We start from the raw sequence: 114,236 nt of genomic DNA on the forward strand, positions 1-114,236 counted from the left end.
GAACCCTGACGGGAACCCTGACGGGAACCCTGACGGGAACCCTGACGGGAACCCTGACGGGAACCCTGACGGGAACCCTGACGGGAACCCTGACGGGAACCCTGACGCGAACCCCAACGCAAACACCGACGCGAACCTCAACGCGACCCCCGACACACACACCGCGCGAACGATGCGTCCTTAAAACGATTCGGAGTGCGGCCTTTATCGCTCCGTCTGCAATGGCCAGGATGCAGACACCAGTCGTATCGATCAGGCGTGCCAGGCGCATCACCAATCCTCCTTTACGGCGCGGACCGCATCGACCGAAACCGCACGGCGTCCGGCGACCACGGCGGTCGCGCACGAGGCCACCAGCATGACCATCGCCACCACGCTCAACGTGAGCCACGGCATATGCAGCGACATGCTCCAGTGAAACGACTGCGGGTTCACCACGAACACCAGAATCAGACTAATGGCAAAGCCCAGCACGAAACCCATCGCAATGCCGAGCGCCGTCAGCATGCCGCCTTCCTTCGCGAGGATGGCGAGTATCTGACGACGCGTGACACCCACGTGGCGCAGCATGCCGAACTCACGTGAACGGGCCAGCGTCTGTGCCGAAAAGGTTGCGGCCACACCGAATAAACCAATCACGATGGCCACCGCTTCGAGCAGGTAAGTGACCGCAAAGCTGCGGTCGAAGATACCCAAAGAGCGGGCGCGAATCTCGCCGGGCTGGGAGAACTCCAATGCGCTGCCGAAGGGCAATGCGCGCAGCCCGCTCATCACTAGGTCGACGCTTGCACCGGGCGCGACGGTGACCGCAACGTCGGTCGCGTTGGCGTCGTGAGTCAGGCGCCGATAGTCCGCGAGGCGCAACGCGATGGCCCCCGTCTGACGCACGTAGTCGCGCCAGACGCCGGCCACGAGAAACGACCGGTTGCGTCCGCCGAGCGGCAGATCGACCTGCTGTCCGAGCCGGTAGCCGTACAGGTCGACCATGGCCTCGGAGACCCACACCGGCGTCGCGCCATGCAACGCCGTTTCCGGCAGCACGGGCCCCGACATTTGCAGACTCGCGCCGGGATCGGCGGCGTCGATTGCGCGGGCCAGCAGCGTGACCGGCGGTCGCGCGGGATCCAGCGTCACTTGCGAGGCGCGGGTGAACGCGGCGGTTTTGACGCCTTTCACCGCCGCGATGTTGGCCTGATCGGCGAGGCTCAGCACGGCGGTGTCGCCGTTTGGCGCTACGCGTACGTAAAGATTGGCGGACAGCAGATGCTCGAGCCATTCGTCGACGGAGACGCGGAAGCTGGCCACCATGATCGCCATTGCAACGATCAGTGCAAAGCTCGACAGCACGCCGCTCATCGCCACCGATGCCTGGCCCGGCGCATTGGCGAGGCGCGCGAGCGCCAGCGCGCCGCTCGTCGACGCGTTGCGTCCCGCGCGCGAACGGCCCAGCGCCGAGAACAGCATGGCGGTGCAGCGCGGCATCAACGCAATGCCGCCCACCAGCAGAAGCGCGACGGCGAGATAACCGAGAATCGGCGCCTCGAAAACCGGTGGCATTTGCGTCAGCACCGCGGCGAGCGCAAGACACCCCAGCGCGGGCCACGGCGTCGCGAGCCTCGCCAGCGCGCCTTCTTCACTGCCGGCCTTCAACGCCGCTGCGGGGCGGGCGCGGGCCGCCTCAATGGCGGGGGCGAGACTGCCGAGGATCGACACGGCGACGCCCAAGGCAAGGAAGATCGCGCTCGCGATGGGTTCGAACCCGATACGCGGACGCACACCTGGAAAATAGCCGCCGCCCAGGTCACTGCCGAAGAAGCGCAGCGCGGCGCTGGCCAGCGCATAACCGAGCGCGAGGCCGGCAAGCGAACCGAGCACGCCGAGCAGCGCGCCCTCCATCAGGATCTGGCGCAGCAACTGGCCGCGCGTAAAGCCGAGCACGCGCAGCATGGCCATCTGGGAACGGCGTCGCACGACGCTCAGCGCCTGGGTCGAAAACACCAGGAACGCGCCCGTAAACAACGCAACCAGCGCGAGCACATTCATGTTGATGCGATACGCGCGGGAGAGGCGGTCGGTCCGGCTTTCGACATCGTGCGGTTCGAACACCACCAGTTGACGGCCAAGGCGTGCCTGCAGATCGCGCCGGAAGCTTTCGCGATCGACGCCGCGCTGCAATTCGAGGTCGACGCGCGAGAGCTTGCCGAGCCGCGCGAAGCGCCACTGGGCGGCGGCGATATCCATCACCGCGATGCGTTGACCCGGTCGCGCCCTGACGATGCCGCCGGCCACCCGAAACGGCACCGTTGCCGTCCCGCTCAATAACGCAATATGCTGGCCGATGCCCGTGTTCAACCATTGCTCAGCCGCGGGCGAGAGAAACACGGTGTCGTCGGCGAGCGTGTCCATCGGGCTTTGCGATGCCGGCACGCCCACGAGATCCGGCGCGATCTGGCTGGCTTTGAAAACGTCGATGCCGAGCACCTTCAGCGGCGTGCTCTTTCCCGGCACGGTGGCATCCAGTTCGAGGACCGGGCTTGCCAGCGCCACGCCGGGCTGGTCGGCAAGCCGCGGGTACCACGCTTCGTCGAAAGTCGGCTGCGCGCCGCGCACCTGCAAATCGGCCTGGCCCGAAAGACTGCGCGCGGCCGCGGAGAATTCGTTGAACGCGGCGCTGTTGATCAACTGCACCGCGTAACCGAGCGCCACGCCGAGCGCGATGGTCGCCACGGCCACGATGGCGCGTCCCCGCTGGCTGCGCCATTCCGCGACCAGCAGCCAGCGCGTGAGCCGCGCACTCCTTGTCGTGTCCGCAGACCGTGCCGGCGCAACGTCACTCATGAGGTGAGCGAATCCGCTGCGCACGGCCATGGCGCGCGGCGTGCAGGCCGCCTTCGCTCAGAATCAGCACGCGGTCCGCAACCGCCGCGGCCGCCTCCGAGTGCGTCACCATCATGGTCGCGGCGCCGTTCGCTTTCGCTTCCGAGCGGAACAGCGCCAGCACTTCATGGGCGGTATCCGGGTCGAGATTGCCGGTGGGTTCGTCCGCCAGAATCAGTCGGGGACGATGAACCAGCGCGCGAGCAATCGCCACGCGTTGTAATTCGCCGCCGGACAACTGGCGGGGAAAATCGTCACCGCGCCCGCCAAGGCCAACTGCCGCCAGCATGTCGTGCGCGTGCGCCGGCGGCAGATGATTGAGCAGCAGCGGCAGCGCGACGTTTTGCGCCAGCGTCAGATGCGGCAACACGTGAAACGCCTGAAAGACGAAGCCGAGCTTCTGCCGGCGCAAGCGCGTGGCGGCATCGTCGTCGAGACCGGACACCTGCGTACCGTCGATCAGGACCTCGCCGCTATCGGGCATGTCGAGCCCCGCGATCAGATTGAGCAGCGTCGATTTGCCGACGCCCGAATCGCCCATGATCGCAACGAACTCGCCCGGATCGAGCGTGAAATCGAGTTGCGCGAGGACGACGCGCGCGCTCCCGTAGGCTTTGCTCAGTTTTCGGCATTCGAGCGCCGGAGCAGGGCATTCATCGCCAACGCGCATGAGTGGTGATCGATCGAGGGTGAGAGTGGCGAGCCGAACGAAAGCGTGACGACGGCGTGGGGCGAGCCAGATGGCGCGCGTCCACGAGGCATCTTAACCGGCGTACAGGATTTGCGTTGGCGGGTCCGCGCGCCGCCGGCTGGGCATGGCAAGTGCTACCGGGTGACTACCTGCAATTCGACATTCACCCAAGGTAAGGATCACCATGATGACAATGAAAGCGAAGACACTCGTGTGCGTCGGCGCGCTCCTGTTCACCTGTGCGCTGCCGGCGGCTCGCGCGCAGATTGCCGGGGTTCAACCGCTAGGCGGCACGGTGGAAGAAACCAACGGCCTGCTGCACGGCTGGAGCGTGCGCAAGGCGCTGGTCGACGAACCGGTTTACAACGACAACAACGACAAGATCGGCAGCATCTACGACCTGATCATCGCGCCCGATCGCAAGGCCACCTATGCGGTGCTGTCGATCGGCGGCTTCCTCGGGATGGGGATTCACTACGTCGCGATTCCGATCGATCACTTCACGATTCACGACGGCAATCTGTATCTGGCGGGCGCCACGAAGGACGCGCTGAAACAGGTTCCGGAGTTCCAGTACAACAAGCTCGAGAAGGCCACCAAGCCGCACAAGATCAGCGCGCAATAGGCCCTTCGCGCCGGCGCCCCCTATTGACGCGACACGAGCGCCTGGCGCTTCGTCTCCAGTTGCGTGATCGCCCGTTGCAGCATCCGCTCGGCGGGCCCCGGCAGCGCGACAAACCGGCAGCCCATGACGAAGCGTGGTTCGCCTGCCGCGCTGAGGGTCTTGCGAGGCGAGACGATTTCGAGGTCGAGCTTGAGCGTGCCGAAGTCACCCAGCCGCACGGTGACGTCCTGCAGGATGTCACCCGCCTGCAAGGCGCCGAAGCGGGCGTCAGCGGTTCTCAGCGCAACCCCGCCCAGCGACAGATCCTGCAACTCGACCCTGAACGAATCGCCTTCGGCATAGCGTCCGGCGGCGGTGTAGGGATCGAGCATCGGTGTCTGGACGCGGAAGTACTCGCGCCGCTGAACCCAATACAGGACTTCCGGGAACGAGGCTTCGTAGGCGAGGCGTCCGTCGAAGACGATCGGTTCGGCCCGCCCGATGGTGAATTCGGTGCGCACGCCGCCAGGCAGGCTGCGAAACACCAGCCGGTTCGCGACGGGCAGAGCGTGGTTGTCGGCGGCGACGCTGCCGGCATCGAAGACGAAGCGGGCATTGCGCGAATCGACGTCCAGCACTTGCGTGACGATATGCCGTCCGCAGAACTCCACCGTCATGAACTCGCCGCCCGACATCAGCTTGCGAAGGCAGACCGCAATCTGCAGCGGGTGTTGCTGGGCGAAATCAGGGTGAATCTCGCTGGCTGCGCCGGTGACGTCGGAATCGCGTAGGAGGTCGGCAATCATCGTATTGTCCGTAGAGGGGTGGCCTTGGCCTGGCCAGTTAATCGATGAGTGCGGGCGGTGAAGCACGCCGGCGCTCGGTCTATGCAGGCTTTATTGCAGGGACCGTGCCAGCTTTGCAACGGGGCAGACGGACAACGCGGCGTAGGCCGCCGCGCCAAATGGGGCGGGCGTTTGCGGGCTAGGGAATAAAACGGCGCCGCTAGCGTGAGCGGGCGTCGCTACGTAACGGCGAGTGCCTTGTTACGGCCACGTGAGGTGGCACGGGCGGGATCCGGAAACGGAGCGGCGTCGTAGGCCGCTCCTTCCTGCTTCAGGGCTTCAGGATTTGCGCGCCCATTGCGCGAGTCCCGCGCAGGCCAGCAGCAACGACCCGGTCACGAAAAACACCGAGTGCAAGCCGAGCGCCACGCCGATCTGCCCGCCAATCAGCGGACCGACGACCTGGCCGCTGAACTGGGCCGATTGCAGATAGCCGAGCATCTGGCCTGTCCGGCTTTCGTCGACCGAGCTTCTGGCCAGCTTGGCGATGGACGGCAGCAATCCGGCGAGGGTCATGCCCATCACCATGCGCAAGCCGGCCAGTTGCCACCAGTGGGTGACGAAGGCCTGCGGAATCATCACGAGACCGGTCGCCACGAGACAGCCGGCGATCACATTCCAGCCGCCGATACGATCCGCCAGCGCGCCGAGCCGCGCCGCCGTCAACATGCTGCCCAACGCCGAGCAGGCCATGACCACGCCCGCGATCCGCGCGAGATGTCCCGCCGGCACGCCCAGCGAGCCGATATACACGGTGATGATCGGTTCGATCGACATGTTCGCGAGCAGCACCATCATCGCGGTAATCAGCAACGCCGCCACCACCACGTAGTTGGTCCGCCTGACGGCGGTACTCGCTTCACTGGAGGCGCGGGCGCGGTGCCTGGCGTGATCGGCGGCATTGAAGTCTTCCTTCACGAGGACGATGGTGAGCAAAGCCGCTACCGCGATCATGGCCCCGCCGGCGAAGAAGGTGCCGCGAATGCCGATCCATCCCGGCAGCAGACCGCCGACCAACGGTCCGACCAGATTGCCTGCGAGCGCGCCGGTGGACAGTATCCCCAACGCCCAGCCGGCACGGGCGCGGGGCGCCTGCGAACCGACCATGACCGTCGAGGCCGACGAGTAGCCGCCCACCAGTCCGGCGATCAGACGCAGCGCCACCAGTTCATGCACCGAATGCACGACGCCAATCAGCGACATCACCACCGCCATGCCGAGCGCGGCGCGCACCAGCATGGGCTTGCGGCCGTAGCGGTCGGCGAGACGCCCCCACAGCGGCGCGGTCACCGCCGTGCCGAGAAAGGTCGCGCCAAAGGCGATGCCCGACCACTGGATCACGGCCGAGGTCGATTCGACGCCGAGCTGACGCACATACAGCGGCAGGAACGGCAACAGCATGCTCAGGCTGACGAGGGTGGTAAACGACCCGAAGACGCAGACCGCGAGATTGCGCTTCCAGTGATGTTCGTTGCGTTCGGCGTAACTCGGCATAGACGGCGAAGCGGGCGACGCCGGCCGAGGGACTGGGCTCAACAGGGAGTGAGCAGGTTGATTCATTGCAACCTCAGCGCAGCGAAGATGGACGAAGTCTAAATTGAACCACTTCGGGAGAGAATCCGCTCGTGACGGAAGACATTCTTCCAGTGAGCGGTTCAATCCATGTCGCTTCATGGGGTGGGCGGTCCGAGCCCATGCCGAGCCCGACCGTCCGCCCGATTGTGCGGGAATTGATAACAGTGAATTAGCGGCTACTGCGTTGATGTCTTGTGCGCAATCCATAGAATGCAAAGCGTGGACTCACCCTTCACGCGCATCGACGTTCTGACCCATGGCGTGATTCCGTAACGTGGAGCATCAGATGGACATCCTCGAACTGGCCCGTCAGTCGGGCATGACGGTCACCCTCGACGCCCGGATTGGCCGCCAGGAATACCGCACGGTGCATGGCTCGGTTGCCGCATTGGAGCGGTTTTCCGAACTGGTTGCCGCGTCGTTACGTGAAGAACTCGTCGAGCAGGATTGATGCGCGATCAGCACTAATCGAACAGGAAACATCATGAAATACGAAGCATCGAACTCACGCAACACCGGCCGCGATGGCAGCCTGCAAGATACCGTCGCTGAAATTCAACCTGTCGCGCAGGTTGCGCCAGCGGTGCAGAAAGCCCAGCAGCCCACCCGCAACTGGGCCTGGGCCCACCACACGGAATCGTATGACTGGATGGACACGCACAGTCTGTCTGGCTCGCGTGACTCGTTTCATTGAAGTTCGCTGGATTCGCGCAGCCGTGTTGGCGCGGCTCGCGCGGTTGACCTTCAGGTTGGTGTCTTCGGGTATTTAGTGTTGAATAGCGGGAGAGCGGTGCATACCGCCCTCGCAGGACACACAGCGCGTGTGCCTGCGTCTTTGCGTATCCTGCACATGCCGGGCGCAATACCTCGATACTTTGCTACCTTGTCCAACCCCGAAGGAGCTGCACATGTCACTTGAACAGGTTCTCTACACCGCCCATGCAACGGCCACCGGAGGCCGCGACGGCCGTGCGGTGGTGCAAGAGTCAGGACTGGATTTTAAGCTGACGACCCCGAAGGAACTCGGCGGTGGCGGAGGGGATGGCGCCAATCCCGAGCAACTCTTCGCGGCGGGATATAGCGCGTGCTTTATCGGCGCCATGAAATTCGTCGGCGCGCGCGACAAGATCGCGGTCCCGGCGGATGCCTCGGTGACGGGGAGCGTGGGGATCGGTACGATTCCCAATGGTTTCGGCATCAAGGTGGATCTGAAGATCTCGCTGCCCGGCATGGATCGCGAAGCGGCGCAGGCCTTGATCGACAAGGCGCACGTCGTGTGCCCGTATTCGAATGCCACGAGAAACAACGTCGACGTCACCCTGACACTCGCTTGACGCCCATTTGACACCCGCTTGCGTGCGGCTCCGCTGGCCGCGGCTGTGACGTGCGGCCAGCGGCGGCTTCGCATTACGTGTACGATTTGCCGCCGGTTTTTATGAATCGTGCGGTGGGTTGGATAGTCGGGCGGTAGCGTCGGGTCGTCGCACCAATGCGCGATTCATCAGGCGTTGGATAGCAGCCGGCCCGTCCGGGTTCGAGTCGTTTCGCAAAGGTACACAGCATGGACGTTGCCGACCTCAAGGTCTTCGAAGCCGTTGCCCGTCATGGCAGCATGAACAAGGCAGCTAGCGAACTGCATACCGTGCAGTCGAACGTGACGGCGCGCATCCGCGCGCTGGAACGCGAAGTGGGCGTGGCGCTTTTCAACCGCAACGTGCGCGGCGTGAGCCTGACACCGGCTGGGCAGCGCATGCTGCCGTACGCCGCGCGCATCGCCAAGCTGGTCACCGACGCGAAGCTCGCCGCCGTCGACGAAGGTTCGCCTAACGGCACGCTCACGTTGGGAACGCTCGACACCACCGTGGCATTGCGGCTGTCGCCGATCCTTAGCCACTTTGCGCGACTCTATCCGCAGGTGCGCCTGTCGCTCACCACCGGCACCAGTTGCGGTCTGACGGAAGATGTGGCGGCGTGCCGTCTCGACGGCGCGTTCGTCGCTGGACCGGTGGACCATCCCGACCTGCACAGCGAAACGATTTTTCACGAGGAACTGGTGCTGGTCACGCCGCGCGCAATCCACTCACTCGAATCGCTGAGTTCGGTCCCGGATCTGCGCACCATCGTGGTCCGGCTGGGATGCTCCTACCGTCAGCGGCTGGAGGCACTGCTTGCTGAAATGGGGATCGTCACCGCCACGCCGCTCGAGTTCGGCTCGCTGGACGCGATCGTCGCCTGCGTGGGGGCGGGGATGGGCGTTACGCTGCTGCCGCGCGGCGTAGTGGCCAACGCGGCCCAGCAGGATCTGGTGACGATCCACACCATTGCGCCCGAGAAGGCGCATGTCGACACCGTGTTCGTGCGACGCCACGATGCCTACGTGTCGAGCGCGATGCAGGCTTTCGTCGACGTCGCCCGCACGGGATCTGGCGCCTTGATGGCCGCCGCGTAATCGTCGAACGGCGCTAGCGCCGTTCTAGCGCTTATTTCGCTGCGAGTTGCTTGCGATATTCGTCGACCGGCAATCCGCCCCAACCCCAGTTCTCCTTCTCCACCTCTTCGATGACCACGAAAGTGGCTGCGAGCGGCTTGTTCAGCACGTCGAGCAGCAGGTGGCTGACGCCCTTGATGAGTTGAGCTTTCTCTTCGGCGGTGACCGAGTCGGTACCGGGCTGCGTCCCTTCGCGGGTGACCTGAATCGTCACGATAGGCATGGTGCTCTCCTTGAGCCTGTGGATGAACGGGGCGGCTGCTATCAGCGCCCCGTAACGGCTAGCGCTTGCTGATGGCTTAGTGACCGGCGCTCTGGCCGCCGTCGACGTGCAGGATTTCGCCCGTCACGAACGGTGCCGAATCCAGATACAGGATCGCGTTGACGATGTCGTGCATTTCGCCCATATGGCCCATCGGGTGAAGCGCACCGAGTGCCGCATGCGTTTCCACGGCGTGCATCGGCGACTTGACGATGCCCGGCGCCACGGCGTTGGCGCGAATGCCGCGCTTGGCGTATTCGATGGCCAGCGAGCGGGTCGCTGCGTTCAGGCCGCCCTTGGTGAGCGATGCCAGCACCGACGGCACGCCTTCGATCGCCGAGTCGGCGAGCGTCGTGGTGATCGTGACGATGTGGCCGCTCGAGTTCTTTTCCATCTCGTTGATCGCGAGCTGCGTGATGTAGAAGAAACCGCTCAGGTTCACGCCGGTGATCGCGGCGTAATCTTCGGGCGAGTACGACGTGAACGGCTTGGCGATGAAGATGCCTGCATTGTTGATCAGCGTGTCGATGCGGCCGAAACGCGCCACACCTTCGCTGATGACGCGGCGAGCGGTTGCCGGATCGGCGATGTCACCGGCCACGGCCAGGATGTTGGGATCTTCCGATGCCTTGATGCTGCGCGCGGTCGCTACCACGCTGTAACCGCGCTGGCGGAACGCCTTGACGGCTTCAGCGCCAATACCTTGTGATGCACCCGTAACGACGACGACTTTGTTTGACGTGCTCATGCTTGACCTCAGAATAGATTAGTTCGGCTTTTTCACCGCTCGGGCCGCTGTGGCTCCGATAGATGCGTAATCTAGGCCCATTGACGTCAAGTTCGAATACCCGGCGCGGACAAACACTTGTAACGCCGAGGAATAAGTCGCACCTGGCGCACCGCATTACAGCGGGAATCCCCCCGCGAAGCTGTCCCGCAGATAGCTGACGAACAGGCTCACGGCGCGCGGCACATGCGACGCGTAGGGCCGCAGCACGTACAGTTGCTCCGCGAATGCGCCGGTCACGCGCCATTCCGGCAACACTTCGATCAGTTTGCCGGCCCGCACGGCGGCCTGCGCCGTGAAATCCGGCAGAAGCGCAATGCCCAGGTCATCGAGCGCCGCATCGCGCAGCGTTTCGCTGTTGTTGGCGCAAAACGGTCCATTGACCGGCAAGGTGACCGGGGCGCTTACGGTCTTGCGTGCCGTTCTGCGTTCAAACGACCACATCCCGCCGCCCGTCGCACGCGGATAGAACAGGCAGTCGTGCGCAGCGAGATCTTCGGGCGTAGCAGGCGTGCCGCGCTTGCGCAGATAGGCGCGCGTCGCCACGATCACCGAGTGGGTCGCGCAGAGTTTCCACGCAACATGGGTGTCGGGCGCTTCCGCGCTATGGCGGATCGCCAGATCGAAACCCTCGGTGGCCAGCGAGGCCAGCCGGTCGGATACCTCGAGTTGCACTCTGACCTCGGGATTGGCGCGTAAAAACGCCGGCAGTTCGGGCACGAGGCGTTGCCGCGCAAAGGCGACCGGTGCGGTGACCCGAATCAGGCCGCGTGCGACACCGGCCATTTCGCTGACGCTGGAAAAACTGCTGGCGATCTGTTCGTAATGGCCTCGGGTGTCCTCGACCAGCCGCTGGCCGGCCTCCGTCAAACGCACGCTGCGCGTGGTGCGCTGCACCAGCGAGATGCCCGCGGCGCGCTCCAGTTCGGAAATACGCTGGCTCATCGCCGCCTTGCTGACGCCCAGTCGCGAAGCCGCCGCGGTATAGCTGCCTTGCTCCGCGAGGATGGCCAGCCAGTGCAGATGGACCCACAGACCTTCGATTTTTTCGTTATCCATACATTAATTGTTCACAACAGGAAACAATGAGTTCAATGATAGCGTCTTTGCATATGTGGCAGCCGGTTCTAGACTGAGGGCACAGCCGGATCAACCACCAGGAGACACCATGCAAGCCTTCAACGACAACGCGGACGTCGGCCATTTCATTCACGGTCAGCGGGTCGCCGGCAACGGTACCCGTAGCCAGCCCATCTTCAACCCCGCTACCGGCGCGCGCCCGCGCACGCTGTTGCTGGGCGAGGCCGCGGACGTGGATGCCGCCGTCGCGAGCGCGAAGGCTGCCTTTCCGAAGTGGAGCGACACGCCGCCGATCCGCCGCGCGCGGGTCATGCTGCGTTTCCTCGAATTGATGAACAAGCACCGCGACGAACTGGCGGCCATCATCACGGCAGAACACGGCAAGGTGTTTTCCGATGCGCAAGGGGAAGTCTCGCGCGGTATCGACGTGATCGAATTTGCCTGCGGCATTCCGCAACTGCTGAAGGGCGACTATACCGAGCAGGTTTCGACCGGCATCGACAACTGGACCACCCGTCAGGCGCTGGGTGTGGTGGCCGGCATCACGCCGTTCAACTTCCCGTGCATGGTGCCGTGCTGGATGTTCCCGGTGGCCATTGCAGCCGGCAACGCGTTCATTCTCAAGCCGAGCGAGCGCGATCCGTCGGCTTCGCTGTTCATGGCTGACCTGCTGAAGCAGGCCGGTTTGCCCGATGGCGTTTTCAACGTGGTGCAGGGCGACAAGGTGGTGGTGGACGCCTTGCTGGCGCATCCGGACGTCAAGGCGGTGAGCTTCGTCGGCTCGACGCCGATCGCGAACTACATCTACGAGACCGGCGCGAAGAATGGCAAGCGCGTGCAGGCGCTGGGCGGTGCGAAGAATCACATGGTCGTGATGCCCGACGCCGACCTCGATCAGGCAATCGACGCGCTGGTCGGCGCGGGCTACGGGTCGGCCGGCGAACGCTGCATGGCGATCTCGGTGGCGGTGCTGGTGGGCGACGTCGCGGACAGGATCATGCCCAGGCTGGCCGAGCGCGCCCGCCAGCTGGTGGTGAAGAACGGCATGGAACCCGATGCCGAGATGGGCCCGATTGTCACGCGCCAGGCGCTCGAACGCATTGAAGGGTACATTGCACATGGCGTCGAGGAAGGCGCCACGCTGGTCGTCGACGGTCGCGGTTTGAAGGTGCCGGGCCACGAAGACGGCTTCTTCACCGGCGGCACGCTGTTCGACCATGTCACGCCGGAAATGCGCATCTACAAGGACGAGATTTTCGGCCCGGTGCTCGCCTGCGTGCGTGTGAAGGATTTCACCGAAGCTGTCGATCTCATCAACGCCAACGAGTTCGGCAACGGCGTGGCGTGCTACACGCGCGACGGTCACGTGGCCCGCGAATTTGGCCGCCGTATTGAAGTGGGCATGGTTGGGATCAATGTGCCGATTCCGGTGCCGATGGCATGGCACGGTTTCGGCGGCTGGAAGCGCAGCCTGTTTGGCGATACGCACGCGTACGGCGAAGAAGGGGTACGCTTTTACACCAAGCAGAAGTCGATCATGCAACGTTGGCCCGAAAGCACCGAAAAGGGCGCGGAGTTTGCGATGCCGACGGCGAAATAATCCGGCGCCGCAGGAATGCGGTGCCTCGGTCGCCATGCCGCGTGGATGGCGACTGGTTACCCGTATGTGAAAAGGATTCAACATGACCCATCAGACTGACAACCGCGCGCTGCTGCGCGTGTTGGGCATCGAAAAACCCATCATTCAGGCGCCTATGGCGGGTGTGAGCACACCGGCCCTGGCCGCCGCCGTATCGAATGCCGGCGGCCTCGGCTCGCTGGGCGTCGGCGCCATGAACGCAGCCGCCGCGCGCAACGTTATCGAGCAGACCCGCGCGCTGACGTCGAAGCCATTCAACATCAACGTGTTCTGTCACCGCCCTGCGACCGCCGACGCGGCGCTCGAGCGTCAATGGCTGAACTGGCTCGCGCCGCAATTCGAACAATACGGTGCGACGCCGCCGGCGGCGCTGTCCGAGATCTATACGAGCTTCGTGGTGGACGATGCGATGCTCGAGGTGTTCCTCGAAGAGAAGCCGGCCGTCGTCAGTTTTCACTTTGGCCTGCCGTCTGCCGAAGCGCTGGCGAAACTCAGAAACGCGGGCATCAAACTGGTCGGCGCGGCAACCAATCTGCAGGATGCCGCGCAGGTGGTCGCTGCGGGGGTCGACGCGATCGTCGCGCAAGGTATCGAGGCGGGCGGCCATCGTGGCGTGTTCGATCCCGAGGCGACGGACGACCGGCTCGGCACGTTTGCGTTGACGCGTCTGCTGGTCAAGGAGTTCGATGTACCGGTGATCGCCTCGGGCGGCATCATGGATGGTGCGGGCATTGCCGCAGCCCTTGCACTGGGCGCGCAGGCGGCTCAACTGGGCACGGCGTTTGTTGCCTGCCCGGAAACATCGATCGACGATGGTTACCGCCGGGCAATACTCAGTGATGCGGCGCGTCGCACCACGTTCACCGCGGCGATTTCCGGCCGCGTGGCGCGCAGCATGGTGAACCGCTTCACGGAACTCGGCACCCGCGCGGACGCACCGAAGTCACCGGCGTATCCGATCGCCTACGACGCAGGAAAGGCGCTTCACGCAGCCGCGAAAACGCAGGGCGAGTTTGGCTACGGCGCACAGTGGGCAGGGCAGGCCGCGGCGCTTGCGAGGTCGTTGCCTGCGGCCGAACTGTTCGCGCAGCTCGAGCGGGAGTTGCAGGAAAGCCTCGCGCAGTTGTCGCAGTGGGCGAAGTAAAGGGCAATAAGCGGGTGCTGTATGAATGACGTGTGAACGGCCGCTGAAAAGCCCGTTCACGCGTTGCGCGTGTCACCCACGTGCGCTACACGGTGCGCATCAATTCAATGCCTTGATCAGGGCGCCTGCTCCAGGTGTGTCGGTTTGCCATGGGCGAATATCGACATGCGACGCAGCAGCCATTCAAGCAGTTCATGCGCGGCCGCGACCAGCGGCCGTCCCGCCTTCACCAGCAGCCTCGCCTTGGTGCCCTGAAACAACGGGTGATCGATCGGCACGATGGTCAGCTCTCCCGACGCAAGCTCCCGATACGCCGCGAATTCGCCAATCAGCGTGACGAAATTCTCGCTCGCCACGAAGCGTTTGAGCGCGGTCAACGAGTTGGTGGTGAGGGTGGCCCGAATCTCGATGTTCTCGGCAAACGCCAGCATCTGCGCCGCCTGGCCGATGCCGAAGGTGGGCGGCATGACGGCGAGCGGATAGGCGAGCAGGTCGGCCACGCTCGCCGGTCCGCCTCGCATGACCAATGGATGCTCGGGGCGAACCAGCAACACGATGGGCTGTGACGCACTCGCGCGATATTCGATGCGCGGGTCCGGCGGCGGGTTGTAGGCAAGACCGATGTGCGCACGACTTTCGGCCACCTCGTTGAGTACGTCGTCGACGGGAAGAATCTCGACCCCGACATCGAGCTTGGGGTACTGCGCACAAAACGGCGTCAGCACCTCGGTCACCAGCATGTCGACATAGCCCTCGCTCACCGCCAGTTGCACGTGTCCCTGTTGCAACCCTTTCAGCGCGTGCAACTGGTCTTCGAGTTTTTCCTGTTGCGAGCGATAGCCGCGCCAGAACTCGAGCAGATGGGCGGCGGCCTCCGTCGGTTTGACGCCGCGGGCCTGGCGCTCGAACAGCAGCGTATCCAGTTCTTCCTCCAAGAGCCTGATCTGCCGGGTAATCACCGACGGCGACGTATTCAGGCTGTCCGCGGCCCCGCGGATCGTGCCGTGGGCCAGCACTTCATGAAAATACCGCAGGCGCTGCTGGTTGATTTCCCGCATGGTGACCACCCTCGACCGGTTCCGTTGCTCACAGAACAACGATATGTGAACTTAGTTGCTCTTGCTAGGTGGGTTTTGCCCGGACAACATGGTGAAACACACACGGCGGACAGCCACCTGACACCAGGAGACGAGCATGGCAGCCATACCGACCCTCACCGCGACGGACCCCGTCGCAGCGCTCTACCGCCGGCTCAACTGGCGACTCCTGCCATTCCTGCTCGCCTGCTACATGTTTGCTTATATGGACCGGGTCAACGTCGGCTTTGCCAAGCTGCAGATGCAAAGCGACCTCGGCTTCTCCGACGCCGCGTACGGCGTGGGCGCGGGGATTTTCTTCCTGGGCTATGTACTGTTTGAGTTGCCGAGCAACCTGCTGTTGCCGCGGGTCGGCGCGCGCAAGACCTTCAGCCGCATCCTGATCCTGTGGGGCATCACTTCGGCGTGCATGCTGTTCGTGCGCAATGTGCCGATGTTCTACGGCATGCGCTTCCTGTTAGGCATCTTCGAGGCCGGCTTCGCGCCCGGCATGATCTATTACCTATCGTGCTGGTACGGTCCGACGCGCATGGCGCGGGCGATTGCCATCGTTTTCATCGCCGGTCCGCTGGGTGGCATCGTGGGTGGGCCGCTTTCCGCATGGCTGATGTCGAGCTTTGCGGGCGTCGGTGGGCTAGCCGGCTGGCAATGGATGTTTCTGGTGGAAGGCTTGCCCTGCATCGCTCTGGGGATTCTCACGCTGTTCGTGCTGTCGAACCGGCCCGCCGACGCGGCCTGGCTGAATGCCGAAGAAAAGCGCCTGCTCGAACGGGAAACCGGTACGACGGCGGCGCGCGACCATTCGTTCGGAAAGGTGCTGCGTAACCTCCGCGTCTATGTCCTGGCGCTGGCGTATTTCTGCATCATTTTTCCCATCTACGCGATCAGTTTCTGGCTTCCGACGCTGCTGAAAACACAAGGCGTGACCGATACCGTGAAACTCGGCTGGTACGCGGCCATTCCTTATATGGCAGCCGCTTTGGGCATGTACTACGCGGGGCGCCGCTCGGACCGGCTCGGCGAACGACGCTATCACTGCGCCGTGCCGGCCTTCGCCGGCGCGCTCCTGCTGATTGCATCGCTCTTCACCGACGGCCATCTCGGCGCCTCGCTGGTGCTGCTGACGCTCGCCACGGCCATGCTGTGGATGGCGTACACGGTGTTCTGGGCGATTCCGTCCGAGTACATCAAGGGTCCGGCGGCGGCGGGCGGCATTGCGCTGATCAACACCATCGGGCTATCTGGCGGATTCTGGGGGCCGGCGGTGATTGGCTGGGCCAAAACGGCAACCGGCAACCTGCATCTCGGCATCTTCTTGATGGCCTGCATGCCGGTGCTTGCAGCCTTCCTGATACTCGTCAACCGGCGACCCGAACAAGGCGTGACCGCTACGCCGGGCGTCGGCGCGGGTCCGACGAAAACCACGCTCGACGACTCCATTTAGTACGGAATCCGAACTACCTCGCTTCAATTTTGCGCTATTGACCAGAAGGACATCACTGAAATGAAAATCCTGATTGCCGGTTTCCAGCATGAAACCAATACGTTTGCACCGACCAAGGCTTCCTATGCGAGCTTCGTGCAGGGAGAGGGCTTTCCACCGCTGACGCGCGGCCTCGACGTCATGAATCTGCGCGATGTGAACGTGCCGATTGGCGGCTTCATCAAGGACGCCGAACCTGCAGGCCACGAACTGATTCCGGTGATCTGGGCCGGGGCGAGTGCCTCGGCGCATGTCACGCAGGATGCGTATGAACGCATCGCCGGCGAGATCCTCGCTGCCGTCGAAGCGGGCGGCTTCGACGCTATCTATCTGGATCTGCACGGCGCCATGGTGGCGGAGCACGTCGACGACGGCGAAGGTGAACTGCTGGAACGGGTCCGCGCGATCGTCGGAACGTCCATGCGGGTGGTCGTCTCGCTGGACCTGCACGCCAACGTGACGCAACGCATGCTCGAGCATGCCGACGCGCTGGTCGCCTATCGCACTTACCCGCACGTCGATATGGCCGAGACCGGTTCGCGGGCGTACGCGGTGCTCGAAACGCTGCTCGCGGATGCGCGTCCGCTGCACCGCATGGCGCGTCGCATTCCGTTCCTGATTCCGGTAAACGGCATGTGCACGCTGGTCGAACCGGCGCGTGGCGTGTACGACCAGCTTGCTGCGTACGAGCAGGGCCCGAACCTGTCGCTTTCTTTTGCGCCGGGCTTCCCGGCCGCCGACTTCCCCGAATGCGGGCCGGTGATCTGGGGCTACGGTTTCGACGAGGCAGCCTTGACGAGCGCAGTCGATGCGCTGTTCACGAAGATGGTGGCGGACGAACCCCACTGGGAAGTCCCGTTCCTGACGCCTGATGAGGCCGTCACGCAGGCGGTCGAACTGGGTCGCGGGGCGCAGAAGCCGGTCATCATCGCCGATACGCAGGACAACCCCGGCGTGGGCGGCGATTCGAACACCATGGGCATGGTCCGGGCGCTGTTGCGCCATGGCGCCAGCGACGCGGCGGTCGGCCTGATCTGGGACGCTGACGCTGCGGCCCAGGCGCATCGGGCCGGCGTGGGCGCGACCATCGAACTGGCGCTCGCGGGCGGCTCGGGCGTGCCGGGCGACGAACCGCTGGTTGGCCGCTTCGAAGTGGAACATCTCTCGGACGGACGGTTTCGCCTCGACGGTCCGATGATGAACGGCATGTGCGGCGAACTCGGGCCGGTGGCCTGCCTGCGCATCGATGGGGTGAGAATTGCCGTCAGCAGCATCAAGTTGCAGATGTTCGACCGCAACCTCTACCGGGTGGCCGGGATTGAACCGGAGCAGATGAAGATCCTCGTCAACAAGAGTTCGGTTCACTTCCGGGCGGACTTTCAGGCGATGTCGGAAGCCATTCTCGTGGCGAAGTCACCTGGACCGATGGCCGCCGACCCCGCGGACCTGCCCTGGCAGCATCTCGATCCGCAGATCCGTCTGCGTCCAACCGGCGGCACGCTGGGTGAGCGCCACGCAAAGCAGGAGGGGCACCTCGAACCGTGCTAAATCGCTAGCAGGCCGTGCGATTTGAACAGCGAGGGTGGACGGGGCGCGGCACTATGACCGCATCGACGGCACACCGGCTTGAGCGCCGGTAGCCGGGTCCCCGCGTTCACCCCTCTGGAGGTGCGGCATGAACACCGCAGCTGATTATCTGGTCGCCACGCTTGAGCATGCTGGCGTCGAGCGTATCTTTGGCGTCGTCGGCGATTCGCTGAACGGCATCTCCGATTCGCTGCGCCGCTCCGGCAAGATCGTCGAGCTGGCCGTGCACGACAACCAGGCAGTGAAGCAGGGCGATCTGCACAATAATGGTTCGTCGCGACGTCCGGTCGCCCCCATCGAGGACGAAACGAAATGTCTAAAGCCTTTTCAGTTTCCGTTACTCCGCTGGGCAAGTCCGCACTGGCGACGTTGCCGCCGTGGCACTATTCCAGCGACTGTCTCGCCATCGAATACTGGGCCGATCCGAAAGCGATTGCGGCACTTTTGCCGCCAGGCGTCACGGTCGACGAGCAATCGGGCGGGCGCGCCTTCTTCTGGTTTCTGGATTGGCAATTCACCGGCTCCAACGACGAACTGACCGACCCCGCGCGCTATCAATACCGCGAGGCGTTCGTGCTGGTGGAGGCCGTCTACGACGGCGTGCCGGTCAACTACTGCCCGTATATCTTCGTGGATAACGACGCCGCCATCGCGCGCGGCTGGGCACAAGGCTTTCCCAAGAAGCTCGCCAGCGTCTATCAGACCCGCAGTTTCTCCGCGCCCAGCCTGGCCGCCGCACCGCTTGCCAAGGGCAGCCGCTTTGGCGCCAGTGCGTCCGCGCACGGCGAAAGACTGGCGACCGCGCGCATCCAGCTCGAAGAACCTGTCGCCGACCCGACGACGGTTTTCAACCGGCCGACCACGGTGCGCCGTTACTTTCCGCAACTGGCAGCGGGTCTTCAGGAAAAGCCGCCCGTCGATGAACTCACCATGTCGCTCACGGATAATCTCGCGATCGTGGATGTTTGGAGCGGCTCGGCGGAACTGAAGATGCCCGAAGTCGCCGGCGAAGAGATGCATCTGATTGCGCCGGTGCGGGTTGGCAAGGGCTATCAGCTGGGTATGGCGTATTCCGTGACCGATCTGCGCATCCTGAAGAACTACGCGGCGTAAAGACGATCGGGGTCTCCGGGTAAGCGGAGGCCTGCTATCCCCGCTGCCAACGTGAATGCCCGTACGACGTCCATAGAGGAGGCGCTTTCATACCGCTCTACACCTTGATTACCCAGCACGGCGTACTCAGTAGCGAGGCCCGATCCAGGCTTGCGGTCGACCTGACGGATCTGCATGCCGAGTATTCCGGTGTGCCAAAGAACTGGGTGCATGTGGTCTTCCAGGAATATCCACCGGGCAATGGATTCACAGCAGGAGAGGCCGCCGCCACCGCCGCGCTCACGCTGCTCATCCGCACCGGCCGTACGCCCGAATATAAGCGGGGTTTGCTACAACGTCTCTGGACTGTGTTTCAGGCGGCGACGGGCGCGCCTGACGATCAGATCGTGATTGGCGTCCAGGAGGTGCCACCGAGCCAGGCGATGGAAATGGGGCAAATCATGCCGGAGGTAGCGGGCGAGTAGGTGCCTGCGCACATCTGCGTGCTTGTCTGCACGTTCATTGACAGGAAGACACGCCACTCGTCGAGGCAACGATGCTCAGGATCAAGGGCCGCCTTCAGAGGCGTACTGCTTGCAATCTGCCTCGGAGAAACTCACCTTGGGCCACTCCTGAACATTGTGAAGCGAGGCTTGCACCGCGACACTCGTGAATCCCGAGCCACAGCCGTGCGCCACGGCGTCGCCGGACTGAATCGAACCCCTGCACCAACGATTTTCCCAATCGCTTGCAACGGCGGCCTGATCCGCATTGCGTGCCATTGCATCGTTGCCCATCTGTTTTTCGATGCTTGCAATCTGCTTGTAGGCGTTGCCCGCATTGCCGATATCGACGCTGACCGCATTACGCAACTGCGTGAGCGCGTCTTGCTGGCGCCCCTGAATTTGCAGCGCGTCGCCAAGGTTCATAAATGCCTCTCCGTAACGGGGATCGAGACGGGTTGCGGCTTCGAACTCTAGCTGCGCAAGCCGCGCAGGATTTTCTTCCGGCGGTATCTTCAGGCGGTTCGAAGCCACCGGTTGTGGAAGTGTTTTGGCGATGCTCAGGTACTGGCTGCCGAGCGCATTGTGGCCCGCCGCGAAACTGTATCGGTCGCGAATGACGGCTGAGAATTTCTCGCGTGCTTCGGCGTGGCATCCCATGCCATCCAGCGCCACACCCCAGTTGTAGCGTGCCCAGGAAAAGTGCGGGTCGAGTGCGATGGCGCGGCGCGCGTGTTCGATCTCAGTCAGATAATCCAGCTTGTTTTCGGCAATTTTCGATAGACCCAGATAAGCCCATTTGCGCAGATGCTCCGTGTCGTCCACTGAGTCGCTGCGCAGGACGTTCCAGAATGCGTTGGCTGCGTCCGTGTACTGACAGGGTGCATTGTTGCTCAGGCAATCCTTTTGCGCTTTATCGAGGATTGAAGAGGCGAGCACATAAGGGGTGTATTGAGCCATCGCAGCCTGTGCGCCCAGCGCAATCACCTCCTGCAGATTGCCAGTTGAACTCACCGCATCGAATGGATGGGATTCTCCACCGGGGCGAATGACCCGGCCCGACAGGTGCAAGGACTTTCCCTCGCGGATGATTTGCGCCGTGATATGACCATCGCGGTGAGACCACGCCTTCGCGACCTTCACGAAATCGTCGACCGACAATCCGGTGCCGGGAATCTCCAGATGCAGGTCATCCTGACCGGCGTCCACGATGTTCTGGTGGATCTCGGTCGGCATGACGCTGGATGCCGATTCCAGAATCGACAACATGTCCTCGTTGAACTGCTGCTGGGCGGTGGCTGGGGACACCCCGTAGCTGGCGAAACCGGGTGGAACGGGGATGGGGTCGATGAGCGTGACCGACCTCCAGCAATAGTGGATATAGACGAGCGTCAGCACGACGAGTAACAGGCCGCCAAGCGTCATCGCCACATTACGAGCCGGCGCGAGCGAGTCGTAGGCGGTCCGGGCGCCTTTGACGAACCACCCCAATGCATCCGCCTGCGGGCGAAAAGAGCGGGTCGTGGGATGTCTGGGATTCATGGCGATTCCTCGACTGAGATGCGTGTTGAACCCGAATGCTGGCGAGGAGGACGGAGGTGGGGAGCAAGCTTGCGCTTTCCCTACACGTCGATTCCTCTGCTGGTAGAACGAGAGCGTCGGATTCTGTTTGCAACTTTTGTCGAAGAAAAGCCGAGGGCAACTGGGGCGAAGAACCGGGAAGAACGTTATTCGCGATGCGCGAGCGCCTGGTCGTTCTGCTGGTCACGCTCGTTTGGATGGTGTTGCATCCATTCATCGTGGCCCCAATAGCGGTGGCCGTCCCAGTAATGGTCGCCCTGCCAGCCGACTGGGACCGCAAGGCTCAAGGTCCGCGCGGGCGCCGCCACTTCGTACCGCGGCCGCGGCGGTTGCGGCTGGACGTAGACCTGCGCGACGGCCGCGCTGGCCATGACGAGCGTGGTGCCTGCCACGAGCGTCTTCGGGATCGAGCGTAGTGCGTTCATCATCGGTTTCATCGCGGTTCTCCACATCGTGCACCTGGAGACAAGCACGACGCGTACCTGAACGGAGAAGCGGCGCAGCGGAGGGGGAAAATAGGGGCTAACGCTGATTCAGCACCCCAAGCAGGCTGTCGATATCGACGGGCTTTGTAAAATGGAAATCGAAGCCGGCGTGCCTCGCTGCCTGCTTGTCGGCATCCTGTCCCCAACCCGTCAGCGCAATCATCAGGATGGTCTGACCCGCGGGCCGCTGCCGGATCAGCCGCGCAACTTCATACCCGTCGACATCCGGCAGACCGATGTCCAGCACGATGGCCTCTGGTGAGAAGTCATCGGCCAGGCGCAGGCCGGTCCTGGCGTCGGGCGCGGTGCGAACGTCGTGGCCTTCGGATTCCAGCAGCAGCGCAAGGCTGGTGGCGGCGTCCTCGTTGTCATCGATGATCAGAACCCGGTGCTGCTTTGCGCTGCGTGGACGGCTCACCGGTTGCGCGATCGCAGGTGGCGTGATTTGATCCTCTGCGACGGGTAGCCGCACCACGAATTCGCTGCCCAGCCCCACGCCGGCGCTCGCAGCCGACACCGTTCCAGCGTGAAGCTGCGCGAGCGTCTGCACCAGCGACAGGCCAATTCCGAGGCCACCCTGCGAATGCTTCATGCCGGAGGGCAACTGCGCAAACATCCCGAACAACGACGGCAGGTCTTCAGCTGCGATGCCAATGCCGGTGTCGCGCACCGAGATCACTGCGTCGTCGCCCGAGCGTGTTGCGCTCAGCCAGACAGTTCCACCGGAAGGGGTGTATTTGGCGGCATTATTGAGCAGATTCTGAATGATCTGGGACAAGCGGGTGGGATCCGCATCGAGCATGAGCGGCTGCGATGGTGGTTCGAACACCAGACGGTGCCCGGCAGCCGCGAACAGCGACTGCGACGTCTCGACCACGAGTTGCATGGCCGTAGCCAGATCGAGCCGCTCTTTCTTCAGGCTGATTTTCCCTGCGCTGATTCGCGACACTTCAAGCAGACCGTCAACCAGCGACGTCATCTGGGTCAACTGGCGTTCGAGCACGTCATGCGACCACCGCACTTGCGGGTCCGTGAACGGCTTCGGCCGCAGTAATTCGAGCACGCTTCGCATGGGCGCAAGCGGATTGCGAAGCTCATGGGCAAGCGTCGCCATAAACTCGTCCTTCCTGCGATCGGCTTCCTGCAGCGCCTGCTGCGCGGCGCGTTTGGCTTCCAGCGCCGCCTCGGATTGCTGGCGGGCGAGCAGCAGCTCACGCTCGTATTGGTGCCGGTCAATAACCACCACTGCGGCAAATTCGTCGAGTTCAATCCCATCGTGGCGGCGGCGGGAAGCGTTGATCAGAACCGGCAGGGTCTTGCCGTCCTTGCGCACGATGTCCACCTTGACTTCAGCTACTGAGCGCTGCATCTGCAGCAGGGGCGCCCAATGGGTCTGATGGAATACCTTGCCGCCGACCGTCAACAGATCCTGGAACCGGCGTTTTTCGACAAGCTCCAAGGCGTCGTAACCCAGCCAATGGCAAAAGGTTGTGTTGACCCTGACGATGGTTCCCTGGATGGTGGTCGTGAGCAAGCCACACGGTGCATGATCGTATGCCTCGTCGATCGCAGGCAGGGACCGTCCCGGACTGTCCATTGTCAAAGCCCGTGCTCGCGCAGGAATGCCTCGGTCGCGTCGATGCTGGCGCACGGGGCGCTCAAATGCGGGCAGTGTCCGACGTTGTCCACGATGCTGAGCGTGCTGCCTGAGATTTCGTGGTGCATGAATTCACCCACGGAAAGCGGCGCGAGGAGATCGTCGCTTGATTGCAGGATCAAGGTGGGCGTGGTGACCTGGGCGAGATCGGCGCGATGGTCGGCGAGGAAAGTGACCTTCGCGAAATGCTTCGCAATGTTGGGATCGGTACGGCAAAAACTATTGGTGAGTTCGACGCCAAGCTCGGGTTGATCCGGTGAGCCCATGATGACCGGTGCCATGGTGCTGGACCAGCCCAGGTAGTTGCTTTCGAGGGTCTCCAGCAAGCCGTCGATGTCGCTGCGGGTGAATCCGCCAATGTAGTCGCCGTCGTTGATGAAACAGGGAGACGGGCCGACCATGACGTTTGCGGTGAACCGATGCGGCGCCCGAATCGCCGCCAGCATGCCGATCATTGCGCTGACCGAATGTCCTATGTAAATAACGGGCCCTGTAGTGACCTCATCGATCAGTTCGAGCAGGTCCGTGGCATAGCCGTGAAGCGTGCCGTACTTGTCGTAATCATAGGCGGAGAGGTCAGAATTCCCGCTTCCTACGAGGTCGAACAGAACGGTCCGGTAGCGTTTTCCGAAACCAGGCGCGAGATAGCGCCACATGGTCTGGTCGCAGCCAAAGCCGTGTGCAAACACCACCGTGGAAGCGCCACCGCCGTCGACATGGACATTGTTGCGCTCGCGGACGTTCATGGTTTTCCTTGACGAGATTTCGGTTTTACATTGTTTCATATCCGGGGCAGGGCCGGTCTTTATTCTCTTCTAGCCTTTGAAAGCATTAGGCATCCTAAGGTAAGTGACGGCAAGCCGGAGCGCGATGTCTGCAATGCGCTTCACGCGCATGCGGCAAGCAGCGCCGACTTGAGAGGGCAGGGGAAGAGCGTCAACGGCGAGGTAGGGCGTTGCGATCAGCGTAGCGACTGCGCCGACGTGCTACCTTTCCGGAATAAAAAATGCACTCGACGGCATTTCGGAGAGTACCGCCGTCGTGCACGTTTTCAGAAGCCGTGAGTTGGCGATCTTGTCGGGACTGGATATATCAATGTGGCGTTGTCGTTCAAGCGCGCGTAAAAAATCCGCCTTCAATTCCTCGTCGTAAATCCCGCGCTGCTCGACTTTGCGGCGTATGGTTTCCAGGTCGTACTCGAGCGCCTGGTAAGCCGCGATCGTCATTTCGTATGCTTTAAGCGTTCGTCTGAATTGAATCGCCGGCCGGATCGCTGCGACGAAGGCGCAAAACGTCCCGAGGCCTTGCCACACGTGCTTGCCTATGTCCGTTTTGAAAAACCACAAACCGGCAACCGCCGAGGTCGGCGCCGCAATAACGAGCGCCAGGTCCATCGCCATATCCAGATGTTCGAGACGGCGCAGTCGTTCACTGTAATATCGGACATTGAGCCGAGCAGTGCGAAGTTTGTCGTATACCGCCCAGACTGGATGGTTATCGCGTCCCATAGTTCCCCCGTGTACGTGCGGAGCAAAATAATGATAGTCAAGAAACACATCGCAGGCATTCTTGTCTTGCTGCCCGCGCTGCTGTGCCTGTCGACGCTCGTGATGGGCGAGACGGCGGAAAGCGGCACACCGGCATCGGCAAGCATGAAGGCGGCGCCCAAGACGAGCGGGCTGCTGCCGTCGAGCGCCGCGAATGCGCAGGCGGCATCCGCGGCAAGCGGCGCCGCTTCGAACCCGGACGAGGCCGTTGCACCAGCGGCGACACGCAGCCTCTTTCCGAATAGCCCCCATCCCAGCGTCGATCCCACGCAGCCCTGGCCGCGCTCCGGCGGCGCCGACGAATCCAAGTAGCGCCTCGCCAGGGGGCAGCGGGGCGATCCGGCAATATGGGTGGCTTTGTGGCCTTGCGCCTAGAATCCCGACCATCCTGCTGCTTCAATCAAGGCGTTAATCGAGCGGCTGACGATCGTCTTACATCGCGAAGCCGAACCGGTCCTATGGAAACAGGGGCATGGCGATGCGCTGCCGTTGGCTGGACCTTCTGATTTCGCCGATCCCGCTGATGCTGGCCGTGTTGTCGTGGGCGTCGAACGGATGGTCGCAAACCGCTCCGGGTGTCGATTCCGCCGCAGCATCCGCGGCCACCGCGTCGGCTGCTGGAACGGCCGATCAACAGACGCTGCGCGACCACGAACAGGACGTGCACCGTCAATTGGGCGACACCACAGACGGCGATGCGCGTTTTGCGTTGCTCGATGGACTGGCATCCGATTACTTCCGCGCCGGAATGGTGATCGATTCGATGCGGGTGCGCGAACAGATCGTCGATGACTCGCGCATTTCGCCAGGGCGGCGCTCGCTCACGGCTTCGGGTCTGGCCGTAGCGTACGCCCTCGCTGGCGACGTGGCGCGTAGCGAGCGCCTGCTTGACCGCGCGCAGTCGCTTGCACGCGACACGACGCCGGCAGAGCTCGAGACATTGCCGCACGAGCCGTCCTATGCGTACTTCGGCGCAGAAGCCGAAATCGCCCGCCGCTATCGGAACCGGCATGACCTCGCGTTGCAGAAGCGCCGGGAAAGTCAGGAGCTTGCCTGGCACAATCTCAACGACCCGGCGCTCAGCGTCCGACGGCATCGGGCCGCGCTGAACGAGTTGCTCGACAATTCCACCGAACTGATCCGCCTGATGGTCCAGAACAATCGCCGCACGGAGGCGTTGAGCTACGCCAACGAACTGCGCTGGGACATCGATAATCGGCCCGACATGAAGGCGAGTCCCACGCAGCGCGCCGAGGTCGAGCATGGTCAGGCGATAGCGCTTGCCTCGAACGACGACTACGACGGCGCGATGTCGGCCATCGATGCTGCGATTACGGGCTTGCGAAATGCTAACGTGGCGCCGTACTCCGGGACCTATGCGGATGCATTGCGCCTGCGTCTGATGTTTGCGCTCGCGCTAGGACGCATCGGCGATTACCAGGCGGACGCGAATGCCTGGGAGTCCGCGGCAAGCGTCAATCCCGCGGTGGCTCATACCGTGACCGCCGACGAACGCGAGTCCCTGATACTCGCCGCGCACGGAAACTGGCAGGAGGCCGAAACGCGGATCGCGGCGGCAATGGCGGGAAATCTGCGCAGACAGGGGCCCGAAAGTCCGTTTTACAAGTACGAATCTGCGATGCACATGCTGTACCGGCTGGAAGATCCTGCTGCCCAGGTGAGCGAGCAGGAGGTCGCCAGCTACGTCAAACCGCTCGTCGGCACGCAGGACGACTGGAACGATTCGGGTACCCGAGGAGCCTACGACGAGGACGGCGCGCTGGCTCTTTCGATGAGCCACGCGATGAACGAAGGCGAGCAGGGGCAAGTCCTCGCGTTTCAGATCGCCGAGTTGTTCCATATGAACGCCACCCAGGGCGCGATGGCCGATGGCGCCGCGCGCCTCGCGGCGTCGACGCCGGGGCTGCGCGCGCTGATCGAGCAGGAGCAGTCGCTGCGCTACGCGCAGAATACAGCGCGCGTCGCGCTCTCAAGAGCGACGAACCGGGTCGAGCAGGAACAAAAGGCAGGGGACAGCCAGGGCCAGCAAAATCACGCCGCTGCCAATGTCGAGCATGAAGAGGAAGCCCTCAAGGCCGCCACCGGCAAACTTTCCAGTCTGCGCGAGCAGATCGCCTCGCAATTTCCGCTCTATCGCCAACTTGTGTCGCCGGAGATCCCGACACCGGATGCCCTCGGCAAGGCGCTGCACGAAGGCGAAGTCTATGTGGATTTTTACGCGGGCCACGACGCGAGCTATGCGTTCGTGGTGCGGCCGGGTGGGGCGTTTCGCGCGGTCCGCCTGACGGCGACACGTGCCGCGCTCACGAAGCAGGTGGTGGCCTTGCGAGCGGGCTTCGATGCAGGGGGGCCGCCCCAGCGTCCGGGCGACCCGGCCGGGTTCAATCTCGGCGCCGCGGCAAGTTTGTATCAGGCGCTGATCGCGCCGGTGCAGGACGACCTTCGCGGCGCGACGACGGTGTACATCGGGACGAGCGGGATCCTTGCGAGCATTCCCTTCGATGTGCTGACTACGCGTCCCGCGTCGAGCCTCGCGGACGCCAACTGGTGGCTCAGCACGGCGACGCCGGTGCGCATCCCTAACGCCTCTGCGCTCGTACTCGCTCGGAGTCATCCGGCGACACGTGCGAGTGAACCGCTGATCGCTTTCGCGGACCCGAGCTTCGACGGCCACGAATCGGGCGGCGGCGAGGTTCCGGTCGCTCACGTGGCTGCTCGCGCTTTTCCCGTCGACACCGGTGCGCCCGCGTTCGACTACCATCGCGTGACGCCGTTGCCTGAGACGACGGCCGAGGCACGCGCTATCGCCACAACGCTTGGCGCGTCTGATAAGAGCGTGCTTCGGGGGAGGGAGGCTTCGCGTAGTGAAGCCATGAAGACGGACATGTCGAATGCTCGCGTCGTGCTGTTTGCGACTCATGGCATCGTCGCGGGCGAAGTGCCGGGATGGCGCAAGGCGGGTCTTGCGCTGGCCTATGAGGGAAACGGGTTGCCCGATTCCATTCTTACCGCGGACGATATCGTGACGCTGCGGCTGAACGCCGACTGGGTCGTTCTGTCCGCCTGTAACACGGGACTCGTCACCGGCACGGCAGGGGACGCAATCTCTGAGTTGTCCCGAGCATTTTTCGCGGCGGGCGCGCGTTCGATGCTCGTCACCCAGTGGGCCGTCGAATCGCGATCGGCGACCGAGATCACAACCGGCGTATTCCGGCGCTATGCCGACGATCCGTCGCTGTCGAAGGCCGAGGCACTTGCGCGCACGGAGCGTGACATGGCCAGCGGCAAGGACGGCGAGCTTTATCGTCACCCGTATTTTTGGGGCGCCTATGTTCTCACCGGAGACGCGGCCCGCTGAGTAATGGGTTGTACGAACCCGCTTTACCTGACCCTGGCAATCCGCAAGCGGTTGCGATACTCTCCAGCCTGCGCGGCGGATCGCCCGTCGCTGCTAAGCAAATTCAGGAACTGACCTGGGGATTCGCTCCACGATGTCTGACCCAAGCGGTAGTCAATCGGTCACGATGCCTGACCGCACCGGTAGTCCATCTGCATTGCGTCAGGTTGCAGCCTCGAGGTTTTTTCTTGGCGCAACGATTGCAATGTTTCTGTCAGGTCTCGGCACGTCAGCGGCCGCACCCCAAATCGTGCTGTTCCTGGTGAGGGAACTCGGGGCTTCGCTGCCCCTGGCCGGGTTCTATTACCTGACCAGTCTCGCCGCTCCGGTTGCGGGGTATTGCGTTGGCCGCTACTCCGACTACACAGGCAATCGGCTTGGTCTTTTTCGCCTGTGTGCTGTGGCGGGCTTTCTGGGTTGGGCAGGGCTCGCCGTCTCCAGTTCGATCTGGATGCCGTTTATCATCGCGGTCGCTTTGCTGGCCGTTTCCGGCGCTACCGCCTCGCAGATTTTCGCGGCTGTCCACGATGAACTCAGTGCCAGACCCGACCACGCAAATGACCGTGTTGTTGCCATTATCCGTATGGCGCTTACCGGCGGATGGATCGTCGGGCCTGTCCTGGGCGCGTGGGTGGCGGCGACCTATGGCCTGCGCCCGATGCTCTGGATGACGGCGATCTGCATACTGCTGCAGATCGCACCGCTCGGAACGCTGAATCCAACCGTCAAGCGTGAACGGGAGTCGGCAAGTGAGCCTGCACGTCACCCGAGCCTACGGGCTAAGCTTCCGCTGCTGGCCTTCACCGGACTCTTCGTCCTGGTCTACGCAGGAGAGCCGATAAAGTACGGATTCCTGCTGATCTACATGGATGAACAGCTCAAGCTGAGTCCCGCCGTGCGGGGAGCGGTCATCGGGATACAGCCATTCATCGAGCTACTCATCATGCCGTTCAGCATCGGGCTGGGGCGCAAGCTCGGCAACGTGTGGTTGATGTGTATCGCGGCCGCAATGGGCATCCCCGTGATTTCCGTGCAGATTACGACGGTAGCGCGATCCAGGCGCGACAATGGCTAGCGGCCTGCCCTTAATATTTTAGTTATATAAATCAAACAGTTGCTGTTTGGGTTTCGTGCTCAGCCGGGTCCCAGCGCATTCGGACAATTGTCTGTTGATTTCCGATTTTTCCCAGGCTAGGCTGGTCTGTCCCTTTTTCGCTTCCGGAGCGGACGACGATGGAACACTGGCGACTGGCTTATCTGGGCAAGCGGCGGATGCCGCGCGATCTCAGCGAGTTTGAACTCGCCACGTTCTTCACGTTCTCGTCCAAAGCGCGGGCAATGATCAACGCGCGCCGCGGCCCCCTGTACCGGCTGGCGCTTGCATTGCATATCGGCTTCGTGCGCATGACCGGCGCGACACTCGATGCGTACCAGTATGTGCCGCAGATCCTGTGGAGCCATCTGGGCAAGCACCTCGGTATGGAGCCGCCAGACCTCGGTACGCTGCGCACCCTGTACGAAACGCGCGAACGCACGCTCTTCGACCATCAGGTGATCGCCTATCAGGCGCTTGGTTTCGTGCCGATGGCCGAACATCAGCGCCGCTATGTCGTGCGCTGGCTCAAGGAGCGGCTCGGTGGGCGCCCGAATCGCGCCGACCTCATGCAGGAGCTCAAGCGCTGGCTCTATGAACATTGCATCCTGATCCAGCAGGACCGCGCGCTCACGCCCCTGCTTGTGCAGGCCGCACGAGACGTCGAAACGACGCTAACCGGGAGCCTCGTTCACGCATTCAGCGAAGCGACGCTTGATCGCTGGGGAAGCCTCCTGCCGCAGCCGCACGGATCGGCTGCGAGCCTGCAGCAATGGCTGTGGTCAGTGCCGCTGCGCAACTCGACGCATCAGATGAGCGAACTGTTCCGCAAGATTGAACGACTCGTCGAACTTGGCGTACACGGCAACTGGCCAGCGGCGTGCAATGAAGCAAGCGTGCGGCACTTCGCGCGGCGCTGTGCCCATCGCAAACCATCGGTCAGCAAGCGAATCCAGTCGTCTCGCCGGCTTGAGGCCGCCTGTTTCATGCGGTACGCACTCTGTACCGCGACAGACCAGTTGCTTTCGATGCTCGGCCGCTGGATTCGCAAAGCCCTCAACGAAGCCAACAGCAGGGTTGTGGCCGCACGGCCCGACCACAAGGCGCAGATACACGACTTCGCCACCGCCGTCAGGGCGATAGCCACCAACGAAAGTCTGACGCACGACGAGCTGGTCGAGCAACTCTGTGCGCTCGCTGATGCGGCGCTCAAACAGGAGACGCCCAGCCACGCGAGCCTGGTTCGCTCGCAACTGCTATCGAAACGACGCGTGGCTCGCGCGATGCTCGCCCGACTGCTGACGCTGCCATTCGAAGCGCAGACCGCGCATCCGGTTATCGAGGCGCTCACGCTGCTGCGTGGCCTCTATGCGAGCAGATCCGTCGAGCTGCCGACGAACACGGCCATCCAGCTCGGCCGGGCCTGGCAGCGAAAGATCGAGAACAAAGATAGAACCCAGGCGCTGCTCGCTTTCGAATGGGCAACCCTTTTCGCACTCCGCGTCGCCTTGCGCAACGGCTCGGTCTATGTCGAGCACAGCTTCGATTTCCGCAGTCAGGCCACGCTGCTGATTCCGGACGACGAGTGGCAGGCCAGACGCAATCATTACTACGGCCACCTGAAACTGCCGCAAGACCCGAAGGAATTTCTCAAGTCCGTCATCGAGCATCTCAATGCCGGTCTGGAGCGTCTTCGCGAAGCAGTGGCGCGCGCCGAGGTACGCGTTGATGATGCAGTCCATATTGGCCCGCTCAACGCCCAGCCACACGACGCGGCGCTCGAGTCGCTGCGCCGCGCGATTTTTGCCCCGCGCCCGGATGGGCAGTTGCCGAGGATCATTCTCGAAGTCGACAGCACCGTGCGCTTCAGCTGGATACTGCTGGGTCGGGAGCCGCGTCCCCGCACCGAACTGCTGATGGTCTATGCCGCGGTTCTCGCGCACGGCACGTCGATGTCCGCCGCCGATATCGCCCGCATGGTGCCCGAACTGTCGGCGACCGCGATCCGCCAGATGATGAGTCGCATCGCGGACGAGCGGATGCTGCGTCAGGCCGCTGATGCTGTGCTCGAATTCATGCACCGGCATCCGATCGCCCAGCACTGGGGTCGGGCGGATTTTGCGTCGTCGGACATGATGTCGCTGGAAACGACGAAAACAGTCTGGCAGGCACGCGCCGATTCGCGACGGCGCACCGCGTCGATTGGCATGTATACGCATGTGCGCGATCGCTGGGGTATCTTCTACGACCAGCCGATCGTACTCAACGAGCGGCAGGCGGGCGTCGCAATCGAAGGTGTGATCCGGCAAAGCAGTACCGACGACGTGGCGATGCTTGCCGTGGATACGCATGGGTATACCGATTTCGCGATGAGCCACTCGCGGCTGCTGGGCTTCGACCTCTGCCCGCGGCTCGCTCATCTGCGGGACCGCCGACTGTATCTCCCGGTCGACTTCCTGGTACCGGCGGATCTGGCTGCGATTACCGATTGCGACGTCCGTCTCGACGCCATCGATACAATCTATGATGGTCTGGTACGGGTGGCCGCCTCGGTGCAAAGCGGCCGTTGCACGGCTGTGCAAGCGCTTGCGCGCTTTGGCTCCGCTGCACGGGGTCAACCGCTCTACGATGGCGGCGTCCATCTCGGACGGCTTTTTCGGACGATCTTTCTGATCGACTACTTCACCGTCCCGACATTTCGCAGCGAACTGCAGCACGCGCTCAATCGCGGCGAGGCGGTCCACAACGTGCAGCGTGCCATTCACCAGGGCAAGATTCCCGTCGAACTCACGCGTCACCGCCACTCGATGATGGCTGTTTCCTCGGCGCTGACGTTGCTGACCAATGCCGTCATGGCGTGATACGCGACATATGCAAAGCGCACTCGACACGATCGAGAAGCTCGGCAACCAGTCCGTGTTGCCCGAACACCTGCGCAGCATTGCCCCGACGTCGCTGGAAGGTATCAATCTGCGTGGCACATTCGACTTCCCGATCGCCGACTATGTGCATCGGCTCATGCCGAGTCTTGTGGCGCGAGTGGCTACACCTTCACAGCGCACGGGTTGAGGTTTCGTAGATGGGTCAGCCGGGCGACGGTGATGACCTGTTCATTTATACGCGTATTTATGCGATATAAATATAAATAAACTTTCACGAACTTTCTCTTGTTGACACATCATATTCATATGAATATATTATGCAAAGATTAAAAAGGTGATGCCGCACGTTCCCATGAAGATCGTGCGAGCTGCCATTTATCAGCTCGCCTCTGCACGAGATATACGAGCCAGCAGCTTTCGATCTCAATCTATCGCAATAAGAATGTTGATAACCGGGTCGAAATCTGGCGACCGGAATAATCACGCCTGCGCGAAACGCAGGCAATTGAAGGCCGCAATTGATCTATGAGAGACGCGCTTCAAAATTCGCAGCGAATCAATCCTGACAGACTTGAAAAGGCAATCGCTTTGAGACTGTGGGGTGTCAATCTCACGTGCATATCGGCGTCGACGTTCGCTTACGTTTTTCTTTCGTACTGGATCTATCGAGTAACAGGAAATATCGTATTTTCCGAATTGGTTTTATTAAGCCCGATGATTATGCCGGTGCTGTTTGTCTTTCAGATTAACCGGTTGGCGCGCGATTACCAGTCGCGTAGTTTGATGTTGTGGGCCAGCCTCATTTGCATGGTGGTCTACGCAATCACGTTTGCGTTACTCGACGGCCGGCCGTGGCTCGCGCTGCTCGGCGCGGCGGCGATCGGCCTACTGGATTCGATTCAGCGCGTGACCCGTGTCGTTGCTGTGCGCGCCTATTTCGGCGTGGAACAGGTTAAATCGACCATTCCACTTACGCTGACCGCTCAGTTTGTCGCGGGCGGGCTCGCGGGTGTTTTCATGTCCTCGCTACAGGATCGCCTCACCCCGGGTACAGCGTGCATGACGACCTGTTCGTTGGCGATGGTTTCCGCACTATGCGCCTATGGAATTCGAACAGCGAAGTCCGCCGAAGCGGTTGACCTGACCGTCAAGTCAGATGTCAGCGGGTCCGCGTGGTCAGGGTTTGTGGCGGCGCTTCGTGAATCGCCGGAATTAACCCGGCGCTTTATCGCGTTCCTCATTCTGATTGGTGTCTTCCAAGGATTTTTCAACGTTTCCCGAGTCGCATTGCCCGCGCAGGTTCTGGGCCTTTCTTCTGGATACGTCGGGCTTCTTCAAATCGTCAACAGCTCGGCGGCTCTGGTTGGCGCACTGACTTTTTATACGCTCGGCCGACGAAAGAAAGTCGTCGACGCCACACTTGCCAGCACGATAAGCGCACTGGCCATGATTGCATGCAGCACCGTTCATCAGGTCGTTATTTCGTACAGCGCGTACTTTCTATTTATCTTCTTTTTCGAACTGGCTTTCTTCAAATTTCAATCGGATATCGTCTCGGCATGTGCGCGCGAGCACATCGCGGTCGTGGTGACAATGCAGTATGCGGGCGTCTCCATGGCGATGATGCTGGCTATTTTTCTTGGCGGCATATCAGTGTCCCGGCTGGGGCTGCCTGCTACTGCGTTGCTGTTTTGCGCCGTATTCTTTCTCTCCACACTGGCGATGCATTTTATGTTCAGGCATAGCGATGCGCGGCTCTTCTCCAGATTCAGGCAGGCAGAAAAATGAGCGTGGTGAAGCGACTTTTCCCGGCGTTCGAACTCTTCGATATCGCTAACGTGATCACGGTGGGCAATGCCGGAATGAGCGTCGTGACCGTCGCTTCGGCATTGAGCGGCCACCTCGCGATTAGCGCCACCGCATTGCTATTCGCGGCGCTGCTCGATTATCTGGACGGACACGTTGCAAGAACATATCTCGCGCCCGGCACGCCGGCAAGAGCGCTCGGCATGCAGCTCGACACGCTGGCGGACCTCAGCAATTTTGCGCTTGCGCCCGCCACGGTTGTGCTTTTTCTGACGCAGAGGAGCGCACTGGGAATTCTGGTTGCCGGGGGATTTCTATTATCCGGCGTGATTCGGCTCGCGTTTTTCAACGTGACTACCAGCGCCGTTAAGTCCGGGTACATCGGGCTGCCCACCACGTATGCCGGCTTTGCAATAGCCAATGTTTTGCTGCTAATGGCTACCGGCCATTGTCAGGTAAACGTTCTCTTGATCTTAGTCGCTGCACTGGCAATCGCCCAGATCACCAATGTCCACGTCAGAAAACCAGCCGCGACCACCGTCGTGCCGGTGATGGGCCTACTTTACGCAATCAATCTTTCTTTCGTGTTCTTTTTTAATTCTGGAGCCTCGTTTTGAAACACGTCGTTTTCGTTGATAGCACCGTAACCGGAATGCTCGCGTTTCAGGCCGCGAAGCGCCTGGGATGCTATGTCACATTCATCAAGCCGACTGGCACATCGTTTTTCGTTTATTCGATGAAAGACGACGAGAAGCTGAAGCCCCACTTGGCGTATGTGGATCAATGTTTCGAAGTCCCGTCGCTTGAGGGCGACGATCTTCACAATCTTCTGGTGACGGTACACGCGAAGCGGCCGATCGACGCGATCATTTCGACGTCGGAAGCGGCTATTGTGTCTGTCGCGCGAGAGGCCGAGCGGTTCGGCACGCCACCGCGATCGTCTGCTGCGCATCGGCCTTCAGGCGCACCACGTCGTCGAGTTGTACGGCGACCGCCGCCTGCCACAGCGCGCGCATCTGCTCGGCGATTTCCACAGGGATGCCGGGCATCGCGATGTCGGCGAGACCCGCGCGCACGACCTCGGTCTCAATCGCGTTCAGCGCCCGCGCAAGGGTCGCCGGATCGCCCGCACCGAGCCGCGCGCGCAGTTTGCGGACCGACACGACCTTGCGGAAGCGTTCGCCGGTGGGGGGGGCTCTGCATCGCCTGCGTCGGCGAGCATCGACAGCACGGTGGAACGGATCTGTTCGAGGTTAACGGCGGCCGGACGAGGGATGCGGGGCTCCTGGCGGGGAAGAGAGTCATTCGAGTCAAATTATTCCATACATGTATAACGTTAGAAAACCATTTTTCTAACCGTATTCATGGTGTTACCAAGGATAACTGTGATTTATCACTGGCAAACATGCACCGTATCGCCCGACAAAGCATTTGACAGTGGCATAAACCTCACCGCACCGTTTCTCAGGTAATGCAGAAAGACAAGACAGCAACTATTTGATTTTATTAAATATATTATTAGGGGTGGACCGCTAAGCTTTGTCGCGCCTAGATCGGGCCGCCGTCGTAATCTGCATTGAAATCACGGGAATGCCCAATGGGGGTATTGGCCAACCTTTGCTTTGCGCTGTGGCCGTCCGCAGCGGGAATGTTCGCCGGACAGATTCTCATGGGGGGTGTCTGGGGTGTATTCATGGTGCTGGGCATTCTCGTTGCCCAACGCCTGCTTGCCAATGCGGTAGCGACAGCGTCGGCCATCTTCATGAGCTCGACCGCGCTTGCCTCGGCGTTAGGGGGCATGGCGGGCGGTTTCGGGGTTGCGTGGTTACGGCTTCCGGATGTTTTCCTGCTGCCGGCGGTGTTTGCGGGTGGTGCGGTTGTTGGGTTGGCGTTGATGGCGCGGTTGGAGAGATTCAAGGTGGTGTGATCTCGGGCAGTTGATTCAGGCGCATCACCGATTGTCGGCGCTTTGCGTAAATTTGTTCCTGTGCCAGATGGCCGCCCACACCATGTACGGCGAACTCAACAAAGGCGCACATCGCCGCAAGCAGGGAACGGCTTCACGCAAAATGGGGAACAAAATTGCTTCAAAGTGCTTTGCGGAAACTTGCTCCCGGGAAGCATGTACCTACAAATGGGACGCTGCGCCAGAGCGTTAACGCTGGCTGAGCAGGTGGCGTGAGATCGACCCAAGGCATCGGTGCTAGGTGACCCTCATCCACGCGCGGCTCCGCGTTGCACACGACGGAGGCTGGGAACAAAATTCTGCAAAGAACGAGAGCCATTTTATGCAAACCAACGACGGCAGAAACACAGCGAACAAATCGGCATTGGTAAATTTGACATAATATAAATTATCAACAAAAAAGATTGTAGTAGCTTGATAGAAATGTCGTGTTCTAGCCATTTAGAAATGTCGTGTTTGGACCTCGGTATGCTTGCCGGTTCCCTGCGGGATTACGGAGCCGGCCATGCATCCAGCGACACTGGTGACATTGAACATGCGCGAACTCGACCGGCTGAAGGTGATCCAGGCGATCGTGGAGACGGGACTGAAGCCCGGTCGTGCGGCTGAACGACTGGGGCTCAGCGTACGCCAGGTCCAGCGGCTAGCCATCCGCATGCGGTAGATTCGACGCTAACACCCGTAAGGCGTTACCGATTCCTTTCCGGTTAATTCAGTAGTGGTAACGGCACGACACGATGTTGATTTGCGCACTGTCGACTTCGTAGACCAAACGATTCGTCTCGTCAATGCGACGTGACCAGAATCCCGTCAGGTTTTCCTTCAGTGGCTCCGGCTTGCCAATGCCCTCAAACGGTGTGCGTTGCATGTCCTTGATGAGCTGGTTGATGCGCCTGAGCGTTTTCTTGTCCTGCCCCTGCCAGTAGACATAGTCGTCCCATGCCTCGGCTGTCCACATAACGTTCAAAGCACCGCTCATTCGCTCGCTTCAACCAGTTTTCGGGACTTCAGCTTGCCGGCGCGCGCCTGCGCAATCGAGCGTTCGAGATGGGCAACGTTAGCTGGAGAACGCAACAGGTGGACGGTCTCCATAAGGCTGTCGTAATGCTCTTGAGACATGACGACAGCATTGGGCGCGTCACGCCGGGTGATGAGCGTAACGTCCACGTCATCAACCACTTGATCGATGACACTTTTCAGATTGGCGCGAGCATCGCTGAATGGAATGGTGCGCATATATTCCCCACACGGTTAACCTGTACTACAACCGGTACAAGTATAACGTATCTCACCCATCATGTTCGACTAGCGGCAAACTTGGCCCCATCCGCGAAAAATAAGTGTTCGACCACCCAACTTTCCCCGAAACACTGCACACTATTGCCCGTACTGCCCCGAACCCGGCCAGCTTGCCGGGCGAGAGACCGATCTCCCAAGCGCTTTCCTCCGATGAATTTCCCCTCACTACGTGACTGGATTTTTTCGCTCAAGACCTTCCTCGCCGGAATGATCGCGCTTTACATCGCGTTTTATTTCGACCTTCCGCGGCCTTACTGGGCGTTGGCATCGGTCTATATCGTGTCGAACCCGTTTGTCGGCGCCACGCGGTCGAAGGCGCTCTATCGCGTGATCGGCACGGTGCTTGGCGCCCTCGCCTCCGTCGCTCTCGTGCCGCCGTTCGCCGAAACACCTTATCTGTTGAGTGCACTGATAGCGCTATGGACCGGCGTGTTCGTCTACATTTCAATCTCCACACGAGCTGCACGCAACTACGTATTTCTGCTCGCCAGCTATTCGCTATCCGTGATTGCACTGCCGGCCTTGTCGAACCCGTTGAGCATTTTCGATGTGGCCGTGGCGCGAACTGAAGAAATCACGCTGGGCATCGTCTGCGCGAGCATCGTCGGCAGCGTCGTTTTTCCGAGCCGGCTTGCGCCGACGCTCATCGAGCGAACCGACTCGTGGTTTCGCGACGCCGCACTTTTCGCGCAAGAGTCGCTGGCCGGGCGGGTCGCGGGAGCCCTCGTTTCGGGCAGCCGGCAAAAGATGGCAACGAGTGTCCGCGGCTTCGAATTCCTGTTGAGCCAACTGGCCTACGATCACGTCAGCGCGGCGATTCTTGCTCGCAGCGAGGAGTTGCAAGGCCGGATGCAACTGATTCTGCCCATCACCGCAGCGCTTGCCGACGTGCTCGAGGCCGCGCAGAAATCGCGTGCCGATCTTCCCGCGGGCTTCAGCGACGTGCTGCGCGATATCGGACGCTGGATAGACGCGCCGCTCAGCGAGGATCCCGAGCATGCCGCGCCGCTATTGCGCAAACGTCTTGCAGAACTGGATCCGGCCCGCAGCGAACTGACGACGTGGCAGGCGGCATTGGTCTCCAGCGCGCTCTGGCGCTTACGGCAGGTGATCGATCTGTGGGCTGATTGCCGCACGCTGCGCCTCAACATCGTGCACGGAACAGGCTACTGGCGGCCGCGCTTTCGACATTGGCGGCTCGGCGCGCAGCACGCTTTTCTCGACCAGGGGCTCGCCCTCTTCTCGGCTGCCTCGACAGGGCTGGTCATCTTCGTGTCGTCGTGTATCTGGATCGCTTCGGGATGGCAGGACGGCGGCGCGGCGGTGTCGTTGGGTGCCATCGGCGTCTGCTTTTTCGCGGCGCAAGATGAGCCCGTGCCCATGATGATCACTTTCCTGAAGTGCGCGGTAATCGGCGTCCTTATTTCGGGCTTCTATCTGTTTGTCGTATTGCCGAGTGGCCAGGACTTTCCTTTGCTGGTCATTTTTTTCGCATTCCTGTTCATTCCGCTGGGACTGTTGATGCCGCGTCCCAAATGGGCGTTGATCTCGACGCTCGTAGCGTTGCTGGCCGCCACCTTTCTCGGCATCGACAATGTCTATGATGCCAACGTTCTGAACTTCCTGAATGGCAACATCGCCGGGCTGGCCGGTGTGCTCTTCGCCTCGGTGCTGACAGGCGTCATGCGCCCTTTCGGTATGGATGCCGCGGCGGCACGACTGACCCGCTCCAGCTGGAGGGATGTGGTTTTGAGCGGGACTGCTTTGAACATCGACCAGCAGCGCAATCTGAACGCACGCATGCTCGACAGACTCATGCAACTGATTCCACGCGTGGCGCCGAGCGACGATTACAAACATCCGTCCACGGAAAGCCTGCGCGACATGCGTATTGCGCTCAATATCCTCGATCTGCGCCGACTCTCGGACAAATCTTCCGGCGCGTTGCTGGCCTTGTTGAATCAGGTGCTAGTCGAAGTGCAGTCGCACTACGAACGATGCCTCGAATCGGGCGAGCGCCTGCGCGTACCGCCGACGCTTGCTTCCGGCATTGACACCGCCATCGCGCGGATCATGAGCGAATTTATGGCCGACGATAGTGCGCCGGGTTACAGGCGGCACAAAGTCGCGTTGCACGCACTCATCGGATTGCGGCTGTCGCTGTTCCCCGGTGCCGCGCCTCCCGACGCGTCGTAACTGTCAGCGGAAATCGCCCGGCACCCGGGCGCTCCTGTGTTCCGTGCCGATGTCCATGATGGCACGGAGCAAGAGTGGCGAAGTCAATCCCGCGCCATGGCCCGCTCTGTCGACATGTGCGTGGGCATCATGTTCTGATTGGCGTTATGAATCACCCACAACGACAACCCGACAATCACAGCAATCAGAAACGCCGTACACACGAAGATGCCGGTATTGGCCCGCTGATCCCGCGCCGTGCCGATGTGCAGAAAATAGACCAGTTGCACGACCAGTTGCGTCACGCACAACACCACGATCGTAGCGAGGCCAAAGCCGCGCGGCACCACATGCGTCATGACCGCGCCGAACGAAGCCAGCGTCAGCAGCAACGACAGCACAATACCGATCACATAACTCTTGAGACTGCCATGTGACGCCGCATGAATCGTGTCGTGCGCCGGATGATGAGAAGTCCTGTTCATACAAACTCGCGCAGATAGACAAAGGTAAATACGCAGATCCAGATCAGATCCAGGAAGTGCCAGAAGAGACTCAGACAAGCAAGCCGGCGACGCGTCACGCCCGTCAGGCCAAACTTGTGGACCTGATGCATCATCACCGCGATCCATAGCAGACCGCACGTGACGTGCACACCATGGGTGCCTACCAGAAAGAAATACGACGAGAGAAACGCGCTGACGTGCGGCCCCGCCCCATCGCCTATCAGTTTGGCGAACTCGACCACTTCCATGCCGATAAACCCTGCGCCAAACAGGAAAGTGACGGCAAGCCAGCCGATCACCTGCGACTGACGGCGCACCTGCATGGCGAGCATCGCCATGCCGAAGGTGAAACTGCTGATCAGCAACAGCAAGGTTTCGCCGAGCACGTACGGCAGTTCGAACAGCCCATGGCCGGTCGGACCGCCTGCCGTGGCATTGAATAGCACACCGAAGGTGGCGAAGAGCGTGGCAAAGATCAGGCAATCGCTCATCAGGTAGATCCAGAATCCCATGGTGGTTCTGGACCCGTCGTCATGTGACACGGGGTGCCCACCGCTGTGCCCGTGGGCGTGATGCGTTGCAGTGTTACTCATGGTCAGGCCGCCTCTTTCAGTTGCGTGTAACGCTCGCCTTCAATCCGGGCAACTTCCGCCGCCGGGACGTAGTAGTCCACATCCTGGTCGTAGGTCCGCGCGATGAACGTGGCGATCATCCCGATCAGTCCCACCGCAGCGAACAGCCACATATGCCAGACGAGCGAGAAGCCCAGCAACAGGCCGAACGCCGCGATGATGACGCCGGCACCCGTATTGCGCGGCATATGGATGTCCTCGTATTTGCGCGGCTGGACATAGGCCCGCCCTGCTTCCTTGTTGTCCCAGTGCTGTTCCAGAGACGTAATCACGGGCACGTGTGCGAAGTTATAGAACGGTGCCGGCGATGCCGTCGACCATTCCAGGCTGCGGCCATCCCACGGATCGCCCGTCAGGTCGCGATTTGCTTCGCGATTGCGGATGCTGACGGCGAACTGGACGATCATCGCCGCAATACCGGCCGCAATGAACAGCGCACCGATCAGCGCAATCACCAGCCATTTATGCCATTCCGGCACCGCGTAGTGGTTCATGCGCCGGGTCATGCCTTCGAAGCCGAGGATATACAGCGGCGTAAAGGCAAGCCAGTACCCGACCAGCCAGCACCAGAAGGAGACCTTGCCCCAGAACTCGTCCAGCGTGAAGCCGAAGACCTTCGGGAACCAGAAGCTGATACCGGCAAAGCAGCCAAACACCACGCCGCCGATAATCACATTGTGGAAGTGCGCGACGAGGAACAGGCTGTTATGCAGCACGAAGTCTGCGCCCGGAACGGCCAGCAACACACCGGTCATGCCGCCGACCGCGAAGGTGATCATGAAGCCGATCGTCCAGAGCGTCGACGTGTGATAGCGGATCCGCCCGCGAAACATGGTGAACAGCCAGTTGAACAGCTTGACACCCGTCGGGATCGAGATGATCGAGGTCATGATCCCGAAGAACGCGTTGACGTTGGCGCCGGAGCCCATCGTAAAGAAGTGATGGAGCCAGACGAAGAACGACAGGATACCGATGGATGCCGTCGCATACACCATCGACTTGTAGCCGAACAAGGGCTTGCCGGAAAACGTCGAGATAATTTCGGAGAACGCACCGAAGCACGGCAGGATCAGGATATACACCTCAGGGTGGCCCCACACCCAGATGAGGTTGATATACATCATCGCGTTGCCGCCCAGCTCATTGGTAAAGAAGTGCATGCCGAGGTAGCGGTCGGCCGCAAGCAACGCCAGTGTGCCGGTCAACACCGGAAACACCGCGACGATCAGGATGTTGGTGATGAGCGCGGTCCAGACGAACACCGGCATTTTCATCAGCGTCAAACCCGGCGCGCGCATGCGCAGGATCGTCACGACGAAGTTGATACCGGTGAGCGTCGTTCCCAGCCCCGATATCTGTAGCGACCAGATGTAGTAGTCGACCCCGACCGTTGGACTGTAGCCAAGCTCGGACAACGGCGGATAAGCCACCCAACCCGTCGCCGCAAAGTCGCCGATGAACATCGACATCATCACCAGCACCGCGCCGACCACCGCCAGCCAGAAACTCAGTGAATTGACAAACGGATAGGCCACATCGCGCGCGCCGAGTTGCAGCGGCACCACGACGTTCATCAGTCCGAGAATCAGCGGTGTCGCCACGAAGAAGATCATGATCACACCGTGTGCGGTGAAAATCTGATCGTAGTGATGCGGCGGCAGATAGCCGGCCGCATCGTTGAACGCCATGGCCTGCTGGGTGCGCATCATGATGGCGTCGGCAAAGCCGCGCAGCAGCATCACGAGCGCAAGCAGGATGTACATCACGCCAATGCGTTTGTGGTCGACCGAAGTGAGCCACTCGCGCCACAGGTAAGTCCATTTTCCGGCGTACGTCACGGCTGCCAGCAACGCCATGCCAAGCACGACGACGACGGCGAGCGTGCCCATGATGATGGGCTCGTGGTACGGGACAGCATCCAGGTTAAGTTTTCCAAACATGATGACTACTCCGCAGCCTGATGCACAGGCAATTGGGCTCCAGCAGGTTCAACAGAAAGCGCGGTCTGCGCGGTCCCGCATCTCGGGTCGCGGGCAGCGCCTTGCATGTACTGATCGACGACACCATCGAAAAGACCGGGTGCCACGCGCGCATAGACCGTCACCGGGTCTTTCTGGCTAGGCCTGGCGAGGGCCGCATAAGCGGCCTTGTTCAGCGATAACGGCGATCGCCTGGCATGCGCAATCCATGCATCGAAGTCGGTGCGACTGGTGGCGATCGTGTCGAAGTGCATGTCCGAGAAGCCTGGTCCGCTATACGCCGAGGACTGCCCCGCATACACGCCGGGGCTATTGGCAATCAGGTTCAACTGGGTGCGCATACCGGACATCGCGTAGATCTGACCGCCGAGTTGCGGGATGAAAAACGAATTCATCAGCGATTCAGCGGTGATGTCGAACGAGATGGGCGTGTCGACGGGAATGGCGAGTTGATTGACGGAGGCCACGCCGTAGTCAGGATAGATGAACAGCCACTTCCAGTTCAGCGCCACCACTTCGACGCGGACCGGTTGGGTCTGCGAATCAATCGGACGTGATGGATCGAGACTATGCGAAGTACGCCAGATCACCAGCGCCAGAATGATGACGATCACACACGGGATCGCCCAGACGATGATTTCGATCGACGTGGAGTGCGCCCATTTGGGCGCATAGGTCGCGCTGGTGTTGGAGGCCCGGTAGCGCCAGGCGAAGTACAGGGTCAACAGAATGACCGGAATGACCACCAGCAGCATCAAACCGAGCGAAAGCAGGATCAAGTTTTTTTCCTGCATGCCGATGTCGCCCTTGGGATTGAACAGCGTCATGCCGCACCCACTGAGCAGTCCCGCCGCGCCGAGCGCAAGGAGACGTCCTGCTGAACTACTGAACCTTCTGATGGTCGAGGATGGAACGACCGAACCTGCCCCTGTGGCAGGGGTTCTTCTACGCAAAGCTGGATTCCGCATGTCATGTACCCTGGTTGCCGGTCACACCATCCATGCATGCATCTCATCCGCCGAATCTCCAGACGCGCCCCTGAATCAGCGTGCGCCCTTTGCCTTCAATGCTTCCCCGACTTGACTGTGAGAGGTACGATGTATGGATCTATGTCCCGATGCGGGCATCCTAAAGTAAGACAATATCCATACAACTGCGACAGAATGACGCAAAATGAAGTCCATACATGACCCATACAAGCGCCCGCATTGGGCTGCGGAGTTCGTTATCGCCGACGGGCCGCGTTATCTGCAGGTCGTCCGTTTTCTGGAGTCCGCAATCGCCGATGGTGCCCTGCGCCCCGGCGACCGGTTGCCGCCTCAACGTCAGTTGGCCGAAGCATTGGAGATCGATCTCACCACCGTGACACGGGCTTTTACCGAAGCACGGCGGCGTCAACTGATCGAAGCGCGCGGGACCTCGGGGACGTTCGTCGCGGCGCCGAAGGTGGAACTGACGCAGAGCGTCGATCTCAGCATGAACATCCCTCCGCCGCCTGCCGATGTGGAGATGGCCGTGTTGCTGCGCGAGGGCCTGTCGCAGGTGCTGTTGCGAACCGATACGAACCTGCTCATGACGTATCACCTGGGCGGTGGCAGCCAGGCCGACCGGGACGCCGGTGCCCGCTGGCTCAAACCCATGCTGGGCCGAATCGATCTCGAGCGCATCGTCGTCTGCCCAGGCGCACAGGCCGCGCTCGCCGCACTGATCATGGCGTCGACCCAGCCCGGCGATTGCATTCTGATGGAGCCGCTGGCTTATCCCGGCTTGCCGCAGGCCGCAAGGCAACTCGGACGCCGCGTCGAGACTGTTGCAGTGGATGGTTCCGGCATGCGTCCGGATGCGCTCGAAGAGGCTTGCAGAAAGCATGACGCCCGCCTCGTCTATCTGAACCCTACGCTGCAGAATCCCACCACACGCACCATGCCTGAGCGGCGGCGTCTGGAGATCGTCAGGACTGCAGCAAAACTGAACATCAGGATTATCGAAGACGACCCGTACTGGCTGTTTGCGGAAAACGCACCGCCGCCGCTCGCGCGTCTGATGCCCGATCGGGTGACGTACGTTTCGACGCTGTCGAAATGTCTCTCGCCTGGGCTGCGGACGGCCTTCGTGGTACTGCCCGATACGCAAGGTCAGCAAGCCTTCCTGTCCGCGCTACGCATGTTTTCCTTGACCTCGCCCTTGACGACGACCCTCGTCACGCAGTGGATTCATGACGGCTCCGCCGCGCAATTGCTGGCCGGCGTTCAGGCGGAAACGCATGCGCGTCAACGCATGGCGAGGGGCACCCTGGCGAGCGCGACGAGCGCCGCGAGCCCACCGGCCAATGGAGGCATCCACGTCTGGCACACGCTGCCGAGCTACTGGCGGGCGCTCGACCTCGCAGCCGTCGCGCGCGATAACGGTCTGGTGGTGGCACCCGCCGAAGCTTTTTCCACCGGCCCCCATCCTCCCAATGCAATCCGTATTTCGCTCGGCGGTTGCCCGGGTCGCGAGCAACTCGACATTGCCTTGCGAAAGCTATCCAAGCTGTTGGCGCAGAAGCCCACAGGGCCCCATGAGGTCGTGATCTAGGCGATCAACCCATCCAGCCAGGGCGGTGAAAAGGCGCGATTCATGCACGGGTTCATGCAGCGGGATACCATGGCGCGAGCGGCCAGAACGGCTACAACAAACGCCTACCACAATGCCGCGAGATCACAGACCTTAATGTTATGAAGCGAATCCCCCTGAACGATTTCTTGCGCGACATCCGCGCCTGCACGATTTGCGCGCCCTTGCTGCCGCACGGTCCGCGCCCCGTACTCTCTGCTTCCGAAAACTCGCGGATTCTGATCATCGGCCAGGCACCCGGTGCGCGGGTGCATGCGTCGGGTGTTCCATGGAGCGATGCGAGCGGGGCCCGCCTGCGCAACTGGCTCGACGTCGACGATACGACCTTTTACAACGAGGAAAAATTTGCTCTGGTGCCCATGGGTTTTTGTTTTCCAGGCCGGGGCGCGAGCGGCGACTTGCCGCCGCGGCCCGAATGCGCGGCACGCTGGCACCATGAATTGCTGGCACAGATGCGCTCGGTGCGTCTCACGTTGTTGATCGGACAGTACGCGCAGCGGTTTGGACTCGGTGCAGCATGCAGTCCGACATTGACGGATACCTTGCTGCGGTGGCGAGACTTCGGTCCACAGGTGATTCCTTTGCCTCATCCCTCGCCGCGCAACGTTGCGTGGTTCAAGCGCAATCCATGGTTTGAAGCCGATATCTTGCCGACGCTGCGCGACCGTGTCGCGCAGGCGTTATCGGCTCCTGCGTAGTAGCGAAACGCCTGGGGGAGTGCATGGCGGTGCGCGCAACGCTCAGCCAGTGTCCCCGCCGGCAACCGGCAGCACGGTGCCTGTGATGTAGCTTGCCTCGTCCGAAGCGAGAAACAGAATCGGCGCCACCTGTTCGTCGATGCTGCCATAGCGCTTGAAATAGGTCGATGCGGTCACCTGCGTCACCGCATCGCGCATCCAGATCTGTTCCTGCGCGCTGTCGCCGGCAATATTGCGCGGCACGCGTCGCGGCGGCGCCTCGGTGCCGCCCGGCGCGGTGGCGACGACGCGGATGTTGTGCTCTGCGTATTCCATTGCCAACGACTGCGTCAGCGCATTGACGCCGCCCTTAGCCGCCGAGTACGGCGCGCGGCGAATACCCCGCGTGGCGTTCGAGGAAATATTCACGATGGTTCCGCGGCCGCGCTCGAGCAGGTGCGGCAGCACCGCATGACAGGCATACAGGGTCGGCATGAGCGAGCGGCGAATTTCCGCGTCGATCTGCGCAGGTTCGAACTCGGCGAATGGACGCATGCGAATCGCGCCACCCACCCCGTTGATCAGAATATCGATGCCGCCAAATCGCCGCGCCGCAAAAGCCATCGTCGATGCCGCGCCGTCATAGGTTTCGAGGTCGGCCACGAAGCCAGCCGTGTCGGCTCCGTCCGCTTCGGCGGCCACCTCGGCGACGAATCCGGCGCGGTCGACGAACAGCACCCTGGCGCCCTCCGCGGCCGCACGAAGCGCTACCGCGCGACCAATGCCCTGCGCCGCGCCGGTGACCACCATGACCTTGCCAGCAAAACGTTGCGCGCTCATACGGTCCTCGGCACTGCGTTGGGGGTAAATTTCTCGTAGTGGAAGCTGTTTGGCTGCACGCCGTTGTCGTCGAAATGCTTGCGCACCGCGTCGACCATCGGCGGCGGCCCGCAGAGGTAGACGTCGACATCGCCGTCATTCAAGGTCTCCGCCGCCATATGCTGCGTCACCCAGCCTTTGCGCGGATGCGTTGAATCCGCATCCGCCACGACCGTGGCATAGCTAAAATTCGGCAACTTCGCCTTATACGCCTCGATGGCATCCACCAGCACCAGGTCGAGGTCGCGGGTCACGCCATAAATCAGGTGCACCTTCTGCTGCGAATTGGCGCGCGTCAGCGCTTCGAGCATCGACAGAAACGGCGCGAGACCCGTACCACCTGCAAGCAACAGCAAAGGCCGCTCCACTGCCCGCAGATAGAAGCTGCCCAATGGACCGGTCAGGTCCACCTTGTTGCCGATGTCCGCGGATTCGAGCCAGGTGCTCATGACGCCACCGGAAATCTTCTTGATCAGAAAACTGATGCGTGATTCGCCGGGCACCGATGAAAAGGAATACGAACGATGCTGGCCGCTGCCGGGGACATCGATATTGACGTATTGGCCCGGTAGAAATACCGGTGCCGTTGCCTCCACTGCGAGTTCGAGCACGACGGCTGCATCGTTGTGCTGCTCGATCTTCGATACCGTCGCAGCGAATCTGCTCTGCTCCGTCTTGCACGCAGTGGACGATGCCGGCACGGCAATCACGCAATCGCCTTGCGGCACCATCTGGCACGTGAGCACGAGACCACTGTTCTTCTCGTCGTCGCTCAGGGCGTCCTCGATATAGTCGTCACCCAGATCGTAGCGGCCACTTTCCGCGCGGCACTTGCAGGTGCCGCACACGCCGTCGGAGCAATCCATCGGCAGATTGATGCGGGCGCGAAAAGCCGCATCGAGCACCTTTTCGCCCGGTTTGCAGGCGACGAAACGGGTCACGCCGTCCTCGAAATTGAGCGCAATGTTGTAGCTGGACATGATGTCTCCTTCACTTCCAGTCTCGTCCTGAGACTCGGGATCAAACGTGGTAAACGTCGAGCACCTGGCGGATATAGTCGTTTTTCAGCACGATGCGCTTGTACGAAATCAACAGCGCGTCGTCGACCTTGCGCAAGGTGACGGACACCGTGCCGAAAAAATGATCGGTGGTTTTGTAGCGGTGATTGAGCGTGTTGAAGTTGTATCGCACCTCGACTTCATCATCGCGTTCGGCCAGCACTTCGACATTCGTCACGTTGTGGCTGGTACGCGGTTCAGGCATCGAAGCGCCGCTGCGTTCGGTCTTGATGCGAAACACCCGGTCTTCGAGGCCGCCACGATCCGGGTAGTACATCAGCGAGACCTGTGTCTCGTGGTCATCGGTGAGCTGGTCGTCGTCATCCCACGCCGGCATCCAGTAGGTGACATCTTCCGTGTAGCAGGCCAACCACGCTTCCCACTGACGGTCGTCGAGCAGGCGCGCTTCACGGTACAGCGTGGCGCAGATTTTCAGGTAGTCGAAGCTCATGCCAGGGCCTCCTCTTGTTCCTTCTTGAGTGCCTCGCGCATCACCTGCACCCAGTATTCGTGCTGGCATACAAAGAGCCCCTCGTCCTCACTACGATCGCCGGAGATCAGCGGTTTGAGACCCATACGCTGGGCATTTTCGTCGGGACCGTCGACCCACAGCGGCGCCCCGCGCGAAAGATCGTTCCACAATGCAGCGGTGCCGGCATAGCCTGCCTGGCAGGCGCGAAATTCTTCGAGGTCGTCTGCGGTGCCCATTCCCGAGACGTTGAAGAAGTCCTCATATTGACGGATACGGGTGGCGCGATCGGTCGCGCTCTCCCCCTTTGGCGCAAAGCAGAAGATGCTGACTTCGGTCTTATCGACGGCGAGCGGACGGACCACGCGAATCTGTGTACTGAACTGGTCCATCAGGAACACGTTCGGATACAGGCACAAGTTGCGCGTCTGATTGACGATGAAGCTCGCCTTGGTTTCGCCGACACGCGCTTCGAGTTCTTCGCGGTACTGATAAACCGGTCGCACTTCCGGATTCATGGCGTTGGTCCACAGGAGGATGTGGCCGTGTTCGAACCCATACACGCCGGCTACCGACTTGCTCCAGCCATTCGCATCCACGGCCTTGGTGCCGTCCACCTTACGACGGTCCATCGTCGCGGCATAGTTCCAGTGCACGGTGCTGACGTGATAACCGTCGCAGCCGTTCTCCATCTGCATCTTCCAGTTACCGTCGTAAATATACGAGGAGTTGCCGCGCAACACTTCCAGCCCGTCCGGCGCCTGGTCGACGATCTGGTCGATGATGACCTTGGTCTCGCCGAGGTAGTCCTCCAGAGGCATCACGTCCGCATTGAGGCTGCCGAACAGGAAGCCGCGATAGCTCTGAAAACGCGCGACCCGTTTCAGGTCGTGCGATCCGTTGCTGTTGAATTGCACCGGATATTCAGTGGTCTTCGCATCTTTCACTTTCAGCAGCTTGCCGGTATTGGAGAAACTCCAGCCGTGGAACGGACAGGTGAAGCTGCCTTTATTGCCGTGCTTTTTCCGGCAAAGCATCGCGCCCTTGTGCGCGCAGGCGTTGATGACGGCATGCAGTTCGCCGCTCTTGTCGCGGGTAACCACCACGGGCTGACGACCGATCCAGGTGGTGTAGTAGTCGTTGTTGGCGGCAAGCTGGCTTTCATGCGCCAGGTACACCCAATTGCTCTCGAAGATGTGTTTCATCTCGAGTTCGAACAGATCGGCATTGGTGAAAATATCGCGGCGGCAACGGAATACACCGCTTTGCTCGTCGTCCTGAACGGCCGTGTGCAGCAGTTCGTCCAGTTGCTTGGCTTTGTCGACAATGGCTGACATATGTGCTCTCGCTAGGCGGGGTTAACCCTTGATTTGACGCCAACCCAGATATGCCTGAAAGGTATAATCGGGTCGTAAAACAGCGCATGAAGCCAGATTAATGGACGCTAAAACCCCTCGTCCAACACTGATTTGGTATCGGGCTATATCCTGGAGGTATTGAGATGGAGTTGCGGCACCTTCGTTATTTCGTCGCGGTGGCCGAGGAACGCAATTTCACGCGTGCGGCGGAGAGATTGCATATGGCCCAGCCACCGCTGAGCCGTCAGATCCAACAACTTGAAGAAACGCTTGGCGTCCAGCTATTCGAGCGCAATACGCGGCCGTTGAAACTGACGGAGACAGGCAAGTTCTTCTATTCGCATGCGGTGCAGTTGCTGGCGCAAACCGCCGAACTCGAATCCATGACGAGGCGTGTGGGCAACATCGAGCGCAGCCTCTCTATCGGCTTCGTGGGTTCGACGTTGTACGGCATGCTGCCCAAAATCATCCGGCGCTTTCGCGACGAAAACACCACGGTCGAACTCAGTCTTCATGAGATGTCGACCATGGACCAGATCAGGGCATTGAAGGACGGCCGGATCGATGTCGGGTTTGGCCGCATCCGACTCGAGGACGTGAGTATCCGCCGCGTGATCCTTCGCGAGGAGAAGATGATTGTGGCCCTGCCCGAAGGGCATCCGCTTTCGCTCATCAAACCCGTCCTCGGCCTGGCCGACCTGGTCAACGAGACACTGATTATTTTCCCGAAGGCGCCGCGGCCCAGCTATGCAGACCAGGTGCTGGCGGCGTTCCAGGACCGCGCGCTCAAACCGCGCCGCATCTATGAAGTCCGCGAACTGCAGATCGCGGTAGGGCTCGTGGCAGCCGGGGAAGGCATCTCGGTCGTACCAAGCAGCGTATACGGCATGAAACGTGACGACGTGAGCTACAAGGAACTGGACGACCCCACGCTGGTGTCGCCCATCATCATGAGCATGCGTGCGCTCGATGAATCGCGGGACATCCGCGAGATGCTCGAACTGGTCTACCGGCTCTACGAAGAAGCAGGCATACCCCACACGCCGCGTAGCGACGCGGGTCGTTAATGTCCGTCGTGGGCAAGGTGGCCTCGTAAGCCTGGCAGCGCTAATTTTGCGTGCCTGCGGCCAGGACGTGCATACTCTTGCCGGTGATACCATTCAGGCAATTCATTTGCGTTTTCAGCCATGAAGCCAGCCTATGAGCATGTCGAGTTTGGCGAGGACTGTTCGCTGCGGGTTTACCATCGGCGGCTCCCGCGTATTCCGTTCGAGTGGCATCATCATCCGGAGTACGAGCTAACGCTCACGATGAACAGCTATGGCAAGCGCTACATCGGCGATTCCGTTAGCGACTATGAGGCAGAGGATCTCGTCCTCGTGCCGCCGGATCTCCCGCATACGTGGGCATCGAATCGTTCTATCGATCCCGCTTCGCCGCAAGTGGCCATCGTGATCTGGTTCGAGGGCGACTGGGCGCGGCGCATGGCCGATTGTTGCCGCGAATATGAACCGCTGCGCAAGCTGTTACGCCGGGCCGCGTGCGGCCTCGCCTTCGAGCCGCCTGCCGGCGCCGCGATGCGCGAGCGCCTCGCGCAACTGCTATCGAACGGGGCACGCGAGCGCCTCGGCGCCGCCCTCGATATCCTCTGCACGCTCGCCGACGCGCCGGGCCAGCCGCTCGCCTCGCCGAGTGCGTTCAACGAGGCAGCGGGTCCATCGGGTCACGAGCCCGAACGCATCAACCGGGTGCTCTCCGTGATCGACGCGCGTTTTGCCGAACCGCTGAGAATGTCGGAGCTTTGCGAGGTCGCCAACCTGTCGGAGCGCACGCTCACCCGTTACTTCGTTCAACATATCGGTGAGAGCGTGGGCCGGTATATCGCCCGGGTTCGTATCGGCCATGCCTGCCGGATGCTGGTCGACACGTCGCTGCCCGTTGCCGTCATCGCTGCCCGTTCGGGTTTTGCGAACGTCGCCAACTTCAATCGTCAGTTCAAGGGCGCGAGGCAAAGCACACCGGCCGAATACCGGCGCCGCTTCGCCGCGGCAGGCGCAATGGATAAGGAAGCTGCCGCGCGCCTGACCGAGCGCTCGCCTTCGCTGCAAAGGAAGTCGAAACTGGCGGCCGCGCGAAGCAATGAAGAAACGGCTTAGGCTTGTCCGGCGGCGCTTACCATCCGCCACCCAAGGCGAGGAAGGCCGCGATCTGATCGTTGTTGACATCGGCTTGCGCGGAGGCGACCGCGAGATCCGCGGCCGCCCATGTGCGCTCTGCGTCAAGTGCAACCAGACCGCTTACTTTTCCGCCCTGCCGGAGCTGGTCGGTTCGTTGCATGACTTGCAGCGCCGCGTCACGTGCGTTCTTGAGGCTTTGCAACTGGTCCAGCGCTGAGGCATACGTGTCCAGCGAAGTCTCGGTTTCGCGCAATGCCGTGAGCACCACGCTGTCGAAATGATCGAGACTCGCCCTGTTTTGCGCTTGCGACGCCGCGATCCGGTCGCGAATCGCGCTGCGATGCAAATCCCAGCTGACCATCGGGCCGACCGCGAAGCGATTCGTCAAAGGCGTAAAAAAGCTGGCGGCCGCGCCGGTGGAGCCGATCGTCGCGCCGATCCGGATGTCGGGATACAACTGCGCCGTCGCCACGCCAATTTCCGCATTCGATGCGGCGAGACGGCGTTCAGCCGCCCGCACGTCAGGTCGGCGCCTGAGCAGTGCCTCGCCGTCGCCGGTGGGCAGCAAGCTGTGTAATTTGAGCGGCGTGTGGCAAGCCAGCAAGGAGCGGTCGTATTCCTTCGGCGGTCGCCCCATCAAGGTCGCCAGACGAAACGCGGCATTCAGTTGCCGCGCCCGCAACGGCGCCATCTGCGACTCGCTATTCTCAACGGGAACCCGCTGCCGGCCTTCTTCAAACGACGCCGCGCGGCCGTTCGCGATCAACTCCTGGGTCAGCGCAAGACTTTGCTGCTGGACCGATATCACGCGGCGCAGCACGTCCATTTCATGCCCCGCGTTACATAGGTCGGAATACGCGCGTGCGGTTTCAGCGGCCACGTTGACGCGTACCAGATCGCGCGCGGCGATCACGGCTTCGTTTTGGGCAGAAGACGCTTCGATGCCGCGCCGGATGCCGCCGAAGAGATCGAGGTCGTAGCTCATCGTCACGCCCACGTTGTAGATCTCGTGCCGCGGCGGCTCCACGTGCGAGAGCACCGCCTCGGCGGATTGCTGGGTATAGCTCGTCTCCGCGTCGACCGTCGTGCTGATTTCGCGGTTGGTGCGCGCCTCCGCCAGCAGCGCGTCGCTCTGTTCGAGATTGGCCTGCGCCGCTTTGAGATCGACATTGCTGGCCAGTGCCTTTTCGACGAGGCCATCGAGCACAGGATCGTCGAACAGGTGCCACCACTGATTGGGCAACGGGGCTTCCGACACCGCAGGTCCCCCCGACAGGAAGCTGCCATTCGCAGCGGGCGCGTTGACCAGTGCCTCCGGCGGTACACGATAGTCCGGCCCCACCTCGGCACAACCGAGCAGCGCCATGCAAAGAGCCGCCAGCCAGGACATGCGTGGGCTCACCATGGCAGACTCCGCCTGATCTGCACCTCACTGGCCGTTGAGTGAACCTCGACCGAGGCCGTCTGACCCGGCACGAGGCGTACACCCGTCGGGACCTGATCGATGACGATACGCACAGGGATGCGTTGCGCGAGCCGCACCCAGGTGAACGCCGGGTTGACGTTCGCAAGCTGCGCATCGCTGCCTGCCCGTTCGCGATCCTCGACGCCGCCGGCAATGCTCTCGACGTGTCCTTGAATATCGTTGGCCACGCCCATCAGATGCACGGTCGCCCGGTCGCCGACATGAATGGCAGGCAGCTTGGTTTCCTCGAAATACCCCTCCACGCGCAGCGACGCCGCGCTGACCAGCGCCATGGCCGCCTTGCCCGCATTCAGATACACGCCCGGCAGCAGGTCCACGTTCGTGACCGTGCCGTCCACTGGCGCCCGTACGACCGTCCGTTCCAGATTCAGGGCAGCGAGATCGCGCGCGGCAATAGCCTGCGCGACATCGGCGCGCAATTGCTGTACTTTGGCCGTGCCCTGCTGGGTCGCCTCCTCCGCAATCACGTCCGGCATGGCGCGATTGCGCCGATCCTCGCGGACCGCCTCGTCGTATTCCGCGCGTTCCCGCAGGAGGTTGGCCTCGGCCTGGGCGACCGCGATCCGGTAGCGTGACGGGTCGATCACCATCAGCACCTGGCCGCTTTTGACCACCTCGTTGTCGCGCACCCGCACCTCCGTCACAAGACCGCTGACATCAGGCGCGATCGGCACGACGTCCGCGCGCACTTTGCCGTCGCGCGTCACGGGCTCGATCTGGTAACGCACCCACAAGCCGTAGATGGCCGCCAGAATCACGAGGCCGACGACCACGGTTGCAAGCAAGCGGATCAATCCGGACAGGCGCAGCATGTCAGGAAACCAGCCCAGGTGGCAGATAGGCGTCGGCGAGACTGGCGATGCCCCACCAGAGGATGACGAATATCGCCAGTTCAATGAGCGCCGGCTGCCAGATCAACCAATGCAGCGGCAGCCGATGCACCCAGTCGCGCACGAGAACGGTCACGATCATGGCGAGCGCGGCCCAGATCAGACCAGCGGGCAGGTAGACGCCGAAAACGCGGATCTCTTCAATCATTCTGGCGTGACCCTGAATGGCTGTGCGTTGGGGAACAGATTGCAGCGCATGGCAACCAGCGCGAGCAGCGCCCTATCGCCGAGCCCCGCGCTCTTGTCGAGCGCGCTCACGATGGCCGCATCCAGTGCGTCCAGTAACGACGGCGTCGCACTCGACGCCGCGCCCTTTTTCAGACGTGTGCGATACAACGCTGCGACCTCGCCCAGCGCCGCATGGATGGAACGACGCGCGCGCTCCTGTGCCTGGTCGAGCCCGGCCCTGATCTGGATAAGGTTGCGGCCGATGCGCAGATCGATCAGGCCGTCGGCCGCATGCAGCGCATCGCCGCGGCCCGCAAATGCCATCCGCGCCGCAATCTGGCCGAGCCGGTCGACGGCATAGGCGGTCCAGACAGGCGCGTCGAATGAGCGGGCCGGGTCCGCAAGCTGCGCCAGGTCGGCCCAGTTGCGGCGCACGATCCGATGGACCGTCCAGCTCAGGTTAGCGGAACGAAACAATCGGGTCACGACTAGCGTGGTCACGATACCCCCCAGTTGCGCGAAACCGGTGTTGAGAAATCCGGCGAAGTCGGGCTGGAAGCGGTCCAGAAAGCCCATCGCGACGATAAAGCACGACAGCATCGGTAGCGCGCGCACGGCACGCGGCGGATCGGCCTGCAGATAGCCCATCCACAGAAGCGCCGGTGCGAGCGTCAGGATCAGCATGCCGGTGCCGTCCACTCTCGGCAGGATGGCAAACAGATACAGCGCGGCCAATGGAAAGGTCGAGAGCGTGGCTACCAGGTATCGTCCAATTGCCGGCGCCGGATCGTCCTGCGCCGAGAACGAACAGGTAATCAGCGCCGCGAAGGCCGCCGTGGCTGCGCCGGCGGGCCACGCTAGCAGAATCCACGCGGCGCAATAGAGCATGATGGCGGTCGCGGTGGCCGTGCCCGCCAGCAAAGCGAGGCCATGGTCTCGCGCCAGCGGAAACTCGCGTGTTCCGCCCGCCCCCCGCAGATCGCGCGCAGGGCCAGTCTCGCTTTCGTCAATCGCCTGGACCAGTTGACGGGCGATATGCAACGTGTCGATAAATTCCGCCATACGGTCACACAGACTCGCGGACAACAACGAAGTCCATTCGGCATACTGAAGATGCCTTTCCGCAAGCGCGCGGCACCGCGACGCAAGCGCCCGATCCATGGCCTGCCCCACATCCTGCGGCCCGCGCAGGTCGCTGATCAATGACTCGACCAGAAGCGCCGTCTCGCTGTCGACGGCGTCGAGCGCGCGCAACTGGTCGAGCCGGTTGGCGGCCGCTGAAGCGATGGAAATCAGCGCCGCGAGCCGGTGCTGAAGTTCGGTGACCGTCGCCTGGGTCGTCCTCGCGTAGCGCCGATCGAAGTGCAAATTGCCCGCAATGATGCCGAGTTCGGTGACGTCGGCGGCGAGCTTGCGGCGCTGCTCGTACTCGAGTGCGGTGTGCCGGCTACCCAGCGCTTGCGTGGTCCAGCGCGACGCGTCAGCCAGAAAGGCTCGGGCACGCTCACGAATCGCCGGCCGGACGTTTCTGGGTTGCACCACCATGTGCACGGCGGTCACGCATAGAATGGCCAGCGTCATTTCCTCGACGCGGGATATCGTGGTGGTGAAAATGTCAGACGGATCGTAGAGGTAAGGAAAGCTGATGACCGCAGCGCTGAAAGCGGCCATCTGAAACAGGAACGCGCGTGGTGTCCGGTCGAGCACAGCCAGGTAGATGCAGAAGCCAGTCCACAACGCGAGACAGAAGACCAGCAGAACCGGCGAGTTCTGGAGATTCGGAACCAGCGCAATCGTCACGATCGCGCCCGCCGCGATTCCGCCGAGCCGGTAAAGAACCTTCGGGCGAAACGCGCCCGCCATGGGTTGCGCGGTGACATAGACCGTGAGGAGTGCCCACCACGGGCGGGGAAGACTTGCCGCGAACGAGATGAGCAGCACCCCCGCCGCCGCGATGAAGGTGCTCAACGAGAAAACCAGTTTTCCGGGATCGACAATGAAGCCACCGTCCCTGTGCAGTGGGCTGGCTAGTGAACGCGACACTTTGGACACCCTGGAATATATCGGCCCGCTGCTACGAACGAGCACTCGTCGTAGCCGATGCAGGCAAAGACGACACTATTTGATGTTGTGTAAGGATAGTGCCATCTCCGTCATGCCGCGTACATTTTACGCCCGTCACATATCGTTCCGACTGTCGCCTATCGGGCAACGGTATCGCCGCGCGCTGGAAAAAAATATCAACACCCGCGACAAGCGCTAAAAATGCGCTGGCGGCTATCGCTATGCTGCCGGCTTCGACGGCCCGCGGCCCTTGACCCACTGATCGAAGACAGCGCAGGCCAGCAACAACGCACCCGTGACGAAAAATACATAGCGCATGCCGAAATGCACGCCAACGGCACCGCCAATGAGCGGGCCCGTGACCTGTCCCGCGTATTGCGCGGATTGCAGATAGCCCAGCATTTTTCCGGACTCCTGCTCACGAACCGCCTGCCGTACGAGTTTGGCGATCGACGGTAACAAACCCGCCAGCGTCATGCCCATCAGTCCGCGTAGCACGGCCAGTTGCCACCATTCGGTGACGAAGGCTTGCGGAATCATCACCAGCCCGGTTGCCGCCAGACAACAAATGATGACGTTCCAGCCGCCTATGCGGTCGGCCAAGGCGCCCAGCTTCGCTGCCATGACCATGCTGCCGAATGCCGAGCACGCCATGACGATGCCAGCAACCGTTGCGAGCCGGTTGTGAGCCACACCCAACTGGGCGATATACACGGTGATGATCGGCTCGATCGACATATTGGACAGCAATACCATCATCGCCGTGACCAGCAATGCTCCAAGGACTGCGTAGTTCAGCTTCGCATGCGCTGCGGCGCCGGCGGTCTGTTTCGAGCGGCTGTGCGGCCGATACGTGAAGTCTTCCCGAACCAGCGTAATGGTCAGGAGTGCGGCAACAGCGATCATCCCGCCAGCCGCAAAGAACGCGCCCCGAATGCCGATCAGGTTCGGCAACACACCGCCAATCAACGGGCCTATCAGATTCCCGGCGAGCACACCGGTGGATAACACGCCCAACGCCCAGCCGGCGCGTTCGGGAGGGGCCTGCGTGCCGATCATCACGATCGACGCCGACGCGTAGCCGCCGATCAAGCCCGCCGCGAATCGCAATGCGACAAGCTCATAGACGTTGTGCGCGAGACCAATCGTGGACATCACCACGGCCATACCGATGGCGGCCCGAATCAGCATCGGCTTTCGACCGTAGCGATCCGCCAGTTGTCCCCAGATCGGAGCGGTCAGAGCTGTGCCCAGAAACGTGACACCGAAAGCCACGCCCGACCATTGCACGATTGCCGAGGTCGAACTCACGCCGAGTTGCTGCACGTAAAGCGGCAGGAACGGTAGCAGCATGCTCAAACTGACCAGCGTGGTAAATGACCCGAACACGCAGACGATGAGGTTGCGTCGCCAGTACGGCGCGTTGCGTTCCGAGTAGGTGTGTTTCTCAATGCCGAGAGTTGCCTCGCGCAACTGGTCGCTGGTGTTCGCCATTGCAGATCGATCTATCGTTGATTTGAAACCGGTCGGCGCGGCGCGAAGCCTGGCCGACCGGTTGGACCTTCGTGGTTATTGAATCCCCGGGTGCGTGGCCGGGTATCGTGCTTCTGGACCGACTTTCCCCAGCAGTTGCATCAACTCCGCAACCGGGCGTTCATCCAGCGTGGAGACCAGATCGACGATCTGTCCGCGCAATGCTTCATCTGCGTAGGGTTCGCTCAGCCAATGGAATTTTTCGACCGTCCGCTCCCATGTGAACGGATTGTCGAGTCCGCCTTCGAAGCCGACGTGTTCCTTCGTGAGCACGCGTCCGTCCTTGCAGCGGATCGTCACGCGGGTGTTCAAGGCCTGCGGATACTGCGCGCTGAATCCGGCATCCGGCCGCACCGTGACCCTGCTGAGCAGCGCCTGCGCGTCCGCTGCCTGGACGCGTTCCGGTTCGAGCTGCGCCGGACCCACCTCGTCGTCGAGCAACGCCGCGGCAATCAGATACTTGAGGTTGTAGTCGGCCTGCTCCTTGGTCTGAGGCGCGTCCTTGGGACCGAAACCGCCGCCTCCCGCAATGTCGAAGCCAGTCTGGAAGATGTCGCACACCACCTCCTCAACCTCATCGCTCTTCACTCCGTTGCGCCGCTTCAGATCGAGGGTCGCCTCGAGCACCGGCTGACCGTGAATCAGTGAACAGTACTTCTTCATCACCGTCTGATGAATGACCTCTAGCCGCTGGTCGTCCCAGTCGACGTCGAGCGGCTGGTCGAACATGCGCACCAGACCGTTGGGCCCTTCGAACAGACGCAATGGACCCGTGAAGCCACGCTTCGCGAGCGACGCCGAGTAGATGGCCCGCATACCGGTGATCGCCGGCGAGAAGCCCTTCCATTGCGACACGGGCTCGGAATGAACGCACGTCAAGGAGATATTGTCGACGGTGGCAATTGCCACCGCATGAGCGATCTGTTCGGCGTCGAGCCCGAACAGTTTGCCCGACGCCGCTGCCGACGAGATCGCCAGCTGGATGGCGTGATTGAATCCCTTCGCCATCACTGGAACGATCGCGGTAATGCGGCAACCGATCTCGTAGGCCACCGCGAGTGCGAGCATGAAGTCCTCGCCGCTTGCCGACGCATGCTCGGCCGCTGCGAGGATCGTGCCGAAGTTGTCGCTCGGGTGACAAAGACCGCCCGGCGACATGTAGCTGTCGAGCAGATCGACATAGCGCACCAGTCCTGAGTTGTAAAGCGCGGCCTGGTCCGGCGAGGTGCTGCCACCGCCAATCAGCGTGCACGCTCCCGAGCGGCCATACTCGTCGAACTGCTCGCGTAGTGCCTTGAACGGTTTGCCGGGCAGCGCGCCGATCGCGCAACCCAGGCTGTCGAGAATGTTGCGCTTGAACACGGTTCGCGACTGCGGCGTGAGATGCTGCGCGCGCGCGTCGAAAGCGAATCGTCCAATGCGTTGAGTCGTGGCGGGTGTACTCATGTGACGAAAGTCTCACGGTAAATAGGCAATGAGCCGAAACGGCGGGCTGATTTGCGGCGAACACCGCAAGTTCGCACCGTTCGAAAGGAAGATCAAGCGAATGAATTGCATAGGGCTATCTACCGCGCAGATAGCCCCCGTCCATCCTGGCTTAGCAGCCCTACTCGGTGCTTAGCGCCCCATCGGTACACTCGCGCAATAACTCGACCCATGCCTTGATCTTTGCATCGAGGTGCTGATGCGATGCGTACACCGCGAAAACATTCAGCGTTTCTAACTGATAGTCCGGCAGCACACGTTTCAGCGTACCCGAACGCAACAGGGATCGAACCGTGAAGGTCGGCAATGCGCCAATGCCCATTCCTTCCAGCGCGGCAACCGCCATGGCATCGGGAACGTTGACCTTGAAACGGCCGTCAGGCAGCGAGAATTCGTAGTTGCCCTGCACGTCTTGCAGATGCCAGCGATCCACCGGGAAATCCGGCATGTCGACCTGCAGACAGGTGTGATTCGATAGATCCTCGATCGACTGCGGCACACCGTGAATCGCGAGATATTTAGGCGACGCACACAGGATGCTGTAGAACGTGCCGAGGCGCCGTGACACATAGGCCGAGTCGGGCAAGGCCCCCGGCGCGATCCGCAAGGCCACGTCGTAGCCCTCCTCCAGCAGATCGGGAAGGTTCTGCGAAAGCGTAAGATCGACGGTCACGGCGGGATACCGCTCCTGGTAGGCGGCAACTGCGGGGACCACATAGTTTTGTCCCAGGCTCGATACCGCGTGGACGCGCAGCGTTCCCACCGGCTGCGCCTGCGCGCTCGACGCCTCGGCCTCAGCCTGCGCCACCGACGCGGTAATCGCATAGCACCGTTGCAGATACCGCTCGCCGGCCTCCGTCAACGCGATACGCCGCGTCGTGCGGTTGAGCAAGCGGGTGCACAGGTGCGATTCGAGGTCGGAAACCGAACGCGACACATAGCCCGTAGTGGTGCCAAGCTGAGTGGCAGCCGCCGTAAAACTGCCCGCCTCGGCCACTTCGACGAACATCCTCATGTTGCGGAACGTGTCCATGCTGCTCCGATCAATCCGTGTTGAACGGAGACAGCGCGCACTTATCTCCGCCTCGGCATGCTGTCTGCATTCGACATGTTGTCCTTGACGCGTCATGTACAGCATAGACTGAACCGGAACTACATTCTCTTATGCGGTCCGCTGGAAAGCCCGTGTGCAGGGCATTGCGCCTTTGCTGGACGGAGCGATCCGCGATTGTTTCCGTGTGCGAACAAGTTGCGTGGACTAGTTCCCGGGGAAAATAGCCTGGGTAGTCAGCTTACGCAGGTGCCAAGGTCGGCACCTGCGTCGGGACGCCGGCGATCACCGGCAGCGATCGAAAATTGACCGCACTTCACCTGACACGATCATGAATCAGAAGCTCATTCGAAAACGCGACGGCGAATCCGGCACCGCGTTCCCGTCTCATGCCGGTTCAATCCTTAAGGATACCTACGAATTGCACACGTTGCCGCAGCCGGACCCACCCCGTTCAGGCCTCCGCCAGTCCCAGCTCGTCGAGTATCGTGGACATGAGACCCGCGCGCCGCCACTGCAGCCATTTGATGTAGCACGTCTGTGACGGCGGAAAGTTACCCGGCAACCGGTGCCACTTCTCGTGACGGGTGACGACCCAAAGAATCGCATTCAATACGTCACGCGGATCGCGAGATGGGCGGCCAAACCGTTGCTTCGAATCCCGGTGCAGTAAGTGACTGACACGCTGCCATGCTTCGTCGGTAAGAGGAATATCCATCGCGTTGACCCCAATTCACTAAACAGTACATTCCACATAGTAGGTTTTGGTGGGTTTATTCTAAATAGCGATGTGATGCGCGTTTCGGTCGTTATCCGATAGATTGGCTCGTGGGCTGGTGTGTTCTCCTTAGGGACGAGCGACGCGAAAAAGGCGGGCCATATCCCACTCTGCGGCGCTAGTGAAAGCCGTACTCCGGGTTGTGCGGATCGAACGTAGCGGCGTTCCAGTGACGCGGCACCACGCCCTCGAAGCGGATCATTTCCAGTAGCCTGCCGCGCTCGTCCCAGGCGATTTCGCCGCTGGGCCAAAGGTGTTGCAGGTCGAACAGCAGTCGCACGCGCTGCGCATAGTGCGCGGGTGGCCCGGAGGGAGCCATCCAGGTCCAGGCCAGCATCCGCGTACCGCGCACATTCATCAGTTCAATGTGAGTGGGCCGCGCACTGAGGCCCTCCTCACCAAAGCTACGAGCGTCGTGATCCACTGTGCGGGCGATGAACTGCAGACCCAGATCGCGCACGCTATGGCGCGACTGGCTGTGCGCGAGCGAGCCATCCACCGCGATCCTGCCTGATACGAGACGCAGCAACCCGCCCGCGTGACCGTAGATGCTGTTGGGGTCGGTTGTTTCGTCGTACAAAATTTCCTGGCCGGCATGGGTGCCGTCCGGTAGCCATTTTGCGTAGACCTTGCGCGGATTGTCCTGGTACCGGATCAGCATGTGATCCGGGCGATCGGACCATCTGCCGAATACGCGCTCCTGCCGGAACATGCTGTATTCATAGTCGCTGTCGAGAATCATGTCGGATCTCGCGTACGCCACGAAGGCCTCTGGCTTCATGGCGTCCATCAGGGCCAGGATCTGGGCGTCGCTCAGCAACAGCAGCGAGTGGTTTTCTATCCGCATCCGCAACGACGCTGCCTGCTCCTCAGCCGTGAGACGCCGGAACGGCTCGACTTCCGTGCCGGCCGAAGCCGGTGCGGCCGCATGGTTGAATGGCGCGGCTGCAGCGAGTACAGGGAGTAAAACCGGGCTGACCGATTGGGCCCGAGTAACCATTGAAAGCAGATTGAAGGTCAACGTCAACAGCAGCGCCGGCACAGCGAAGCCGGGACGCAGGCGCCTCGTCCCGGCACGAAACAGGTTGTTCATGATGTCGAATGGCCGCAGGAATACCCCGACGTTGTCGCCGTCGTGTCTTCGGCGTCGCCCAGCACATGGGAGTACGCGCGCAAATACACGCCACAGCGGCGGTGGACGCTTGTCGCCAGTGGACGTGGTTGCCTGAGGAGGTAAACGCTGGCACACGCCGCTTTATTCCAGTGACGTGCGCGGCGCGCTTCACCGAAGCAATCTTTCGCGGTAAGCAAAGATTCAATCGTTGATAAAGGCTGATGCCGTCCGAACGCCCAACTTTCCGGCTGTTGGTCAAGTGGAATGGCGCAAAGACGCTCTCCTGCTATGGATAGGTGAAAAAATTGGTTCGAACCGGCGGCCTGATTGCGGACACTCGTGATGTTCAAATCGACCTCACGACCATCATGAAGGGATTCGGATATCACCCGCATCGCACGCTCGATGAAGCCACGGAAGATGCCCCTGCATCGTCGGATCGGCCGCGCGTGTCAGTGAAACAGGTTGTCAGCGTATTGCTGGTCGGGGCCGTTCTGGCCGTCCTCCACAGGGAGATTTCCGGTGCGGCCGATGGCTCGCTGCTGTCTGTCCTCACCGGTTACGCGGGCAGCGCACTGCACCATCTCACGTCGATCCTGTTTGGCCGCTGATGGCGGCGGACGCCATCATCACCGGCATGCCGACGTGACACCGGTGCGAATACGCTATCCGATGGTGGCGCTCAGGCTGTCTTTTGTCGCAATGGGACGATTGCGGTCCGCAAACGCATCGGGCCGCGCGCCGCTCAGGCTTTGCCAGATGACGACCCCTTCCTGGACCTCTGGGCCAAAGCCCAGTTCATGGTGATCGTAGGCCAGCATTTGCGCGAACCAGCGCTTCAGAAAGCGTGAGCGGTCGAACACCTCGCCGCAAACCGGGTTGTCGTAGACGACGAAAAGGTGCTCGATTGCGCCACTCGCGAGGCCCTCTTCCAGCTTGCAGAGAAGCGCCGCCATCAGATCGGGGCCAAACGGATTGAACATGAACACGACCACCTTGCCGGATGGCACCGCCAGATCGGCGACATTGGCGGCCACCGCGCGAATCGGCGGACGGTGCGGAAAGCGACGTGCCATCACCGCCCCGTTCGCATTCGCGATCTTGACCAGGTCTTCACTGATGTCATAGCCCAGCGCGAGCGCGAACGGATACTCGGATGCGACGATCAGCGGCCGGCCCTTGCCGCAACCGATATCGATGAAGGTATATCCGGCGATATCGCCCAGCGTATCCAGCGCGCGACGAATGATGGTGGGTTGGGAGCCCATATAAGGGCTCAGTTGAGCGGCGAGTTCAGGATCGCGCTGCAATGCCAGCGCATCGACAAAGCCGCTGGTTTCGGTGCCGTACTGCAGGTCGATTGGATGTCGGCGCATACAGCCCGAATACACGGCGCGCAGCAACGGCACACGAATGCAGATGCGGCGTATGCGCGGCGTGAACATGGCGCGCTGCACGCCATCCGGCAAGCGCGCGACGGCATTCAGCAGCGGCTGCTTGAGCGCGCGCCGCAGGGCGATACGTGAACCGCCGAATGTCGATGTCCGCATGGAGCCGCCAGATGTGAGAATGCAAGGCAATGCCCGGTTCGCGGATCATCATCACATCGCAACGCAGGAAAGTGCCGCCAGACGTCTGTTGAATTACGACAAGACGCGCTCAGTGCAGCCAGCGCGGGACGATGCATGCGGCCTACATGCGGCCTACATGCGCCGTTGCCCGTGTCGCCGCTCACTTAAGACCGAGCCGCTTCGCAAGACGGTTGAGGTTGGCGCGATCCAGGCCGAGTTCACGTGCGACAGCGGCCCAGTTCTGGTTCTGACGCGCCAGCGCGTCCAGCACCATGTTGCGCTCGAAGGCGGTCACGGCACTGCGAAAATCGCGCTCGGCGCTCGGCGGCGCGGCATGATCAGGCGCTGCGTCATCCTCCTCGCTAATCCTCGCCGACAGCGCCAGGTCCGCGGCCGTCAAGGTGAGAATCCGCCGCCGTTCGCGATTGGTTGCCAGCGCCTTCAGCGCACTGCGGCCAATCAGATGTTCGAGTTCGCGCACGTTGCCAGGCCACGTATAACGCAGAAGCGCGGCTTGGGCGTCGGCGGACAGACGGATGCTGAGCAGGCCGAGCCGTGAGCGGTTTTCCTCGATGAAGAAGCCGGCGAGCAGCAACACGTCGCGCCCCCGCTCGCGCAGCGGCGGCACGCACAGCGGGTAGACGCTGAGCCGATGATAGAGGTCCGCGCGAAAACGCCCCGACCGCACTTCTTCAGCCAGATCGCGATTGGTGGCCGCGATCAGCCGCACATCCACCTGATGTTCGTGGTCCGAACCAATACGCTGCAACTGGCCGTTCTGCAGTACCCGCAGCAGCTTCGCCTGCACAGCGAGCGGCAATTCGCCGACTTCATCGAGAAACAGCGTGCCGCCGTCCGCCAGTTCGAACTTGCCGCGCCTGTCCGCCGACGCGCCCGAGAACGCGCCGCGCACATGCCCGAACAGTTCGCTCTCAACCAGCGTGTCCGGCAGTGCAGCGCAGTTCAGGCTGATCAGCGGCTTGCCGGAGCGCGACGACAGCGCATGAATCGCACCGGCCACCAGTTCCTTGCCGACGCCCGTTTCGCCCGTCACCAGCACGGTGAGGTCGCTACTGGCGACGACTTCGATCTCCTCGACCAGATGCTTGTGCGCCTCGCTGCTCCCGATCATTTCACGGCTGCCTTGACTGCTCGCCTGCCGGTAGGCTTCGGCGCGGCTGCGTTCCGCCTCGCTCGTGCGCGCCAGTGAATCGATTCGCTCCACCACGCTGACGGTCGCGGCGGCGAGGCTAAGGAAGGCCTGCAGCGAAGCCATATCCACGGTGTCGAAACGCGCCGGGTCGAGGGCGTCGAGGGTGAGCAGACCCCACGGCCGGCCGCGGACAAACAGCGGACAGCCGAGGCAATCGTGAACCTCCAGCTTCCCATCCACGCCCTGCACGAGGCCGTCATAAGGATCGGGCAAGTCGGAGTCCGCGGCAAAGCGGGTCGGTTCAGGTCGCGACAGCAGTTGCTCGAAACGCGGATGCTCGCTCACGCGAAAGCGGCGTCCAAGCGTATCGCTGCTCAAGCCGTCAATGGCGAGCGGCGCCAGCGTGTCGCCGTCCAGTCGCAGCAATGCCGCGGCATCGGCAGGAAAAAGCGCCCGCAGACTGCTCAACAAACGCCGGTAGCGTTCGTCGTCCGGGAGGTCGTGCGAGAGGTCCTGCACGAGCGGCGTGAGCGCGTCGAGCACGGCCCGCGCAGTCATTCCGACCTCGTTTGCAGTCAATCTGACTAGAGTCGAATGGACCATTGAAAATTCTAAATCATTGATTTATAGCGATTTTACATCGGGCACGGAACGTGAGTATAGAAAGGCATAAGCTGACTTGGCTTACCTTCCACCCACAAAGGAATCTTCACCATGCTTTCCGCCGAACATCGTGCCATCGTCAAAGCCACCGTTCCTCTTCTCGAAAGCGGCGGCGAGGCGCTCATCACTCATTTCTACAAGCTGCTGATGGATGAACACCCCGAAGTCCGGCCGCTGTTCAACCAGGCGAACCAGGCTAGCGGCGCGCAACAACGCGCCCTGGCAAACGGCGTGCTGATGTACGCACGGCACATCGACCAGCTCGAACAACTCGGCGGCCTCGTTGGCCAGATCATCAACAAGCACGTGGCGTTGAACATCCAGCCCGAGCATTATCCGATTGTTGGCGGCTGCCTGCTGCGTTCGATTCGTGAAGTGCTCGGCGCGGAGATCGCCACGGATGCCGTCATCGAAGCGTGGGCCGCAGCGTACCAACAGCTCGCCGACCTGCTGATCGGACTCGAAGAAGGCATCTATGCCAAGCGCGAAGCAGCGCCTGGAGGCTGGCGCGGGACCCGTCTGTTCCGGGTTGCACGCAAAGTGCCGGAGAGCGATGAGATCACGTCGTTCTACTTGCGCCCGGACGATGGCGGCGAGTTGCTGGCATTCCACGCGGGTCAATACATCGGCATGCGGCTGGTGATCAATGGCGAAGAAGTGCGCCGCAACTATTCGTTGTCGGCGGCTTCGAACGGCCGCGAATATCGCATCAGCGTCAAACGCGAGCCAAACGGCAAGGTGTCGAACCATTTGCACGCCAACGTCAATGAAGGCGACGCGCTCGAACTCTTCGCACCGAGCGGCGATTTCCAGCTCCAGCAAAGCGACAAGCCACTCGTGCTGATTAGCGGCGGTGTCGGCATCACCCCCACGCTTGCCATGCTGCAGGCCACCCTTGAAACCAGGCGGCCCGTGCACTTCATCCACTCCGCGCGGCACGGTGGCGTGCATGCGTTTCGCCGCACGCTCGACGAGCTCGCGGCCCGTCACCCGCAACTCAAGCGCTTCTACGTCTACGAGCAAAAGCGCGCAGAGGATGCCGAAGTACAGGGAATCGGCTACCTCGACGAGGCACGGCTCGCGGCATGGTTGCCCGAATCGCGCGACGTGGATGTCTACTTCCTCGGCCCCATTGGCTTCATGAAGGCCGTGAAGAAGCATCTGAAGGCGATCGGCGTGCCGGAATCGCAAAGTCACTACGAGTTCTTCGGCCCCGCTTCAGCACTCGAATAAACACGGCTGCGGCCCGCGCTTCGCGACTCAGTGGCCAAGGCCGCTGGCGGCGATCTGCTGCTCAACATGCTGGGCGAAAAGCGAATGCAGATGCGTAGTCGGATGCAGGTCGTCGGCGAACATGTAGGTCTGGTCCGCGTTGGCGCTGACGTAGGTGGCCGGCGAGCAGAGCAGCGAGGTGTCGTCCGGCGTCTTGTTGGGGTCGCACGCCTGGCCTGTGTTCGAGACGGAAAAGCCGTTGGCCTGAAAGTTCGCGATGATCCCGTTCAGCCACGTATAGGCGTCGACCTGGATCACCTTGCTTTGCAGGCCATTGGTCTGCAAGGCAGAGGTCAGCGTACTGTTGAAGAGTTCCGATAGCTGGGTATAGTTTGCTCCGCCGTCGGACGCAGCAAGGCCTTTGGGCGACAGTCCGATGTTCGGAAGATTGACCACCACGACATGCGTCGCGCCGTTCTGGACGATCTGCCCCACCAGTTGTGCGAGTGTGGTGGCGGCGGTTTGCACGGTGGCAGTTGCCGCAGGCGGCGAGCCGGCCCGCAGCACATCGTTGGCGCCGGCCCACACGAGCACCAGTTGATTCGAGTTAAAGCTCTGGTGAGCGCTCAGATAGCTGGAAAGCTGCTGATTGACCGGCATTTCGACGTCGCCGATCACGGCCGTCAGAAAGTCGTTCTGGCTCGCCGGCGTCGCGACGGTCGCGCCGCCCTCTGCGTAACCGAGACCGCTCTGCGCCTTGAGTTCATGCGTGGGATCGATCGTGTAGGCGGCGCTCAGCGTATCGCCGTAGTATTGCGCGACATCCTGCGTCCACACCTGGCCCGGGTTGGTCGTGAAACGGCCGCCACCCACCGCGCCTGCGATGGGCGCATACGTCCCGACGTCCGACAGGCTGTCACCGAACGACACCACTTGCAGATTGACGCCGCCTGCGGGCGTGGTCGTGGTGCCGCTGCCCGAGCTGTTGCCTCCGTGGCCGCCGCCACACGCCGAGAGCAGTGAAATCGCCACGGAAAAAATTGCAACGCGTACGGTGTGATTGAATGGTCGCATCGCGACTCCCTCGTGATCGGATGGGGCTTTCCGGTCACCTGACGCCCTGATTTAGGCGCGGCGGCCCCCGGAATCATTAGGGTGTAGCAAAAAGCGTGCACCCATCGCGGATGGCGGGCCAGCATGCCGCAATACTCCTCACGCAACCCATGCATAAGCTTCCAACAAAAAATTCGTTGCAATGGTCGGGCGAAACCCTAAGGTAGTGGGTCTGCAAAGCATCACAGCATGATGAATCCATGCCGAGTCCCATGTCACCCCAAACCGAAACGATTGCCGACTGGTTGCTATCCGGTCTCCAGCTGAAAAGCACGATCTTTCACGTCGGCCAATATTGCGGCGCGTGGCAGGCCTCGACGGCGGGACGCCATCGCGCCAGTTTTCACCTTGCGCTGCATGGCGAATCCTGGTTGCATCTGCCCACCAACGCGCAGCGCGCCGCCCACAGCGTGCGCCTCGCGCCCGGTGATGCGGTATTCCTGCTGCACGACATGCCGCATTGCCTGTCACCGGATCCGCGGCCGCCGGCGAGCGGTCACGAGAGCGAACGCATTGGCGCCATGTCGCCACTGACATCGCCCGACGATGTGCGCGCGCCCGCCGACGGCAGCGTCGGTATCGCCTGTGGTTTCTTCGAGTTCAACTCCGGGCTCGACGACATGCTGCTCAGCCTCCTGCCCGACTATATCGTCGCGCGGCGCGACAATCCGTCGCTCGACGGCGCCCGGGCGATTTTCGACCTGATTCGCGCGGAAGCGCTGCGCGACGTGCAAACGCCCTCGCCGCTGATTGCCCGTCTTACGGATCTTCTGATTGTCTACGTACTGCGTGCCGTAACAGGTCAGGATGAGATCGCGCCCTGCTTCTGGTCGTTGATGCGTCGCGCGGAATTCGCCCCGCTGGTCGCGGCGATTATCGAAGCCCCCGCGGACCGCTGGACCACCGACACCATGGCGAGCTTCGTCCATATGTCGCGGGCGCGCTTTTGCAAGCAGTTCGTCGATATTTCCGGTCAGCCGCCCGCCCAGTTCGTCACGCTGGTACGCATGAAAATGGCGGCGGCCATGTTGCGCGGCGGATCAAGCATGCCGGATGCCGCCGAACGGGTGGGATATCAATCGGAGTCGGCGTTTGCACAGGCATTCAAGCGCGTCACCGGCGTGCAGCCTGGCGCCTACCGCCGCAGCGCCGTGAAGCCCGCGGAACAGCGTGCGCCAGCGGCCGGTCACACGTCGTCCGCCGCGCTGCATTGAGCGACCGCTTGCAGAGGATGGGGGCGCGTGGAGCGTGACGCTGGACAAACTCGCAGGATTCGCAGACAGGCGCGCATTGTTCGGACGCGGTTGCCGGACTCACAATTGAGCCATCAACCGTGAGGAACCATCATGAGCCGTCTTCGTTTGCATACCCCCGAGAGCGCCCCTGAGGCGAGCCGTCCCTACCTGGAGCGTTCCCAGGCCAACAACGGCTTTCTGCCGAATCTGGTCGCGTCGCTCGCCAACGCGCCTACCGCGCTCGAAGCCTATCTGACCGTAGCCGAAATCAACGGGCGCAGCGGCCTCACGCTGGCCGAGCGCGAAACGATCCAGATCACGGCCGCCGCCATCCATGGATGCGCGTTCTGCGTGGCAGGCCACACGGCGGTCGCACTGAAGAAGGCGCAACTGGAGCCGCAGATCGTCGAGTCGATTCGTGGCCAGCAACCGGTGTCGGACGCGCGCCTCGAAGCAGTGGCCGTGTTTACGCGCGAAGTCATCGCTGCGCGTGGCGCCGTCGCCGACGAAGCGCTGGCAGCCTTCCGCGCCGCCGGCTTTAGCGATGCGAATGCACTGGAAGTAGTGCTCGGCGTGAGCCTCGCCACGCTGTGCAACTTCGCCAACAACCTCGCGCAAAACGAGCTGAACCCGCAACTCGCCGCCTATCGCTGGACGCCGCCGCAGGGGCAAGCTGCATGAACCCGCAGTCGCTAGCGAGCCGCGCGCCCGAATTCGCGGCATGGCTCGATGAGCACGCCGAACCAATCGACACCCGCCAGGACCTCGCCGCGCAGATCCTGCCGCAGCTTGGCCGCGCCCAGCTATTGCGGCTGGGTGTGCCCATCGATCTGGGCGGACTCGGCGGGACGACCGTCGACGCGATCGAGGCCATCGCCAACGTCGCGGCGCATTCGCTCGCGGCTGCCTTTGTGTTCTGGGGACAGCGGACTTTCATCGAGTATCTGCTGCATAGTCCGAACGAAGGGCTTCGTACGCGCTGGTTGCCCCCGCTCCTGAGTGGCGAACTGGCTGGCGCGACCGGTCTTTCGAACGCCATGAAGTATCTCTCGAGTCTGGAGCCGTTGCAGATGAACGCAACGCCGCTGGACAATAGCGGCGACATCGGACAATGGACGCTGAACGGCAGCCTGCCGTGGATCACCAACCTGCGCCGCGAAGGCTTTCTTGCGGCGGCCGCCTTCGATCATAGCGACGGCGCACCGCCTTCGATCTTCGCGTTACCGTACGACGCACCCGGCCTCACGCGCAGCGACGACCTCGACCTGATCGCGCTGCGATCGAGCAATACCGCAGCGCTCCGCCTCGACGCCGCGGTGCTCGACGCGAGCTGGCAAATCACCGACGACGCGCGCGGTTTTCTGCTGCGCGTGCGCCCTGCCTTTCTGGGGCTGCAATGCGGCATGTCAATCGGTCTTGCACGCCGCTCTCTCGCCGCTGTGGACGGGGCCAGCGCGGCATCGCGCGCCGCCGTCGAAGAGGACGCCGCGGATCTGCTGAACGCACTGGCCGTGCTGTCGCAACGCCTGTTCGACGGCGTTCAGCGTGGCACCTTTCTCGCCACGCCCGCCGCGCTGTTCGAAGTGCGCATCGCCCTGGCCGCGCTCGCGGATGCGGCGGTTCGCCTGGAAGTACAGACGACCGGCGGACGCGGCTATCTGCGGGGTCAAAGCGGCTGCGCGCGCCGTACGCGTGAAGCGGCCTTCGTGCCGATCGTCACACCGAGCATCGTGCAGCTGAAAAACCAGCTTGCGCAGCATCGACAGACGCAGGCGGCATGAGTCAGGCGACCCGCACGTCCGCACCGCGCACGGTTACGGACTCACGGTGGGCGCGCCCGCTAAACGGCCGGGGGCGGACTCCGGCCGGTATTCAGGAGGATTAACGATAACCAGCTGCGCCCGCACTCGCCAGCACTGCGTGCAGCAACACATTGGCGCCGGCTTCAGCCCACTGCGGCGTAATGGCCTCGCCCTCGTTATGACTCAAGCCGTCCACGCAGGGAATGAACACCATCCCGGTAGGTGCGACGCGCGCCACGTAGCAGGCATCGTGTCCGGCCCCGGAGACGATATCGGCATGCGGCAAATCGAGCAGTTGGGCCGCCTCGCGCACCGCATTGACGCAGGCCGGATCGAAGGCCACCGGCGCATAGTCGAAGATCTGTTCGATGCGCGCTTCGAGGCCGGTGCGCGTGGCGATATCGGCAAGCGCCTCACGCAAACTGGCGTCCATCGAATCGAGCACGGACGCCTCAGGATGCCGGCATTCAATCGTGAAGAAACATTCGCCCGGCACCGTGTTGCGCGAATTCGGCCGCGCGTTGATCATCCCGACGGTGGCCCGTCCATGAGGCGAATGACGGCGTCCTAACGAGTCGATGAATTCGATCATGCGGGCTGCGCCAACCAGCGCATCGTGCCGCAACTCCATGGGCGTGGTCCCCGCATGCGCGTCGACGCCCGTGAGCGTCACTTCATACCAGCGCTGTCCCTGCCCCGCTGTGACGACGCCAATCGTATGACCGCCGCGCTCGAGAATGGCCCCTTGTTCGATGTGCAATTCGAATGCCGCGTGAACCGGATAACCGCCAACTGGCTCGGTTCCAGCGTAACCGATCTGACGCAAGGCCTCGCCGATGGTGGTGCCGTCCGTCGCGGTGCGCGACAATCCGTACTCCAAAGGATAAACCCCCGCGAAGACACCCGAAGCGATCATCGCCGGCGCGAAGCGCGAGCCTTCTTCGTTGGTCCACACCACGATATCGATCGGCCGCTCGGTTTCGATCTGTGCGTCGTTCAGCGCACGTACGATTTCGAGCGCGCCGAGCACGCCATAAATGCCGTCATAGCGTCCACCCGTGGGTTGCGAATCGGCATGCGAGCCGGTCAGGATCGGCGCCGCATCCGCCCGTTTGCCGGCGCGACGGGCGAAGATATTGCCCATCTGGTCCACACGCACCGCGCATCCGGCCTCCTGCGTCCACTGCACGAACAGATCCCGCCCATCCTTGTCGATTTCGCTCAAGGCGAGGCGGCACACGCCGCCTTTTGCGGTTGCACCGATCTGCGCCATGCGTTCGAGCGAGGCCCACAACCGTTCGCCGTCGACGCGCAGCGCCGCTTCCCTACCCGTGAACCGGTCAGTCATGGCGTGCTCCGGGTTCACCCGTGCGGGACGCAGTAGCGCCTTCGCGCAGCCGGTAACGGAAGTCGCAATGGGTGGCGCCCTGCATGATCGTGCCGGTCCGCGTCAACTGGATGCGCGGGTCGTAACCGTCGATGAAATAGCTGTCGCGCGCACAACTCAACAGATGACCGATCTCGCCGAGACCCATGGCGTGATACATCTCGGCGTAACTGCAGCGGTGCACATCGTAATCGTAGCGCTGATCGTCGGCCGCCTGCACCTGCACGTCGAGCGCATCGTCCTTCTCCCACAGCACCTGCAAGGCGACGAACGACGCCACGCTGGTACCGTTGGGCTCCTGGGCCGCAAAGTGCTGGCCCGCTTCGATGGCCGCGCCGCGGATGGCTTCGGCGATCACCGCCTGCGCCTTGTCCGTGCCGAAATCGCGTTTGAGGATCTCGTAGATCGGTTTGATGATTTCCGCCTCGATGCGCCGCCGGGCCAGGATGCCCATGCGTTCATCGGCATCCTCGCGGGGTTGTGACGATTCGTTTGTCATGACAAAACCTCCTTTACCGGGCTGCCGTCTGCGATGTGTTGCCACCCAGCACGTCGACGACCGCCCACTTGCCGTCTTTGACCTCGTAGATCGTGTACGCCGGGTCCTTCAGGTTGCCTTCCTGATCGAACGCGATCGTGCCCGTTACGCCCTGCCGGTTGATGGTATGCAGCGCCGCGACCAGTTTCGCATGATCAGTCGAGCCGGTTTGCTCAGCCGCTGCAATCAGGGTTGCGGCTGCGTCATAGGCGAACGGCGCGTGCAGTTCGATCGGCGCGTGGTAGCGGGCGCGGTATTGCGCATCGAAGGCCTTGCCGCCGGGCATCAGGTCGACCGGACGGCCCGGTTCGAGCGCGGTCACGCCTTCACCTTCCGGCCCGGCCAGCTTCAGGAACGTCTGGCTGACGAAGCCACCCGCGCCCAGCAGCGTCGCGTTGATCTGCAGTTGACGCATGCGGCGCGCGAGCGGCGCTGCCTGTGCATCGATACCCCCGAAGAACACCAGATCCGCGTGTTTGGCCTTGATGGTGGTGAGCACGCCGCTAAAGTCCGTGGTCTTGTCGTCCACGTACTCGTGATCGATGACGGTACCGCCATTGCTTTGCACGCCTTTGATGAACTGCGTGGCGAGCCCGGCGCCGAACGACGTGCGGTCATCGATCACGACAATATGCTGCGCTTTGAGCGTTTTGACAGCGTAGGCGCCCGTGTAGGCGCCGCTCGCATCGTCGTGACCCATGATACGAAACGCCGTGTTGTAGCCCTGCTCCGTGTATTGATGCCCGGTCGATGCCGGGGCAATCTGCGCAATGCCTGCGCTGTAGTAGACCCGCGAGGCCGGCACGCTGCAACCCGTGTTCCAGTCGCCCACCACGCCGATCACGTGCTGGTCGACCAGCTGTTGCGCGACCGTGACGGCCGTGCGCGGATCGGACTGGTCGTCGACGGCGACGAGCCGGTAGACCACCGGCTTGCCGCCGATCGTCGGATGGGTCTTGTTGGCATCGTCGAGCGCGAGTTGGCCGCCGTTTTGCAGGTCCTTGCCGATACGAGCCGACGGACCTGTGAGCGGCGCAGCCAGCCCGATCAGCACGACCTGTTCATCCTGCGCATGCGCTGCGCCGACCAAGCCTGCTGACGACACCACCGCGAGCGCGGCGAGGAGTGAGATTGAGATTTTTTTCATGTTCGAGGTAGCGTGGGGTTCGAGATGCGGGGATGCGAATGCTTAAACATGAAAAATATTAATGTTTTACCGCTGCCCGCGCCTAATACCGAATTATCCGAAGCATATGCGCCGCCTCGCACATACGCGCAACCCCATGAAAACAAGCGTTTTTATCGTGAATGACGGCCTGTCAATTATTCGATATAATTTGACACATGAAAAATATAGAACAATTGAGCGACGATCCGCCGCTCCGTGCAGTGCGCGCCTTCGAGGCTTTCGCCCGTCATGGCTCCGTGACGGCTGCCGCGGCCGAACTCGACATTACGCCGTCGGCGGTCAGTCATCAGTTGCAATTGCTCGAGACCTTCGTACAAACACCGCTGACGGCGCGTCAGGGGCGCGCGCTCGCGCTCACTGACGAGGGCCGCGATTACTACCGGTCGATCAGTACCGCGTTTTCGGTTCTGCGCAGTGCAACGGGTTTCGTGCGCGACCGCACTTCACTGCGTCAGATCACCATCAGTCTGATTCCGCTGTTCGGCATTGGATGGTTCATTCCGCGCCTGCAAACCTTCTTGTCCGCGAATGACGACGTGGATATCAACGTGCGCTACGCCCATCACCGCAACTACCTGAGCGACGCCGCGGACCTGTCGATCCGCTTCGGCACGGGCGACTGGTCGGGCTATACCAGCACGCGCCTGCTATCGGGTGCGGTCGTGCCGGTTTGCAGCGCGGCGTTTCTGAAGCGCTATGGTCCCTTCAGGCGGCCCGTCGATCTGGCCTCGGTGCCGCTCGTGCATGATGAAGATCGCAGCACGTGGGCAAACTGGCTGCAGCGCGGCGGCGCGCGGCAGGTGACGCGGACCGTGGGTCCGCTGTTCGAGGACGGACAGTTGACGCTCAATGCGGCGCAGGCAGGACTTGGCGCGGCACTGCTCAGGCAGCCGCTGGTGGAGCGGGAACTGGCTTCAGGAGAACTGGTGAAACTGTTCGACCAGGAACTCGACGATGGGCGCGACTACTACCTGTGCCGCCGGACCGATGCCGAGTTGCCCGATGGCGCAGAGCGGCTGGCGAGGTGGCTGCTCGAGACGATCAGGCCGCAGGCGCCCGTGCAGCAGCCGTTGCTGCGTCACAGACTCGGGCGTTAGAACATGCGTTTCAGGGGCTTCGCCGGGACGCAGTCATTCCGTGCCCCGCAATCCGGTTGGTGGGTCCGCCGGGAATAATCCGTCCCCGCCGGAGGTACTGCAAGAAAGACGACACATCCGTGTGGATAGAATCAACGTCGTCAGGACGATCCGGCGTTCCGGCGATCCGGCGATCCGGCGATCGGCCGAGGCACTCATCCCTGACAAAGGAGTCTCCGTGCAAGTCGTTCTGCGGCGCTTACAGCTCGTATCGGGCGTGACCCTGCTGATCTATCTTTTTCTTCATCTGATCAATCACGCGCTCGGCATCTGGTCGCTCGATCTTGCGGGTCGCGGTCTCATGCTCGCCTTGTGGCTCTGGCGTAGCTGGCTCGGCACGATTCTTCTATATGGTGCGGCGGCCCTGCATTTTTCGCTGGCACTGCACACGATCTATGGACGCCGCCACTGGACGCTCTCGGCAACCGAGTGGGTGCGTCTGTGGGCCGGTCTCAGTCTGCCGCTGCTGCTGATCCGCCACGCAGTTGCAACCCGGTTGGCAGGTTCGCTCTATGGCTTCGAGCCGAACTATGAACGCATCGTAGTCCTGCTGATTACGAGCGGTACACAAGGCTTGCAACTCGCGCTGCTGGCGCCGGGTTGGTTGCACGGTTGCCTCGGCTTGTGGCTGCGCTTGCGCCACTATCCGCGCGTCCATCGCGCGAAGCCGGCGCTGCTGGCTGTGCTGGTTGGCATGCCGCTGCTCTCAGCAGCGGGTTTCCTGCGGATGAAGCAAGCCGTTGTCTCCATGCATGTCAGCCTGCCGGCTGTCGATCCAAAACTGGCCGGTCACCTCGCAACGCTCGAGGTGTGGCGCCACAATCTCGTGGCCCTGTATATATCGCTGATCCTCGGCACGCTGGCGGCCGGGCTCTTGCGCAATTGGCTCGAAGCTCGAACGCCGCGTGACCCGGCTGAAAAGGAAGCCTCTGCTTCGGCGTCCGAAAACTGAGCGGCGGCGGGAAGGCGAGAGCCTCCGGGTCGATACACCTACCTCGTTCGAACGCTTACGCGTTTGCCGGCGTTCCACCCACGGCAAGCGGATCCAGATAGTCCTCTGCGTCGATGTCGTAACCGGACGGCTCCCAGCGAATCGCCAGCAATACCAGCAAGGAAGTCAGCGGCGCGACCGCAATCAACCAGAACACCTTGGTTCCCAGCGCGGCCGACAGAACCGGAAACAGAAACAGCGATACCGTCGAAGCGGAACGCACCAGTGTCTGGTTGAAACCCACGCCGATCCCACGAATCGAGGTCGGATAACTGAGCGATGCATAGGTCATCGAATGCGATCCGGGTCCGAAGCCTTGCCCGAAAAGATAGCCGCCCAGCAGCAGGATCGCCAGCACGACCAGCAGACCACTCCCCGGTTTGCCGATCAATGCGAGCCCGATCAGCGACGCGAATTGCAGCGAATGCCCCAGCACGGTCATCTTCCATGCACCGACGCTCGGCGCGGTACGGACGCCGATCAATCCGCCGACAAAGGCAAACACCAGATTCAGCGTGAGCGCAGCGATGATGGTCGTCAGCGGCCCCTGATGGAAGAAACGGGTGATGATCACCGGCAAGCCGAAGATGATCGCGTTATAGCCGAATGAGGATGCCGCGCCGATCGTGGCGGCGAGAATCGTCCGGCTGCGGTAGGTGCGGTTGAACAGCACGCCATAGTTGCGCCATGATGCGGCACGCGGTGCCTTGAGCGGCGCTGCGCTCTTCTCGACCACCGCATCCACGCCATAAGTGCCCTTCAGAATTCGCGCCGCGCCCTCCAGATCACCCTGATTCGCGGCCCACACCGGCGATTCGCTGATATAGCGGCTGCGCACCAGAATGATCACGATGGCGGGCACCGCGCCAAACGCGAGCGTCAGACGCCACAGCCAGCCCAGATGATGTTCGGGCAGGACTGCATACAATCCGAGGATCAGCAGATAACAGGTGCTCGTCGCTGCATACCACGCGGGACACCATGCGGCCACGCTCGCGGCCTTGTTGCCCTTGCCCGCCACGCGCGAAAACTCCGCCAGAAAGGCCATTGCCACGGGCAGATCGAGGCCCACGCCGAAGCCCATCAGAAAGCGCGCCCCACCGAGCACCCAGGCATTCGGCGCCAGACCCGCCGCGATGGCCGCGACCACGAAGAACAGCATGTCGGCCATGAACACGCGATACCGTCCGATCCGATCCGTCAGGTAGCCGCCGAACAGCGCACCGAGAATTGCACCAAACGTGATCGCAGACGAAACGAAGCCCACCTGCACCGGCGAGAGTGAAAACTGGCGCGCGATGTCCTTGATGCCGTACGCGAGCGACGTGAGATCGTAGGCGTCGAGAAAGACCCCGCCCAGTGCGATCGCAATCACGATGCGGGCATTGCTGCCCGTCGCAGCACCCGCGTTGACGATGCGCGAGACATCCTGAGCGGAGCGGATGATGGCTGGCTGGGCGGCACTTTCCGCCTGTGCTGGCGTGTCGACGGCGGTCGACGGAAAAGCAACAGTGGACATGATGTCGGCGTTCGCGCGAGTCGCTGAAGCGTTGCATGGTAGCCATGCGCGCTGTATCGGCAAAACGACGAATTCATATATGCAAATCTGCGCCTGCCGCAGCCCTCTTCTCCGCCCCTGCCATGCACCTCAACCGGGCGTGCTGAACGAAAGCGGCACACGCTGGCCCGTGCGATCCGATTCCACGATCGCATCCATCAGTTCATGCATGCGAAGCGCGTCCGCGAAAGTGGGCGCGAGCGTCGAACCGGTCGCCACATCGCGTGCGTGGGCTACGTACAGGTCCGCCAGTTCGACGACACTCGCTCGGAGTTCACTCGGGGGCACCCATTCATATTCCGGTGGAATGGCCAGCGCTATCAGCGGCTGGCTATCGCCCCGCGCGATCTCGATACGGTTGAATGCGTCGCCAAAGCTGGTGGGGTTCGAAATTTTCAGGTCGCCCTTGCTGCCGGTAATGTCGAGCTGCACGCCGGAATTATTGCGTTTTCCCGCTTCGAGATGCACCGTCAGAACGGCACCATTGGCGAATGTCCCTGCCAGTACGACCTGGTCTGGACTGCTGTGCGGTAGTGCTTCACCGGTTTCTATCAGCGTGACTTCCTTGAACTGATTCACCGTCAGCGCCGACAGGCTCTGAGGAAAGCCAACCATCGTCGTGAACAGCGCGTCCAGGAAGTGCCCGCCGTAGATCGACAGCAGGCTGGAGAAATTCTCTTCGGGAATCGTGTAGTACAGCGAAGCAGGCCGTTCCTTCTGGAAATACTGAACACTCACGTGCAGCCGCACCGAGCGTATTTCGCCAATTTCGCCGCGTTCAAGCAAATCTCGCACATAACGGTAGCCCGGATTGAGACGCCGTTGCAGACCTACGAGGGTGCGCACGCCAGCCGTGTCGGCCAACTCGAGCAGTTCTCTGGACAAAGCCGTGCTCGGCGTAAGAGGCCATTCGCAGTAGACGTCTTTCCCGGCGAGAATGGCCGCGCGGATGCCCTCTTCGTGCTGGAACGCGGGCGTCAGGACGAGCACGAGATCGACTTCGGGATGCGATACCAGTTCCTGCAGCGAGCTTGCGGCGTATTTGAATCCGTGGCGCGCAACCAGCGAGGCTGCCTTGTCGGCGTTACGGCTGTAGACCGCCGTCAATTCATACTCCGGCAGCAGCTTGAGCGAAGGCAGGTGCCCATATTCCGACCAATGGCCCAGCCCGACGACGCCCACCCGGATTTTGGCCGGGCCTGTTGCTCGACTGACGATGTTGTTCACGAGAACTCTCCCATTCGGAGCTGCGCAGAGGCTCTGCGTAGCGACGCACGAATCGTAGAGCGCGGCTGCCTGAAGATAAATGGGCTGCGATTCCGATCATTCCGGACATTCCAGTCCGATTTCGCTCTGAAGGGGCGACGCGCTGACGCTAGCCGTCGCAGCACTGCGAGAAGGCTATTAAGGACATCTCTGTCCGATATATTCGGAACCTTAGCCTGTTTTTCTTATCCCGGTCCGCCCATACACTGCTCCTCAAGGTCGAAAGGCCGCTGCTGATGGAACGTCGGCAGCCACTCAATCGCGAGGAATTCATGTCCAAACTTCATTCGGCAGTCAAAGTCGGTCCTTACCAATTCGCCCACCGCGTGGTGCTGGCACCGCTGACCCGCATGCGTGCCGAAGCCGGCGCCAAGCCAGGTCCTCTGATGGCCGAGTACTACGCACAACGTGCCTCGAAAGACGGCTTGCTCATCAGCGAAGCCACCATCGCCGCGCCCAACGGCAACGGCTACCTGGGCGCGCCCGGCCTCTACGACGATAGTCAGATTGCCGGCTGGAGACAGGTGACGAGCGCCGTGCACGCCAAGGGTGGCCGCATCTTCCTGCAGCTCTACCATGCCGGCCGTCAATCCAACAGCCAGTTGCAACCCGGCGGCGCCCAGCCGGTCGCGCCGTCCGCCGTGCTGCACGGCGGCGTTGCGTATACCGAAGCGGGCTGGATTCCAAATACGCCTAGCCGCGCGCTGACCGTTGCCGAAATCACTGAACTCGTCGAAAGCTTCCGGACTGCCGCCGTTCGCGGCAAGGAAGCCGGCTTCGACGGCGTTGAATTGCACGCCGCCAATGGCTACCTGTTCGATCAATTCCTTCAGGACGGCAGCAACAAGCGCACCGACATCTACGGCGGTTCGTTCGAAAACCGTGCCCGTTTCCTGATGGAAGCCACCCAGGCCGTCATTTCGGTGTGGGGCAGCGACCGCGTGGCCGTGCGCCTTGGCCCGAGCGGCACCTGGGGCGACATGTCCGACAGCGACCCGGAAGGCCTCTTCACGTATGTCGCCGAGCAACTGGCCGAACTGAAGCTGGCCTACCTGCATCTGATCGAGCCGCGTGTGCTGGGCAATGTGGATGACGAGAACAAGGATCAGAACCCGGTCGCCGCACAACTGATCCGCAAGCACTACAAAGGAACGCTCATCGCCGCCGGCGGCTTCAAGGGCCATTCGGCCGAAGCCATCCTGCAGGCGGGCGATGCGGATCTGGTCGCGTTTGGCCGCGACTTCATCGCCAATCCGGATCTGCCCGAGCGTCTGCGCCTGCAGTTGCCGCTGAATCCGTATGACCGCCCGAGCTTCTTCGGCGGCACCGACGTGGGCTATACCGACTACCCGGTGTACAGCGCCGACACGGTGGCAGCGTAAGCGGGGTACGTATCCCGGCTTTCGCCCCGTCGCCGCGCCAATCTCACTCGACACTCAGCAGGCATCACGATGAACCCGCTCTTTTCGCCGCTTCAACTCGGCCCTTACACATTGGATCACCGCGTGGTGCATGCACCCACCACGCGTCTTCGCGCCAATCCGGACGATAGCCCCAGCGACCTGATGCTGGAGTATTACAGCCAGCGCGCATCCGCTGGTGGCCTGATCATCACGGAATCGACCCACGTGTCATACGACAGCCGGGGCTACCTCGGCGCGCCGGGCATCTATGAAGACTCGCACATTCCGGGCTGGAAAAAGATTGCAGATGCGGTCCACGCGCAGGGCGGCCACATTTTCATGCAGCTGGGACACGACGGACGCCAGTCGCACGTCGACCTGACTGGCGGACCCGCGCCGATCGCCCCGTCGGAGGTACCGTTCGAAGGTGAAGCATTGACGCACAACGGCTGGGTGCCGGTTTCGATGCACCGCGCGATCGATGTTGCCGAGATCCAGACTGTTATCGAGTACTACCGAAGAAGCGCCGAGCGCGCGCTCGCGGCCGGTTTCGACGGCGTTGAACTGCACTCTGCCAATGGCTACCTGGCCGACACGTTCCTGCAAGACGGCACCAACAGGCGCACCGATGCATACGGCGGCACGATCGAAAAACGGGCGCGTTTTCTGATCGAAGCCGTCACCGCCCTGATATCGGTGTGGGGAGCAAATCGCGTAGGCGTGCGCTTGTCGCCAAGCGGACAGTGGGGCTCGATCTCCGACTCGAATCCCGAGGCGACCTTCACGTATGCGGCGGAGCAATTGAACCGGCTCGGCATCGCCTATCTGCACGTCATCGAGCCAAGGGTCAAAGGCGTCGAAACGCTCGACGAACATCAGAAGCCGGTGGCGTCGGCTCTGCTGCGGAAGGTCTTCGACGGGCCGATCATCGCCGCTGGCGGCTTCAACGGCGATGGCGCGGAAGAAATCCTGCGCAAGGGAGATGCTGACCTCGTCGCATTCGGCCGCTACTTCACGTCCAACCCCGATCTGCCACACCGCCTTCAGCAGCGGTTGCCCCTGACCCAATACGACCGTTCGACATTCTGGGGCGGCACGCATGTCGGCTACACCGACTATCCCGCCTATCAGGATCAGGCAATCAGGCGCTCTGCGTAATGGCCCCACAGGCACTCAGCCTGCCCGGCCTGAGTGATCGCACACGCAAAAGGATGCACGCTCTTCAATCCCCCCGGAGAGCGTGCACGTGCGCCTATACGATGTCCGCCGTCTGACGCCGAAAACTCGCCGCCGTGTGCCGTGCGGGCAACCGGTCACCCTCGCCGAACAACTTCTTTCTTAAGGTGCCCTCAGCATAGGCGGTTTTGTATAGCCCACGGTTCTGCAGTTCCGGCACGACCAGGTCGATGAAATCCTCGTAACTCTCGGGCGCGACCGTGCGGCTGAGATTGAAGCCGTCCACACCGGTTTCCTCGACCCACGCCTGCAGTTCATCCGCCACCTGGGCGGCCGTGCCCACGATGGCCGGATAACGGCCGCCCAGCTCGAACATCTCGAGCAGCTTGCGACGAGTCCAGCCGTGCTGTTTCGCCGTACGCGTAGCCGATTCGATGGCGTTGGTGGGCGCATAGTCGACCGGCGCATCGAGGTCGTATTGCGCATAGTCGATGCCGGTGCTGGCAGCGAAATGCGCGAGCCCTGCTTCGCGGCTCGCATAACGCAGATAATCCGCGTACTTCTCACGTGCCTCGTGTTCGGTCGCGCCGGTTACAACCGCCGCGCCGACGAATACCTTGACGTCGTCCGCTCGCCGGCCGGCCTGAACCAGTTGTTCGCGCAACGTTCGCACCGTTTCGCGGCCAACCGCGCGGTTCGGCGGCGAGATGAACACGCACTCGGCGTGGCGCGCGGCAAATTGCTGTCCACGTCCGGAACTGCCTGCCTGGAACAGCACCGGCGTGCGTTGCGGAGACGGCTCGGCGAGGTGATGGCCCTCGACGTTGTAGTAGCGCCCTGCATGCTTCACCGCATGCACTTTGGCCGGATCCGCATACACGCGGCCCAGTTTGTCGCGCAGCACCGCGCCCTCTTCCCAGCTGCCTTCCCAGAGCTTGTAAAGGATGTCGAGATACTCGTCCGCGCGTTCGTAGCGTTCGTCATGCGGTAGTTGTTCGTTCAGTCCCATCGCCCGCGCTGCGCTATCCAGATAGCCGGTGACGATGTTCCAGCCAATGCGTCCTTGCGTCAGATGATCGAGCGTCGAGAAGCGGCGTGCCAGCAGATAAGGCTGTTCGTACGTGAGGTTGACGGTGACGCCGAAGCCGAGGTGCTCGGTGACGGCGGCCATCGCCGATATCAGCAGCGTGGGATCGTTGACCGGCAACTGGATCGACTCGCGCAACGTGACGTCCACGTTGTGCTGATAAACGTCGTAGACGCCCACGATGTCGGCCAGAAACAGGCCGTCGAACAAGCCGCGCTCCAGCGTGCGCGCGAGATTGGTCCAGTACGGCAGCAGGCGATAGTCCGTGGAGCGATCGCGCGGATGCGTCCACAAGCCATGGTTGATATGACCCACGCAGTTCATGTTGAACGCGTTGAGCAAAATCTGTTTCTTCGCCATCACAAGGCTCCGTGCCGCGGCGGCAGCTTGTCGTTGAGATAGAAGTTACCCACCGCATGATACTTCCAGCGCACCGGGTCATGCAGCGTATGCGTGCGCGCGTTGCGCCAGAAACGATCGAGCCCCAGGCCGTCGAGTGTGGCCGCCGTGCCGGCGAGTTCGAACAGGCGCGAACCTGCATCCAGCGACACGGTGGTGGTCAGCGCCCGCGCCTCGGCCACCGCCACGGAAGCCTCCGCCACCGAGCGATCCGTTGGATGTCCCTGCGCCGTGTCGACGAAGCGTCCCGCGCGACGCAGTAACGCTTCCGCTGCGCGCAGGCGCACCGCGAGGTCGCCGAACTGCGCGATGGTGAGCGGGTCGTCCGCTGCGCGTTCGACCCTGGCATCGATCCACGGACGCGAACGCTCGCGCACGAACTGCAAGGCAGCGTCGAAAGCGCCCCGCGCCTGACCCAGATCGATCGCCGCGTGCATGATCTGCGCGACCGGTCCGATCGTGGTCGCATGTTCGAACGATACCTGGAACGGCACGACCCATTCGGGCTCGACACGCACCTGTTCGAACTGCACCGAGCCGCTTCCGGTAACACGTTGACCGAAGCCGTCCCAGTCGTCAGTGACCGTCACGCCCGGCGTATCGCGCGGAATGAAGACAAGGTAGGTGACCTCGCGTCCGTCGTCGTCCGCGACCACCAGGGTGGGAATCCAGTGCGCGTAGAGCGCGCCGGTGCAATAGAACTTGCGGCCCTCGACATGCCAGCCGTTTGCATCGCGCGTCAGCCGCGTACGGCGTTTGAAATCCTTGTGGCCGATTTCGGCGAGCGCATTGCCGAAGCGCTCGCCCGCCAGCACACGTTGGTAGAAAAAACGCTGTTGTTCGACACTCCCGCCGACGCGCAGCACTTCCAGCGCGTAGAAATGATTTTGCGGAATCTGACCGAGCGAGCCATCGGCCGCCGCGATCAGTGTCGTCACTTCGGCGAGCGTGCCATTGCGCACGCCTGCACCGCCGAATTCGCGCGGCACGGTGATGCCCCACAGGCCGCTCGCGACGAACGCGTCGAGTTCGGCCCACGGCAAGCGTCGTTCGCGATCGCGCAGCGCCGCTTCCGGCGCGAAGGTCGCTGCAAGGCGCTGCGCCGTCAGCAGCGCGTGCGCGTCGTCGGTAATCAGGTCGGGCCCGCGCGATGCGTGCAGTTCAGGAGGCAGCGCGTTCGCCGCCGCGTTGTCGCGGGTTGCTACGGAAAGATCGAAAGTCATGGGTCAATTCCACGAATGCCGCGCGGGTAGCACGTGATTCAGGTGGTAGTTGCCAAGCAGATGCAACTTCCAGCGAACCGGGTCGTGCAGCGTATGCGTGCGTGCGTTGCGCCAATGGCGATCGAGGTTATGCGCTGCGCGGGTGGCAGCGGAACCCGCCAGTTCGAACAGCTTTTCGCTGGCTTCCAGTGCGATGCGGGTGGTCAGGATCTTCGCCTCGGCCACCGCAACGGAGGCACGTGCGCTCGCTGCCGCGTCGATTGACGGCGCGGCAGCGAGGCTGTCGAGCGTATGTCCGGCCTCCTGCAACACCTCATGCGCAGCATGCAGTTCGATCTGCAAGCGGCCGACGTCGGCGATGATGTAAGGGTCGTCAGTCGCGTGCTCGAGACCGGAATCGACCCACGGCCGCGCACGTTCGCGGACAAAGACCAGCGTGTCGGCAAGCGCCGCTTGCGCGATGCCCTGATCGATGGCTGCCTGAATCAGTTGCGAGGTTGGGCCGAACAGGCCTGGACGATCGGCGAGTTGCCAGATCGGCAATACGTCCTGCGGGTCGACCGGCACCTGTTCGAAGGTCACCGTGCCGCTTGCGGTCGTACGTTGACCGAACGAACTCCAGTCGTCGACAACCTGCAGTCCCGGTGCGGCGCGCGGCACCCAGACCTGTACCGCGCGGCCTTCGTCGTCGGTTGCGCGCGTGGGAACCCGATGCGCGAATAGCGCGCCAGTCGAATAGAAACGCTGGCCGTCGAGGCGCAATCCGTCTGGCGTCGCGCTGAGCCGCGTCGTCCCCTGCAGAATGGTGTTGACGTTCGCGGAGCGCCGCTCCGGACCGGCATTGCCCAGCCGCTGACCGGCGAGGACTTCGCCGTAGAGGCGAGCTTTTTGATCAGGTGTGCCAATCTCGCGCAAGACGCCCAGGACGCCGAAATGGTTCTGCGGAATCTGCCCCAAAGCCGGATCGGCAGCGCAGAGAATGACGAAGACTTCTGCCAGCGTGACATACGAAACATCGGCGCCGCCGTATTCGTGCGGCACCGTGATCGCGCCGAGACCACTTTCCGACCAGAGATCCAGTTCGGCCCAGGGCAGCAGGCGTTGGCGGTCGCGTTCGGCGGCGCCTGCCGCGAACTGTTCCGCAAGTGCGTGAGCCGCTGCGATCGCTTCTGCATCATCGGCGATGCGGCGCACACGGGCTGGGTCGGGACGCCTCGGCAAAGGCGTCTGGGCAGACGGAGATTCAAGAGTGGACATGTTGATTCGTACCGACAAAGGTGACACCTGTCCGCCCGCAGCGCTGTCTCCTTCGTGACGGAGTCTCGACGAAACAGCGCACAGCCTGCGTAACGCTCGTGGCGAACAGGTTGAACCGACTATTGAACCAGCAGAGGCTTGCCGCGCCTACCATCGAATTGGCACTTGCTTATCAGGAATGCAGATTTCCCGACCGCGCCGCTCAGGCGAGCGTCGCATCCTTCGTGACGATCTTGCGCGGAATCAGCTTCAGGTCGTAAAACGTATCCGCAATGCGCTGCTGTTCCGCGAGCACGGTGGCGTCGATCGGCTGATACACATGCGCATAGTGCTCAAGGCCGGTCTGGATGATGCCGGCGTCGAGCCCTTGAATCGGCGCGAGCTGGGCCGCCGCGGCAGCCGTGTTCTGCTTCACCCACTGGCCCTCCTTGCCGAGTTCCTCCATCGCGATCGCAATCACGTTCTGGCGCTTTTGCGCATATTCGCGCTGGCTGAGAAAGAATTGATGATGACTGGCGACGCCTTGCGCATCGGCCAGGAGGCGTGCGTTGCTTTGCACCAGCGCTGCGGACAGGAACGGGTCCCAGATCGCCCACGCGGCGATCGAGCCCTGCTCGAGCGCCGCACGCGCGTCAGCGGGAGCCAGATAAATGGGCTGGATATCACCAATGCCGAGACCGTTCTTGCGCAACAGCGCGACGATGAACCAGTGCACGTCCGAACCGCGATTGAACGCGACCTTCTTGCCTTTCAGATCGGCAATGGTCTTGACCGGCGAGTTCTTCGCCACGACCACGCCTTCGGCATGCGGCGTCGGGATTTCATACGCGGTATAGATGAAGTCCGCCCCGGCGGCCTGTGCAAACACGGGCGGCGCCTCGCCGACATAACCGAAGTCGATTGCGCCGACATTGAGGCCCTCCAGCAACTGCGGCCCAGCAGGGAATTCATTCCACGACACCTTGATTCCGAGCGGTGCGAGCCGCTTTTCGAGCGCGCCATGCGCTTTCAGCAACACGAGCGTGCTAGCGGCCTTCTGGTAACCGATACGGAATTGATCGGCCTGGTATTTGGCCCACGCAGGCAATGCCGTGCTCGCCAACGTCGCGCCCAGGGCGGCAAGAAAAGTCCGGCGGCCCCGGAAGGTGGAGTGGTTCATCGTCGCGTGTCCTTGGTTGACGGCTCGCGCTGGCCTCAATGGGTGCCAACGTCAAGGGAATAATGGAGCCGGAAATCTTACGCGCCATGTGCGAAGCACTTAAATGATCTTTCGCGCAAAGCAAAGCTGCGCTCGTGGATAGCGCAGATTTGCGCTTTCCATATATGCCTCAGGGGATTTAGCAACGAACGGAAAAGTATTTGTCAGCAACCGTCCGGATTACTTAGGATTCGGCCATCATCAACCACATGACTACCGCGTCTCATGAATAAAAGAAACCTGCTGAAAACCGCGCTCGCTACTGTTGTGTTCGGCCTCGGTATTGCCAGCGCGCAACCCTCGCTGGCGGCCCCGCAAACCCTGCGCGTCGGCATCATGTCCGGCGAAGATGAGGACGTGTGGCGCATCGTCGCCGCGAACGCTGCCAAGCAGGGCCTCGCCATCAAGATCACCACGTTCTCCGACTACACGCAACCGAACGAGGCGCTCTCGGAGCACGACCTGGACGCGAATTCGTTCCAGCACAAACCGTATCTCGACGCGCAGATCAAGGCGCGCGGCTATACGATCGTGCCGGTGGGCTTTACCTACGTGCAGCCGATCGGCCTGTATTCGCGCAAGGTCAAGTCGGTTGCCGATCTGCCGGATGGCGCCACCATTGCCGTGCCGAACGATCCGAGTAACGAAGGACGCTCGCTGCTGTTGCTGCAGGCACAGAAGCTGATCACGCTGCGCGCCGATGTCGGTCTGCTGCCGACGGCTCGCGATATCGCGGACAATCCGAAGCACATTCACATCAAGGAACTCGATGCGGGTATCGTGGGCCGTGCGATCGGCGATGTGGACGCCGCCGTCATCAACACCGATTGGGCCGTCAAGGCCGGCATCAAGATTCCGCAAGAGCGCATCGCGCAGGAACAGGTGACGGGCAATCCGTATCGCAACTTCCTCGCCGTCAACGCGAAAGATGCGAACGCGCCGTGGGTGCATGCGCTGGTGCAAAGTTATCAGCAGCCGAACGTGGCCGCGGAAATTCTCAGCGTCTATCACGGCGCGACATTGCCGGCGTGGAACGAGGCCAGTCACTAGGCACACTACAATTTGACTGCGCGCTGCGTGCGATATGTTTCGCGAGCAGCGCGCGGCCGGTTGGATAATCCGGGGCGTGTGCTGTTGCAAGAACAGCGGTCGCCCCGGATTGCGTTATTGCCCTTGCGGCGGAAACGCGAGCCTGCCTTATTGAAAGGCTTCTTCTGCAAGGTGAAACAGGCAATCGCCTCGTTGAACCATGGCCGGTACCCGTTGACAGACTACCTCCCCCGCACTGGCGAAATGCAGGGTGACCGGCTCACGCAAAGGTGTATCGGGAAAGTGAATGCGCGCGGCCGCCTGTCCTGCAGCGACGTGTTCACCCAATCCGACCAGCGGCTCGTACAGCCCGCTATCGTAGGCATACACATAATGGCGCGCACCTGACACCCGCATGAACCGCGTGCTGGCCGGCACCCGCTCCGGCACGAGCGCGCCATGCAGCAGGCCAATAAAACCCAACAGATGCAGCAGGCCTGCGCGTGCTTCGCTCAGCAGTCCGGCCTGCACCGTGCCCCCACCACCCAGTTCGGTCAGGATCGAAATGGCACCCTGGCGCCGCGCGGCGCTGGCCGCATGCACCGGATTCTCGGGATGAAGAAACGCCTTCGGCAAGCCGAACGCGCCGAGCAGCGCGCGAAGCCGCGCGCCCTCTTCGGCATCGCGCGGTTCGATCGCCAGCATGTTCGCGCCCTGGTACAGCAGCGAACTGCCGCCCGAATGCAGATCGATCAGATAGTCCGCTCGCGCGAGCAAGGTATGTTCGATGTAATCGGCAATCACCTCGGTTGGCGTGCCGGCCGGATTGCCCGGAAAAGCCCGGTTCAGGTTGCCGCCGTCGAGCGGTGAGGTGCGCAGGCCCGCTTGCGCGGCCGGAAAGTTGGCCATCGGCAGCAGGATCAACTGGCCCCGGACCCTCTCCGGTTCGATCTCGCGGATCAGTTGCGAGACGATTATCTGCCCCTCGTACTCGTCACCGTGATTGCCTGCCATGATCAGCACAACCGGCCCGTCGCCGTTGCGGATCGTGGCGATCGGAATCGGTATCCAGCCATACGCCGAGCGGTGTACCGAGTGTGGCAGCCGCAGAAATCCCGTCTGTTTGCCGTTCGAATCCAGATCGATTTCACTGCGGATGGGATTGGCGACGCGCGGATCGGTGGTCATGTGTCGTGGTTTCGGCATGGAAAGGGTGCGCCTGGAAGCGGCGAACCCGTCATTTTCGTTGGGTCGATTGGCAGCCGTTCCACGTTATACAACGATCCAGATCCAGCGCAAAGCCAGGCACCCACGCCACGTATCCCCGAATCCCATGATTCAAGCGCGTCCGGCCAAGGGGAAACCCGCGCACGAAACGCATTCCGCGAACATCATGATGGGCGTTCATAGCCTAATCTGGCACAATTTACCCCCGCTATTCCCCCGACCGGCCTTCTTCCCGCGGGTGTAGCGTCATATCCTTGGATTCATCGGGCGAAAGCGTCCTTGCATGCCGATGAATGCCTTTGGGCCACGCCCATGTATCGATTCGTCAGAGAGACATTGAAATGGCTACTGTCACGCCACGCACAAGCAACGCAAACCTGTCGGGCATGTTCAGCAGCAGCCGGCTCACCCTGGGGGCGCGCATCGTCCTGAGCTTCGGCGCGCTCTTCCTGCTGATGCTGGTGATGGCCGTGATCTCGTACTCACGGCTGCGCAATATCGACGACGAGGCGGTCAGCCTGCGCCACGACTCGGTGCCGGGCCTCTACTACGCCACGGCGCTGCGGGCCGCGTCCAACCAGAGCTATGCGACGCTCGAACGGGCCATTTTCCTCGACCCTGACGCGGCCAGCATGACGGCCGACCTCGATCGTCTGCCCGACACCCTGCACGCCTTCGACAAGGTCGCGGCCGACTATGAAAGCACCGTGTTTCGCGACGACGACCGCGAACGCTTCAATACTTTCAAGGCCGCCTACGAACGGTATCTGACGCTCTTCAACGAAGCGGCGAACGAGGCGCGGACCTCGAAGCCCGCAGCGCAGGCCACCTTCACCAAGCTCACGCCCATCTGGAACGGCGTGATCGATGCCGCGAACGTGCTGGTGACGGAAAACCACAAGCAGGCCGACGACTCGGCCGTCCTGATCCGCTCGTCGGTAACGGGCACCGAAGTCACGCTGGCGAGCGCGCTCGGTATCGTGCTGCTGGTCGCGCTCGTGACCGGCTACACGCTCTACAAGGCGGTCACCGTGCCAATGGCGCGCCTCGTCGAGGTGCTCGACGTCATGCGTACCGGCAATCTGGCGCAGCGTCTGAACCTGCGCCGCAGCGACGAGTTCGGCACGCTCGAAAGCGGTTTCAACCGCATGGCCGAAGAGTTGACGAGTCTCGTGTCGCAGGCGCAAAAGTCTTCGCTGCAGGTGACCACCTCGGTGACCGAGATTGCCGCCACCTCCAAGGAACAGCAGGCCACCGCGAGCGAGACGGCCGCCACCACCACCGAAATCGGCGCCACGTCCCGCGAAATTTTCGCCACCTCGCGCGATCTGCTGCACACCATGAACGAAGTCGCGGGCGTAGCCGAACAGTCGGCAACGCTCGCCGGCGCGAGTCAAAGCGGCCTCACCCGCATGGAAGAGACGATGCGCAGCGTGATGGAGGCAGCCGGCTCGGTCAACGCCAAGCTGTCGATCCTCAACGAGAAGGCCGTCAACATCAATCAGGTGGTCGCCACCATTACGAAGGTTGCCGACCAGACCAACCTGCTGTCGCTGAACGCGGCGATCGAAGCCGAAAAGGCCGGCGAATATGGCCGCGGTTTCGCGGTGGTCGCGACTGAAATCCGCCGTCTCGCCGACCAGACGGCGGTGGCGACGTACGACATCGAGCAGACCGTCAAGGAAATCCAGTCGGCGGTGTCGGCGGGCGTGATGGGCATGGACAAGTTCTCGGAGGAAGTGCGCCGCGGCATGCGCGACGTGCAGCAGGTGGGCGGTCAGCTCTCGCAGATCATCAACGAAGTGCAGACGCTTTCGCCGCGCTTCCAGCTCGTCAACGAAGGCATGCAGACGCAAGCCACCAGCGCCGAGCAGATTACCCAGGCGCTTTCGCAATTATCCGAGGCGGCGCAGCAGACGGCGGAGTCGTTGCGCCAGTCGTCGCAGGCGATCGACGACCTCACGCTGGTCGCCAATCAGTTGCGCACCGGCGTGTCGCGCTTCAAGATCGAAGCGTGACGCGCGCTTCCTGCTAAAGCTCTACCCCCAACACGGACCCTCGCGATGCTTTTCCTCCTGTTCGAACTGGACGGCGACCGCTACGCGCTAGAGGTGGCCGGCATCGCCGAGGTGCTGGCGCTCGCGCCCACCAAGTCGATTCCCGGCGCGCCGGCGTGGGTTGCCGGCATGTTCGAGCGGCACGGCGAGCCGGTGCCCGTGATCGACGTCTCGCAACTCGCGCTGGGACGCCCCGCCCGCCCGCTTCGCTCGACCCGCCTCGTGCTGGTTCACTACAGCGGCCAGGCCGCGCAGCCCGGCGCGCAGGATGAGCGTGGCGAAGCCCCGCGCCTGCTCGGCCTGATCGTGGAGCGGGCGACCCAGACGCGGCGTATCGAACGCGCCCAGTTTCTCCATAGCGGCATCGCCACGCCGCATGCACGCTGGCTGGGGCCGGTGGCGAACGACGCCATTGGCCTCGTGCAATGGGTCGAGGTTCAGGAGATGCTCAGCGACGAGGTGAAGGCGCTGCTGTTTCCGCAAGCGGCTGACGCGCAACCGCAGGCCCATTCTTGACCCACGCACGACACAACAATGCGGAGCGCGCCATGAACGCCACCGACCCCTGCTTTGCAGCCTGGCTCTCGCAGGAGACGGGGATCGACGCGCACTCGCTCGGCATCAACGCACTCGAGCGTGCCGTGCTCGAACGGGTGCGGACGACGCGCGCTGGCTCGGCGGCGGCCGGCAGCGGCGACGCAACGGTCGACGCCGCAGTCGACACCTACTGGCAACACCTCAACGACTCGCCGGACGAACGCCTCGCACTGATCGAAGCGCTGGTGGTGCCCGAGACCTGGTTCTTTCGCGACCGCGAGGCGTTTGTCGCGCTGGCGCGGCTCGCCAACGAAAAGCTGGCGCGCGATCCGGCTCGCGTGCTGCGCGTGCTGAGCGTGCCCTGTTCGAGCGGCGAGGAACCGTACTCGGTGGCGATGGCGCTGCTCGATGCCGGGATCGGCCCGGAACGCTTTTCCATCGACGCCATCGACATCAGTGCGCGTGTTATCGAACTGGCGCAACGCGCGGTGTATGGACGCAATTCGTTTCGCGGCGGCGAGTATGCCTTTCGCGAGCGCCACTTCAGTTCGACAGAGGGCGGCTGGGTGCTGAACGAGCGGGTCCAGCAGACCGTACGCTTTGCGCAGGCCAATCTGTTCGAATCGTCACACAACGGCGGGGCGCGCTACGACGTTATCTTCTGCCGCAACGTGCTGATCTATTTTCATCGGGATGCCCAGGATCGCGCGATTCAAATCCTCGATGGTCGGCTCGCCGAGGACGGAACGATCTTCGTCGGGCCCGCTGAAACGGGCTTGATGATGCGTCATGCGCTTAGCTCCGCGCGCATTCCGCTGGCGTTCGCATTTCAGCGCACGCCGCCCGAGGAAGCCGCGCCACGCAGTGTTGCGTCGTTTGGGAAGATACCGGATGCGCGCGTGACTCCGGCTGCGGGTACCGCACTGCACAGCGTCTATGGGACGACCAGGCCGGCAGCGACGCCTGCCGTTGCGCCGGTGCGCGTGCGCGCGCCCGTTTCGAACGTGCCGGTTCCTGCGGTTTCCGCGCCCGCTCCTGCGCCAGCCTGCGCGTCCGCGTCCGCGTCGTCGCTCGTCGAAGCACGGCGTCTCGCCGATGCCGGACAGTTCGACAAAGCCGAACACGAGGCACAGCAATTCGTCATCCTGAACGGTACGGATGCCGAGGCCTTTTATCTGCTTGGCTTGATTGCCGACGCACGCGGCCGCAGCGCCGACGCGAGCGACTATTACCGCAAGACGCTCTATCTCGATCCCGCGCACTATGAGGCGCTCACGCATCTCGCGACACTGCTCGACATGACCGGCGACAGCGCCGGTGCCCAGCAACTCATGCGGCGCGCCCAGCGCGCCGCCGCCAGGATGCCGGCCACCCAAGACATGACGGACACCCCTTTGAACTCACCGCGAGGCGCACATGGCACACGGCGCCATTGAGAGTACGGACGTGGTGACGCGCATCGACGATTGCTGGAATCGCATCGGCACGCGCGGCGACGGGTCCTGCCCGAAGCTGGCCGAACATTCGCGCTGCCTGAACTGTCCGGTGTTCGAACAGGCTGCGGCGCGCCTGCTCGACCGGCCGCGCGGCGCTGCGGAGCAGGTTGAATCCGCTACGGCAATGGCCGACGCGCTGTCTCGCCAACGCGCTGCGGTCACCCTGGGCGAGCCCGCTTCAAACGGAGCCACCGCCAGCTCCGCAGCCACCCAATCCGCGCTGGTATTTCGGATTGCCGACGAATGGCTCGCACTGCCGACCACAGCGCTGCGGCAGATCGACGATATTCGCCCGATCCACTCGCTGCCGCATCGGCGCAATCGCGTCGTGCTCGGTCTCGTCAACATTCGCGGTGCACTGACAGTCGCCGCCTCGCTCGGCGAACTGTTGCATCTGGACCGGACGGCGAGCGGCAAATACGCTGCGAGCAATAGCTACGCGCGCATGCTGGTGGCCGCGCACCGTGGCGAGCCGATGGCTTTCCCGGTCGACGAAGTCGAGGGCGTGATGCGCTTTTCCTTAAGCTCGCTGCTGCCGGTGCCGACCACGCTCGCGCACGCCAGCGCCTCGCACGCACGCGGCGTGCTCGCGTGGCGCGAGCGCACCGTCGGCCTGCTCGACACGGATCGCGTGTTCGAATCGCTCGCCCGGAGTCTGCGATGAGTACTGACGACGATCTGAGCCGCCGCTCCTTGCTCGACCTGTTCCGCGAAGAAGCCCAGACGCAGACACGTGTGCTTTCGGACGGACTGCTGGCGCTTGAACACACGCCGACGGACGCCGCGCAACTCGAGGCTTGCATGCGCGCGGCCCACTCGCTGAAGGGCGCGGCGCGGATCGTCGGCTTGCAGGACGGTGTCGACATTGCCCATGTGATGGAGGAATGTTTCGTCGCCGCGCAAACAGGCGGGTTGCTACTTTCCGCCGCGCATATCGACGAACTCCTGCGCGGGGTCGACCTGCTGCTGCGTGCCGGCGACGCCGACACGGCAACCGCGCTCAGGCGCGAGGAAATCGATTCCTTCAGCGCGCGCCTCGCCAACTTCGGCGCCCCACCCGGCGATGCACCAACGCTGCACGCCGAAGTCTCCGACACGCCGCCCTGGGCCGCCGCTTATGCCGCGCCTTATACCCCCAGCGAAGATCCGGATGCCGAGGCGACGCTGCGTGCGGCGTTCGCCATCCTGGGCGCCGATGCTGCGAAACTGCCACCGAGTTTCGCTGAACCGACGCTGGACACGGACGCCGCCGCGCTGACCGAAACGCCAGAGCCAGCGCCGGCGCCAGAGCAACCCGTCACGCCGACACCCACGCCAGCGTCCCGGCCGGCACCCACGCCCGCGCCGAGCCTCGACGCGCCATTGAACCTGCGTACCGCCCGCGACCCCGAACGGATGTTGCGGGTGCGCGCCGACAACCTCGACCGGCTCTTGAGCCTGTCCGGCGAATCGCTGGTCGAATCGCGCTGGCTCAAGCCGTTCGCCGAATCGATGCTGCGCGTCAAACGCACGCAGCGCGATGCAGCGCGTGCGCTCGACACCTGCTTTGAAACGCTCGCTGAACGCTTGGAACCGCAAGCATTGGCCGCGCTCGACGCCGTCCGGCAAACGCTCGGCACCATGCAGCATCTGCTGGCCACGCGGATCGATGAACTCGACCGCTTCGACCGCCGTAGCTCGAACCTCGCGCAACAGCTATACGACGAAGCGCTGCAGTGCCGGATGCGTCCGTTTGGCGATGCGACCCACGCTTATCCGCGCATCGTGCGCGACCTCGGTCGCTCGCTCGGCAAGCGCGTGCGGTTTTCGATTGTCGGCGAGTCGACCCAGATCGATCGCGACATCCTCGATATGCTCGACGCGCCGCTCGGCCATCTGCTGAGAAACGCGCTCGATCACGGTGTCGAAGACCCCGAACAGCGTCTCGCCCGCGGCAAGCCGGCCGAAGCCACCCTCACGCTGGAGGCCCGCCATAGCGCCGGCAAGCTGCTGATCAGCGTCAGCGACGACGGCGCCGGGGTCGACCTCGACGCGGTGCGAGCCGCCGTCGTGCGGCGGCAGCTTGCCGATGCGGAAACAGCGGCGCGCCTGTCGGATCACGAACTGCTCGAGTTTCTGCTGCTGCCGGGATTTTCGATGCGGGCGCAGGTCACCGACGTCTCCGGCCGTGGCGTCGGACTCGATGCGGTCCACGAAATGGTCAAGGCGGTGCGCGGCACGGTGCGCATCACCACGGAACCCGGCCAGGGCACGCGCTTTGTGCTGCAGTTGCCGCTCACGCTCTCGGTGATCCGCAGTCTGCTCGTGCAGGTGGGCGGCGAGGCTTATGCGTTCCCGCTCGCGCATGTGCGCCGCACGCTCGAACTGGCGCGCGGCGAGATCGACATGCTCGAAGGACAACAGCATTTCTCGTTCGACGGCCGGCCTGTGGGACTCGTCACCGCGCATCAACTGCTCGGCACCGAAGCGCCGGACGAGAAGCGCGCCAACGTCGCCGTGGTGGTGATCGGCGACGAGCGCGGCGCCTATGGTGTGGCCGTGGACCGCTTCCTCGGCGAGCGCATGCTGGTCGTGCAGCCGCTCGACAGCCGGCTTGGCAAGATCAGGGACATCGCGGCCGGCGCCTTGATGGAAAACGGTGAAGCAGTCCTGATCATCGACGTCGAAGACCTGCTGCGCTCGGTGGACAAGCTGGTGCGCGGCGGCCAGCTCGACAAGGTGCAACGCGCGCAGGGCGCCGCGGTGCGCACCCGCAAACATGTTCTCGTGGTCGAAGATTCGCTGACGGTGCGCGAACTCGAACGCAAGCTGCTGGAAAAGCGCGGCTACACGGTAACGGTCGCGGTGGACGGCATGGACGGCTGGAATGCGCTGCGCAGCAGCCATTTCGACCTCGTGGTCACCGACATCGACATGCCGCGCATGGACGGCTTCGAACTCGTCACGCTGATCAAACGAGACTTGCTTCTTAAGAGCGTGCCGGTGATGATCGTGTCGTACAAGGATCGCGACGAAGATCGCCGCCGTGGGCTCAATGCGGGCGCCGATTATTACCTGGCCAAGGGTAGCTTTCACGACGAAGCGCTGCTCGACGCGGTGCATGATCTGATCGGAGAGGCGCACACATGAACATCGGCATCGTCAACGATTCACCGCTCGCGGTCGAGGCCATGCGCCGCGCGATCGCTCTGCGGGCGGAGCATCGCGTGCTGTGGGTCGCCACTGACGGTGCCCAGGCCGTGGACTTCTGCGTCGCGCAACCGCCCGGTGTCGTGCTGATGGATCTCATCATGCCGAAGTTCGACGGCGTCGAGGCGACCCGCCGCATCATGGCGCAGGCGCCCTGTCCCGTCCTCGTCGTGACGAGCAGCGTGGGCGCGAACGCATGGCGCGTGTACGAGGCAATGGCCGCCGGCGCGCTCGACGCGGTCGACACGCCCACCCTTGCCGACAACCGGCTCGGCGACTCCTCGCAACCGTTGCTCGCCAAGATCGACCAGATCGGCCGTCTGCTGGAAAAGCCCGCGGTCGCGCCGGCGCCACGTCCAGGTGTTATCGTGGCGCGCGGCGCGGCGCCGCTGATCGCCATTGGCGCTTCGGCGGGCGGTCCGGGCGCCCTCGCCGCCATCCTCGGCCAACTGCCGGCGGATTTCGGCGCAGCCATCGTGATGGTGCAACACGTCGACAAGGCCTTCGCCGAAGGCATGGCGCAATGGCTCGACGGCCAGACCGAACTGACGGTGCGGGTGGCCGTGAGCGGCGACACCCCCAAAGCGGGCGAAGCGTTGCTCGCCGCCACCAACGACCATCTGTATATGACGCGCAGCGGTTCGCTCGACTACACGCCCGAGCCGGCCGCCACGCCCTATCGCCCCTCCGTCGACGTGTTTTTTCATAGCGTGGTCGAGTACTGGCGCGGCGACGCCATTGGCGTATTGCTGACCGGCATGGGTCGCGACGGCGCGATCGGGCTGAAGGCGATGCGCGCCAAGGGCTACCGGACCATCGCCCAGGACCAGGCGAGTTGTGCCGTCTACGGGATGCCGAAGGCGGCCGCGGCGCTCGACGCGGCGAGCCGGATCCTGCCGCTTGGCAGCATCGCCGCCGAACTGGTAGCAAACATCAAACGATGAAAGAAGAGATTGGACATGCAAGGCATAACACGCGAGACGCGGGTTTCGGAAACGGGTACGAAAATGACTAATGATCAAACCGGCTCGCCTGACCAGCAAGCCGACGCGCCGGCTGTGCAGGACGGCGCGGACGCGACGCTCGAAGCAGCACGCGCTGCGCTGCGCACGCCGGTGCCGGCCGAACAGCCGGTGATGGTGCTGCTGGTCGACGACCAGGCGATCGTCGCCGAGGCGGTGCGCCAGGCGCTCGCCGCGGAAGACGGCATCGACTTTCACTACTGCGCGCGTGCCGACGAAGCGATGCGGGCAGCCGTGCACACCCGGCCGACGGTCATCCTGCAGGATCTCGTGATGCCAGGCATCGACGGGCTGACGCTCGTCAAGGCCTATCGCGCGACGCCGTCCATCCGCGACGTGCCCATCATCGTGCTGTCGACCAAGGAAGAGCCGGTCATCAAGAGCGCGGCCTTCGCGGCAGGCGCGAACGATTACCTCGTCAAGCTGCCGGACCGCATCGAACTGGTGGCGCGGATCCGCTACCACTCGCGTTCCTACATCAACCTGCTGCAACGCGATGAAGCCTACCGGGCGCTGCGCCAGTCGCAACAGCAACTGCTGGAGGCCAATCTCGAACTGCGGCGCCTGACGCATTCGGACGGCTTGACCGGCCTGTCGAACCGCCGTTACCTCGACGAGTATCTGAGCGCCGAATGGCGGCGCGGCACGCGCGACAAGGCTGAGATGTCACTGCTGATGATCGATGTCGACAATTTCAAGCTGTACAACGACACCTACGGCCACGTAGCCGGCGACGAAGTGCTCAAGCGGATTGCCGCGACCGTGGAGAAGTGCCTCGGGCGGCCCGGCGATCTGGCCGCGCGGTTTGGCGGCGAGGAGTTTGCGGTGGTGCTGCCGGGCACGCCGCTGGCTGGCGTGCGCACGCTAGCCGAAAAAATTCGCAGCGAAGTGGAGGCCTTGCGGGTACCGCATGCGAACTCGTCGACGGGGCAACACGTGACGATCAGCATTGGCGGCGCCTCGGTCATCCCCACCGCCGACTCGCCGATGACCTCGCTGATCGAAGCGGCGGATCTCGCGCTGTACAAGGTGAAGCATGACGGCAAGAATCAGGTGAAGCTGACTGGAGATTGATGGGCGCGTTGGCTGGACCGTCTACCGGACGGTCTGGATGACTTCGAAACCCTCGAATTCCGGATGTCCGAGGTAAAGCGAGCGGGTTTCGCCGCCGGCATTGCGGTGCGCCGCACGGAACGCATCCGAGCTCGTCCAGCGTTCGAATGCCGCATGATCCGCCCAGACCGTGTGGCTGGAATACAGCACATGGTCTTCTTTCTGCGGCCCTCTCAGCAAATGAAACTCCACGAAGCCCGGCACCTCTTTCAGATGCGTATCCCGGCTCGTCCAAAGCGTTTCGAACGCGCGCTCGGAGCCGAGAGCGACTTTGAAACGATTCATCGCGATGTACATGGTGAGTTCCTCGGGACAACACCGCCTGCCTGCCCGTCCAGTTGCCGGATTGCGCAGGAAGACCGGAGACAGGCTCGCCGTGCCAGTCAGATGGCACCCGGCGAGCCGGCCAGCGCCGCGCAGCGCCTCCCCGGAGGGCGGAGGCCGCGCGGGATCGACAGGGCGATCAGGAAGCGTTTACCGCGTCCTTGAATGCCTTGCCGGCGGTGAACTTCACCGTCTTTGCCGCAGCGATCTGGATTTCCGCGCCGGTTGACGGGTTACGGCCCACGCGCGCAGCGCGAGCGCCGGTCGAGAAAGCGCCAAAGCCGATCAATTGAACGGTTTCACCTTGAGATACCGCCTTCGTCACCGCCTCGATGATCGCATCGATCGACTTGCCGGTGGCCGTCTTGCTTTCGCCCGTCGCAGCCGCAACTGCGTCAATCAGTTCCTGCTTGTTCATTGCACATCCCTTTCTGTATTGATAGAACCGGCACCCCTTAAACGGCGCCAGACCCGCCACCCTACCTCATTCAGGCGCTTCTGCGCAAACTCACGGCGTGGTGAGTGCCTGCCCGGGTGCCCGCGCCGTCCGCCTTGTCAGGCGTGTGACGGCTCGGATTCCGGGCGCCAGAAACGCCATTTGAGGACACTGGACGCCGCTCTGGCGCCCACTGCGAACCCTTATCGTACCGCGCATTGGGCTCCGGAAGCACAACAGGCATGGGTTTGGCGGGTTGATGCGATACTTTCGCCTGCCGTTGCGGCGCTCACGGCAAAGTTCTGGAGATGGCCCGCGAGGCGCGTCAATACGCCGCCACGGCTGGCTTGACCCGTAAAATAGACCGATCGTCCGTAGTGGATTCATAGAGGGTTGTGGTGTGGCCGAACAACAGCAGGGGTTTCTTCTGACCCGACATTGGCGTGACACGCCGGCTGGCACGGAAGTCGACTTCTGGCTGGCCACCGACAGCGGTCCGCAACACCTGCGCCTGCCGCCCCAGACTTCGGTGGCTTTTATCCCGGCTGAACAGCGCGAACGGGCCGAAGCGGTTTTGCGCCACGAACGCCAGTACGAACTACGCCCGCTCGCGCTGACCGATTTTCAGCAACGCCCGGTGCTCGGCCTGTATTGCAGGCAATACCGCCAGTTGCTGAAGCTCGAAAAGCTATTGAAGGAATACGGCGTCAACGTCTACGAGGCCGATATCCGTCCGCATGAGCGCTACCTGATGGAGCGCTTCATCACCGCGCCGGTCGCGTTCATCGGCGAGCCGTCCGGCGAGCGCCGCTGGCTCAACGGCGAGATGAAACCCGCCACGGCCTACCGCCCGGCGTTGAAGCTGGTCTCGCTCGATATCGAAACCACCGCCCACGGCGAGTTGTACTCCATTGCGCTGGAAGGCTGCGGGCAACGTCAGGTGTACATGCTCGGGCCCGCAAACGGGGATGCCAGCGGTATCGACTTCGATCTCGAGTACTGCGAATCTCGGCCGCTGCTGCTGGAAAAGCTCAACGCGTGGCTCGAGCGGCACGATCCGGATGCGATCATCGGCTGGAATCTGGTGCAGTTCGATCTGCGGGTCCTGCAGGAGCACTCACTGCGCTACGCGGTTCCGCTGCGTCTGGGCCGCGGTGGCGACGTGATGGAATGGCGCGAGCACGGCGGCAAGCAGAACCATTTCTTCGCGGCGGCGGCGGGGCGCCTGGTTATCGACGGGATCGAAGCGTTGCGTTCCGCCACCTGGAGCTTTCCGAGTTTCAGCCTCGAATACGTGGCGCAAGAATTGTTGGGCGAAGGCAAAGCCATTGATAACCCGTATCAGCGCATGGCGGAAATCGATCGCCGCTTCGCCGAGGACAAGCCTGCTCTGGCACGCTATAACCTCAAGGATTGCGAACTGGTCACGCGGATCTTCGCCAAAACCGAACTGCTGACGTTTTTGCTGGAGCGAGCCACCGTCACCGGTCTGGCAGCGGATCGCAGCGGCGGCTCGGTCGCGGCTTTCACTCACCTCTACATGCCGCTGATGCACCGTCAGGGCTATGTGGCGCCGAACCTCGGCGATATGGCAGAGGAAGCAAGCCCGGGCGGCTTCGTGATGGATTCGCAACCCGGACTGTACGACTCGGTGCTGGTGCTCGACTACAAGAGCCTCTACCCCTCCATCATCCGCACGTTTCTGATCGATCCGGTGGGACTCATCGAAGGGATGAACAATCCGGACGAGAGCGCCTCCGTCGCCGGGTTTCGTGGCGGCCGTTTTTCGCGCGGCAAGCACAGCCTGCCCGCCATCGTCGGGCAGATCTGGCAAGGGCGTGAGGCCGCCAAGCGGCAGCAGAACAAGCCGCTCTCGCAGGCGCTGAAGATCATCATGAACTCGTTCTACGGCGTGCTCGGATCGAGCGGTTGCCGCTTCTTCGATCCGCGCCTCGCGTCGTCCATTACGATGCGCGGCCACGAGATCATGCACCGCACGCGTGAGCTGATCGAAGCGCGCGGCTACCAGGTCATTTACGGCGATACCGATTCGACCTTCGTGTGGCTCAAGCGGGCCCGTACCGAGGAACAGGCCGCGCATGTCGGCAACGCGCTCGTCAAATACGTCAATGAATGGTGGCGCGAGCATCTGCAGGAGACGTTCGGGCTCGAAAGTACGCTGGAATTGCAGTTCGAAACGCACTACCGGCGCTTTCTGATGCCGACCATTCGCGGCGCCGAGCAAGGTAGCAAGAAACGCTATGCGGGTCTGGTGACGAAGGCCGATGGCAGCGAACAGATGGTTTACAAGGGCTTGGAGACGGTACGCACCGACTGGACGCCGCTGGCGCAGCAGTTCCAGCGCCAGCTCTATCTCCGCATTTTCCGCCAGGAACCGTATCAGGACTATGTGCGCGACTACGTGGCGCGCACCTTGAGCGGCGAATTCGACGACCTGCTGGTGTACCGGCGGCGGCTGCGCCGCAACCTCGACGACTATCGACGCAATGTGCCGCCGCATGCGCGCGCGGCCCGGATGGCCGACGAGTTCAACCAGCAGCAAGGCCGGCCCTTACAGTATCAGAACGGCGGCTGGATTACCTATGTGATGACGGTGGCCGGTCCCGAGCCGCTGGAAACACGCCGCTCGGCGATCGATTACGAGCACTATCTGACGCGCCAGTTACAGCCTCTGGCCGACGCAATCCTGCCGTTTTTGAACGACGATTTTTCTGCGTTGATGACGGGGCAGAAGGAATTGTTCTAGCGGCGTGGGGGCATGTCCAGCGTGAGCTTGAGTGCAACGATGACAGGGTGGTCTGGAGATAAAGCCGGATAGTATCAAACCACCCTTCCGCCCTTCCACCCTGCTGCCCTGCAGCGCCCCACGCGTCACGAAGCCTGCCGGTAGTACAGATTCTGCGGATGCCGCGCTTCGGCAAAGAAAAACCAGCGCTCCGCCACGAGCCCCGCGTACTGCACAGCACACGCGGCGCACAGCAACCAGAACGACAAGGCAATTGACGGCACACTGCCACCCAGCGCAATCAGCACGAACGGCACCGCAAAAGCCCCGACGAGAAAGGTCCACTTGATTCGTTGCAGCGTCTGCGGCGTTTTACCGTGGAAGAACTCGCGCAGATTGAACGCCCCTGCGGTAAAGCCGCGCGATTTCTGCTCGAGCTTTGCGGACTTGATACCGGTGGCGCTCTGCACCGTCGATTTAGGCCGTATCCGCGCGTTGCGCACGAGCGATGCCACGCGACTGGCGCACCCTGCCAATGTCAGGACGCCCGCGCAAACGGCGAGCCCAGCCACGAGCGTCGGCGCGTCCCACGCGGCACATGCGGCTGCAAATGTGAAGCCCGACGCGCAGCCGAGCAGCACGAAATTGACCATCGTCAACGGCGTGGCCCACTCCTGCAGGAAACGCAGGCAGGCGTAGATCATCGAGGTACAGACGAATAGCACGACGCTGGCCAGCGCGCCAAACGCACCAATTACCAGCGACCACGGCGAACTGAACCAATGTGCGACACCATAGGCGAACGCAGCGGCGAGAAACACGGGCAGCGCCAGGCATTCGCGCGACAGCCACGATGTGCGCCACATCGCAATGGCCCGCCACGCCCGTTCGGGATGGCCGAGGTGGAAAAACGAGGCCAGCAGTCCAAGGCAGCCGAGCAAGACCACGAGCGCCGCGCCCAACACGAAAAACATCTGCGGCGGCGCTGAACCGGCTGCAATCAGTCCCAGCCGCGCCAGCAGTTCAACGCCGAACAGCGCGATCAGCAAGCCTTGCCCCGCGCCGCTCAGCGTGGTCAGGAATACTACGGAAAAAGCGGGCTTCATGCGCCCCTCCCCAGACTCAGGATATTGAAGACGCGATCGAGCATGCCGGACACGGCGCCGCGTTGCACTGCGTGGTGCGGTTCGCGCGCCGCTATCGGCGCCTCGGCAGCCGGCGCGGAAGTCGTTGCATTCGCAACCAGCGCCTCAAGCGCATCCGGCGACTTGCACGAACACGACTCGCTACCGCACGACGTCGTCTTCTGACGCGGCAAATAGTGATTGGCGGGCCGGGTGTCCCACTCGGGCATCAGTTGATAGCCGCCCCGCTCGCGGATCGCCTGCGATACGACCGAGTCGGGATCGTGAATATCGCCAAACAGGCGCGCCGAAGTCGGACACGCCAGCACGCACGCCGGCTTGCGGTCGCGCTCGGGCAGTGCCTCGTTATGGATGCGGTCCACGCACAGCGTGCACTTTGTCATCTCCTTGCGCTCTTCGTCGATTTCGCGCGCGCCATACGGGCACGCCCATGAACAGTACTTGCAGCCGATACACCGGTCGAAGTCCACCAGCACGAGCCCGTCTTCCTTGCGCTTATAGCTCGCACCGGTCGGACAGACCGGCACGCACGGTGGGTCTTCGCAGTGCAGACACGACTTCGGAAAGTGGATGGTGTCGGTGAGCGGATACTCGCCGGCTTCGAAGGTCTGCACACGATTGAAGAACGTGCCCGACGGATCGGCGTCGTAAGGCCGGAAATCGGCCAGACTGCCGGACTCGCCCGACGTGTTCCACTCCTTGCAGCTCGTCACGCACGCGTGGCAGCCCACGCAAACGTTCAGATCGATTACGAGCGCCATCTGGGTCATGGGATGCTCCTCGTTATTTCTGTTTGCCGGCACCGCGCAGGCGCGCTGCAAACTCGCCGCGCCCCGCGAAGTAGGTTTGTACGATACGTTGGGCCATTCCCGTCAGCCCGACCCCGGTCGAACCCGGCAGCGCCTGCATGGGTGCGAATTGCGGCAAGGTGTGATCCGCGTCGGCCTCGGCCGGATAGACGCGCACCCGCACGTCGTACCACGCCGCCTGGCCGGTGATGGGATCCGAGTTGGACGTGCGCGCGTCCGCTGGCGTCACGCCAGGCAGTTCGTCGGTGATCAGGTGATTGAGCAGAAAGCCGCGTTGCGATTCGTTGGCATCCGGCCCGAGGTTCCACGCGCCGGCGGCCTTGCCGATGGCGTTCCACGTCCATACGGTGCCCGGCTCCACGGCCTCGCTGTAGCGCGCCATGCAGCGCACCTTGCCCCATGGCGATTCGACGTAAATCCAGCCGCCGTCGTCAATGCCGTTTTCGCGCGCCATCGACGGATTCATGAATAGATAGTTCTCCCCATGAATCTGCCGCAGCCACGCGTTTTGCGAGTCCCACGAGTGGTACATGGCCATCGGCCGCTGTGTGACGGCCGCGAGCGGGAAGCGGACGCGATCGGTGGCGGCGAGTTCCAGCGGCTCGTACCAGAACGGCAGCGGATCGAAATAGCGCGCCACGCGCTCGCGCAGATGATCGGGCGGCTGACGCCCGGCGCTTTTCCCCTGCGCCGCGAGGCGGAATTTCTGCATCACGTCCGAGTAAAGCTGGATCACGATGGGCGTGTCGAATTTTCGAAAGCCGTGTTCGACCGCCCACTTCAGATATGGACCGTTGACCCCGCGCATGTATTGCAGCGGTTCCGGCAGCGTGTAATGGAACACGCAATTGTGGCTCGCGTACTGCTCCCACTGGCGCGGATTCGGCTCGCCGACCAGCGCCTTGTCGCCATCCTTGCCGCGCCAACCGATCAGAAAGCCCACGCCCGAATCCGGCGAGGTCTGGAAGTTGACGATGAAATCCGGATAGTCGCGGAACTTGCGCGTGCCCTCTTTGGTGGTAAAGGCGGGCAACTTCAGACGACTGCCGAGTTCGATCAGTACCTCCTGGAACGGTTTGCATTCGCCGGTCGGCGGCACCACCGGCACGCGCACCGAATCCACCGGGCCGTCGAATTCGGAAATCGGCCGGTCGAGCATGGACATGGCGTCGTGCCGCTCCAGATAGGTGGTATCCGGCAGGATCAGATCGGCAAACGCGGTCATCTCCGACTGGAAGGCGTCGCAGACCACCAGGAACGGAATCTTGTACTCGCCGTTTTCGTGCTTATCGGCCAGCATCTTGCGGACTTCGACCGTGTTCATCGCCGAGTTCCACGCCATGTTGGCCATGAAAATCAGCAGCGTGTCGATCGGGTAAGGATCGCCGCGCCATGCGTTGGTAATCACGCTATGCATCAGGCCGTGCACGGCGAGCGGGTATTCCCATGAAAACGCCTTGTCGATCCGCACGGGTCCGCCGGCATCGTCGATGAACAGGTCCTCGGGCGCCGCTGGCCAGCCGAGCGGCCCGTTGGCGAGCGGCGTATTCGGCTGCACGGCGTCCGGGTGATTCGGCGGTTTGGCCGAGGGCGGCACCGCCCGCGGATACGGCGACTTGTGCCGGAAGCCGCCCGGCCGGTCGATCGTGCCGAGCAAGGACATCAGCACGGCCAGTCCGCGGATCGATTGAAAGCCATTTGAATGGGCCGCGAGTCCACGCATCGCGTGAAAGGCGATCGGATTGCCGGTGACGGTGTCGTGCGTTTGTCCCCACGCGTCGGTCCACGGGATCGGCAAAGTGATCTTGTGATCGCGCGCTGCGTCGGCCATCTCGCGCGCAAGGCGGCGGATCGTCTCGGCGGGAATGCCGGTGATATCGGCGGCCCATTCCGGCGTATTCGTCGCCACCTGTTCGCGTAGCAAGGCGAACGACGGCGTGACCGGTGTCCCGTCGTCGAGCGTGTAGCGGCCGTCGAGCGCGGGTTCGACGCCCGGCGTGTGATGCGGCACTGCGCGCTCGGTCTTGCCATCCCACCACAAGTGGTTTTGCGGAAACAGCGGATTGCCTTCGGGCAAAGCGGGGTCGCGCACGAACAGACCAAACGCGTCGCTCGCTTCATTCATGTCGAGCAGTTCGGCCGCGTTGGTATAACGCGTGACGAACTCGTGATCGTAGGAATCCGTTTTGAGCAACTCGTGAATCAGCGCCATGAAGAGCGCGCCGTCTGTGCCGGGGCGAATCGGCACCCATTCGTCGGCAATCGCCGCGTAGCCGGTGCGGATCGGGTTGATGGCGATGAAGCGGCCGCCGGCGCGCTTGAACTTCGACAACGCGATCTTCAGCGGATTCGAGTGATGGTCCTCGGCAGTGCCGATCATGAAGAACAGCTTGGCGCTATCGAGGTCCGGGCCGCCGAATTCCCAGAACGAGCCGCCCATCGTATAGATCATCCCGGCCGCCATATTGGCCGAACAGAAGCCGCCATGCGCCGCGTAGTTAGGCGTGCCGAATTGTCTGGCGAACAGACCGGTCAGCGCCTGCATCTGGTCGCGACCGGTAAACAAGGCGAATTTCTTCGGATCGGTGGCACGCAGATGGGCCAGGCGCTTTTCGAGCGTCGCGAACGCGATTTCCCAGCTGACCGGTTCGAACTGCGCGCTGCCGCGCTCGGCGCCAGCCTTGCGCATCAATGGCTGGGTCAGGCGCGCGGGCGAGTACTGCTTCATGATTCCTGACGAACCTTTCGCGCAGATCACACCCTGGTTGAGCGGATGTTCAGGATTGCCGTCGATATAGCGCACTTCGCCGTCGCGCAGATGCACGCGGATGCCGCAGCGGCAGGCACACATGTAGCAGGTGGTGGTTTTGACTTCGAGTTTTTCGTTCTGCGTGCGCGCGTGGTGTTCCATGTGTACTCCGTAAAAGCTCTTGCCATGACGTTTGCCTGCCCGACGACTGCGACCCGTTGCGTCATCGTAAGAGGGAAGCGCGCAAAGGAGGAATCGCAACTTCGTATGAGACGCTCATATAGGTGGATAACCGCTCGCGACGGGATCCCGCACGACACCCTACCCCTGCATCCTAGGACCGATGCAGACGAAAGAAAAATCGCTATTTGATATTCAATGTATCGCCGGCACCGATAGTTTCCGACAGCCGACGCGCGTGCCGGCCCGCCTGCATCCCGCTGCTATCGCTGCGATAATGGATTTTCAGCCAACCCCAACCTGCCCCACCTGAAGGAGCCGTGCAGTGAGTGATTCCGCAGCCTCGTCTTCCAGCCACGCAAAACGTCGTGTTGCATTTCTCGGCCTGGGTGTCATGGGATATCCCATGGCCGGCCACCTGGCCCGCGCCGGACTCGACGTCACCGTCTATAACCGCACCTTTTCCAAAGCCGAACAATGGGTGGCCGAGTACGGCGGCCGCGCTGCCCGTACGCCGCGTGAAGCAGCGGACGGCGTCGAACTGGTGCTGGCCTGCGTGGGTAATGACGACGATCTGCGCAGCATCACGCTCGGCGATGACGGTGCATTCGCGGGCATGAACCACGGCACGACCTTCGTCGACCATACGACGGCCTCGGCCAACGTGGCGCGCGAACTGGCGGCGCTTGCCGAGGAGCAAGGCTTGCGGTTCATCGACGCGCCCGTCTCGGGCGGCCAGGCCGGCGCGCAAAACGGCAAGCTGACCATCATGTGCGGCGGCGCCGCGCAGGACTTCGAGGCTGCCGCCGTCACGCTGCGCCACTATGCGGCGGCCGTCACGCTGATCGGTCCGGCGGGCGCCGGACAACTGGCGAAAATGGTCAATCAGATCTGTATTGCCGGCCTCGTGCAGGGGCTCTCCGAAGCGATCAACTTCGGCGAACGCGCCGGACTCGACATGCCGCGCGTGCTCGAAGTGATCGGCAAGGGCGCCGCGGCGAGCTGGCAGATGGACAACCGCGGCAAGACCATGATCGAAGGCAAGTTCGACTACGGCTTCGCGGTGGACTGGATGCGCAAGGACCTGGGCTTCTGCCTCGACGAAGCGAAGCGCAACGGCGCGGCGTTGCCGGTCACGGCATTGGTCGACCAGTTCTATGGCGACGTGCAGAACCTGGGCGGCAAGCGCTTCGACACGTCCAGTCTGATCTGGCGTCTACGGCAACTCAGGCGCGCCGACTGACGACCTTGTCAACGCTACTTGTATAGAGCCACAGCCAGCGCCAGAGCGGCGCCGGCTGGCGGGCGCCTCAATTCGCCTTGCACAGCACGGCGGTCATGATGAGCGGCAAGACTTCGTGCACGACGGCGTCGCTCCCCGCGTCGTGCAAATGCACCTTCACGGAATCGCTGGTCCCGAACACCACTACGCCGTACAGCGAACCCGTCATCGCCTCGCCTTTGCCCTTGTGAAACAGATCGTCGTCATGCGCGTAGCCGAGCACGGCATAGACGCGAAAGCCGAAGGCAGTCAGCTGGCTGTTGCGGGTTGGCCGAAACGCATTGACGGAATTCGCTTCCACATGCATCGGTTCCGTTTCGATGAACTGATCGCTTTGCAGCGAAGCAATGAAAGCGTGCGGGTTAGAGGTGCAGTCGAGCTGTGCGTCGAGGTCGTGTGAGGCAGCAGGCAGCGAATGGAGTAGCGCGCCCATTGCGGTCAGCAGTCCGAGCGCGTTGGAAAAACACTTTCTCATGGTGATGCAACCCTTATCCTGGCAGGTGTCCGGCACGCGGAGCCCGTTCCTAACATAGGACCTTTGCCCCGCTCCCACTGTACGGCAGCTATCAATGCAGATTACATTGGCTTTCAGGCGACGCCACGTAACCCTGGCGCACACAGGACATGCGAGCCGACGCGGTAGATCCGCGGTACAACCGCGGTAAAACCTTTCGCGCCGAATCCAGACCGTTTCGCGCCACATCCTGTCATTCTGTCGCAAACCGCTCGAACCTTGCAGAAAGCGGGCCGAACATGTGCCTCATCGAACCCCTCGTTGATAGACACGGAGCCCGCCATCATGTTCACTTCCATTCTCCTGCAAACACCGCATTGGGTCTGGGGCCTGCTCGCCGCTCTGACCGTGATCGGCTTCAAACAGACGCTGCCGCGCCGCAGATCCTTGCGCAGCAGCACTGCCTTGCCCCTTCTGATGGTGCTCCTGTCGCTCTATGGCGTGGCGTCCGCCTTTTCCGCCCAACCGCTGGCGTTGCTTGCCTGGGCCGGTGGCGGGGCCGTCACGCTGTTGCTGGCGCAGGCGCTGGGCGTGTGGGGCGAGATTCGCTGGCTGCCGCAGGAACGTAGCGTCCTGATGCCCGGAAGCTGGCTGCCGCTGGTCTTGCTGCTGGGACTGTTCGCCATCAGGTTCGGTGTCGCCGTGGCCTTGGCGACGACCCCCGGCTTCGCCGTCGACACCGCTTTCGCCGGCTTTGCCGGCCTCGTGTACGGCGCGTTCAGCGGCATGTTCCTCGCTCGGGCTCTCGCCGTGTGGCGGGCGGTGCGCGCATCGACCCGGCACGATGCGGCCTGGTGATGCGAACTCAGCGGCATGAACCACGTCCGGGCGCAACGGCTTGCCGTGCCAGCGTGGCCGGGTTCATTGCCTGAACGGCTACAATCCGCTGCAGGCGAAGCTGGCTGGCCGCCCGCCCCTCTTCTTTGCCCTGCGCCCGATGAACGCCTGCTTCCGGACTGCCGAATGCCCCCGTATCCCATCGTTGTCAAATGGCTTTGGCGTGAACTGCGGATCACGATCCTCATCGCGCTGGCCAGCACCTTCATGTTCAGCCCGCTGGCCAACGAAACGCTCGTCTCCAATCTGATCTACTCGTTCGCCGTGACGTTCTGCATTCAGGCCCTGATCGAAACCGGGCGCTACGGCCTGTCGACCCGGCCGTTCCAGCGCGCTTCCACTGGCCCGCGCCGCGGCACGCCAGAGCGCCTCGTGCCCAGCCGACGCTGGCCGGGCTGGCCCTTGATGGCGCCGTGGGTGGCGCTGTCGGCGATCGCCGGTTATCTCGGCGGGCACGCGTTCGGCGACCTGGTCACCGGCACGCATCGTGCGCCGCTCGGCTTCCTGCGCGATGCGCAGTTGCTGCTGCCGGCCCTCGCGCCGACGCTCGCCCTCGCAATCGGCTGCACCTATTTTTTCTACGCACGCTCACGCCTCGCCGCGACCGAGGCCCGGGCGCAAGCCGCGCTACGTGCGTCCGCGGAAAACCAGCTCAAGCTGCTGGTGTCGCAACTGGAGCCGCACATGCTGTTCAACACGCTGGCGAACCTGCGCGTGCTGATCGGCCAGGATCCGCCCCGGGCGCAGGCCATGCTCGATCATCTAAACGGCTTTCTGCGCGCCACGCTCGACGCCTCGCGGTCGGACTCGCATGCACTGGCTGCGGAATTTGCACGCATCGGCGATTACCTCGAACTGATGCAGGTTCGCATGGGACCGCGCCTCGCCGGCACACTCGACCTGCCTGCCGAGCTGAGCGGCTTGTCCGTGCCGCCGCTGCTGCTGCAGCCGCTGGTCGAAAATTCGATCAAGCATGGGCTCGAGCCGAGCGTGGCGGGTGGACAGATCGAGATCGCCGCCCGCCGCGACGGTCACGCGCTCGTGCTGAGCGTGCGCGACACCGGCGTGGGTCTCGGCGCGGCGGCGACGCAGGGCAGCCGCTTCGGCATGCAGCAGGTGCGCGAGCGGCTCGCCGCCCTGTATGGCGACGCGGCATCGCTCGAACTGAGCACGCCGGGCGACGGCCGCGGCGGCGCGCTCGCCGTGGTGCGCTTACCGGTCGGCCAAGTCTCAACCTAATCCATGAGTCACTCATCTCTTATGCACGCTACCGCCCTGATCGCAGAAGACGAGCCGCTGCTCGCCGCCAACCTGCAAGCCGAACTGATCCGTTTGTGGCCCGAACTGCGGATCATCGCCAGCGTCGGGGATGGCGCGTCCGCGCTCAAGCAGAGTCTCGCGCTGCAGCCGGACGTGATGTTCCTCGATATCCGCATGCCTGGGATGAGCGGTCTGGAAGCGGCGCAGGCGCTGGCGGAGGACTGGCCGGACGCGGGCCGCCCGCCGCCGCTGCTCGTCTTCGTCACCGCTTACGACGAATACGCGCTACGTGCCTTCGAACGCGCCGCGCTCGACTATGTCCTCAAGCCGGTGCAACCGGAGCGGCTGGCAAAAACCTGCGAGCGGCTGCAAGCCGCGTTGCAGGCCCGTGCGCAACCGCAAGACGGAGACGCGGGACTGGCGCCGATGATCGATCAGTTGCGCACGCTGTTCGGCGCGGGGATGCCCGGCGCGGCCAACCAGTCGGGCACGGGCGCACCGGCCGCACCATTGCGCATGATCCAGGCGAGCGCCGGCAACACGATCACGATGGTTCCGGTCAGCGAAGTTTTGTACTTCGAGGCAGCGGACAAATACGTCCGGGTGATCACGGCCGAGCGCGAGCACCTGATCCGCACGTCGTTGCGGGAACTGCTGTTGCAACTCGACCCGCAGCAGTTCTGGCAAATTCACCGCGGCACGGTGGTGCGGGCCGAGACGATCGCGAGCGCGTCACGCGACGACGCGGGCAAGCTGACGCTCAGCCTGCGTGGTCATCCCACGAGGCTGAGCGTCAGCCGTTTGTACGCCGATCAGTTCAAGGGCATGTGACTGTCCGGTGCAAGCCGGCAGCGTGACAACCCCGTGTCGACCACGCCCCACGCGTCCCGCGTGCCCGCTGCATGCCTGCCGTTCTTGCGAACGCGTCAGCCGACCGAATTCCAGCGCGCATCCGCAACGGTCAGCTTCTTCGGAATCAACTTGAGATCGGTGAACGTGTCGGCAATCTGCTGCTGATACGCGAGCGTGGCGTCGGTGATCGGCAGCACGCCGTAACCCGTGCGCCCCAACGCCAACTCCAGCGTGGCCGCGTCGAGTCCGACGAGCGGCGACAGTTGCGCGGCCACGGCGGACGCATTGGTACTCGCCCACTGGTCCACCTGGTTCAGCTCGTCGAGCAGCGTATGCAGCACTTGCGGCTGGGCGTCGGCAAACTTGCGCGCCGACACGTAGTACTGGGTGTTGCGCACGAGGTTCTCGCCATCGGTGAGAACACGGGCGTTCGCCTGACGCTGGACGGCAGCCAGATACGGATCCCAGATCACCCACGCGTCGACACTGTGCTGCACGAAGGCGGCGCGTGCGTCGGCAGGCGTGAGATAGACCGGCTGAATGTCCGTGTACGCGAGGCCGGCGCGCTGCAAGGCTTTCACCAGCAGATAGTGGACGTTCGAGCCGCGGTTCAATGCCACCTTCTTGCCTCGCAGATCCGCCACGGTGCGGATCTGCGAGTCCTGATGCACGACGAGCGCTTCGCCTTGGGGCGCGGGCGGCTCATTGGCGATATAGACGAAATCGACACCGCCGGCCTGCGCAAAGATAGGCGGCGTTTCGCCGACTGTGCCCACGTCCACCGCGCCGGCATTCAATCCTTCGAGCAATTGCGGTCCAGCGGGAAACTCCAGCCACTGCACGGCCACGCCTTGCTGCGCGAGCCGTTTTTCCAGCGTGCCGCGCGCCTTCAGGACGACGAAGTTACCGTACTTCTGAAAGCCGATCCGCAGTATTTTCGGGTTCCCCTGAGCCCACGTGGCCTGGCTCGACAGCAGCGTCCCGGCGCCCCCGGCCATGACGGCTCCCGTGCCCACGGCAAAGGCGGCTGCGGCTTTCAGTAGCGAGCGCCGGCCGGAATCGACCGGTTGCGCATCGGGCGTGGAATGTTCGGATGAAACCATGGTTGTCCTTCGCGAGTGCGTGAGCGGGAATGCCACCGCAAGCGGGACGAACCATCGCGGGGCGATGATCAGAATAGGGACGCTCCGGCACGAAGCGAACCAATCATTGCGCATATGCAAAGCATGGCGGATGGGAAGCTCGAGCCTCGACCCGCGCGCGGATGGCATTGCAACGCATGCTGGCGTATTGCGGCCCATGCCGCGATACGCCAGCTTCGCTTTACGCCACCGCCGGGAAATCCACCGTCGTGTCGTTGATGCGGTTCACCAGATTCGTGAACGTGATGGAAGCAATGGCCAGCGACACCTCGATCAATTGCTGTTCGCTGTAGCCCGCGTCGCGTACCGCATTGACGTCTTCGACGGGAACCGTGCCGTGGGTCTGGACCAGCGTGCGGACAAAGCGCACCAGTGCATCGCGCTTTGCGTCGCCGGTCGCGCTACCGGCGCGAACCTGCTTCATGACGTCCTGCGACAGGCCGGCAAACTTCCCCATCAGCGTATGCGCGGCGACACAGTAATCACAACCGGCCACTTCGCTGACCGCTAGCTTGATGGCTTCGATATCTGCTTTCGCGAGGCTGCTGCTGGCGAGAATCGCTTCGACGCCGAGTATCGAACCCAGCGCCGCCGGGCTATGCGTGCCGATGGTGGCGTAGGCATTCGGCACCTTGCCGGCGGCCTTCTTGATCTTGGCGAAGAGTTCTGCGGCGGCGCCGGTGGCGGCTTCAGGGTTGATTGCGGTAAGACGGGACATGATTGACTCCTTGAGGTCTGGTTTCATCTGCTCGCCATGTCGTATGGCATGGAAGTCAGTGTAGTCAGACTCGGTGAGTCATTGAATGCCTGAATGGTGCAACAAGATGCTCAAACGTCTCAACCGAAAGGGGTGATTCGAGCATTTCGAGCCCACGCTCGCTCCGCCCTACCGCCCGCTCAGCGAGCCCCGCCCGCGTACCGCGGTGCGCGGCAGTTCGATTACGAAGACCGTGCCCTGCGTTTCATCCGACTGCACCCCAACCTCGCCGCCATGCATATGGACGATCTCGCGCACGATATGAAGGCCGAGCCCAAGCCCTTCCCGCGGCCGTCCGCCAACCCCGCTCGCGCCGAACGCCCGGAACAGATGCGGCACGACCTCCGCGGCGATCACGCCCCGGTTCGTCACGCTCAGCACGATCCGCTCGCC

The 114,236-nt window shown here is 62.6% G+C and carries 99 protein-coding genes and 5 pseudogenes (1 of these 104 running past the window's edge); 49 read left to right on the forward strand and 55 right to left on the reverse strand.

Going from position 1 to position 114,236, the window contains the following annotated elements; translation table 11 throughout:
* Positions 1-184, forward strand: a 184-nt coding sequence (locus tag P3T43_RS12175) for a hypothetical protein (protein WP_429281299.1), incomplete at its 5' end; no start/stop codon positions are given.
* Between the two features lie 86 nt (positions 185-270).
* Here the strand turns inward: P3T43_RS12175 and P3T43_RS12180 are convergent.
* Entirely contained in the window at positions 271-2,838 is a 2,568-nt protein-coding gene (locus P3T43_RS12180; protein ID WP_429281300.1) for an FtsX-like permease family protein, read from the reverse strand.
* Positions 2,831-3,547 (reverse strand): ABC transporter ATP-binding protein, encoded by a 717-nt coding sequence (locus P3T43_RS12185; protein WP_429281301.1) that lies wholly within the window; start codon positions 3,545-3,547, stop codon positions 2,831-2,833. Before P3T43_RS12185 ends, P3T43_RS12180 begins: the two co-directional genes overlap by 8 nt.
* 214 nt (positions 3,548-3,761) lie before the next feature.
* On the opposite strand from P3T43_RS12185, the gene P3T43_RS12190 reads away from it, so the two are divergent.
* A complete protein-coding gene (locus P3T43_RS12190; RefSeq protein ID WP_429281504.1) occupies positions 3,762-4,193 on the forward strand; it encodes a PRC-barrel domain-containing protein in 432 nt (143 codons plus the stop codon).
* A 20-nt stretch (positions 4,194-4,213) separates the two neighbouring features.
* Here the strand turns inward: P3T43_RS12190 and P3T43_RS12195 are convergent, their stop codons facing one another.
* Positions 4,214-4,978: a flagellar brake protein gene (locus tag P3T43_RS12195; protein ID WP_429281302.1), complete on the reverse strand. Its 765-nt coding sequence runs from the start codon at positions 4,976-4,978 to the stop codon at positions 4,214-4,216.
* A gap of 318 nt (positions 4,979-5,296) precedes the next feature.
* Positions 5,297-6,577 (reverse strand): MFS transporter, encoded by a 1,281-nt coding sequence (locus P3T43_RS12200; protein WP_429281303.1) that lies wholly within the window; start codon positions 6,575-6,577, stop codon positions 5,297-5,299.
* Between the two features lie 301 nt (positions 6,578-6,878).
* On the opposite strand from P3T43_RS12200, the gene P3T43_RS12205 reads away from it, so the two are divergent.
* From P3T43_RS12205 to P3T43_RS12220, 4 genes are all read left to right on the forward strand, one after another.
* Positions 6,879-7,043 carry a hypothetical protein gene (locus P3T43_RS12205; RefSeq protein WP_429281304.1) on the forward strand — a complete coding sequence of 55 codons (165 nt, stop codon included), beginning with the start codon at positions 6,879-6,881 and terminating at the stop codon, positions 7,041-7,043.
* A 33-nt stretch (positions 7,044-7,076) separates the two neighbouring features.
* The gene (locus tag P3T43_RS12210) at positions 7,077-7,286 is read left to right on the forward strand and encodes a hypothetical protein (RefSeq protein ID WP_429281305.1); all 210 of its coding nucleotides are present in this window, start codon (positions 7,077-7,079) and stop codon (positions 7,284-7,286) included.
* A gap of 214 nt (positions 7,287-7,500) precedes the next feature.
* Positions 7,501-7,926 (forward strand): organic hydroperoxide resistance protein, encoded by a 426-nt coding sequence (locus tag P3T43_RS12215; RefSeq protein WP_429281306.1) that lies wholly within the window; start codon positions 7,501-7,503, stop codon positions 7,924-7,926.
* 227 nt (positions 7,927-8,153) lie between these two features.
* Positions 8,154-9,041, forward strand: a complete 888-nt coding sequence (locus tag P3T43_RS12220) for a LysR family transcriptional regulator (protein ID WP_429281307.1) — start codon at positions 8,154-8,156, stop codon at positions 9,039-9,041.
* Positions 9,042-9,072: 31 nt separating this feature from the next.
* Here P3T43_RS12220 and P3T43_RS12225 read toward each other — a convergent pair whose 3' ends face one another.
* The 3 genes from P3T43_RS12225 to P3T43_RS12235 form a co-directional block, all read right to left on the reverse strand.
* A complete protein-coding gene (locus P3T43_RS12225; RefSeq protein ID WP_429281308.1) occupies positions 9,073-9,303 on the reverse strand; it encodes a tautomerase family protein in 231 nt (76 codons plus the stop codon).
* A 76-nt stretch (positions 9,304-9,379) separates the two neighbouring features.
* A complete protein-coding gene (locus P3T43_RS12230; RefSeq protein WP_429281309.1) occupies positions 9,380-10,090 on the reverse strand; it encodes an SDR family NAD(P)-dependent oxidoreductase in 711 nt (236 codons plus the stop codon).
* Between the two features lie 156 nt (positions 10,091-10,246).
* The gene (locus tag P3T43_RS12235) at positions 10,247-11,188 is read right to left on the reverse strand and encodes a LysR family transcriptional regulator (protein ID WP_429281310.1); all 942 of its coding nucleotides are present in this window, start codon (positions 11,186-11,188) and stop codon (positions 10,247-10,249) included.
* Between the two features lie 109 nt (positions 11,189-11,297).
* Here P3T43_RS12235 and P3T43_RS12240 point away from each other — a divergent pair, with 109 nt between their 5' ends.
* Both P3T43_RS12240 and P3T43_RS12245 read left to right on the forward strand, forming a co-directional pair.
* Complete coding sequence (locus P3T43_RS12240; protein WP_429281311.1) at positions 11,298-12,809, forward strand: CoA-acylating methylmalonate-semialdehyde dehydrogenase; 1,512 nt, start codon at positions 11,298-11,300, stop codon at positions 12,807-12,809.
* Between the two features lie 82 nt (positions 12,810-12,891).
* Positions 12,892-13,992 carry an NAD(P)H-dependent flavin oxidoreductase gene (locus P3T43_RS12245; RefSeq protein ID WP_429281312.1) on the forward strand — a complete coding sequence of 367 codons (1,101 nt, stop codon included), beginning with the start codon at positions 12,892-12,894 and terminating at the stop codon, positions 13,990-13,992.
* Between the two features lie 116 nt (positions 13,993-14,108).
* On the opposite strand, the gene P3T43_RS12250 is transcribed toward P3T43_RS12245, so the two are convergent.
* Positions 14,109-15,050 (reverse strand): LysR substrate-binding domain-containing protein, encoded by a 942-nt coding sequence (locus P3T43_RS12250; RefSeq protein WP_429281313.1) that lies wholly within the window; start codon positions 15,048-15,050, stop codon positions 14,109-14,111.
* A 136-nt stretch (positions 15,051-15,186) separates the two neighbouring features.
* Between P3T43_RS12250 and P3T43_RS12255 the strand changes: the two genes are divergently transcribed.
* The 5 genes and pseudogenes from P3T43_RS12255 to P3T43_RS12275 all read left to right on the forward strand — a co-directional run bounded on the left by P3T43_RS12255 (position 15,187) and on the right by P3T43_RS12275 (position 19,736).
* Complete coding sequence (locus P3T43_RS12255) at positions 15,187-16,533, forward strand: MFS transporter (protein ID WP_429281314.1); 1,347 nt, start codon at positions 15,187-15,189, stop codon at positions 16,531-16,533.
* Positions 16,534-16,593: 60 nt separating this feature from the next.
* On the forward strand, positions 16,594-18,120 hold the full coding sequence (locus P3T43_RS12260; RefSeq protein WP_429281315.1) for a M81 family metallopeptidase: 1,527 nt from the start codon (positions 16,594-16,596) through the stop codon (positions 18,118-18,120).
* A gap of 127 nt (positions 18,121-18,247) precedes the next feature.
* Positions 18,248-18,370, forward strand: a pseudogene (locus P3T43_RS12265) (thiamine pyrophosphate-binding protein); the annotation flags it as partial.
* 101 nt (positions 18,371-18,471) lie between these two features.
* Complete coding sequence (locus tag P3T43_RS12270) at positions 18,472-19,272, forward strand: acetoacetate decarboxylase family protein (RefSeq protein WP_429281316.1); 801 nt, start codon at positions 18,472-18,474, stop codon at positions 19,270-19,272.
* 104 nt (positions 19,273-19,376) lie between these two features.
* A complete protein-coding gene (locus P3T43_RS12275; RefSeq protein WP_429281317.1) occupies positions 19,377-19,736 on the forward strand; it encodes a tautomerase family protein in 360 nt (119 codons plus the stop codon).
* Positions 19,737-19,817: 81 nt separating this feature from the next.
* Here the strand turns inward: P3T43_RS12275 and P3T43_RS12280 are convergent, their stop codons facing one another.
* The 5 genes from P3T43_RS12280 to P3T43_RS12300 form a co-directional block, all read right to left on the reverse strand.
* The gene (locus P3T43_RS12280; RefSeq protein ID WP_429281318.1) at positions 19,818-21,296 is read right to left on the reverse strand and encodes a tetratricopeptide repeat protein; all 1,479 of its coding nucleotides are present in this window, start codon (positions 21,294-21,296) and stop codon (positions 19,818-19,820) included.
* A 185-nt stretch (positions 21,297-21,481) separates the two neighbouring features.
* Positions 21,482-21,772, reverse strand: coding sequence for a hypothetical protein (locus P3T43_RS12285; protein ID WP_429281319.1), 291 nt, complete (start codon positions 21,770-21,772; stop codon positions 21,482-21,484).
* Between the two features lie 85 nt (positions 21,773-21,857).
* Positions 21,858-23,417 (reverse strand): hybrid sensor histidine kinase/response regulator, encoded by a 1,560-nt coding sequence (locus tag P3T43_RS12290; protein ID WP_429281320.1) that lies wholly within the window; start codon positions 23,415-23,417, stop codon positions 21,858-21,860.
* Positions 23,418-23,419: 2 nt separating this feature from the next.
* A complete protein-coding gene (locus tag P3T43_RS12295) occupies positions 23,420-24,223 on the reverse strand; it encodes an alpha/beta fold hydrolase (RefSeq protein ID WP_429281321.1) in 804 nt (267 codons plus the stop codon).
* 240 nt (positions 24,224-24,463) lie between these two features.
* A complete protein-coding gene (locus tag P3T43_RS12300; RefSeq protein WP_429281322.1) occupies positions 24,464-24,985 on the reverse strand; it encodes a hypothetical protein in 522 nt (173 codons plus the stop codon).
* A 30-nt stretch (positions 24,986-25,015) separates the two neighbouring features.
* Here P3T43_RS12300 and P3T43_RS12305 point away from each other — a divergent pair, with 30 nt between their 5' ends.
* The 7 genes and pseudogenes from P3T43_RS12305 to P3T43_RS12335 all read left to right on the forward strand — a co-directional run.
* Positions 25,016-25,336 (forward strand): hypothetical protein, encoded by a 321-nt coding sequence (locus tag P3T43_RS12305; RefSeq protein ID WP_429281323.1) that lies wholly within the window; start codon positions 25,016-25,018, stop codon positions 25,334-25,336.
* Between the two features lie 160 nt (positions 25,337-25,496).
* Complete coding sequence (locus tag P3T43_RS12310) at positions 25,497-28,403, forward strand: CHAT domain-containing protein (RefSeq protein WP_429281324.1); 2,907 nt, start codon at positions 25,497-25,499, stop codon at positions 28,401-28,403.
* A gap of 244 nt (positions 28,404-28,647) precedes the next feature.
* Entirely contained in the window at positions 28,648-29,517 is an 870-nt protein-coding gene (locus tag P3T43_RS12315; RefSeq protein WP_429281325.1) for an MFS transporter, read from the forward strand.
* Between the two features lie 158 nt (positions 29,518-29,675).
* A pseudogene (locus P3T43_RS12320) lies at positions 29,676-32,604 on the forward strand (Tn3 family transposase).
* A gap of 338 nt (positions 32,605-32,942) precedes the next feature.
* Entirely contained in the window at positions 32,943-34,205 is a 1,263-nt protein-coding gene (locus P3T43_RS12325) for a hypothetical protein (protein WP_429281326.1), read from the forward strand.
* Positions 34,202-34,840 (forward strand): CDP-alcohol phosphatidyltransferase family protein, encoded by a 639-nt coding sequence (locus tag P3T43_RS12330; RefSeq protein WP_429281327.1) that lies wholly within the window; start codon positions 34,202-34,204, stop codon positions 34,838-34,840. Before P3T43_RS12325 ends, P3T43_RS12330 begins: the two co-directional genes overlap by 4 nt.
* A 35-nt stretch (positions 34,841-34,875) precedes the next feature.
* Positions 34,876-35,094 (forward strand): annotated as a pseudogene (locus tag P3T43_RS12335) (hypothetical protein); the annotation flags it as partial.
* Between the two features lie 46 nt (positions 35,095-35,140).
* Here P3T43_RS12335 and P3T43_RS12340 read toward each other — a convergent pair.
* A pseudogene (locus tag P3T43_RS12340) lies at positions 35,141-35,499 on the reverse strand (DNA-binding protein); the annotation flags it as partial.
* A 321-nt stretch (positions 35,500-35,820) separates the two neighbouring features.
* Here P3T43_RS12340 and P3T43_RS12345 point away from each other — a divergent pair.
* Positions 35,821-36,150 (forward strand): hypothetical protein, encoded by a 330-nt coding sequence (locus P3T43_RS12345; RefSeq protein ID WP_429281328.1) that lies wholly within the window; start codon positions 35,821-35,823, stop codon positions 36,148-36,150.
* Positions 36,151-36,694: 544 nt separating this feature from the next.
* Positions 36,695-36,850, forward strand: a pseudogene (locus P3T43_RS12350) (helix-turn-helix domain-containing protein); the annotation flags it as partial.
* A 51-nt stretch (positions 36,851-36,901) separates the two neighbouring features.
* Here the strand turns inward: P3T43_RS12350 and P3T43_RS12355 are convergent.
* Entirely contained in the window at positions 36,902-37,147 is a 246-nt protein-coding gene (locus tag P3T43_RS12355) for a Txe/YoeB family addiction module toxin (protein ID WP_429281505.1), read from the reverse strand.
* Between the two features lie 17 nt (positions 37,148-37,164).
* The gene (locus tag P3T43_RS12360; protein WP_429281329.1) at positions 37,165-37,425 is read right to left on the reverse strand and encodes a type II toxin-antitoxin system Phd/YefM family antitoxin; all 261 of its coding nucleotides are present in this window, start codon (positions 37,423-37,425) and stop codon (positions 37,165-37,167) included.
* Positions 37,426-37,638: 213 nt separating this feature from the next.
* On the opposite strand from P3T43_RS12360, the gene P3T43_RS12365 reads away from it, so the two are divergent.
* Positions 37,639-39,684 carry an FUSC family protein gene (locus P3T43_RS12365; protein ID WP_429281330.1) on the forward strand — a complete coding sequence of 682 codons (2,046 nt, stop codon included), beginning with the start codon at positions 37,639-37,641 and terminating at the stop codon, positions 39,682-39,684.
* Positions 39,685-39,767: 83 nt separating this feature from the next.
* On the opposite strand, the gene cyoD is transcribed toward P3T43_RS12365, so the two are convergent.
* Genes cyoD through cyoA form a run of 4 tightly spaced genes read right to left on the reverse strand, consistent with a single transcriptional unit; the run spans position 39,768 to position 43,748 of the window.
* A complete protein-coding gene (gene cyoD, locus P3T43_RS12370) occupies positions 39,768-40,148 on the reverse strand; it encodes a cytochrome o ubiquinol oxidase subunit IV (protein WP_429281331.1) in 381 nt (126 codons plus the stop codon).
* Complete coding sequence (cyoC, locus tag P3T43_RS12375) at positions 40,145-40,762, reverse strand: cytochrome o ubiquinol oxidase subunit III (RefSeq protein ID WP_429281332.1); 618 nt, start codon at positions 40,760-40,762, stop codon at positions 40,145-40,147. Before cyoC ends, cyoD begins: the two co-directional genes overlap by 4 nt.
* A 2-nt stretch (positions 40,763-40,764) precedes the next feature.
* On the reverse strand, positions 40,765-42,741 hold the full coding sequence (gene cyoB, locus P3T43_RS12380; RefSeq protein WP_429281333.1) for a cytochrome o ubiquinol oxidase subunit I: 1,977 nt from the start codon (positions 42,739-42,741) through the stop codon (positions 40,765-40,767).
* Positions 42,742-42,746: 5 nt separating this feature from the next.
* On the reverse strand, positions 42,747-43,748 hold the full coding sequence (gene cyoA, locus P3T43_RS12385; RefSeq protein ID WP_429281334.1) for a ubiquinol oxidase subunit II: 1,002 nt from the start codon (positions 43,746-43,748) through the stop codon (positions 42,747-42,749).
* Positions 43,749-43,953: 205 nt separating this feature from the next.
* Here cyoA and P3T43_RS12390 point away from each other — a divergent pair, with 205 nt between their 5' ends.
* Positions 43,954-45,357 carry a PLP-dependent aminotransferase family protein gene (locus P3T43_RS12390; protein WP_429281335.1) on the forward strand — a complete coding sequence of 468 codons (1,404 nt, stop codon included), beginning with the start codon at positions 43,954-43,956 and terminating at the stop codon, positions 45,355-45,357.
* A gap of 140 nt (positions 45,358-45,497) precedes the next feature.
* Entirely contained in the window at positions 45,498-46,094 is a 597-nt protein-coding gene (locus P3T43_RS12395) for a uracil-DNA glycosylase family protein (protein WP_429281336.1), read from the forward strand.
* A 42-nt stretch (positions 46,095-46,136) separates the two neighbouring features.
* Here the strand turns inward: P3T43_RS12395 and benD are convergent, their stop codons facing one another.
* The 4 genes from benD to P3T43_RS12415 are packed head-to-tail and all read right to left on the reverse strand — an operon-like array spanning position 46,137 to position 49,816.
* On the reverse strand, positions 46,137-46,913 hold the full coding sequence (gene benD, locus P3T43_RS12400; protein ID WP_429281337.1) for a benzoate diol dehydrogenase BenD: 777 nt from the start codon (positions 46,911-46,913) through the stop codon (positions 46,137-46,139).
* A complete protein-coding gene (benC, locus tag P3T43_RS12405; protein WP_429281338.1) occupies positions 46,910-47,932 on the reverse strand; it encodes a benzoate 1,2-dioxygenase electron transfer component BenC in 1,023 nt (340 codons plus the stop codon). The genes benD and benC overlap by 4 nt, the downstream gene beginning before the upstream one ends.
* 40 nt (positions 47,933-47,972) lie before the next feature.
* The gene (gene benB, locus P3T43_RS12410; protein ID WP_429281339.1) at positions 47,973-48,461 is read right to left on the reverse strand and encodes a benzoate 1,2-dioxygenase small subunit; all 489 of its coding nucleotides are present in this window, start codon (positions 48,459-48,461) and stop codon (positions 47,973-47,975) included.
* A complete protein-coding gene (locus P3T43_RS12415) occupies positions 48,458-49,816 on the reverse strand; it encodes a Rieske 2Fe-2S domain-containing protein (RefSeq protein ID WP_429281340.1) in 1,359 nt (452 codons plus the stop codon). The genes benB and P3T43_RS12415 overlap by 4 nt, the downstream gene beginning before the upstream one ends.
* Before the next feature lie 164 nt (positions 49,817-49,980).
* On the opposite strand from P3T43_RS12415, the gene P3T43_RS12420 reads away from it, so the two are divergent.
* Both P3T43_RS12420 and P3T43_RS12425 read left to right on the forward strand, forming a co-directional pair.
* Positions 49,981-50,904, forward strand: coding sequence for a LysR family transcriptional regulator (locus P3T43_RS12420; RefSeq protein ID WP_429281341.1), 924 nt, complete (start codon positions 49,981-49,983; stop codon positions 50,902-50,904).
* A gap of 120 nt (positions 50,905-51,024) precedes the next feature.
* Positions 51,025-51,993 carry a helix-turn-helix domain-containing protein gene (locus tag P3T43_RS12425; protein ID WP_429281342.1) on the forward strand — a complete coding sequence of 323 codons (969 nt, stop codon included), beginning with the start codon at positions 51,025-51,027 and terminating at the stop codon, positions 51,991-51,993.
* 16 nt (positions 51,994-52,009) lie between these two features.
* On the opposite strand, the gene P3T43_RS12430 is transcribed toward P3T43_RS12425, so the two are convergent.
* The 9 genes from P3T43_RS12430 to P3T43_RS12470 form a co-directional block, all read right to left on the reverse strand.
* Positions 52,010-53,419 (reverse strand): efflux transporter outer membrane subunit, encoded by a 1,410-nt coding sequence (locus P3T43_RS12430; protein WP_429281343.1) that lies wholly within the window; start codon positions 53,417-53,419, stop codon positions 52,010-52,012.
* Positions 53,413-54,312: an efflux RND transporter periplasmic adaptor subunit gene (locus P3T43_RS12435; RefSeq protein ID WP_429281344.1), complete on the reverse strand. Its 900-nt coding sequence runs from the start codon at positions 54,310-54,312 to the stop codon at positions 53,413-53,415. Before P3T43_RS12435 ends, P3T43_RS12430 begins: the two co-directional genes overlap by 7 nt.
* A 1-nt stretch (position 54,313) precedes the next feature.
* Positions 54,314-54,538, reverse strand: a complete 225-nt coding sequence (locus P3T43_RS12440) for a DUF1656 domain-containing protein (protein ID WP_429281345.1) — start codon at positions 54,536-54,538, stop codon at positions 54,314-54,316.
* On the reverse strand, positions 54,535-56,601 hold the full coding sequence (locus P3T43_RS12445) for an FUSC family protein (protein WP_429281346.1): 2,067 nt from the start codon (positions 56,599-56,601) through the stop codon (positions 54,535-54,537). Before P3T43_RS12445 ends, P3T43_RS12440 begins: the two co-directional genes overlap by 4 nt.
* 240 nt (positions 56,602-56,841) lie before the next feature.
* Positions 56,842-58,116, reverse strand: a complete 1,275-nt coding sequence (locus tag P3T43_RS12450) for an MFS transporter (protein WP_429281347.1) — start codon at positions 58,114-58,116, stop codon at positions 56,842-56,844.
* Between the two features lie 75 nt (positions 58,117-58,191).
* Positions 58,192-59,601, reverse strand: a complete 1,410-nt coding sequence (locus tag P3T43_RS12455; protein ID WP_429281348.1) for an MmgE/PrpD family protein — start codon at positions 59,599-59,601, stop codon at positions 58,192-58,194.
* 160 nt (positions 59,602-59,761) lie between these two features.
* A complete protein-coding gene (locus tag P3T43_RS12460) occupies positions 59,762-60,673 on the reverse strand; it encodes a LysR family transcriptional regulator (RefSeq protein WP_429281349.1) in 912 nt (303 codons plus the stop codon).
* A 472-nt stretch (positions 60,674-61,145) separates the two neighbouring features.
* Positions 61,146-61,409, reverse strand: a complete 264-nt coding sequence (locus P3T43_RS12465) for a transposase (RefSeq protein WP_429281350.1) — start codon at positions 61,407-61,409, stop codon at positions 61,146-61,148.
* Positions 61,410-61,587: 178 nt separating this feature from the next.
* The gene (locus P3T43_RS12470) at positions 61,588-62,562 is read right to left on the reverse strand and encodes a DUF1571 domain-containing protein (protein WP_429281351.1); all 975 of its coding nucleotides are present in this window, start codon (positions 62,560-62,562) and stop codon (positions 61,588-61,590) included.
* Between the two features lie 326 nt (positions 62,563-62,888).
* Between P3T43_RS12470 and P3T43_RS12475 the strand changes: the two genes are divergently transcribed.
* The gene (locus tag P3T43_RS12475; protein ID WP_429281352.1) at positions 62,889-63,194 is read left to right on the forward strand and encodes a hypothetical protein; all 306 of its coding nucleotides are present in this window, start codon (positions 62,889-62,891) and stop codon (positions 63,192-63,194) included.
* Positions 63,195-63,248: 54 nt separating this feature from the next.
* On the opposite strand, the gene P3T43_RS12480 is transcribed toward P3T43_RS12475, so the two are convergent.
* Both P3T43_RS12480 and norR read right to left on the reverse strand, forming a co-directional pair.
* The gene (locus P3T43_RS12480) at positions 63,249-64,133 is read right to left on the reverse strand and encodes a hypothetical protein (protein WP_429281353.1); all 885 of its coding nucleotides are present in this window, start codon (positions 64,131-64,133) and stop codon (positions 63,249-63,251) included.
* 181 nt (positions 64,134-64,314) lie between these two features.
* On the reverse strand, positions 64,315-65,910 hold the full coding sequence (gene norR, locus P3T43_RS12485; RefSeq protein WP_429281354.1) for a nitric oxide reductase transcriptional regulator NorR: 1,596 nt from the start codon (positions 65,908-65,910) through the stop codon (positions 64,315-64,317).
* A 111-nt stretch (positions 65,911-66,021) separates the two neighbouring features.
* Here norR and hmpA point away from each other — a divergent pair, with 111 nt between their 5' ends.
* Positions 66,022-67,203, forward strand: coding sequence for an NO-inducible flavohemoprotein (hmpA, locus tag P3T43_RS12490; RefSeq protein WP_429281355.1), 1,182 nt, complete (start codon positions 66,022-66,024; stop codon positions 67,201-67,203).
* A gap of 27 nt (positions 67,204-67,230) precedes the next feature.
* On the opposite strand, the gene P3T43_RS12495 is transcribed toward hmpA, so the two are convergent.
* Entirely contained in the window at positions 67,231-68,256 is a 1,026-nt protein-coding gene (locus P3T43_RS12495; RefSeq protein ID WP_429281356.1) for an SGNH/GDSL hydrolase family protein, read from the reverse strand.
* 251 nt (positions 68,257-68,507) lie between these two features.
* On the opposite strand from P3T43_RS12495, the gene P3T43_RS12500 reads away from it, so the two are divergent.
* From P3T43_RS12500 to P3T43_RS12510, 3 genes are all read left to right on the forward strand, one after another.
* Positions 68,508-69,509 carry an AraC family transcriptional regulator gene (locus P3T43_RS12500; protein WP_429281357.1) on the forward strand — a complete coding sequence of 334 codons (1,002 nt, stop codon included), beginning with the start codon at positions 68,508-68,510 and terminating at the stop codon, positions 69,507-69,509.
* 132 nt (positions 69,510-69,641) lie between these two features.
* Complete coding sequence (locus P3T43_RS12505; protein WP_429281358.1) at positions 69,642-70,211, forward strand: carboxymuconolactone decarboxylase family protein; 570 nt, start codon at positions 69,642-69,644, stop codon at positions 70,209-70,211.
* Positions 70,208-71,311: an acyl-CoA dehydrogenase family protein gene (locus P3T43_RS12510; protein ID WP_429281359.1), complete on the forward strand. Its 1,104-nt coding sequence runs from the start codon at positions 70,208-70,210 to the stop codon at positions 71,309-71,311. The genes P3T43_RS12505 and P3T43_RS12510 overlap by 4 nt, the downstream gene beginning before the upstream one ends.
* A gap of 100 nt (positions 71,312-71,411) precedes the next feature.
* Here P3T43_RS12510 and P3T43_RS12515 read toward each other — a convergent pair whose 3' ends face one another.
* Genes P3T43_RS12515 through P3T43_RS12525 form a run of 3 tightly spaced genes read right to left on the reverse strand, consistent with a single transcriptional unit; the run spans position 71,412 to position 74,404 of the window.
* Positions 71,412-72,680, reverse strand: a complete 1,269-nt coding sequence (locus tag P3T43_RS12515; protein WP_429281360.1) for a Zn-dependent hydrolase — start codon at positions 72,678-72,680, stop codon at positions 71,412-71,414.
* The gene (locus P3T43_RS12520; RefSeq protein ID WP_429281361.1) at positions 72,673-73,218 is read right to left on the reverse strand and encodes an L-2-amino-thiazoline-4-carboxylic acid hydrolase; all 546 of its coding nucleotides are present in this window, start codon (positions 73,216-73,218) and stop codon (positions 72,673-72,675) included. Before P3T43_RS12520 ends, P3T43_RS12515 begins: the two co-directional genes overlap by 8 nt.
* A gap of 13 nt (positions 73,219-73,231) precedes the next feature.
* Positions 73,232-74,404, reverse strand: coding sequence for a branched-chain amino acid ABC transporter substrate-binding protein (locus tag P3T43_RS12525; RefSeq protein WP_429281362.1), 1,173 nt, complete (start codon positions 74,402-74,404; stop codon positions 73,232-73,234).
* A gap of 197 nt (positions 74,405-74,601) precedes the next feature.
* Here P3T43_RS12525 and P3T43_RS12530 point away from each other — a divergent pair, with 197 nt between their 5' ends.
* Positions 74,602-75,543, forward strand: coding sequence for a LysR substrate-binding domain-containing protein (locus P3T43_RS12530; RefSeq protein ID WP_429281363.1), 942 nt, complete (start codon positions 74,602-74,604; stop codon positions 75,541-75,543).
* 217 nt (positions 75,544-75,760) lie between these two features.
* A complete protein-coding gene (locus tag P3T43_RS12535) occupies positions 75,761-76,534 on the forward strand; it encodes a hypothetical protein (RefSeq protein WP_429281364.1) in 774 nt (257 codons plus the stop codon).
* 55 nt (positions 76,535-76,589) lie between these two features.
* Here P3T43_RS12535 and P3T43_RS12540 read toward each other — a convergent pair whose 3' ends face one another.
* Both P3T43_RS12540 and P3T43_RS12545 read right to left on the reverse strand, forming a co-directional pair.
* Positions 76,590-78,092, reverse strand: coding sequence for an MFS transporter (locus P3T43_RS12540; RefSeq protein WP_429281365.1), 1,503 nt, complete (start codon positions 78,090-78,092; stop codon positions 76,590-76,592).
* Positions 78,093-78,221: 129 nt separating this feature from the next.
* Positions 78,222-79,358, reverse strand: coding sequence for a Gfo/Idh/MocA family protein (locus P3T43_RS12545; protein ID WP_429281366.1), 1,137 nt, complete (start codon positions 79,356-79,358; stop codon positions 78,222-78,224).
* A 311-nt stretch (positions 79,359-79,669) separates the two neighbouring features.
* Here P3T43_RS12545 and P3T43_RS12550 point away from each other — a divergent pair, with 311 nt between their 5' ends.
* Positions 79,670-80,779, forward strand: a complete 1,110-nt coding sequence (locus P3T43_RS12550) for an alkene reductase (RefSeq protein ID WP_429281367.1) — start codon at positions 79,670-79,672, stop codon at positions 80,777-80,779.
* A gap of 69 nt (positions 80,780-80,848) precedes the next feature.
* Positions 80,849-81,958 carry an alkene reductase gene (locus P3T43_RS12555; protein ID WP_429281368.1) on the forward strand — a complete coding sequence of 370 codons (1,110 nt, stop codon included), beginning with the start codon at positions 80,849-80,851 and terminating at the stop codon, positions 81,956-81,958.
* 94 nt (positions 81,959-82,052) lie between these two features.
* Here the strand turns inward: P3T43_RS12555 and P3T43_RS12560 are convergent, their stop codons facing one another.
* From P3T43_RS12560 to P3T43_RS12575, 4 genes are all read right to left on the reverse strand, one after another.
* A complete protein-coding gene (locus P3T43_RS12560; RefSeq protein ID WP_429281369.1) occupies positions 82,053-83,423 on the reverse strand; it encodes an LLM class flavin-dependent oxidoreductase in 1,371 nt (456 codons plus the stop codon).
* Positions 83,423-84,685: an SfnB family sulfur acquisition oxidoreductase gene (locus P3T43_RS12565; protein WP_429281370.1), complete on the reverse strand. Its 1,263-nt coding sequence runs from the start codon at positions 84,683-84,685 to the stop codon at positions 83,423-83,425. The genes P3T43_RS12560 and P3T43_RS12565 overlap by 1 nt, the downstream gene beginning before the upstream one ends.
* Before the next feature lie 3 nt (positions 84,686-84,688).
* Positions 84,689-85,942: an SfnB family sulfur acquisition oxidoreductase gene (locus P3T43_RS12570; protein ID WP_429281371.1), complete on the reverse strand. Its 1,254-nt coding sequence runs from the start codon at positions 85,940-85,942 to the stop codon at positions 84,689-84,691.
* 202 nt (positions 85,943-86,144) lie between these two features.
* The gene (locus P3T43_RS12575; protein WP_429281372.1) at positions 86,145-87,101 is read right to left on the reverse strand and encodes a sulfonate ABC transporter substrate-binding protein; all 957 of its coding nucleotides are present in this window, start codon (positions 87,099-87,101) and stop codon (positions 86,145-86,147) included.
* A 264-nt stretch (positions 87,102-87,365) separates the two neighbouring features.
* On the opposite strand from P3T43_RS12575, the gene P3T43_RS12580 reads away from it, so the two are divergent.
* Positions 87,366-88,190 carry a MetQ/NlpA family ABC transporter substrate-binding protein gene (locus P3T43_RS12580; protein ID WP_429281373.1) on the forward strand — a complete coding sequence of 275 codons (825 nt, stop codon included), beginning with the start codon at positions 87,366-87,368 and terminating at the stop codon, positions 88,188-88,190.
* Positions 88,191-88,337: 147 nt separating this feature from the next.
* Here the strand turns inward: P3T43_RS12580 and P3T43_RS12585 are convergent, their stop codons facing one another.
* A complete protein-coding gene (locus P3T43_RS12585; protein ID WP_429281506.1) occupies positions 88,338-89,357 on the reverse strand; it encodes a succinylglutamate desuccinylase/aspartoacylase family protein in 1,020 nt (339 codons plus the stop codon).
* Between the two features lie 380 nt (positions 89,358-89,737).
* On the opposite strand from P3T43_RS12585, the gene P3T43_RS12590 reads away from it, so the two are divergent.
* The 7 genes from P3T43_RS12590 to P3T43_RS12620 all read left to right on the forward strand — a co-directional run bounded on the left by P3T43_RS12590 (position 89,738) and on the right by P3T43_RS12620 (position 98,771).
* On the forward strand, positions 89,738-91,414 hold the full coding sequence (locus P3T43_RS12590) for a methyl-accepting chemotaxis protein (RefSeq protein WP_429281374.1): 1,677 nt from the start codon (positions 89,738-89,740) through the stop codon (positions 91,412-91,414).
* A 45-nt stretch (positions 91,415-91,459) separates the two neighbouring features.
* Entirely contained in the window at positions 91,460-91,969 is a 510-nt protein-coding gene (locus tag P3T43_RS12595) for a chemotaxis protein CheW (protein WP_429281375.1), read from the forward strand.
* Positions 91,970-92,001: 32 nt separating this feature from the next.
* Complete coding sequence (locus tag P3T43_RS12600) at positions 92,002-93,426, forward strand: CheR family methyltransferase (RefSeq protein ID WP_429281376.1); 1,425 nt, start codon at positions 92,002-92,004, stop codon at positions 93,424-93,426.
* Positions 93,407-94,150, forward strand: a complete 744-nt coding sequence (locus P3T43_RS12605) for a chemotaxis protein CheW (protein WP_429281377.1) — start codon at positions 93,407-93,409, stop codon at positions 94,148-94,150. Before P3T43_RS12600 ends, P3T43_RS12605 begins: the two co-directional genes overlap by 20 nt.
* Positions 94,147-96,615: a hybrid sensor histidine kinase/response regulator gene (locus tag P3T43_RS12610; protein WP_429281378.1), complete on the forward strand. Its 2,469-nt coding sequence runs from the start codon at positions 94,147-94,149 to the stop codon at positions 96,613-96,615. The genes P3T43_RS12605 and P3T43_RS12610 overlap by 4 nt, the downstream gene beginning before the upstream one ends.
* Positions 96,612-97,619 (forward strand): chemotaxis response regulator protein-glutamate methylesterase, encoded by a 1,008-nt coding sequence (locus tag P3T43_RS12615; protein ID WP_429281379.1) that lies wholly within the window; start codon positions 96,612-96,614, stop codon positions 97,617-97,619. Before P3T43_RS12610 ends, P3T43_RS12615 begins: the two co-directional genes overlap by 4 nt.
* Positions 97,620-97,682: 63 nt before the next feature.
* Positions 97,683-98,771 carry a GGDEF domain-containing response regulator gene (locus P3T43_RS12620; protein WP_429281380.1) on the forward strand — a complete coding sequence of 363 codons (1,089 nt, stop codon included), beginning with the start codon at positions 97,683-97,685 and terminating at the stop codon, positions 98,769-98,771.
* 21 nt (positions 98,772-98,792) lie between these two features.
* Here the strand turns inward: P3T43_RS12620 and P3T43_RS12625 are convergent, their stop codons facing one another.
* Both P3T43_RS12625 and P3T43_RS12630 read right to left on the reverse strand, forming a co-directional pair.
* Complete coding sequence (locus tag P3T43_RS12625; RefSeq protein WP_429281381.1) at positions 98,793-99,107, reverse strand: antibiotic biosynthesis monooxygenase family protein; 315 nt, start codon at positions 99,105-99,107, stop codon at positions 98,793-98,795.
* A gap of 166 nt (positions 99,108-99,273) precedes the next feature.
* A complete protein-coding gene (locus tag P3T43_RS12630; protein WP_074295293.1) occupies positions 99,274-99,552 on the reverse strand; it encodes an HU family DNA-binding protein in 279 nt (92 codons plus the stop codon).
* Positions 99,553-99,970: 418 nt separating this feature from the next.
* On the opposite strand from P3T43_RS12630, the gene P3T43_RS12635 reads away from it, so the two are divergent.
* Positions 99,971-102,337: a DNA polymerase II gene (locus tag P3T43_RS12635; protein ID WP_429281382.1), complete on the forward strand. Its 2,367-nt coding sequence runs from the start codon at positions 99,971-99,973 to the stop codon at positions 102,335-102,337.
* A gap of 125 nt (positions 102,338-102,462) precedes the next feature.
* On the opposite strand, the gene P3T43_RS12640 is transcribed toward P3T43_RS12635, so the two are convergent.
* The 3 genes from P3T43_RS12640 to P3T43_RS12650 are packed head-to-tail and all read right to left on the reverse strand — an operon-like array spanning position 102,463 to position 107,181.
* Positions 102,463-103,422, reverse strand: coding sequence for a dimethyl sulfoxide reductase anchor subunit family protein (locus P3T43_RS12640; RefSeq protein ID WP_429281383.1), 960 nt, complete (start codon positions 103,420-103,422; stop codon positions 102,463-102,465).
* On the reverse strand, positions 103,419-104,231 hold the full coding sequence (locus P3T43_RS12645) for a 4Fe-4S dicluster domain-containing protein (protein WP_429281384.1): 813 nt from the start codon (positions 104,229-104,231) through the stop codon (positions 103,419-103,421). Before P3T43_RS12645 ends, P3T43_RS12640 begins: the two co-directional genes overlap by 4 nt.
* A 13-nt stretch (positions 104,232-104,244) precedes the next feature.
* Positions 104,245-107,181: a molybdopterin oxidoreductase family protein gene (locus P3T43_RS12650; RefSeq protein WP_429281385.1), complete on the reverse strand. Its 2,937-nt coding sequence runs from the start codon at positions 107,179-107,181 to the stop codon at positions 104,245-104,247.
* Between the two features lie 343 nt (positions 107,182-107,524).
* On the opposite strand from P3T43_RS12650, the gene P3T43_RS12655 reads away from it, so the two are divergent.
* Positions 107,525-108,442, forward strand: a complete 918-nt coding sequence (locus P3T43_RS12655) for an NAD(P)-dependent oxidoreductase (RefSeq protein ID WP_429281386.1) — start codon at positions 107,525-107,527, stop codon at positions 108,440-108,442.
* Positions 108,443-108,509: 67 nt separating this feature from the next.
* On the opposite strand, the gene P3T43_RS12660 is transcribed toward P3T43_RS12655, so the two are convergent.
* The gene (locus P3T43_RS12660; RefSeq protein WP_429281387.1) at positions 108,510-108,956 is read right to left on the reverse strand and encodes a hypothetical protein; all 447 of its coding nucleotides are present in this window, start codon (positions 108,954-108,956) and stop codon (positions 108,510-108,512) included.
* A gap of 324 nt (positions 108,957-109,280) precedes the next feature.
* Here P3T43_RS12660 and P3T43_RS12665 point away from each other — a divergent pair, with 324 nt between their 5' ends.
* The 3 genes from P3T43_RS12665 to P3T43_RS12675 all read left to right on the forward strand — a co-directional run bounded on the left by P3T43_RS12665 (position 109,281) and on the right by P3T43_RS12675 (position 111,923).
* Complete coding sequence (locus P3T43_RS12665; RefSeq protein WP_429281388.1) at positions 109,281-109,793, forward strand: DUF6622 family protein; 513 nt, start codon at positions 109,281-109,283, stop codon at positions 109,791-109,793.
* A gap of 165 nt (positions 109,794-109,958) precedes the next feature.
* On the forward strand, positions 109,959-111,071 hold the full coding sequence (locus tag P3T43_RS12670) for a sensor histidine kinase (protein ID WP_429281389.1): 1,113 nt from the start codon (positions 109,959-109,961) through the stop codon (positions 111,069-111,071).
* A 21-nt stretch (positions 111,072-111,092) separates the two neighbouring features.
* A complete protein-coding gene (locus P3T43_RS12675) occupies positions 111,093-111,923 on the forward strand; it encodes a LytR/AlgR family response regulator transcription factor (protein WP_429281390.1) in 831 nt (276 codons plus the stop codon).
* A gap of 95 nt (positions 111,924-112,018) precedes the next feature.
* Here P3T43_RS12675 and P3T43_RS12680 read toward each other — a convergent pair whose 3' ends face one another.
* The 3 genes from P3T43_RS12680 to P3T43_RS12690 form a co-directional block, all read right to left on the reverse strand.
* Complete coding sequence (locus tag P3T43_RS12680; RefSeq protein ID WP_429281391.1) at positions 112,019-113,047, reverse strand: sulfonate ABC transporter substrate-binding protein; 1,029 nt, start codon at positions 113,045-113,047, stop codon at positions 112,019-112,021.
* Positions 113,048-113,267: 220 nt separating this feature from the next.
* Complete coding sequence (locus tag P3T43_RS12685; protein WP_429281392.1) at positions 113,268-113,804, reverse strand: carboxymuconolactone decarboxylase family protein; 537 nt, start codon at positions 113,802-113,804, stop codon at positions 113,268-113,270.
* Between the two features lie 168 nt (positions 113,805-113,972).
* Positions 113,973-114,236, reverse strand: partial view of a hybrid sensor histidine kinase/response regulator gene (locus P3T43_RS12690; RefSeq protein ID WP_429281393.1) — the 3' portion only. Its footprint extends 864 nt past the window's final position; 264 of the gene's 1,128 nt are visible here — the last part of the coding sequence; the start codon falls outside the window, past its right edge; it ends in the stop codon at positions 113,973-113,975.

Origin of the sequence: Paraburkholderia sp. GAS41, from assembly GCF_050436545.1 — a bacterium.
Classification (GTDB): Bacteria; Pseudomonadota; Gammaproteobacteria; order Burkholderiales; family Burkholderiaceae; genus Paraburkholderia.

What these genes read in the sequence shown, in the direction of transcription:
- P3T43_RS12235 (WP_429281310.1), bottom strand. Translation starts at nt 11,188, where the DNA reads ATGGATAACGAAAAAATCGAAGGTCTGTGGGTCCATCTGCACTGGCTG.
- P3T43_RS12360 (WP_429281329.1), bottom strand. Translation starts at nt 37,425, where the DNA reads ATGCGCACCATTCCATTCAGCGATGCTCGCGCCAATCTGAAAAGTGTC.
- P3T43_RS12645 (WP_429281384.1), bottom strand. Translation starts at nt 104,231, where the DNA reads ATGACCCAGATGGCGCTCGTAATCGATCTGAACGTTTGCGTGGGCTGC.
- P3T43_RS12255 (WP_429281314.1), top strand. Translation starts at nt 15,187, where the DNA reads ATGGCAGCCATACCGACCCTCACCGCGACGGACCCCGTCGCAGCGCTC.
- P3T43_RS12395 (WP_429281336.1), top strand. Translation starts at nt 45,498, where the DNA reads ATGAAGCGAATCCCCCTGAACGATTTCTTGCGCGACATCCGCGCCTGC.
- P3T43_RS12670 (WP_429281389.1), top strand. Translation starts at nt 109,959, where the DNA reads ATGCCCCCGTATCCCATCGTTGTCAAATGGCTTTGGCGTGAACTGCGG.
- P3T43_RS12220 (WP_429281307.1), top strand. Translation starts at nt 8,154, where the DNA reads ATGGACGTTGCCGACCTCAAGGTCTTCGAAGCCGTTGCCCGTCATGGC.
- P3T43_RS12420 (WP_429281341.1), top strand. Translation starts at nt 49,981, where the DNA reads ATGGAGTTGCGGCACCTTCGTTATTTCGTCGCGGTGGCCGAGGAACGC.
- P3T43_RS12565 (WP_429281370.1), bottom strand. Translation starts at nt 84,685, where the DNA reads ATGACTTTCGATCTTTCCGTAGCAACCCGCGACAACGCGGCGGCGAAC.
- P3T43_RS12650 (WP_429281385.1), bottom strand. Translation starts at nt 107,181, where the DNA reads ATGGAACACCACGCGCGCACGCAGAACGAAAAACTCGAAGTCAAAACC.
- P3T43_RS12500 (WP_429281357.1), top strand. Translation starts at nt 68,508, where the DNA reads ATGTCACCCCAAACCGAAACGATTGCCGACTGGTTGCTATCCGGTCTC.
- P3T43_RS12595 (WP_429281375.1), top strand. Translation starts at nt 91,460, where the DNA reads ATGCTTTTCCTCCTGTTCGAACTGGACGGCGACCGCTACGCGCTAGAG.
- P3T43_RS12605 (WP_429281377.1), top strand. Translation starts at nt 93,407, where the DNA reads ATGGCACACGGCGCCATTGAGAGTACGGACGTGGTGACGCGCATCGAC.
- P3T43_RS12660 (WP_429281387.1), bottom strand. Translation starts at nt 108,956, where the DNA reads ATGAGAAAGTGTTTTTCCAACGCGCTCGGACTGCTGACCGCAATGGGC.
- cyoC (WP_429281332.1), bottom strand. Translation starts at nt 40,762, where the DNA reads ATGAGTAACACTGCAACGCATCACGCCCACGGGCACAGCGGTGGGCAC.
- P3T43_RS12365 (WP_429281330.1), top strand. Translation starts at nt 37,639, where the DNA reads ATGAATTTCCCCTCACTACGTGACTGGATTTTTTCGCTCAAGACCTTC.
- P3T43_RS12355 (WP_429281505.1), bottom strand. Translation starts at nt 37,147, where the DNA reads ATGTGGACAGCCGAGGCATGGGACGACTATGTCTACTGGCAGGGGCAG.
- P3T43_RS12215 (WP_429281306.1), top strand. Translation starts at nt 7,501, where the DNA reads ATGTCACTTGAACAGGTTCTCTACACCGCCCATGCAACGGCCACCGGA.
- P3T43_RS12470 (WP_429281351.1), bottom strand. Translation starts at nt 62,562, where the DNA reads ATGAACAACCTGTTTCGTGCCGGGACGAGGCGCCTGCGTCCCGGCTTC.
- P3T43_RS12510 (WP_429281359.1), top strand. Translation starts at nt 70,208, where the DNA reads ATGAACCCGCAGTCGCTAGCGAGCCGCGCGCCCGAATTCGCGGCATGG.
- P3T43_RS12675 (WP_429281390.1), top strand. Translation starts at nt 111,093, where the DNA reads ATGCACGCTACCGCCCTGATCGCAGAAGACGAGCCGCTGCTCGCCGCC.
- P3T43_RS12550 (WP_429281367.1), top strand. Translation starts at nt 79,670, where the DNA reads ATGTCCAAACTTCATTCGGCAGTCAAAGTCGGTCCTTACCAATTCGCC.
- P3T43_RS12460 (WP_429281349.1), bottom strand. Translation starts at nt 60,673, where the DNA reads ATGGACACGTTCCGCAACATGAGGATGTTCGTCGAAGTGGCCGAGGCG.
- P3T43_RS12245 (WP_429281312.1), top strand. Translation starts at nt 12,892, where the DNA reads ATGACCCATCAGACTGACAACCGCGCGCTGCTGCGCGTGTTGGGCATC.
- cyoA (WP_429281334.1), bottom strand. Translation starts at nt 43,748, where the DNA reads ATGCGGAATCCAGCTTTGCGTAGAAGAACCCCTGCCACAGGGGCAGGT.
- P3T43_RS12525 (WP_429281362.1), bottom strand. Translation starts at nt 74,404, where the DNA reads ATGAAAAAAATCTCAATCTCACTCCTCGCCGCGCTCGCGGTGGTGTCG.
- P3T43_RS12305 (WP_429281323.1), top strand. Translation starts at nt 25,016, where the DNA reads ATGATAGTCAAGAAACACATCGCAGGCATTCTTGTCTTGCTGCCCGCG.
- P3T43_RS12590 (WP_429281374.1), top strand. Translation starts at nt 89,738, where the DNA reads ATGGCTACTGTCACGCCACGCACAAGCAACGCAAACCTGTCGGGCATG.
- benD (WP_429281337.1), bottom strand. Translation starts at nt 46,913, where the DNA reads ATGAGCGCGCAACGTTTTGCTGGCAAGGTCATGGTGGTCACCGGCGCG.
- P3T43_RS12180 (WP_429281300.1), bottom strand. Translation starts at nt 2,838, where the DNA reads ATGAGTGACGTTGCGCCGGCACGGTCTGCGGACACGACAAGGAGTGCG.
- P3T43_RS12680 (WP_429281391.1), bottom strand. Translation starts at nt 113,047, where the DNA reads ATGGTTTCATCCGAACATTCCACGCCCGATGCGCAACCGGTCGATTCC.
- P3T43_RS12575 (WP_429281372.1), bottom strand. Translation starts at nt 87,101, where the DNA reads ATGAACCACTCCACCTTCCGGGGCCGCCGGACTTTTCTTGCCGCCCTG.
- P3T43_RS12465 (WP_429281350.1), bottom strand. Translation starts at nt 61,409, where the DNA reads ATGGATATTCCTCTTACCGACGAAGCATGGCAGCGTGTCAGTCACTTA.
- P3T43_RS12390 (WP_429281335.1), top strand. Translation starts at nt 43,954, where the DNA reads ATGAAGTCCATACATGACCCATACAAGCGCCCGCATTGGGCTGCGGAG.
- P3T43_RS12205 (WP_429281304.1), top strand. Translation starts at nt 6,879, where the DNA reads ATGGACATCCTCGAACTGGCCCGTCAGTCGGGCATGACGGTCACCCTC.
- P3T43_RS12280 (WP_429281318.1), bottom strand. Translation starts at nt 21,296, where the DNA reads ATGAATCCCAGACATCCCACGACCCGCTCTTTTCGCCCGCAGGCGGAT.
- P3T43_RS12505 (WP_429281358.1), top strand. Translation starts at nt 69,642, where the DNA reads ATGAGCCGTCTTCGTTTGCATACCCCCGAGAGCGCCCCTGAGGCGAGC.
- P3T43_RS12210 (WP_429281305.1), top strand. Translation starts at nt 7,077, where the DNA reads ATGAAATACGAAGCATCGAACTCACGCAACACCGGCCGCGATGGCAGC.
- P3T43_RS12430 (WP_429281343.1), bottom strand. Translation starts at nt 53,419, where the DNA reads ATGGTGAGCCCACGCATGTCCTGGCTGGCGGCTCTTTGCATGGCGCTG.
- cyoB (WP_429281333.1), bottom strand. Translation starts at nt 42,741, where the DNA reads ATGTTTGGAAAACTTAACCTGGATGCTGTCCCGTACCACGAGCCCATC.
- P3T43_RS12495 (WP_429281356.1), bottom strand. Translation starts at nt 68,256, where the DNA reads ATGCGACCATTCAATCACACCGTACGCGTTGCAATTTTTTCCGTGGCG.
- P3T43_RS12540 (WP_429281365.1), bottom strand. Translation starts at nt 78,092, where the DNA reads ATGTCCACTGTTGCTTTTCCGTCGACCGCCGTCGACACGCCAGCACAG.
- benC (WP_429281338.1), bottom strand. Translation starts at nt 47,932, where the DNA reads ATGTCCAGCTACAACATTGCGCTCAATTTCGAGGACGGCGTGACCCGT.
- P3T43_RS12325 (WP_429281326.1), top strand. Translation starts at nt 32,943, where the DNA reads ATGAGAGACGCGCTTCAAAATTCGCAGCGAATCAATCCTGACAGACTT.
- P3T43_RS12600 (WP_429281376.1), top strand. Translation starts at nt 92,002, where the DNA reads ATGAACGCCACCGACCCCTGCTTTGCAGCCTGGCTCTCGCAGGAGACG.
- P3T43_RS12450 (WP_429281347.1), bottom strand. Translation starts at nt 58,116, where the DNA reads ATGGCGAACACCAGCGACCAGTTGCGCGAGGCAACTCTCGGCATTGAG.
- P3T43_RS12310 (WP_429281324.1), top strand. Translation starts at nt 25,497, where the DNA reads ATGGCGATGCGCTGCCGTTGGCTGGACCTTCTGATTTCGCCGATCCCG.
- P3T43_RS12315 (WP_429281325.1), top strand. Translation starts at nt 28,648, where the DNA reads ATGTTTCTGTCAGGTCTCGGCACGTCAGCGGCCGCACCCCAAATCGTG.
- P3T43_RS12480 (WP_429281353.1), bottom strand. Translation starts at nt 64,133, where the DNA reads ATGCGGACATCGACATTCGGCGGTTCACGTATCGCCCTGCGGCGCGCG.
- P3T43_RS12620 (WP_429281380.1), top strand. Translation starts at nt 97,683, where the DNA reads ATGACTAATGATCAAACCGGCTCGCCTGACCAGCAAGCCGACGCGCCG.
- P3T43_RS12685 (WP_429281392.1), bottom strand. Translation starts at nt 113,804, where the DNA reads ATGTCCCGTCTTACCGCAATCAACCCTGAAGCCGCCACCGGCGCCGCC.
- P3T43_RS12270 (WP_429281316.1), top strand. Translation starts at nt 18,472, where the DNA reads ATGTCTAAAGCCTTTTCAGTTTCCGTTACTCCGCTGGGCAAGTCCGCA.
- P3T43_RS12285 (WP_429281319.1), bottom strand. Translation starts at nt 21,772, where the DNA reads ATGAAACCGATGATGAACGCACTACGCTCGATCCCGAAGACGCTCGTG.
- P3T43_RS12240 (WP_429281311.1), top strand. Translation starts at nt 11,298, where the DNA reads ATGCAAGCCTTCAACGACAACGCGGACGTCGGCCATTTCATTCACGGT.
- P3T43_RS12190 (WP_429281504.1), top strand. Translation starts at nt 3,762, where the DNA reads ATGAAAGCGAAGACACTCGTGTGCGTCGGCGCGCTCCTGTTCACCTGT.
- P3T43_RS12290 (WP_429281320.1), bottom strand. Translation starts at nt 23,417, where the DNA reads ATGGACAGTCCGGGACGGTCCCTGCCTGCGATCGACGAGGCATACGAT.
- P3T43_RS12455 (WP_429281348.1), bottom strand. Translation starts at nt 59,601, where the DNA reads ATGAGTACACCCGCCACGACTCAACGCATTGGACGATTCGCTTTCGAC.
- P3T43_RS12300 (WP_429281322.1), bottom strand. Translation starts at nt 24,985, where the DNA reads ATGGGACGCGATAACCATCCAGTCTGGGCGGTATACGACAAACTTCGC.
- hmpA (WP_429281355.1), top strand. Translation starts at nt 66,022, where the DNA reads ATGCTTTCCGCCGAACATCGTGCCATCGTCAAAGCCACCGTTCCTCTT.
- P3T43_RS12615 (WP_429281379.1), top strand. Translation starts at nt 96,612, where the DNA reads ATGAACATCGGCATCGTCAACGATTCACCGCTCGCGGTCGAGGCCATG.
- P3T43_RS12515 (WP_429281360.1), bottom strand. Translation starts at nt 72,680, where the DNA reads ATGACTGACCGGTTCACGGGTAGGGAAGCGGCGCTGCGCGTCGACGGC.
- P3T43_RS12665 (WP_429281388.1), top strand. Translation starts at nt 109,281, where the DNA reads ATGTTCACTTCCATTCTCCTGCAAACACCGCATTGGGTCTGGGGCCTG.
- norR (WP_429281354.1), bottom strand. Translation starts at nt 65,910, where the DNA reads ATGGTCCATTCGACTCTAGTCAGATTGACTGCAAACGAGGTCGGAATG.
- P3T43_RS12570 (WP_429281371.1), bottom strand. Translation starts at nt 85,942, where the DNA reads ATGTCCACTCTTGAATCTCCGTCTGCCCAGACGCCTTTGCCGAGGCGT.
- P3T43_RS12250 (WP_429281313.1), bottom strand. Translation starts at nt 15,050, where the DNA reads ATGCGGGAAATCAACCAGCAGCGCCTGCGGTATTTTCATGAAGTGCTG.
- P3T43_RS12225 (WP_429281308.1), bottom strand. Translation starts at nt 9,303, where the DNA reads ATGCCTATCGTGACGATTCAGGTCACCCGCGAAGGGACGCAGCCCGGT.
- P3T43_RS12200 (WP_429281303.1), bottom strand. Translation starts at nt 6,577, where the DNA reads ATGAATCAACCTGCTCACTCCCTGTTGAGCCCAGTCCCTCGGCCGGCG.
- P3T43_RS12520 (WP_429281361.1), bottom strand. Translation starts at nt 73,218, where the DNA reads ATGACAAACGAATCGTCACAACCCCGCGAGGATGCCGATGAACGCATG.
- P3T43_RS12425 (WP_429281342.1), top strand. Translation starts at nt 51,025, where the DNA reads ATGAAGCCAGCCTATGAGCATGTCGAGTTTGGCGAGGACTGTTCGCTG.
- P3T43_RS12260 (WP_429281315.1), top strand. Translation starts at nt 16,594, where the DNA reads ATGAAAATCCTGATTGCCGGTTTCCAGCATGAAACCAATACGTTTGCA.
- P3T43_RS12330 (WP_429281327.1), top strand. Translation starts at nt 34,202, where the DNA reads ATGAGCGTGGTGAAGCGACTTTTCCCGGCGTTCGAACTCTTCGATATC.
- cyoD (WP_429281331.1), bottom strand. Translation starts at nt 40,148, where the DNA reads ATGAACAGGACTTCTCATCATCCGGCGCACGACACGATTCATGCGGCG.
- P3T43_RS12625 (WP_429281381.1), bottom strand. Translation starts at nt 99,107, where the DNA reads ATGTACATCGCGATGAATCGTTTCAAAGTCGCTCTCGGCTCCGAGCGC.
- P3T43_RS12610 (WP_429281378.1), top strand. Translation starts at nt 94,147, where the DNA reads ATGAGTACTGACGACGATCTGAGCCGCCGCTCCTTGCTCGACCTGTTC.
- P3T43_RS12185 (WP_429281301.1), bottom strand. Translation starts at nt 3,547, where the DNA reads ATGCGCGTTGGCGATGAATGCCCTGCTCCGGCGCTCGAATGCCGAAAA.
- P3T43_RS12585 (WP_429281506.1), bottom strand. Translation starts at nt 89,357, where the DNA reads ATGACCACCGATCCGCGCGTCGCCAATCCCATCCGCAGTGAAATCGAT.
- P3T43_RS12415 (WP_429281340.1), bottom strand. Translation starts at nt 49,816, where the DNA reads ATGTCAGCCATTGTCGACAAAGCCAAGCAACTGGACGAACTGCTGCAC.
- P3T43_RS12530 (WP_429281363.1), top strand. Translation starts at nt 74,602, where the DNA reads ATGAAAAATATAGAACAATTGAGCGACGATCCGCCGCTCCGTGCAGTG.
- P3T43_RS12440 (WP_429281345.1), bottom strand. Translation starts at nt 54,538, where the DNA reads ATGATTGAAGAGATCCGCGTTTTCGGCGTCTACCTGCCCGCTGGTCTG.
- P3T43_RS12640 (WP_429281383.1), bottom strand. Translation starts at nt 103,422, where the DNA reads ATGAAGCCCGCTTTTTCCGTAGTATTCCTGACCACGCTGAGCGGCGCG.
- P3T43_RS12295 (WP_429281321.1), bottom strand. Translation starts at nt 24,223, where the DNA reads ATGAACGTCCGCGAGCGCAACAATGTCCATGTCGACGGCGGTGGCGCT.
- P3T43_RS12630 (WP_074295293.1), bottom strand. Translation starts at nt 99,552, where the DNA reads ATGAACAAGCAGGAACTGATTGACGCAGTTGCGGCTGCGACGGGCGAA.
- P3T43_RS12435 (WP_429281344.1), bottom strand. Translation starts at nt 54,312, where the DNA reads ATGCTGCGCCTGTCCGGATTGATCCGCTTGCTTGCAACCGTGGTCGTC.
- P3T43_RS12230 (WP_429281309.1), bottom strand. Translation starts at nt 10,090, where the DNA reads ATGAGCACGTCAAACAAAGTCGTCGTCGTTACGGGTGCATCACAAGGT.
- benB (WP_429281339.1), bottom strand. Translation starts at nt 48,461, where the DNA reads ATGAGCTTCGACTACCTGAAAATCTGCGCCACGCTGTACCGTGAAGCG.
- P3T43_RS12345 (WP_429281328.1), top strand. Translation starts at nt 35,821, where the DNA reads ATGGGGGTATTGGCCAACCTTTGCTTTGCGCTGTGGCCGTCCGCAGCG.
- P3T43_RS12580 (WP_429281373.1), top strand. Translation starts at nt 87,366, where the DNA reads ATGAATAAAAGAAACCTGCTGAAAACCGCGCTCGCTACTGTTGTGTTC.
- P3T43_RS12195 (WP_429281302.1), bottom strand. Translation starts at nt 4,978, where the DNA reads ATGATTGCCGACCTCCTACGCGATTCCGACGTCACCGGCGCAGCCAGC.
- P3T43_RS12560 (WP_429281369.1), bottom strand. Translation starts at nt 83,423, where the DNA reads ATGGCGAAGAAACAGATTTTGCTCAACGCGTTCAACATGAACTGCGTG.
- P3T43_RS12555 (WP_429281368.1), top strand. Translation starts at nt 80,849, where the DNA reads ATGAACCCGCTCTTTTCGCCGCTTCAACTCGGCCCTTACACATTGGAT.